The sequence below is a fragment of the Halosegnis sp. genome (genome assembly GCF_042216475.1).
Lineage (GTDB): Archaea > Halobacteriota > Halobacteria > Halobacteriales > Haloarculaceae > Halosegnis.
This window is the reverse complement of the sequence record NZ_JBDGTV010000009.1, coordinates 1-109,141: the sequence shown is the minus strand read 5'-3', so window position 1 is coordinate 109,141 and position 109,141 is coordinate 1. Positions and strand designations below refer to the sequence as shown.

At 68.1% G+C, this 109,141-nt stretch carries 115 protein-coding genes and 1 pseudogene (1 of these 116 cut by a window edge); 59 read left to right on the top strand and 57 right to left on the bottom strand.

What is annotated here, in order from left to right; all coding sequences use genetic code 11:
• On the bottom strand, positions 1-387 hold the 5' portion of the coding sequence (locus tag ABEJ63_RS06230; protein WP_375795493.1) for a hypothetical protein. It extends 207 nt beyond the left edge of the window; 387 of the gene's 594 nt are visible here — the first part of the coding sequence; it begins with the start codon at positions 385-387; its stop codon lies beyond the left edge, outside the window.
• A gap of 149 nt (positions 388-536) precedes the next feature.
• Here ABEJ63_RS06230 and ABEJ63_RS06225 point away from each other — a divergent pair, with 149 nt between their 5' ends.
• Complete coding sequence (locus ABEJ63_RS06225; protein WP_375795492.1) at positions 537-947, top strand: hypothetical protein; 411 nt, start codon at positions 537-539, stop codon at positions 945-947.
• A 9-nt stretch (positions 948-956) separates the two neighbouring features.
• Here ABEJ63_RS06225 and ABEJ63_RS06220 read toward each other — a convergent pair whose 3' ends face one another.
• On the bottom strand, positions 957-1,823 hold the full coding sequence (locus ABEJ63_RS06220) for a TIGR01548 family HAD-type hydrolase (RefSeq protein WP_375795617.1): 867 nt from the start codon (positions 1,821-1,823) through the stop codon (positions 957-959).
• On the bottom strand, positions 1,823-2,230 hold the full coding sequence (locus tag ABEJ63_RS06215) for a UPF0146 family protein (RefSeq protein ID WP_375795491.1): 408 nt from the start codon (positions 2,228-2,230) through the stop codon (positions 1,823-1,825). Before ABEJ63_RS06215 ends, ABEJ63_RS06220 begins: the two co-directional genes overlap by 1 nt.
• A gap of 39 nt (positions 2,231-2,269) precedes the next feature.
• Here ABEJ63_RS06215 and ABEJ63_RS06210 point away from each other — a divergent pair, with 39 nt between their 5' ends.
• Entirely contained in the window at positions 2,270-2,791 is a 522-nt protein-coding gene (locus tag ABEJ63_RS06210) for an archaemetzincin family Zn-dependent metalloprotease (RefSeq protein WP_375795490.1), read from the top strand.
• A gap of 52 nt (positions 2,792-2,843) precedes the next feature.
• On the opposite strand, the gene ABEJ63_RS06205 is transcribed toward ABEJ63_RS06210, so the two are convergent.
• On the bottom strand, positions 2,844-3,569 hold the full coding sequence (locus ABEJ63_RS06205; protein WP_375795489.1) for a DUF3179 domain-containing (seleno)protein: 726 nt from the start codon (positions 3,567-3,569) through the stop codon (positions 2,844-2,846).
• A 111-nt stretch (positions 3,570-3,680) separates the two neighbouring features.
• On the opposite strand from ABEJ63_RS06205, the gene ABEJ63_RS06200 reads away from it, so the two are divergent.
• The gene (locus ABEJ63_RS06200) at positions 3,681-3,998 is read left to right on the top strand and encodes an amphi-Trp domain-containing protein (protein ID WP_375795488.1); all 318 of its coding nucleotides are present in this window, start codon (positions 3,681-3,683) and stop codon (positions 3,996-3,998) included.
• Between the two features lie 683 nt (positions 3,999-4,681).
• Here the strand turns inward: ABEJ63_RS06200 and ABEJ63_RS06195 are convergent.
• Positions 4,682-5,533 carry a hypothetical protein gene (locus ABEJ63_RS06195; RefSeq protein ID WP_375795487.1) on the bottom strand — a complete coding sequence of 284 codons (852 nt, stop codon included), beginning with the start codon at positions 5,531-5,533 and terminating at the stop codon, positions 4,682-4,684.
• Positions 5,534-5,591: 58 nt separating this feature from the next.
• Between ABEJ63_RS06195 and ABEJ63_RS06190 the strand changes: the two genes are divergently transcribed.
• On the top strand, positions 5,592-6,089 hold the full coding sequence (locus tag ABEJ63_RS06190) for a metallophosphoesterase family protein (RefSeq protein ID WP_375795486.1): 498 nt from the start codon (positions 5,592-5,594) through the stop codon (positions 6,087-6,089).
• 38 nt (positions 6,090-6,127) lie between these two features.
• Complete coding sequence (locus tag ABEJ63_RS06185; RefSeq protein WP_375795485.1) at positions 6,128-6,607, top strand: RNA-binding protein; 480 nt, start codon at positions 6,128-6,130, stop codon at positions 6,605-6,607.
• Here the strand turns inward: ABEJ63_RS06185 and ABEJ63_RS06180 are convergent.
• Positions 6,604-9,852 (bottom strand): tetratricopeptide repeat protein, encoded by a 3,249-nt coding sequence (locus tag ABEJ63_RS06180; protein ID WP_375795484.1) that lies wholly within the window; start codon positions 9,850-9,852, stop codon positions 6,604-6,606. The genes ABEJ63_RS06185 and ABEJ63_RS06180 overlap by 4 nt on opposite strands.
• 63 nt (positions 9,853-9,915) lie before the next feature.
• Positions 9,916-10,626: a DUF1028 domain-containing protein gene (locus ABEJ63_RS06175; RefSeq protein ID WP_375795483.1), complete on the bottom strand. Its 711-nt coding sequence runs from the start codon at positions 10,624-10,626 to the stop codon at positions 9,916-9,918.
• A 70-nt stretch (positions 10,627-10,696) separates the two neighbouring features.
• Here ABEJ63_RS06175 and ABEJ63_RS06170 point away from each other — a divergent pair, with 70 nt between their 5' ends.
• The 4 genes and pseudogenes from ABEJ63_RS06170 (at position 10,697) to ABEJ63_RS06155 (ending at position 12,154) form a co-directional block, all read left to right on the top strand.
• Positions 10,697-10,879 (top strand): hypothetical protein, encoded by a 183-nt coding sequence (locus ABEJ63_RS06170; protein ID WP_375795482.1) that lies wholly within the window; start codon positions 10,697-10,699, stop codon positions 10,877-10,879.
• Positions 10,880-10,917: 38 nt separating this feature from the next.
• Positions 10,918-11,271, top strand: a complete 354-nt coding sequence (gene sepF / locus ABEJ63_RS06165) for a cell division protein SepF (RefSeq protein ID WP_375795481.1) — start codon at positions 10,918-10,920, stop codon at positions 11,269-11,271.
• A gap of 91 nt (positions 11,272-11,362) precedes the next feature.
• A pseudogene (locus tag ABEJ63_RS06160) lies at positions 11,363-11,935 on the top strand (hypothetical protein).
• Between the two features lie 42 nt (positions 11,936-11,977).
• Positions 11,978-12,154 (top strand): hypothetical protein, encoded by a 177-nt coding sequence (locus tag ABEJ63_RS06155; RefSeq protein WP_375795480.1) that lies wholly within the window; start codon positions 11,978-11,980, stop codon positions 12,152-12,154.
• 15 nt (positions 12,155-12,169) lie between these two features.
• Here ABEJ63_RS06155 and ABEJ63_RS06150 read toward each other — a convergent pair whose 3' ends face one another.
• Positions 12,170-12,565, bottom strand: a complete 396-nt coding sequence (locus tag ABEJ63_RS06150) for a DUF5611 family protein (protein WP_375795479.1) — start codon at positions 12,563-12,565, stop codon at positions 12,170-12,172.
• Between the two features lie 42 nt (positions 12,566-12,607).
• Positions 12,608-13,240, bottom strand: a complete 633-nt coding sequence (locus ABEJ63_RS06145; protein WP_375795478.1) for a hypothetical protein — start codon at positions 13,238-13,240, stop codon at positions 12,608-12,610.
• A gap of 97 nt (positions 13,241-13,337) precedes the next feature.
• Here ABEJ63_RS06145 and ABEJ63_RS06140 point away from each other — a divergent pair, with 97 nt between their 5' ends.
• From ABEJ63_RS06140 to ABEJ63_RS06115, 6 genes are all read left to right on the top strand, one after another.
• Complete coding sequence (locus tag ABEJ63_RS06140; RefSeq protein ID WP_375795477.1) at positions 13,338-13,631, top strand: DUF6432 family protein; 294 nt, start codon at positions 13,338-13,340, stop codon at positions 13,629-13,631.
• Positions 13,632-13,677: 46 nt separating this feature from the next.
• A complete protein-coding gene (locus tag ABEJ63_RS06135; RefSeq protein ID WP_375795476.1) occupies positions 13,678-13,881 on the top strand; it encodes an HVO_0649 family zinc finger protein in 204 nt (67 codons plus the stop codon).
• Positions 13,882-13,966: 85 nt separating this feature from the next.
• A complete protein-coding gene (locus ABEJ63_RS06130; RefSeq protein WP_375795475.1) occupies positions 13,967-15,052 on the top strand; it encodes an aminomethyltransferase family protein in 1,086 nt (361 codons plus the stop codon).
• A gap of 189 nt (positions 15,053-15,241) precedes the next feature.
• Positions 15,242-15,865, top strand: a complete 624-nt coding sequence (locus tag ABEJ63_RS06125; RefSeq protein WP_375795474.1) for a helix-turn-helix domain-containing protein — start codon at positions 15,242-15,244, stop codon at positions 15,863-15,865.
• 215 nt (positions 15,866-16,080) lie between these two features.
• Positions 16,081-18,327, top strand: coding sequence for an NADP-dependent malic enzyme (locus ABEJ63_RS06120; RefSeq protein WP_375795473.1), 2,247 nt, complete (start codon positions 16,081-16,083; stop codon positions 18,325-18,327).
• Between the two features lie 82 nt (positions 18,328-18,409).
• Positions 18,410-19,393, top strand: a complete 984-nt coding sequence (locus ABEJ63_RS06115; protein ID WP_375795616.1) for a TIGR04024 family LLM class F420-dependent oxidoreductase — start codon at positions 18,410-18,412, stop codon at positions 19,391-19,393.
• On the opposite strand, the gene ABEJ63_RS06110 is transcribed toward ABEJ63_RS06115, so the two are convergent.
• Positions 19,385-19,648: a hypothetical protein gene (locus ABEJ63_RS06110; protein WP_375795472.1), complete on the bottom strand. Its 264-nt coding sequence runs from the start codon at positions 19,646-19,648 to the stop codon at positions 19,385-19,387. The genes ABEJ63_RS06115 and ABEJ63_RS06110 overlap by 9 nt on opposite strands.
• A 409-nt stretch (positions 19,649-20,057) precedes the next feature.
• Between ABEJ63_RS06110 and ABEJ63_RS06105 the strand changes: the two genes are divergently transcribed.
• From ABEJ63_RS06105 to ABEJ63_RS06090, 4 genes are all read left to right on the top strand, one after another.
• Positions 20,058-20,252 (top strand): helix-turn-helix domain-containing protein, encoded by a 195-nt coding sequence (locus ABEJ63_RS06105; RefSeq protein ID WP_375795471.1) that lies wholly within the window; start codon positions 20,058-20,060, stop codon positions 20,250-20,252.
• 147 nt (positions 20,253-20,399) lie between these two features.
• Complete coding sequence (locus ABEJ63_RS06100; protein WP_375795470.1) at positions 20,400-21,452, top strand: zinc-binding dehydrogenase; 1,053 nt, start codon at positions 20,400-20,402, stop codon at positions 21,450-21,452.
• A 67-nt stretch (positions 21,453-21,519) separates the two neighbouring features.
• Complete coding sequence (locus ABEJ63_RS06095) at positions 21,520-23,406, top strand: S9 family peptidase (protein ID WP_375795469.1); 1,887 nt, start codon at positions 21,520-21,522, stop codon at positions 23,404-23,406.
• 51 nt (positions 23,407-23,457) lie between these two features.
• Entirely contained in the window at positions 23,458-24,945 is a 1,488-nt protein-coding gene (locus tag ABEJ63_RS06090) for a cobyric acid synthase (protein WP_375795468.1), read from the top strand.
• On the opposite strand, the gene ABEJ63_RS06085 is transcribed toward ABEJ63_RS06090, so the two are convergent.
• The 8 genes from ABEJ63_RS06085 to ABEJ63_RS06050 form a co-directional block, all read right to left on the bottom strand.
• On the bottom strand, positions 24,942-26,231 hold the full coding sequence (locus tag ABEJ63_RS06085) for an MFS transporter (protein ID WP_375795467.1): 1,290 nt from the start codon (positions 26,229-26,231) through the stop codon (positions 24,942-24,944). The two genes, ABEJ63_RS06090 and ABEJ63_RS06085, sit on opposite strands and share 4 nt — an antisense overlap.
• Before the next feature lie 49 nt (positions 26,232-26,280).
• A complete protein-coding gene (locus tag ABEJ63_RS06080; protein WP_375795466.1) occupies positions 26,281-26,565 on the bottom strand; it encodes a hypothetical protein in 285 nt (94 codons plus the stop codon).
• Positions 26,566-26,617: 52 nt separating this feature from the next.
• Positions 26,618-26,818 (bottom strand): PLD nuclease N-terminal domain-containing protein, encoded by a 201-nt coding sequence (locus ABEJ63_RS06075; protein WP_375795465.1) that lies wholly within the window; start codon positions 26,816-26,818, stop codon positions 26,618-26,620.
• 39 nt (positions 26,819-26,857) lie between these two features.
• On the bottom strand, positions 26,858-28,057 hold the full coding sequence (locus ABEJ63_RS06070; RefSeq protein WP_375795464.1) for an MFS transporter: 1,200 nt from the start codon (positions 28,055-28,057) through the stop codon (positions 26,858-26,860).
• A 47-nt stretch (positions 28,058-28,104) separates the two neighbouring features.
• Positions 28,105-30,984 (bottom strand): GAF domain-containing protein, encoded by a 2,880-nt coding sequence (locus ABEJ63_RS06065; protein WP_375795463.1) that lies wholly within the window; start codon positions 30,982-30,984, stop codon positions 28,105-28,107.
• A 76-nt stretch (positions 30,985-31,060) separates the two neighbouring features.
• Complete coding sequence (locus tag ABEJ63_RS06060) at positions 31,061-31,600, bottom strand: DUF6789 family protein (RefSeq protein ID WP_375795462.1); 540 nt, start codon at positions 31,598-31,600, stop codon at positions 31,061-31,063.
• 364 nt (positions 31,601-31,964) lie between these two features.
• Entirely contained in the window at positions 31,965-32,669 is a 705-nt protein-coding gene (locus ABEJ63_RS06055; protein WP_375795461.1) for a hypothetical protein, read from the bottom strand.
• Between the two features lie 61 nt (positions 32,670-32,730).
• On the bottom strand, positions 32,731-33,090 hold the full coding sequence (locus ABEJ63_RS06050; protein WP_375795460.1) for an ArsR family transcriptional regulator: 360 nt from the start codon (positions 33,088-33,090) through the stop codon (positions 32,731-32,733).
• 430 nt (positions 33,091-33,520) lie between these two features.
• On the opposite strand from ABEJ63_RS06050, the gene ABEJ63_RS06045 reads away from it, so the two are divergent.
• Positions 33,521-33,718: a hypothetical protein gene (locus ABEJ63_RS06045; protein ID WP_375795459.1), complete on the top strand. Its 198-nt coding sequence runs from the start codon at positions 33,521-33,523 to the stop codon at positions 33,716-33,718.
• Between the two features lie 2 nt (positions 33,719-33,720).
• Positions 33,721-35,820, top strand: a complete 2,100-nt coding sequence (locus tag ABEJ63_RS06040; protein ID WP_375795458.1) for an AAA family ATPase — start codon at positions 33,721-33,723, stop codon at positions 35,818-35,820.
• Here the strand turns inward: ABEJ63_RS06040 and ABEJ63_RS06035 are convergent.
• Positions 35,784-36,044 (bottom strand): hypothetical protein, encoded by a 261-nt coding sequence (locus tag ABEJ63_RS06035; protein WP_375795457.1) that lies wholly within the window; start codon positions 36,042-36,044, stop codon positions 35,784-35,786. The two genes, ABEJ63_RS06040 and ABEJ63_RS06035, sit on opposite strands and share 37 nt — an antisense overlap.
• 70 nt (positions 36,045-36,114) lie before the next feature.
• Positions 36,115-36,876, bottom strand: coding sequence for a bacteriorhodopsin (locus ABEJ63_RS06030; RefSeq protein WP_375795456.1), 762 nt, complete (start codon positions 36,874-36,876; stop codon positions 36,115-36,117).
• A 135-nt stretch (positions 36,877-37,011) separates the two neighbouring features.
• Between ABEJ63_RS06030 and ABEJ63_RS06025 the strand changes: the two genes are divergently transcribed.
• The 4 genes from ABEJ63_RS06025 to ABEJ63_RS06010 all read left to right on the top strand — a co-directional run bounded on the left by ABEJ63_RS06025 (position 37,012) and on the right by ABEJ63_RS06010 (position 40,602).
• Positions 37,012-37,359 carry a hypothetical protein gene (locus tag ABEJ63_RS06025; protein ID WP_375795455.1) on the top strand — a complete coding sequence of 116 codons (348 nt, stop codon included), beginning with the start codon at positions 37,012-37,014 and terminating at the stop codon, positions 37,357-37,359.
• A 101-nt stretch (positions 37,360-37,460) separates the two neighbouring features.
• On the top strand, positions 37,461-37,832 hold the full coding sequence (locus ABEJ63_RS06020) for an Hsp20/alpha crystallin family protein (protein ID WP_375795454.1): 372 nt from the start codon (positions 37,461-37,463) through the stop codon (positions 37,830-37,832).
• A 60-nt stretch (positions 37,833-37,892) separates the two neighbouring features.
• On the top strand, positions 37,893-40,106 hold the full coding sequence (locus ABEJ63_RS06015; RefSeq protein WP_375795453.1) for a CDC48 family AAA ATPase: 2,214 nt from the start codon (positions 37,893-37,895) through the stop codon (positions 40,104-40,106).
• Between the two features lie 46 nt (positions 40,107-40,152).
• Positions 40,153-40,602: a phosphate-starvation-inducible PsiE family protein gene (locus ABEJ63_RS06010; RefSeq protein WP_375795452.1), complete on the top strand. Its 450-nt coding sequence runs from the start codon at positions 40,153-40,155 to the stop codon at positions 40,600-40,602.
• Between the two features lie 5 nt (positions 40,603-40,607).
• On the opposite strand, the gene ABEJ63_RS06005 is transcribed toward ABEJ63_RS06010, so the two are convergent.
• The 4 genes from ABEJ63_RS06005 to hisD all read right to left on the bottom strand — a co-directional run bounded on the left by ABEJ63_RS06005 (position 40,608) and on the right by hisD (position 43,369).
• On the bottom strand, positions 40,608-40,913 hold the full coding sequence (locus ABEJ63_RS06005) for a hypothetical protein (RefSeq protein WP_375795451.1): 306 nt from the start codon (positions 40,911-40,913) through the stop codon (positions 40,608-40,610).
• An 85-nt stretch (positions 40,914-40,998) separates the two neighbouring features.
• Complete coding sequence (locus tag ABEJ63_RS06000) at positions 40,999-41,208, bottom strand: hypothetical protein (RefSeq protein WP_375795450.1); 210 nt, start codon at positions 41,206-41,208, stop codon at positions 40,999-41,001.
• Positions 41,209-41,246: 38 nt separating this feature from the next.
• Positions 41,247-42,023 (bottom strand): SDR family NAD(P)-dependent oxidoreductase, encoded by a 777-nt coding sequence (locus ABEJ63_RS05995; RefSeq protein WP_375795449.1) that lies wholly within the window; start codon positions 42,021-42,023, stop codon positions 41,247-41,249.
• On the bottom strand, positions 42,020-43,369 hold the full coding sequence (gene hisD, locus ABEJ63_RS05990; protein WP_375795448.1) for a histidinol dehydrogenase: 1,350 nt from the start codon (positions 43,367-43,369) through the stop codon (positions 42,020-42,022). The genes ABEJ63_RS05995 and hisD overlap by 4 nt, the downstream gene beginning before the upstream one ends.
• 98 nt (positions 43,370-43,467) lie before the next feature.
• Between hisD and ABEJ63_RS05985 the strand changes: the two genes are divergently transcribed.
• Positions 43,468-43,728 (top strand): hypothetical protein, encoded by a 261-nt coding sequence (locus ABEJ63_RS05985; RefSeq protein ID WP_375795447.1) that lies wholly within the window; start codon positions 43,468-43,470, stop codon positions 43,726-43,728.
• 140 nt (positions 43,729-43,868) lie between these two features.
• Here the strand turns inward: ABEJ63_RS05985 and ABEJ63_RS05980 are convergent, their stop codons facing one another.
• Complete coding sequence (locus ABEJ63_RS05980; protein ID WP_375795446.1) at positions 43,869-44,276, bottom strand: universal stress protein; 408 nt, start codon at positions 44,274-44,276, stop codon at positions 43,869-43,871.
• Positions 44,277-44,429: 153 nt separating this feature from the next.
• Here ABEJ63_RS05980 and ABEJ63_RS05975 point away from each other — a divergent pair, with 153 nt between their 5' ends.
• The 4 genes from ABEJ63_RS05975 (at position 44,430) to ABEJ63_RS05960 (ending at position 48,708) form a co-directional block, all read left to right on the top strand.
• Positions 44,430-45,737, top strand: a complete 1,308-nt coding sequence (locus ABEJ63_RS05975; RefSeq protein ID WP_375795445.1) for a cytochrome P450 — start codon at positions 44,430-44,432, stop codon at positions 45,735-45,737.
• A 1,444-nt stretch (positions 45,738-47,181) separates the two neighbouring features.
• Positions 47,182-47,616 carry a universal stress protein gene (locus ABEJ63_RS05970; RefSeq protein ID WP_375795444.1) on the top strand — a complete coding sequence of 145 codons (435 nt, stop codon included), beginning with the start codon at positions 47,182-47,184 and terminating at the stop codon, positions 47,614-47,616.
• A gap of 67 nt (positions 47,617-47,683) precedes the next feature.
• Complete coding sequence (locus ABEJ63_RS05965) at positions 47,684-48,148, top strand: hypothetical protein (RefSeq protein WP_375795443.1); 465 nt, start codon at positions 47,684-47,686, stop codon at positions 48,146-48,148.
• 65 nt (positions 48,149-48,213) lie between these two features.
• Positions 48,214-48,708, top strand: a complete 495-nt coding sequence (locus ABEJ63_RS05960) for a hypothetical protein (protein ID WP_375795442.1) — start codon at positions 48,214-48,216, stop codon at positions 48,706-48,708.
• Between the two features lie 48 nt (positions 48,709-48,756).
• Here ABEJ63_RS05960 and ABEJ63_RS05955 read toward each other — a convergent pair whose 3' ends face one another.
• The 3 genes from ABEJ63_RS05955 to ABEJ63_RS05945 all read right to left on the bottom strand — a co-directional run bounded on the left by ABEJ63_RS05955 (position 48,757) and on the right by ABEJ63_RS05945 (position 52,267).
• Positions 48,757-50,076: a hypothetical protein gene (locus tag ABEJ63_RS05955; RefSeq protein ID WP_375795441.1), complete on the bottom strand. Its 1,320-nt coding sequence runs from the start codon at positions 50,074-50,076 to the stop codon at positions 48,757-48,759.
• 188 nt (positions 50,077-50,264) lie between these two features.
• On the bottom strand, positions 50,265-51,317 hold the full coding sequence (locus tag ABEJ63_RS05950; protein ID WP_375795440.1) for a S66 peptidase family protein: 1,053 nt from the start codon (positions 51,315-51,317) through the stop codon (positions 50,265-50,267).
• On the bottom strand, positions 51,314-52,267 hold the full coding sequence (locus tag ABEJ63_RS05945; protein ID WP_375795439.1) for a hypothetical protein: 954 nt from the start codon (positions 52,265-52,267) through the stop codon (positions 51,314-51,316). The genes ABEJ63_RS05950 and ABEJ63_RS05945 overlap by 4 nt, the downstream gene beginning before the upstream one ends.
• 173 nt (positions 52,268-52,440) lie before the next feature.
• Here ABEJ63_RS05945 and ABEJ63_RS05940 point away from each other — a divergent pair, with 173 nt between their 5' ends.
• On the top strand, positions 52,441-52,701 hold the full coding sequence (locus ABEJ63_RS05940) for a DUF2249 domain-containing protein (protein WP_375795438.1): 261 nt from the start codon (positions 52,441-52,443) through the stop codon (positions 52,699-52,701).
• A gap of 30 nt (positions 52,702-52,731) precedes the next feature.
• Complete coding sequence (locus tag ABEJ63_RS05935) at positions 52,732-53,244, top strand: hypothetical protein (RefSeq protein ID WP_375795437.1); 513 nt, start codon at positions 52,732-52,734, stop codon at positions 53,242-53,244.
• 31 nt (positions 53,245-53,275) lie between these two features.
• On the opposite strand, the gene ABEJ63_RS05930 is transcribed toward ABEJ63_RS05935, so the two are convergent.
• Genes ABEJ63_RS05930 through ABEJ63_RS05920 form a run of 3 tightly spaced genes read right to left on the bottom strand, consistent with a single transcriptional unit; the run spans position 53,276 to position 55,743 of the window.
• Positions 53,276-54,583: a hypothetical protein gene (locus ABEJ63_RS05930; RefSeq protein WP_375795436.1), complete on the bottom strand. Its 1,308-nt coding sequence runs from the start codon at positions 54,581-54,583 to the stop codon at positions 53,276-53,278.
• A 54-nt stretch (positions 54,584-54,637) separates the two neighbouring features.
• Entirely contained in the window at positions 54,638-55,066 is a 429-nt protein-coding gene (locus tag ABEJ63_RS05925) for an SRPBCC family protein (RefSeq protein ID WP_375795435.1), read from the bottom strand.
• Positions 55,063-55,743 (bottom strand): helix-turn-helix domain-containing protein, encoded by a 681-nt coding sequence (locus tag ABEJ63_RS05920; RefSeq protein ID WP_375795434.1) that lies wholly within the window; start codon positions 55,741-55,743, stop codon positions 55,063-55,065. Before ABEJ63_RS05920 ends, ABEJ63_RS05925 begins: the two co-directional genes overlap by 4 nt.
• Positions 55,744-55,910: 167 nt before the next feature.
• Between ABEJ63_RS05920 and ABEJ63_RS05915 the strand changes: the two genes are divergently transcribed.
• On the top strand, positions 55,911-56,168 hold the full coding sequence (locus ABEJ63_RS05915; protein WP_375795433.1) for a CGCGG family rSAM-modified RiPP protein: 258 nt from the start codon (positions 55,911-55,913) through the stop codon (positions 56,166-56,168).
• A gap of 12 nt (positions 56,169-56,180) precedes the next feature.
• Here ABEJ63_RS05915 and ABEJ63_RS05910 read toward each other — a convergent pair whose 3' ends face one another.
• A complete protein-coding gene (locus ABEJ63_RS05910; protein WP_375795432.1) occupies positions 56,181-56,438 on the bottom strand; it encodes a DUF6684 family protein in 258 nt (85 codons plus the stop codon).
• Positions 56,439-56,647: 209 nt separating this feature from the next.
• Here ABEJ63_RS05910 and ABEJ63_RS05905 point away from each other — a divergent pair, with 209 nt between their 5' ends.
• The 6 genes from ABEJ63_RS05905 (at position 56,648) to ABEJ63_RS05880 (ending at position 63,135) form a co-directional block, all read left to right on the top strand.
• The gene (locus tag ABEJ63_RS05905) at positions 56,648-57,142 is read left to right on the top strand and encodes a plastocyanin/azurin family copper-binding protein (protein WP_375795431.1); all 495 of its coding nucleotides are present in this window, start codon (positions 56,648-56,650) and stop codon (positions 57,140-57,142) included.
• Between the two features lie 6 nt (positions 57,143-57,148).
• Positions 57,149-59,140, top strand: coding sequence for a TAT-dependent nitrous-oxide reductase (gene nosZ / locus ABEJ63_RS05900; protein WP_375795430.1), 1,992 nt, complete (start codon positions 57,149-57,151; stop codon positions 59,138-59,140).
• 91 nt (positions 59,141-59,231) lie between these two features.
• Positions 59,232-59,951: a hypothetical protein gene (locus tag ABEJ63_RS05895; RefSeq protein ID WP_375795429.1), complete on the top strand. Its 720-nt coding sequence runs from the start codon at positions 59,232-59,234 to the stop codon at positions 59,949-59,951.
• On the top strand, positions 59,948-61,339 hold the full coding sequence (gene nosD, locus ABEJ63_RS05890; protein ID WP_375795428.1) for a nitrous oxide reductase family maturation protein NosD: 1,392 nt from the start codon (positions 59,948-59,950) through the stop codon (positions 61,337-61,339). The genes ABEJ63_RS05895 and nosD overlap by 4 nt, the downstream gene beginning before the upstream one ends.
• Positions 61,323-62,267, top strand: a complete 945-nt coding sequence (locus ABEJ63_RS05885; protein WP_375795427.1) for an ABC transporter ATP-binding protein — start codon at positions 61,323-61,325, stop codon at positions 62,265-62,267. The genes nosD and ABEJ63_RS05885 overlap by 17 nt, the downstream gene beginning before the upstream one ends.
• On the top strand, positions 62,260-63,135 hold the full coding sequence (locus ABEJ63_RS05880; RefSeq protein ID WP_375795426.1) for an ABC transporter permease: 876 nt from the start codon (positions 62,260-62,262) through the stop codon (positions 63,133-63,135). The genes ABEJ63_RS05885 and ABEJ63_RS05880 overlap by 8 nt, the downstream gene beginning before the upstream one ends.
• Positions 63,136-63,174: 39 nt before the next feature.
• Here the strand turns inward: ABEJ63_RS05880 and ABEJ63_RS05875 are convergent, their stop codons facing one another.
• Positions 63,175-63,567, bottom strand: a complete 393-nt coding sequence (locus ABEJ63_RS05875) for a pterin cluster protein (protein ID WP_375795425.1) — start codon at positions 63,565-63,567, stop codon at positions 63,175-63,177.
• Positions 63,568-63,656: 89 nt separating this feature from the next.
• Here ABEJ63_RS05875 and ABEJ63_RS05870 point away from each other — a divergent pair, with 89 nt between their 5' ends.
• Positions 63,657-64,124, top strand: coding sequence for a metal-dependent hydrolase (locus ABEJ63_RS05870; RefSeq protein ID WP_375795424.1), 468 nt, complete (start codon positions 63,657-63,659; stop codon positions 64,122-64,124).
• A gap of 93 nt (positions 64,125-64,217) precedes the next feature.
• Positions 64,218-64,769: a phosphatase PAP2 family protein gene (locus ABEJ63_RS05865; RefSeq protein WP_375795423.1), complete on the top strand. Its 552-nt coding sequence runs from the start codon at positions 64,218-64,220 to the stop codon at positions 64,767-64,769.
• A gap of 53 nt (positions 64,770-64,822) precedes the next feature.
• Here the strand turns inward: ABEJ63_RS05865 and ABEJ63_RS05860 are convergent, their stop codons facing one another.
• The 6 genes from ABEJ63_RS05860 to ABEJ63_RS05835 form a co-directional block, all read right to left on the bottom strand.
• Positions 64,823-65,377: a metal-dependent hydrolase gene (locus tag ABEJ63_RS05860; RefSeq protein WP_375795422.1), complete on the bottom strand. Its 555-nt coding sequence runs from the start codon at positions 65,375-65,377 to the stop codon at positions 64,823-64,825.
• A gap of 6 nt (positions 65,378-65,383) precedes the next feature.
• Entirely contained in the window at positions 65,384-66,274 is an 891-nt protein-coding gene (locus ABEJ63_RS05855; RefSeq protein WP_375795421.1) for an SAM-dependent methyltransferase, read from the bottom strand.
• On the bottom strand, positions 66,247-66,669 hold the full coding sequence (locus ABEJ63_RS05850; RefSeq protein ID WP_375795420.1) for a 6-pyruvoyl tetrahydropterin synthase family protein: 423 nt from the start codon (positions 66,667-66,669) through the stop codon (positions 66,247-66,249). Before ABEJ63_RS05850 ends, ABEJ63_RS05855 begins: the two co-directional genes overlap by 28 nt.
• Entirely contained in the window at positions 66,669-67,670 is a 1,002-nt protein-coding gene (locus ABEJ63_RS05845) for a zinc-binding alcohol dehydrogenase (protein WP_375795419.1), read from the bottom strand. Before ABEJ63_RS05845 ends, ABEJ63_RS05850 begins: the two co-directional genes overlap by 1 nt.
• Before the next feature lie 126 nt (positions 67,671-67,796).
• Positions 67,797-68,594 carry a CDP-alcohol phosphatidyltransferase family protein gene (locus ABEJ63_RS05840; protein WP_375795418.1) on the bottom strand — a complete coding sequence of 266 codons (798 nt, stop codon included), beginning with the start codon at positions 68,592-68,594 and terminating at the stop codon, positions 67,797-67,799.
• On the bottom strand, positions 68,591-70,549 hold the full coding sequence (locus tag ABEJ63_RS05835) for an aldo/keto reductase (RefSeq protein ID WP_375795417.1): 1,959 nt from the start codon (positions 70,547-70,549) through the stop codon (positions 68,591-68,593). Before ABEJ63_RS05835 ends, ABEJ63_RS05840 begins: the two co-directional genes overlap by 4 nt.
• 100 nt (positions 70,550-70,649) lie before the next feature.
• Here ABEJ63_RS05835 and ABEJ63_RS05830 point away from each other — a divergent pair, with 100 nt between their 5' ends.
• Both ABEJ63_RS05830 and ABEJ63_RS05825 read left to right on the top strand, forming a co-directional pair.
• Positions 70,650-71,807 carry a glycosyltransferase gene (locus tag ABEJ63_RS05830; RefSeq protein ID WP_375795416.1) on the top strand — a complete coding sequence of 386 codons (1,158 nt, stop codon included), beginning with the start codon at positions 70,650-70,652 and terminating at the stop codon, positions 71,805-71,807.
• A 64-nt stretch (positions 71,808-71,871) separates the two neighbouring features.
• Positions 71,872-72,243, top strand: a complete 372-nt coding sequence (locus ABEJ63_RS05825) for a hypothetical protein (protein WP_375795415.1) — start codon at positions 71,872-71,874, stop codon at positions 72,241-72,243.
• A gap of 63 nt (positions 72,244-72,306) precedes the next feature.
• Here the strand turns inward: ABEJ63_RS05825 and ABEJ63_RS05820 are convergent, their stop codons facing one another.
• Complete coding sequence (locus ABEJ63_RS05820; protein WP_375795414.1) at positions 72,307-73,878, bottom strand: class I adenylate-forming enzyme family protein; 1,572 nt, start codon at positions 73,876-73,878, stop codon at positions 72,307-72,309.
• Between the two features lie 502 nt (positions 73,879-74,380).
• On the opposite strand from ABEJ63_RS05820, the gene ABEJ63_RS05815 reads away from it, so the two are divergent.
• A complete protein-coding gene (locus tag ABEJ63_RS05815; protein WP_375795413.1) occupies positions 74,381-75,523 on the top strand; it encodes an FAD-dependent oxidoreductase in 1,143 nt (380 codons plus the stop codon).
• Between the two features lie 172 nt (positions 75,524-75,695).
• Here ABEJ63_RS05815 and ABEJ63_RS05810 read toward each other — a convergent pair whose 3' ends face one another.
• The gene (locus ABEJ63_RS05810) at positions 75,696-78,977 is read right to left on the bottom strand and encodes a PAS domain S-box protein (RefSeq protein ID WP_375795412.1); all 3,282 of its coding nucleotides are present in this window, start codon (positions 78,975-78,977) and stop codon (positions 75,696-75,698) included.
• 256 nt (positions 78,978-79,233) lie between these two features.
• Between ABEJ63_RS05810 and ABEJ63_RS05805 the strand changes: the two genes are divergently transcribed.
• The 4 genes from ABEJ63_RS05805 (at position 79,234) to ABEJ63_RS05790 (ending at position 82,193) form a co-directional block, all read left to right on the top strand.
• The gene (locus ABEJ63_RS05805) at positions 79,234-79,518 is read left to right on the top strand and encodes a hypothetical protein (RefSeq protein WP_375795411.1); all 285 of its coding nucleotides are present in this window, start codon (positions 79,234-79,236) and stop codon (positions 79,516-79,518) included.
• A 2-nt stretch (positions 79,519-79,520) separates the two neighbouring features.
• Entirely contained in the window at positions 79,521-79,952 is a 432-nt protein-coding gene (locus ABEJ63_RS05800) for an ArsR/SmtB family transcription factor (protein WP_375795410.1), read from the top strand.
• A 262-nt stretch (positions 79,953-80,214) separates the two neighbouring features.
• A complete protein-coding gene (locus tag ABEJ63_RS05795; RefSeq protein ID WP_375795409.1) occupies positions 80,215-80,871 on the top strand; it encodes a BGTF surface domain-containing protein in 657 nt (218 codons plus the stop codon).
• A gap of 848 nt (positions 80,872-81,719) precedes the next feature.
• Positions 81,720-82,193, top strand: coding sequence for a hypothetical protein (locus ABEJ63_RS05790; protein WP_375795408.1), 474 nt, complete (start codon positions 81,720-81,722; stop codon positions 82,191-82,193).
• A gap of 49 nt (positions 82,194-82,242) precedes the next feature.
• Here the strand turns inward: ABEJ63_RS05790 and ABEJ63_RS05785 are convergent, their stop codons facing one another.
• Positions 82,243-82,914: a hypothetical protein gene (locus ABEJ63_RS05785; protein WP_375795407.1), complete on the bottom strand. Its 672-nt coding sequence runs from the start codon at positions 82,912-82,914 to the stop codon at positions 82,243-82,245.
• Positions 82,911-83,816: a GAF domain-containing protein gene (locus ABEJ63_RS05780; protein WP_375795406.1), complete on the bottom strand. Its 906-nt coding sequence runs from the start codon at positions 83,814-83,816 to the stop codon at positions 82,911-82,913. The genes ABEJ63_RS05785 and ABEJ63_RS05780 overlap by 4 nt, the downstream gene beginning before the upstream one ends.
• A gap of 115 nt (positions 83,817-83,931) precedes the next feature.
• Between ABEJ63_RS05780 and ABEJ63_RS05775 the strand changes: the two genes are divergently transcribed.
• The 3 genes from ABEJ63_RS05775 (at position 83,932) to ABEJ63_RS05765 (ending at position 86,127) form a co-directional block, all read left to right on the top strand.
• Positions 83,932-84,195, top strand: a complete 264-nt coding sequence (locus ABEJ63_RS05775; RefSeq protein WP_375795405.1) for a hypothetical protein — start codon at positions 83,932-83,934, stop codon at positions 84,193-84,195.
• Positions 84,196-84,258: 63 nt separating this feature from the next.
• Positions 84,259-84,624, top strand: coding sequence for a sensor histidine kinase (locus ABEJ63_RS05770; protein WP_375795404.1), 366 nt, complete (start codon positions 84,259-84,261; stop codon positions 84,622-84,624).
• A 45-nt stretch (positions 84,625-84,669) separates the two neighbouring features.
• Entirely contained in the window at positions 84,670-86,127 is a 1,458-nt protein-coding gene (locus ABEJ63_RS05765; protein WP_375795403.1) for a DICT sensory domain-containing protein, read from the top strand.
• On the opposite strand, the gene ABEJ63_RS05760 is transcribed toward ABEJ63_RS05765, so the two are convergent.
• From ABEJ63_RS05760 to ABEJ63_RS05750, 3 genes are read right to left on the bottom strand one after another with little or no spacing between them, the layout of a single operon-like run.
• Entirely contained in the window at positions 86,128-87,360 is a 1,233-nt protein-coding gene (locus tag ABEJ63_RS05760; RefSeq protein WP_375795402.1) for an iron-containing alcohol dehydrogenase, read from the bottom strand.
• 55 nt (positions 87,361-87,415) lie between these two features.
• A complete protein-coding gene (locus ABEJ63_RS05755; RefSeq protein ID WP_375795401.1) occupies positions 87,416-87,694 on the bottom strand; it encodes a ubiquitin-like small modifier protein 1 in 279 nt (92 codons plus the stop codon).
• Positions 87,694-89,547 (bottom strand): aldehyde ferredoxin oxidoreductase family protein, encoded by a 1,854-nt coding sequence (locus tag ABEJ63_RS05750; protein ID WP_375795400.1) that lies wholly within the window; start codon positions 89,545-89,547, stop codon positions 87,694-87,696. The genes ABEJ63_RS05755 and ABEJ63_RS05750 overlap by 1 nt, the downstream gene beginning before the upstream one ends.
• A gap of 181 nt (positions 89,548-89,728) precedes the next feature.
• Here ABEJ63_RS05750 and ABEJ63_RS05745 point away from each other — a divergent pair, with 181 nt between their 5' ends.
• From ABEJ63_RS05745 to ABEJ63_RS05730, 4 genes are all read left to right on the top strand, one after another.
• A complete protein-coding gene (locus tag ABEJ63_RS05745; protein ID WP_375795399.1) occupies positions 89,729-90,007 on the top strand; it encodes a hypothetical protein in 279 nt (92 codons plus the stop codon).
• 43 nt (positions 90,008-90,050) lie between these two features.
• Complete coding sequence (locus ABEJ63_RS05740) at positions 90,051-90,599, top strand: HVO_2922 family protein (RefSeq protein ID WP_375795398.1); 549 nt, start codon at positions 90,051-90,053, stop codon at positions 90,597-90,599.
• Positions 90,600-90,638: 39 nt separating this feature from the next.
• The gene (locus ABEJ63_RS05735; RefSeq protein WP_375795397.1) at positions 90,639-90,806 is read left to right on the top strand and encodes a hypothetical protein; all 168 of its coding nucleotides are present in this window, start codon (positions 90,639-90,641) and stop codon (positions 90,804-90,806) included.
• A gap of 114 nt (positions 90,807-90,920) precedes the next feature.
• A complete protein-coding gene (locus ABEJ63_RS05730) occupies positions 90,921-92,993 on the top strand; it encodes a hypothetical protein (protein ID WP_375795396.1) in 2,073 nt (690 codons plus the stop codon).
• Between the two features lie 4 nt (positions 92,994-92,997).
• Here the strand turns inward: ABEJ63_RS05730 and ABEJ63_RS05725 are convergent, their stop codons facing one another.
• Genes ABEJ63_RS05725 through ABEJ63_RS05715 form a run of 3 tightly spaced genes read right to left on the bottom strand, consistent with a single transcriptional unit; the run spans position 92,998 to position 97,729 of the window.
• The gene (locus ABEJ63_RS05725) at positions 92,998-93,633 is read right to left on the bottom strand and encodes a TetR/AcrR family transcriptional regulator (protein ID WP_375795395.1); all 636 of its coding nucleotides are present in this window, start codon (positions 93,631-93,633) and stop codon (positions 92,998-93,000) included.
• Positions 93,630-96,161, bottom strand: a complete 2,532-nt coding sequence (locus ABEJ63_RS05720) for an RND family transporter (RefSeq protein ID WP_375795394.1) — start codon at positions 96,159-96,161, stop codon at positions 93,630-93,632. Before ABEJ63_RS05720 ends, ABEJ63_RS05725 begins: the two co-directional genes overlap by 4 nt.
• Positions 96,158-97,729: a COG1361 S-layer family protein gene (locus tag ABEJ63_RS05715; protein ID WP_375795393.1), complete on the bottom strand. Its 1,572-nt coding sequence runs from the start codon at positions 97,727-97,729 to the stop codon at positions 96,158-96,160. The genes ABEJ63_RS05720 and ABEJ63_RS05715 overlap by 4 nt, the downstream gene beginning before the upstream one ends.
• A gap of 213 nt (positions 97,730-97,942) precedes the next feature.
• Here ABEJ63_RS05715 and ABEJ63_RS05710 point away from each other — a divergent pair, with 213 nt between their 5' ends.
• Positions 97,943-98,854: a sulfurtransferase gene (locus ABEJ63_RS05710; RefSeq protein WP_375795392.1), complete on the top strand. Its 912-nt coding sequence runs from the start codon at positions 97,943-97,945 to the stop codon at positions 98,852-98,854.
• Here the strand turns inward: ABEJ63_RS05710 and amrB are convergent.
• Together amrB and amrS are read right to left on the bottom strand one after the other, a co-directional pair.
• Entirely contained in the window at positions 98,851-100,335 is a 1,485-nt protein-coding gene (gene amrB, locus ABEJ63_RS05705; RefSeq protein ID WP_375795391.1) for an AmmeMemoRadiSam system protein B, read from the bottom strand. The two genes, ABEJ63_RS05710 and amrB, sit on opposite strands and share 4 nt — an antisense overlap.
• Before the next feature lie 12 nt (positions 100,336-100,347).
• Positions 100,348-101,418 carry an AmmeMemoRadiSam system radical SAM enzyme gene (amrS, locus tag ABEJ63_RS05700; protein WP_375795390.1) on the bottom strand — a complete coding sequence of 357 codons (1,071 nt, stop codon included), beginning with the start codon at positions 101,416-101,418 and terminating at the stop codon, positions 100,348-100,350.
• A 436-nt stretch (positions 101,419-101,854) separates the two neighbouring features.
• Between amrS and ABEJ63_RS05695 the strand changes: the two genes are divergently transcribed.
• On the top strand, positions 101,855-102,736 hold the full coding sequence (locus ABEJ63_RS05695) for an NAD(P)H-binding protein (protein WP_375795389.1): 882 nt from the start codon (positions 101,855-101,857) through the stop codon (positions 102,734-102,736).
• 5 nt (positions 102,737-102,741) lie between these two features.
• Here ABEJ63_RS05695 and ABEJ63_RS05690 read toward each other — a convergent pair whose 3' ends face one another.
• From ABEJ63_RS05690 to ABEJ63_RS05680, 3 genes are read right to left on the bottom strand one after another with little or no spacing between them, the layout of a single operon-like run.
• A complete protein-coding gene (locus tag ABEJ63_RS05690; protein ID WP_375795388.1) occupies positions 102,742-103,311 on the bottom strand; it encodes a hypothetical protein in 570 nt (189 codons plus the stop codon).
• A gap of 50 nt (positions 103,312-103,361) precedes the next feature.
• Complete coding sequence (locus ABEJ63_RS05685; protein ID WP_375795387.1) at positions 103,362-103,781, bottom strand: hypothetical protein; 420 nt, start codon at positions 103,779-103,781, stop codon at positions 103,362-103,364.
• Between the two features lie 26 nt (positions 103,782-103,807).
• Positions 103,808-104,077, bottom strand: coding sequence for a hypothetical protein (locus tag ABEJ63_RS05680; protein WP_375795386.1), 270 nt, complete (start codon positions 104,075-104,077; stop codon positions 103,808-103,810).
• A 123-nt stretch (positions 104,078-104,200) separates the two neighbouring features.
• On the opposite strand from ABEJ63_RS05680, the gene ABEJ63_RS05675 reads away from it, so the two are divergent.
• Complete coding sequence (locus ABEJ63_RS05675) at positions 104,201-104,917, top strand: hypothetical protein (RefSeq protein WP_375795615.1); 717 nt, start codon at positions 104,201-104,203, stop codon at positions 104,915-104,917.
• Between the two features lie 8 nt (positions 104,918-104,925).
• On the opposite strand, the gene ABEJ63_RS05670 is transcribed toward ABEJ63_RS05675, so the two are convergent.
• Together ABEJ63_RS05670 and ABEJ63_RS05665 are read right to left on the bottom strand one after the other, a co-directional pair.
• On the bottom strand, positions 104,926-106,209 hold the full coding sequence (locus tag ABEJ63_RS05670; RefSeq protein WP_375795385.1) for an OFA family MFS transporter: 1,284 nt from the start codon (positions 106,207-106,209) through the stop codon (positions 104,926-104,928).
• Positions 106,209-107,825 (bottom strand): gamma-glutamyltransferase family protein, encoded by a 1,617-nt coding sequence (locus ABEJ63_RS05665; RefSeq protein WP_375795384.1) that lies wholly within the window; start codon positions 107,823-107,825, stop codon positions 106,209-106,211. The genes ABEJ63_RS05670 and ABEJ63_RS05665 overlap by 1 nt, the downstream gene beginning before the upstream one ends.
• Positions 107,826-107,911: 86 nt before the next feature.
• Here ABEJ63_RS05665 and ABEJ63_RS05660 point away from each other — a divergent pair, with 86 nt between their 5' ends.
• The gene (locus ABEJ63_RS05660; RefSeq protein WP_375795383.1) at positions 107,912-108,547 is read left to right on the top strand and encodes a DUF1028 domain-containing protein; all 636 of its coding nucleotides are present in this window, start codon (positions 107,912-107,914) and stop codon (positions 108,545-108,547) included.
• 41 nt (positions 108,548-108,588) lie between these two features.
• On the opposite strand, the gene ABEJ63_RS05655 is transcribed toward ABEJ63_RS05660, so the two are convergent.
• Positions 108,589-109,141: zinc ribbon domain-containing protein (locus tag ABEJ63_RS05655; RefSeq protein ID WP_375795382.1), on the bottom strand; the 553-nt coding region annotated here is incomplete at its 5' end.

Sequence of the window (109,141 nt, the reverse complement as noted above, 5' to 3'; positions counted from 1 at the left end):
GGTCAGCGAGTCGAAACACAGAGCGACCGTCTCACGGCCCTGCCACCGCTCGAGATACTTGCTGACGACCATCCCGATACCCGTGAGGTCGGCCGGACTCGACAGGCCTTCGACAGCGACCGGCCAGTCGTAGGCCGTCTCGTCGATACTCGTGTCGCTGGTCGTCACGAGCACTACCCCGGCCGGTGACTCCCCTGCGTGCTCGTCGTAGCGGTCGAGCCACGTCCCCGGATTCGGCGAGAAGTTCACCGCGATGACGTGCGCTCGTGCCCCGGTTGGCAGGTGTGCCATGCAGGCGGTGTCGACCGCCGGCGTCACCGACGGGCCCAGAAACAGGACGTTCCCGGCGTCGCCGAGCCGCTCCCCCAGCTGCGCGGCATCGCCCATGTCATGCGGTTGCACACCCGCGTGTATTAAATCTTACATGCGACTCTCCTTTCTCACGGAGCAACACAACGCCCACCGGGAGCGAATCGGGCGGAGTGTGCACGCCAGGCGTCGGTGTGTTTTTCACCCTGTACGGCCGTGGTGTGGGTATGCCACTCACGGGGGAGTCGACGCTTGTCGACTTCGACGGCGACGCGGCGACGGCCGCCGCACGCGAGGTCGAGGGCGTGCTCTCGGTGTCCGCGTTCACCAGTGACGACCACGAGATTCTGTATGTTGCCGACGAGGTGCTCGAGCTGTACGAAGACGAACAGCATCTGCGGCGCCACTATGCGCAGGTGCTCTCGCACCTCGAGATGGATATCCTCGAACGAGAGGTGTACGAGGAGTCGCTCCTGCCGAACGCCGGCCCAGTCCGTGGCATCGTCACTCACATGGCTGAATTGACGCTGCTCCGCATCATCAGCGACAAACAGGGGCTGTATCTCGCGCTTGCGCCCGACACCTCCGTCCCGGCCGTCATCGACGCCGTCGAGGACGTGGTCGGTCGCCCTGGCTGAGCTGACCGACTACGCTAACCGCTCTGGCAGGTCGTTCACCGACTCGAGAACGGCCCGGGCGCCCGCCTGGTCGAACTTCTGGCGACCTGTCTCGCCCGAGAGCCCGCCGGTCAGCACGCCGACCCCGTGGTAGCTCCGGTCGGGGTCGGCGGTGGCGGCGTTGACGGCCGTCTTCACGTCGTCGAGTGTGTCGCCAACGAAGACGACATCGTCCGCGTCGAACCGCTCGGCCAGCCGGACAAGTGCGTGCGGGTCCGGCTTGCCCGCCCGCCAGTCGTCCATCGTGAACCGGTGTGGTTCGGGCACGTCGAGCCCGACTCGCTCGAGCGCGATGTCTGCCTCCGCTGCCGGTCGGCCGGTGAGCACGCCCACGTCGAACCGCGATCGCAGTTCGTCGCGGACTGCCGGCTCCAACAGCGTCGGCTCGTCGTGGACGTAGCCCCGCGTCTCAAAGGGCGGCTCGCCACCCTCGATGTCGCGGTACAGGTCTGCCCCGAGATACAGCGCCTGGAACGCCGCGCGGAGCTGCTCGCGGTCCCACTCGGCGTACACCTGTTCGCGGTCGTGCGGGTCAAGATGGTCGGCCACCACCGTCTCGGCGGCTCCGAGTCCACCCCCCGAGGCGGCCACCTTATCGGCGAACGTCTCCACGGACAGCGGGAAGCCGACGCGCCGCGCGAGCACATACAGTGCGGCCGCGTAGGTGAGTTCCCAGTCGTTGTTGAAGCCGCCGGCGTCTTTGTACAACTGGATTGTCTCGCGGTCGATGGTGTCCCCGTACACCCGTTCGACCGACTCCACGATGGCGCGCCGGTAGGAGTCGGCCACGTCGACGAGCACGCCGTCGACGTCGAGCACGACCGCATCCGCCCGTATCATCCTACTGGGCCGTTCCGCGCCGGGCGTGTAAAGAGCGTCCCCTTCGGCAGCGTTCGCGGGTTCGCCGAGATGACTGCCGGATCGGCCCCCAGCGTGGTGAATGCCCACGCCGCCCCGACTCGGTCGGCGGTGGCAGTGAGGGGGCGCTGGAGCTCCGGTGGGCAGTTCAGTGCGTAGATGAGGTCCGCGCCGCGGTAGACGGCCGGCGTCGGGTCGGTGATATCGTCCAGTACGAACGTCACGTCCGCGGGCACCGACCGATCGACGATATCCGTCGCCGTCACTGTCGTGCCGCGCTCGGCGAGGGTGGCGGCGACGCCTGGCCGCTCGCCGATGCCGACCTCAACGGCACGTGCAGGCGCCCGGGCAGCCAGCGCGTCGGCGAGCGTCCGCGGGCTAGACATGGCAGAACCCTTACGACCCCGCTGGCCTAACGGTTTCGTATGCATGTCGACATCGTTCCGGTGGGCGATGTCCCCGCGCCGGTGAAGCGGGAGGCGTCCTCGGGGCTGCGGTCGGTCTACGACTGTGAGGTGACCATCCACGAGCCCCAGTCCGTGCCGGAGACGGCCTACGATACCTCTCGGTCGCAGTACCGCGCGGAGGAGTTCATCGAACTTGCCTCCCGGGTCGGGAGCGGCGAGAAGAACATCGCCATCACGCCGCACGACCTCTACTATCGCCGGCGCAACTACGTGTTCGGGCTGGCGTATCTCTCGGGCAACGGGAGCGTCATCTCTACCCACCGGCTCCAGACCTCCTCGGACGGCGGGCTCGCAGACAAGCCCGCTGGCGAGGTGTTCTCCGACCGCGTCCGCAAGGAGGTCGTCCACGAGATTGGCCACACGCTCGGGCTCGAACACTGTGACAACAACCGCTGTGTGATGAACTTCTCTCCCACTGTCCGCGAGGTTGATGTGAAAGAGGAGAACCTCTGTGGCAGCTGTCAACGGCAGGTACTCTGACCCGAGCCACTCTCCCTTCCTTTCCCTCCGTTCCCCGAGAGCCTCGCACCACTCACCCGAGCGTTGAGGTGGGTGGCGGCAACAGCACTTCGGTCTCTGGGTGCTGTTCGCGCCACACGCCCCACCGTGCAACGGTTGAGGGGACGATGTCGAACTCTGTGCCGGCCAGCGGCCCACAGATCGCCTGTCCGATGATCTGCGACCAGTAACTCCGGGTCCGATCGTCGTAGAGGACGACGTTCCCAGCCACGCGAATATCAGCGTCGGGGTCAGTGCGGGTTGCCCCGACGGTCGTGTTCGAGGCGGCCGCGCCGTAGGCGTACTCGCGGGGCGGATCCCACAGCAGGCCGGAGGTAGCGAAAGTCGCCGGCGCTCCATCGACCACGCGACGCGCGACGAGACCACTGCGACACAGCGAGCAGTATGTGACGAGTAGTGGCCCACCGAAATGGTCGTTCACAGCCTCATGATACCAGAGCACGGAGATTGGATACGCACGAGCGCGCTCGCCAGCCGTTACACCGATTACGACCGTGTCGTCGGTCAGGGTGTCGTAACGGTCCGGAACCGGATGTCCCGCCCAGTCTCGTCCAAACGCCGGATCGACGATGGGCTGAATCCCGCCCGGATCGACCGGCTCGGCACAGACATCCGGCGGCGTCCCCAGCGAGACGATGTCTGCTTGTTCCGTATCCGTACTGCTCTGGCCGCGGTAGCCGACCGCGCAGCCGGCGACCGGCGCGCTCGCGAGCAGCGCAAGCAGCCCACGCCGGTGCATACCCGTAGTGTGTTCCGACGATACATGACACTCCCGCGAAACTGCAACCGCCGTACACGCGAGCACCTGCCGACCGAGACACTTTCGACTGTCGCCGTGCTATCGATCGGTATGAGTGAGATGGACCCCGACCACGAGACGAACGAGCACACCGACGAGTCGGACCGAACAACCGTTCGTACGGGCCGTGACTTCGAGCGGGAGTATCGGCTGTCCGCTACAGAGGCCGGGGACTTCCTCGTCGCACTGGGCGAACAGCTCCAGAACGGCGAGGACCTGACGCTTGTCGACGACGAGTGGGAGCTTCCCTTCGCCTTTGGCGAGCCGGCAGAACTCGAGATCGATTTCGAAGGGGTCGGTGACCCGACGCTCGAGGTAGAACTGACGCTCCCTGGCCGCACGGACGAGGAGGCACCAGCAGTCGAGTAATGGCCGGGCGAGAATTTGCGTAAATTGAGGTGGTGGCTCGGATTGAGGCCTCGTCACATGGGGCTCGGAGGGGGTAACTCTCCTCACTGCCACCGATTACCGCTTGTGTGGTCGAGTAACTAAGCGTTCCTACTTGAGGGGGGAAGTCCGGGGTCGGCGTGCGGCCGTCGCCGACCGCCGGAACACGGACGCGATGAGCGAGCACCATGGCACAGCGACACGGTTCGACCCTACCCGTGTCGAACCGTGCGGTCGTCCCGTCGGGGGGCTGCCGGCGCCGCGGGCGGTGGGGGTGTGGGGGGGACTCTCGCGGGACCGGCCCTGGCGTCTTGTCGGGTGTCGTCGGGGGAAGCCGACACCCGGCGTGACGCCGGTTCGTGGCCGCGCTTGCCCCGCGACGGGACGCATCCGTATGTATGTGGTCGAGCCGTGTGGCTCGTGTCCCGAACCTGTTCGGTTCAGGTTGGGTGCGACGACCCGGGTGGGTGCAACGGAACGCCCGTGCCGGCATCGGGCAGACCGGCACGGGCGACTCGCGGCAGGGGCGTTGGGGGGCAGTTGTCGGACGGTTCGCGACACTCGCTCCGGTCGACGGCCCGTTCGGGCCTCCGGAACGAGGTATGTGGGAGAACGCGCCACGCGGCGGTCAACCGTTCCCCGAACCGGTTCGGCTACCGACATCGCTACCCGTCCCACGTCAGCGCGGCATGTTCCTCGGCAACCCGGTCAACCCGGGCCGTGTCGAGCGCTCCCTGCTCCGTCAGGACGGCGTCGACCAGCGCTGCCGGTGTCCGGTCGAACGTCGGATTGTGGACCGTCACATCGGCCTCGCCGTCATACAGTTCTGTCGGGTCCCGCGGCTCGCGGTCGGCGTCGGTCGTCCCGGCTGGGGCGATTTTAGCGGCCGCACAGACGACGAGCGTCTCGGCGTTCGTGTGGGCTGCGACGGTCGCGGCCGTCCGCGTCCCAACTTTGTTGAGGACACTCCCGTCTGGAAAGACCGTGTCGGCCCCGACGAGCAGTGCGTCGACAGCCTCCTCGGCGAACAGGTCGGCAACGGCGGCGTCGGCCGCCAGCGTCACTGTGGCGTCGAGCGCGGCGGCCGTCTCGACGCCCTCCCCGCCGGGCTGAGATGTGAGCACATACACCCGCTCGACCGGTGCCTGCGCGAGCGTCGCCCGGACGGTACCGGACCGCGAGAGCGTGCAGACACGCCGACCGTCGATCCGAGTTGCGGCGTGCTCGGCGGCTGCCTCGTCGGCTTGCTCGGCCATCTCGCGGACGCGCTCGGCGCTGCGTGCCACGCTCGCGGGCGTCTGGTCGGCCTCGGCCATTGCCCGGTCGACCCGGGTCGCGACCGCGTGCATTGACGGGCGGGCCGCACGGAGGCGGCGCGCGAATGCGGCGATGTCGTCGTACTCGGCCGTCTCGCGGGCTCGCTCGCGGAGCGCCTCGAGCGCGCGCAGCGACAGGTGCGTCGAGCCGTGTGTCTCGTCGGCGGCGAGCCGCGCGACGGGGTCCTCGGGAGGCGCCACACCTGGCTGCCGGGGATGCGGACCAGAATCTTTTGCGGTCGGAGTGTGACCTCTGAACATGCGACTGCTCGTCATGGGCGACACGCACGTCCCGTCGCGTGAACCGGCCATCCCGGACTGGGTCGTCGACGAGATGCGCGCAGCCGACCACGTCATCCATACGGGCGACTTCGACTCTGCGGATGCGCTCGCGACCGTCCGTGAGTACGCGCCCGCGTTGACGGCGGTCCGGGGGAATATTGACCCACGAACGCTCGAGTTACCGGAGGCAGCGACCCTCGATGCCGGCGGCGTCCGGTTTGTCGTCACCCACGGCACGGGCGATCTGGCGACGTATGACGACCGGGTGGCGCGGGTGACGGCCGACCACGCGGCCGACGACAGACCGACCGTCGGCATCGCAGGACACACTCACCGGCGCCGTGACGACGACCACGACGGCTACCGGTTGCTCAACCCCGGGAGTGCGACCGGCGCTGATCCCGCGCCCGACGCCTCTGTCATGGTCGCGGAGGCCGCGGGCGGAGACGTCACCGTCGAGTCGCTCGTCCGGTAGAGGGACGGATTTATTCGCGGACCGGCCCCACCGCCGGTATGGACGTCAAGTCGCGACATCACCTCCGGGGCGACGAGATCGACGACATCGTGGCCGCAATTGAAGCCGGGCTGGGGGTCTCCGTCGAGGGTGACGCCTTCGAGCGCGTCGAGTTCACTGACGCCGACCGCGAGGTCGTGCTCGTCGACGGTGAGCCGTACGTCGCCTTCTTCGGCGACGACCCATTCCTCACCGTTCAGGGCGCGGAAGCGTTCCCCCCCGAGCAGCACGTCGTCACCGTCGACGCCGGCGCCGTCTCGTTCGTCTCCGACGGCGCCGACGTGATGCGACCGGGCATCGTTGCGGCCGATGAAAACATCACCGAGGGGGAGCTGGTCGCCATCGCAGAGGAGACCCACGGGAAGGTGCTTGCGATTGGCCGCGCGCTGGTCGACGGTGATGAGATGGCCGGCGACAGCGGTCGTGTCGTCGAGTCACTCCACCATGTCGGCGACGAACTGTTCGAGTTTTCCGTTTAGCTCTCCGTCTCGACGAGCCGCCGCCGACGTTCCTCCAGTGCAGTTGCCCGCTCGTCGATGCCGTACTCCATGGCGAGGTCGGCCCCCTCGTCACACCAGTCGCAGGCGTCCCGTCTGTCGCCCACAGCCGCCAGCACATCCACCAGCTGCTCGATAGCATCGAGTGCATCGCGGCGCGCCCCCGCCGTCCGGTGGAGCCGGACTGCTTGTTCCAGCCGGTCGGCCGCTCGCTCGGTGTGGCCTTTGTCACGGTCGATACTCGCCAGCAGGACCAGTGCCTCTGCTTCGCCGTGCTGGTCGCCCGTCTCGCGCATCACCGCCAGTGCTCGCTCGAGCCGGTCAGTCGCTTCCCCAAGGTTACCCTGCTCGTGAGCGACAGCACCCAGCCGCGCGAGACACCGCCCCTCACCGGGTCGGTCACCGATGTCGCGGGCCAGCGCTAGCGCCTCCTCGGCGGCTGTCGATGCCGCCTCGAGATTGCCCTGCTCGCGCAGGACCGCGCTCAGGTCGCCCAGTGCGTCGGCTTCCCCCTGCACGTCCCGGAGTTCGCGGTAACGCTCCAGCGCGCGGCGAGTGTACGTCTCTGCATCCCCGAGATTCCCCAACATGCGCGCGACGAGCCCGAGCGTCATCAGCCCGGTCGCCCGTCCCCGCTCGTGGCCGAGTTCGCGCGCCCGTTCGAGTGCTCGCTCCGCGTATGCCTCCGCGTCTGTGAGGTCGCCCCGAAGCCACGCGACCATTGCAAGCGACTGCAGGTCGGAGGCGACCGCCCGCGTCGCCCCGAGTTCGCGATGGAGTCGCAACCCCTCCTCGATATAGCGGCGGGCCGTCTCGTAGTCGCCGTAGCCACGGGCAGCCGCCCCCAGTTTCACCAGCGCGTCCGCCCGCCCGCGGTCTTCCTGAAGCGAGCGGTAACGCTCGAGCGCCGCACTGGCGTGGTCGTCAGCGGCGTCGAAGTCGCCGCGCTTGCGTGCGAGATCGCTCCGCTCCAGCCGGCAGTCGGCCCGCAACGCCTGTTCGTTCTCGAGGTCAGCAGCGCCGAGTGCGCGCTCGGCCCGGTCGAACGCCCGCTCGGCGGCTGTGAACTCGCCGGCGAGCGTGTACATCCGGCCGTGCCAGAGTTGACACTCGACAGCCAGTGACGGCGGCGCCGCGTCGGGTACCGTCACCACCAGCCCATCGGGACCGCCGAACAGCGGCGCCAGCCCGGGGTGGTCGCGGCCGACCCGGAAGATTCGCCGGAGAAGCGTCTCCGCCCACTCCCCGGGGGCCGTCTCCACGTCGTCCAGTCGAGTCGTCTCGCCGGCCACCACTCGCCGTACCGCCCGACAGTGGTCGGGATCGTCCGCCAGCGCGAGCACAGCATCTAACCCGGCAGTGACGTGCCGGCAGGCGGTCCGCTCACCCGTCTCGGCGAGCAGCCGTCGGAGGAACGCCGTCGACCACATCCCATGGACTGAGCGGTACGGGCCCCGGCCGCTATCGCCGAACAACACCTGCCCGTCGAGTATCGTCAGCGCCTTGTCAACAGCTGTCCGGCCGGGGCCCTCCGGGACGACCGCTAACGCGTGGAGATACTCCGGGTGGATGCCGACGCCCGCGGCGTTCAGCAGGTTCGCGAGCGCGCCGACAGTGAGCGCGGCCGGCCCGGCGTCAGCCAGCGCCCGGTACGTCCGGAGGACATCCGCCTCGAGCGCCGACGGTGCACCCTGCTCGCCGAGCGAGCCGTGGTCGCCGGTTGCTGCGAGCCGGTGGAACAGCAGGAACAGCTCCCCTGGTGCGCTCTCGCCGTCGCCGGCGGGGTTCGCCTCCCGGATTCCCGCGAGCAGCTCCGCCGGGGCCGTCGGCACCGTCCGGCCGGTGGCCGTCTCGAACGCCTCGATAAGCCGCTCGCATTCTCGCTCGTCGACGGCGGGCATCCGGACCGTCTCGATTTCCGTCCGGTAGCTCCGCAGACGGGCGTCAGCAGGGAACTCGCCAGACTCGTACCACTCTCGCTCACGGGTGTCGACAAGCACGCTCACGTCTGGATCGTCGCGACAGGCGTCCAGCAGGCGGAACACAGCGTTTGTCTCGCGGCGCACCGCATCCTCAACGACGACGAGCGCGTGGCCTGGCGCCGTCCGCGCGCGGTCTGCAAGTCGCGCGACGGATTCGAAGGCACTCCCGTGGCCTGCCTCTCGGTAGAATACCGGCCCGAACTCCGCCTCGTACCACCGGCAGGCGACCAGCTTGCACGCTGTGCTCTTACCCGCCCCCGGCGGCCCCACGAGCGCGTGGGCCGTCCCGTCACGCAGTCCTTCGACAAGCTCGTCGGCGAGCACACGCCGCTCGCCGCCGTCAGGGTAGGTGCGATCGACCGCAAGGCCGGCACACACCTCCGCCAGTCCGAAGCCGGTCCGCCAGGCCGTCGCTGGCGCGGCTGGTTCGTGGCGGTCGACGGCCGCCGCCACGCGGACGAATCCCTCATCACGCAGCGCGGGCGGGAGTTCTGTCGGAGAGGCGGCCGCGCTCGCCTCGTCGTCGGTCCGGGCCGCGTACAGCGACTCCGCCCACGACACCGCCTGGTCGTTGTCGTTGACCAGCACTGCGTGGACCGCCCGTCGGTCGTAGACGACCACCGCAGCCGTCCTGACGGGCGCCTCGACCACGAGCAGGGTAAACGGGGCCACGTCGCCGGCGAGGTCCGGCATGCGCACCGGCGTCTCGTCGGTCATCTCGGCAGTGTCGCGGACGACTGGTGGCGCTGCCAGCGCCATGGTCGCCCCCTCGCTGGCCCGCTTGCGACAGGCGCGCACGACTGGTGTCGGCGGTGCAACGCCCGTCAACAGGCGGACACGGTCCGCCTCGGCGAGCAGGTCGACGAGCTGGCCGGTCGGGTCTGCGTCCTCACCGGGCTGATGCGTCGTCGCACCGTCGAGAAAGTCGGCCCCGAGCGGGGCATCCGGCGGCAGCGGTGCCAACGCCTCGCGGCGCTCGACGGCCGCCGTCGTCCCCTCGGCGAACGAGCGGTACTGTGTCGCGGCGATACGGCCGACGACGGTGGCGGCGTATCCGTCGTCGGTGCGGCGGACCAGCCCTGCCTCCGACAGCTCGCGTAGCGCCCGGCTCACCGTCGACCGAGAGACACCGAGCTGCTCTACCAGCTCGTGCGGCCGCGCGGCGCCATCGGCCAGCGCGCCCACGAAGTCGACCCGACGCGCGATGAGCTCGAGCTGGTCGGTGGCCCACCCCCCATCCGTCACGAATTAGCATGTGGTATGCGAGCCATTATCAAGTATATTTGGACGCTGACAGCACTCGCCTCGCTACTCCGCGGCGTCAAGGTCGTCCTCTTCGTAGGCGTCCTCGTACTTTGCGAGGGCAGCCTCGAAGCTCTCGACGGCCCGCTCGTAGGTCGTCTGCAGGTCCGCGATGGGCTCGCGGCTGGCGTCGACCCGCAGATTCTCGTAGTATGGTTCTGGTTCTCGTTCCTCGGTCGTTGTCACCTGAAGGGCCGCCGACTGCACCTCGAGATCCTCGCGCTTGTCGCCGCCCTCAGCGTGGCCAGCCGCCAGCGCGTCGATCAGCCGCTCAGCGAGCGGGCGGTCCTCGCCACGGCTCTCGGCATAGGCGTCGGCTGTCGCCTCGACGACGGACTCGCCGGTCAGCAGGTTGCCGGCAACCGTGAACCCCTCCCGCTCGACGTGGCCGTACCATGGCTGACATTCCTCGCCAGAGAACGCGAAGGTACCCTCGGCGTCGACGCCGTGGAGCTGTCGGTTCGGCTTCCCGTCGTCGGCGTTCAACAGCGCCGATAGCGCGTCCTCGACGGCCAGCCCGTCCGCAAGGTACTCGATACCCTTCCGGCCCAGCTCCACGTTGACGAGCGACTGAGTGGCGACTGCGCCGTGCTCGTTGGCGAACGGACACAGTGTCCCCACCGCCGCCAGCCGAGTGGTGACGGCGACGCCGTAGCGAATCTGTTCGGTCCCCTCGCTGTCCTCGTACGGTTCGCGCACGCAGATGCTGAAGGTCACGTCGGCGCGTGGGCGCGGGCGGCGAAAAAACAGGCGGTCAGCAGTCGCCGGTGCCGTCGTCGCTTGGGAAATGGCCGACGGCCACCGCGACAGCAAGCAGGCCGCTGCTGGGGCTGTTCAGCGAGCAATCGAGGACTTCGGCAGCCGGCCTCAGCGCGTCCTGCGCCATGTCGGTCGTGGACAACGCCGTGCGTTGGCCGAGGTGTGGATTGCGACCGGCATCCTCCAGTACGTGGGCCGTGGTCGCGTCTGACGCAAGAGTTTAGGCGGCGCCCGCCCGGATTCTGGCGTATGGGACTGATGAGCAAGCTGCTCGGCGGGGGCGACCGCAATACTGGCGACTACGTCGAGCTCGACATCGACGATTTCGACGATGCGGGCACCAGCGCCGGCACTCAGGTTCACATCGCGACCATCGGCGACAAGGGTGACGTCATCCCCATCAAAGACGCCGTTTACGATGGGGACATGGTCGTTGCGGACATCACCAGACACACCACTACCGACCGGACGATGGAGCACATCTCCGACGAGCTGAAGCAGGTGGCTGATGAGGTAGGTGGCGACATCATCCAGAAGGACGACGACCAGCTCATCATCACGCCCGGCGGCGTCGGCATCTCTCGCGAGAAGCTCGATGGCTGATATAAAAACGTTTGGTTGAGTCTCGCCGCGTAGGACCGCTCCCTCCGGTTCAATACCCAACGCGTTCACTGTTTACCTGGAGGGTTCAACCATGGCAACGACGGACCGCGAACTAGACACGCACCTGTTCGGCCACGAGACGCGCGTCTCCTACTCGGCGCGAGGGGTCGGCTACGCGCTGGTGGCGATGCGGCTCACCATGGGGTGGATACTGCTGCAGGGTGGGCTGACGAAGCTCGTCACCTACCTCGATGCCACCCCCGAGAACGACTGGACTGCGGCGGGATTCCTGCAGAACGCGATTCCGGCAGGGAACCCCTTTGCCGACGTGTTCGCCGCGATGGCCGGCATCGCCGCCGTTGACTGGCTCGTGATGTGGGGGCTGACGCTCACGAGCCTCGGGCTGATCCTCGGCACGTTCGTCCGCTGAAACGCGTTCTGGGGCGCCGTGATGATGCTGCTGTTCTGGGCGGCCTCACTCAAGGGTGGGCTGGCGGCCGGCCTCCCAGTCGCCCACGGCTACGTCGTCGACTCGCACCTAGTGTACGCGGCGCTGCTGTTTGGGCTCGGGGCCTTCGGTGCCGGTCGCGCGTTCGGCCTCGACGCCGTGCTCGAGCCGCGGCTCACCGAGCGGGTGCCGGCGCTGCGTTACCTGCTCGGCTGACGGCCGCCTGGAGTTTTATCGGTCGGGCGCGTACGTCGACGTATGTACCGAGCCATCCTGCCCAACGGACAGCTCGAGGCTGCGGGGTATGAACACGTCGAGGACGGCGTTGAACTGTACAACGAGGCAGGCGAACTGCTCGGGTTCGTGCCGTACGCGAACCTCGAGGCGCTGCTGACAGAGCGGGCCTACGCGGACGACCAGCCTGGCGTGATGTAACGGCCAGTCGGCCGGCTACGAGACGCCGTCCGGCGTGTCGGCGTCGTCCTCAACGTCCCGCTTCATCGACTCGCGGCGCGCCTTCGCGTCGCGACCGGTCGCCTCCAGCAGAAACTCGTTTTTCGCTTCGTTGGCGTCACCGGCGGCGTCGACGTCGCCTGTCTCCATCAGTTCGTCAAGCGAGCGCTCGTGGAAGTCGACCGCGAGCTTGTCCTTCTTGCCGTCGTAGGCCACCGCGCCGGCGACGACCTTCTCGAACACCGGGTTCGAGGGCTCTCCGACGACGTACAGGTCCGACCCCTTGTACTCCTGGGTGCCGGAGATAGGGCCGAAGTACTCCTCGATGGTCGCCTCCATGTCGGGGAGTCGCTCCTCGAGATACTCCCCGCGCCGCATCTTGTACTCCTCCATAGAGTCGGGTTCGGCGGAGGACGGTTTAGGATTTCGGACCCGCTACTCGGCCTCGAGGTAGCCCCGCTGACACTCCGGACAGGCGTCGCCCCTCCGTAGCGACGATCCTTCGATGGGTTCGCTGAACCCGCAGGCTGGACAGACGTAGTCGCCGTCCGGCACACCCCCCGCGGCTGGCTGGAGATCTGTCTCCGGCGTTGCCGTCAGATCAACCGGTCCGCCGTCGGCCTCCGACTCCTGTGGCTGCTCGTCGGTCTCTTGACTACCAGGCCACTCGCCGGGCGCCCGCTCTGGCTCCCCGTCGGTGTCGAGAATCTCTGCGTCCTCCTCGGCGGGGTCCCGCTTGGAGTCGGCCGCCGGTGCGGCGGTCTCGTCAGGCTCGGCGGTCGGGTCCGGCTTCGGTTCCTCGTCCGAATCGGTCGCCCCCGTATCCTCCACAGCGGCCGGTTCTGTGTCGGCGTGCGGGTCGGCACTGAAGCCGGCCGGTCCGTCGTCGTCCGGCTCGACGATAGATGTGACCTCCTTGTTCTCGGAGACGACCCGGGTCGCCCCGCAGCGACGACACACCTCCAGTTCGCGCACCACGGTGACCACCTCGCTCCCCTGTTCGGAGCGCTCCCGGTCGACGTCTGTTTCGTCGAACGCGTGCCCGAGGAGCGAACACGTGAGTCCCATTACCGCACCCTCCCGGCGTAGCAAATAAAAGCGTACCGACGCCCCGCCGGCGCGCCGCCACGAACCATTAATGCAGGGTGCCGTCGTACCGATTGACATGCAGGCGAAGCGGGAGTTCCGTGACCGCGAGGAAACACAGGTCGCGGTGCTCGACGCGCTCGTGGACAAGCAGGCCGAGGGACTCACGGTGTTCGAACTTCGGGCCGCTGTCGACGCCCGCATCGACGACATCGAAGAAGCGCTCGCGGCACTGCAGGCAGCCGGGCTCATCCGGGTCGAACAGGCGGGCGAAACCACCCGCATCTACCCCGATGAGCAGGTCATCCCCGAAGGAGATGACCGCCCTGATCCGTCGCTGGTCGACGCCATTCGCGAGCGACTCCCCTTCTGACGGGCGCGGCGACGGACTTATTATTGCTCATTAACAATCGTTAACGATGGCGGCCGAAGGCACCAAGTCGCCGCTCCGGCGGCTACGGGAGTACTACGACGAGGCGGAGCCGACCTGTCCAGCCTGCGGCTATGTCGACCAAGCGACCGGCTGGACCGGCCGCACGGACGGCCAGCAGGTGAGCTACCGCCACAAATGTCCCAGTTGCGGGGCGGTCCAGGAGCGAGAACTCGACGTGTGCCGAGACTGAGGCCCGGACCGGCATAGCGTCGGTCGACAGCGGCTGTGCCGGCCCACACGAGTCGCTTTTGAGGCCAGGCGCCGTCCGGCCGGCCATGACCGTCATTCCGGACGTCCACGAGGCACATGGCGCGCGATTCCGCGAGGTCGACGGCCGGCGCGTCGTCGACCACTATGGCCGGCCCGAGCGGACGGGCCGGGCTGTCCGCAACGGTGTCGGCGTAATCGAGACCCGCTACGGCGTCGTTGCAGTGACCGGCAACGACCGCGTCGACTTCGTCGACAACGCTGTTTCTAACGCTGTCCCCGCAAATGACGGGCAGGGTGTATACGCACTACTGCTCGACCCGCAAGGCGGTATCGAGACGGACCTATACGTGTACAACGCTGGCGAGCGACTGCTCTGTTTCACCCCACCGGGCCATGCCGCGCCGCTCGCCGAGGAGTGGCGCGAGAAGACGTTCATCCAGGATGTCACCATCGAGGCTATCACTGCCGAACTCGGCGTCTTCGGCGTCCACGGCCCGACCGCGACCGAAAAAGTGGCGAGCGTGCTCCACGGGGGTATCGGCACGCCCGACGACCGCCTGTCGTTCGTCCGCGGATCGATGGGCGAGGCGGGTGTCAGCGTCGTCCGCACCGATGACCTCACCGGCGAGGAGGGATACGAGGTGGTGTGTGCCGCCGAGGACGCCGATGAGGTGTTCGACACGCTCCTCACCCGGGGGAACAATGCCGTCCCGTTCGGATACCGGACGTGGGAGGCGCTGACGCTGGAGGCCGGTACCCCTCTCTTCGAGACAGAACTCGAAGGGACGGTCCCAAACGTGCTGGGAGTGCGCAACGCATTGGATTTCTCCAAGGGGTGTTACGTGGGTCAGGAGGTCGTCTCGAAGATCGAAAACCAGGGTCGGCCCTCTCGACGGCTGGTCGGACTCGTCCCCGACGCGCTGCCGGACGCAGGTGCGGCCGTCCACGTCGGCGACGGCCACGTCGGGGAGGTGACCCGCGCCGCCGCGTCGCCGATTCGCGAGGAACCGCTCGCGCTCGCACTGGTTGGCTACGAGGCGGATCTCTCGGACGCTACGGTGCGGGTCGACGGCGAAGATGTCCCCGCAAACCACGAGGAATTGCCGTTCGTCGAGGGCTCCGCGCGGTCGGCGCGACTTCCCACCTACTGACCGTCTTGGACATGGTCGATCCCGCTAGCAAGGGGTCTGTGGCAGTCTACCGGACGATAGGTGCCGAGGCCGGCGGACCCCCGGCAGTGCATCGAAGACTGGCGGCTTGAGGACGCCGTCGACTGGCCGGCCCGGCCTTTTTTGGCTTCGGGAGCCGAACATATACGGGTGCCCCGAGCGAATCTCGTCGTGCAGCTGTCTGACAGCGAGTGGGCCCACGATGTCTCGACGCAGTTTCCCGATGCCGAGTTCGAGCTGATGGCCGTCGAGCCGGGCGAGCTATCGTGTTTCCAACTCGTCCGCGTGACTGCCTCCGAGCCGGAGCCGCCCGTCAAGTACATGCGTGAGGCCGCCGGTTTTCGGTCCTTCTCGCTGGTGCAGTCGGCCGACGCCACCGCAGTCGTCCGCTTCCGTGCCGAAACACCGCTGGCGCTGTTCGTGCTCGGGCGGGCGGACATCCCGTTCGAACCGCCCTTCGGCTGCCAAGACGGGGCCGGCTCGCTGCAGGTGACCGCTCCCGACCCCGCCCTTTCCGAACTGACAGACTACTTCGAGCAGTACGGCGTCGGCTTTGAGGTGGAGTCACTCACCCAAGAGATCGACCTCGAGAGCACGCTCACGCCTCGCCAGCGCGAACTTGTGTTGACCGCCGTCGAGATGGGCTACTACGACACGCCGCGCGACTGTACGCTGACGGAACTTGCAGAGGCCGTCGAGGTGGCGAAGTCGACGGCCTCGGAGACGCTCCACCGGGCCGAAGGGGCCGTGATGGAGCGGTTCGCCGGGGCTGCCCGCTCGGGATCGCTCGACTGAGCGGGGACCGGCGGCGGGGAGAGGGGAGCAGGGGACGGGTGCAGGGGGGTTGTCCCGCACGAGCGGCGGAACACGGGGGGAACGCGCTGGCAACGGGTCGTGTCCAACCGACCCATCTACTGATACGCAGGGTCGTTGGTCGTAGCTTTCCCCGAACAGGTTCGCCCACGGGTTGTGGGCGGTAGCCGTATACGCGCCCATACCGACCCCCCGTCATGGGCCTCGACGACGACGCACGCGAGTATCACGCGTCGGACCCCCCGGGTAAGGTGGAGATTTCGACGACGAAGCCGACGAACACCCAGCGTGATCTCTCGCTGGCGTACTCTCCCGGCGTCGCCGCGCCGTGTCGCGACATCGCGGAGAACCCTGCCGACGCCTACCGCTACACGACGAAGGGAAACCTCGTCGGCGTCGTCTCGAACGGGTCGGCGGTGCTCGGCCTCGGCGACATTGGCGCGCAGGCGTCCAAGCCCGTGATGGAGGGGAAGGGCGTCCTGTTCAAGCGATTCGCCGATATCGACGTCTTCGACGTGGAGCTTCAGGCCGACGATCCCGACGCCTTCTGTGATTCGGTAGCCAGGATGGAGCCGACGTTCGGCGGAATCAACCTCGAAGATATCTCTGCGCCCGCCTGCTTCGAAATCGAGGAGCGATTGCGCGAGGAGATGGACATTCCCGTGTTCCACGACGACCAGCACGGGACCGCTATCATCTCCGGAGCGGCCCTGCTCAACGCCTGCGAACTGACGGGCAAGTCGCTTGCCGACCTCGAGGTGGTCTTCTCGGGTGCCGGCGCAGCTGCCACCGCGACCGCCCGCTTCTACGCCGACCTCGGTGTCGATTCCGACAACGTGACGATGGTCGATGTCGACGGCGTCATCACGGAGGAGCGGGCGGCCGCGGGCGACCCCCATCCGTACGTCGAACCGTTCGCGAGCCAGTCCGGCGGCAATCTCGCGGACGCGATGGCGGGCGCGGACGTGTTCGTGGGGCTGTCGGTCGGTGGAATCGTCTCGCCGGAGATGGTGCAGTCGATGGCGCCCGATCCCGTCGTCTTCGCGATGGCGAACCCCGACCCAGAGATTGACCGCGAGACGGCCGCCGCCGCCCGTGAGGACCTCATCATGGCGACGGGCCGCTCTGACGACCCGAATCAGGTGAACAACGTGCTGGGGTTCCCGTTCATCTTCCGGGGGGCACTCGATGTCCGGGCAACCGAAATCAACGAGCAGATGAAGCGGGCTGCGGCGGAGGCACTTGCGGCCCTGGCGAAGGAGGACGTGCCGGACGCGGTGGTAAAGGCGTACGGCGACGAGCCGCTGCAGTTCGGCCCGGAATACCTCATTCCGAAGCCGCTGGACACACGCGTGCTGTTCGAAGTATCGGCGGCCGTCGCAGAGGCGGCCGTCGACTCCGGAGTGGCACGGGTCGAGCGGGACCTCGAGGCATACCGCGACGAACTCGAGGCGCGGCTGGGGAAGGGTCGTGAGATGATGCGTGTCGTCCTCAACAAGGCGAAGTCCGATCCCAAACGGCTGGTCTTCGCTGAAGGAAACGACCGGAAAATCCTCCGAGCGGCCTACCAGGTGGCCGACGAGGGCATCGCGGAGCCGGTACTGGTGGGTGGCCGCGAGGGCATCCGACGGACGGCCGATGAACTCGGCCTGGACTTTGCGCCTGAAGTGGTCGATCCCGCCACCGACCGGCTCGACCCGTACGCCGAGCGGCTCCACGAACTGCGTCAGCGGAAGGGTATCACCCGCAGCGAGGCGGCGACACTCATCCGCGACGGCGACTGGCTGGCAGCCACGCTCGTCGAGTTGGGCGACGCCGACGCGATGCTCACTGGCCTCACCCACCATTACCCGACCGCGCTTCGCCCGCCACTGCAGGTCATCGGCACTGCGGCGGACGCGCAGTACGCGGCGGGGGTGTACATGCTGACGTTCAAAGACCGGGTGGTCTTCTGTGCAGACACGACGGTCAACCAGGACCCTGACCCGGAGGTGCTGGAAGAGGTGACCAAGCAGACGGCGAAGCTGGCCCGGCGGTTCAACGTGGAGCCACGGGCGGCTCTACTCTCGTATTCGGATTTCGGCACTGTCGATAACGAGGGAACACGGAAGCCGCGGGCCGCCGCCGCCAGTCTGCGGGCTGATTCCGACGTGGACTTCCCCGTCGACGGGGAGATGCAGGCAGATACCGCCGTCGTTGAGGAGCTCCTGACGGAGGACTACGAGTTCTCGACGCTGGAGGGGCCGGCGAACGTGCTGGTGTTTCCGAATCTGGAGGCAGGCAACATCGCGTACAAGCTGCTCCAGCGGCTGGGGGGTGCGGAAGCGATCGGGCCGATGCTGGTGGGGATGGACAAGCCGGTGCACGTGCTTCAGCGGGGTGACGAGGTGAAAGATATCGTCAATCTGGCGAGCGTCGCCGTCGTCGACGCACAGGACGACTGATAGCCTTCACTGTCGGGGCCCGCCGCGCGGTTTTATATCCTCGCGCGGCGCCTCCGCGAGCGTGAGCTACGAGCTGGTGTTGATGACCGCGGACCACGACTCGCTTGACTCGCTGGCCGCGCGGGCACGCCGCGCCGAGCGGCTGGGGTTTGGCCGCGTATCGGCTGGCGAGACGACCGGCTGGGAGATGGTGAGCGCATTCACTGTCGTCGGCGAACGGACCGAGCGTATCGGCATCTCGACGGATGTGCTCTCGCCGTACGCGCGGGCACCGACGGTGCTGGCGCAGGCGGCGCTGACGATGCATGACGCGACGGACGGCCGGTTCCGGCTCGGGCTGGGCACGTCGTCGCCGGCCATCGCCGAAGGATGGCACGGCGAGCCGTTCGACCGGCCACTCCGCCGGCTCCGCGAGACTATCGACATCATCCGCGAGGTATACGCGGATGGCGACGTCACCTATGACGGCGAGGTGTTCGATGTTGGCGGTCTCTCGTATGACCGACCGGTCCCCGAGCAGCCGCCCGGCATCGACGTGGCCGCGCTGGGCCCGAAGGCCACAGAGCTGGTCGGCCGGTTCGCCGACGGCTGGGTCCCGCAGCTGTTCACTCCCGACGGGCTGGCCGACCGGATGGCCGACCTACGGCGGGGTGCCGATCTCGGTGACCGGTCGGTTGACGATGTCCGTGTGACGCCCATCGTCCGGACCGTATCCGACGAGGACCGTGAGCGGGCTCGCGCGCAGGCCCGCTCGATGGTCGCGTTCCTCGTGGGCGCGTACGGCCCGTTCTACGGTGACTCAGTCGCCGAGCAGGGCTATCCCGAGGTGGTCGAGGAGATCCGGACCGCTTGGGAGGAGGACCGCGACACGGAGGCGATGGCCGCTGCGCTCCCGGATGAGCTGCTCGATCAGCTCGCCGCCGCTGGCACCCCTGAGGACGTGCGTGAGCGACTTGAGCGTCACCGGTCGGTCGACGGTGTCGACGCCATCCGGGTTGGATTCGCGAGCGGAATGAACGCCGCCCAGAAGGAGGCGATCATGGAGGCAGTCGCGCCGCTACTGTGAGGTGAGCCGCTCGTAGGTCGCCTCAATTCGCGCCCAGTTCGCGTCGACGACGAACGGAAGCGCGAACAGTACGGCCACCAGCAGCAACGAGAAGACGTCACCCGGCAAGCCGAACGAGGGGACGGTACTTCCAATGAACGCGCCGGTGTGCGAGCCGGCGATGACGAATGGTAGCTGGCGGACGCTGCGGCGGCGTCGGTCAGACTCCGGGACGGTTGAGCCGGCCGCGCCCGATTCTCTGGTGTCGCTGGTCATACCTTGCCTGCGGTCGTCACCGGCAGGTAGCTGTCGGCCCTGCCGCCCCCTGCTTCGGGTCGAGCGCGGTTCTACAGAGAAAGCAAGGCGAGTGCCTCGGGGCGTGACCCCGAGGCGGTTCACAAACGACGAATCCCCACCGCAGATGCGGTAGCTCTTCCGACCCGAAGAACGCCGCTTCCGCTCGAAATCAAGCGATTCAATCGCTCAAACACCACTCCACACTGCCCCTGTCACTAAACCTACCGGTGCACGCCTGGGCAGACCATCCCCGCGTGCTGATGGCAGAGAATCGCCGGCAGACGGTCGACCATTCCGACCGAGATGGCCCGTTTGCGGCCGTTCTGGGCAGAATTCGACGATCGTTGAATAAGGATTTACACTTCGTCGTTCCGTAGACTGTAGTAGGATGACGACGCTGGACCGGCTGTCCTCGCGGACGGCAAAACTGGTGTATCTGTACCTGACCGAGCGTGGCGCGGCAACGGCCGACGAGCTGTCGAGCGCGCTGGACGAACGACAGCTGACGCTGTTGCCCATCCTCGAGACGTTAGAGAGCGAGGGGCTCGTGCAGAAGGACGGCGGTCGGTACCGCCCGGCCTGATATCCGTCCCGCGCTACAGCGTGCGGTAACCTCCCGTAGGGTCCGGCAAACGACCTGCGGAGGCGTCGTACGGGGTCGTCTCTACCGCTCTAGATATCCGTGAGAGCGGAACCCCCCGTTTTTGAGCGTCGCCGTCGTGGCGGCTGTATGCGCGCTGCCGTCCTCCGCGAGTACGGCGAACCGCTCGACGTGACGGACCGGCCGACGCCGGAGCCGGCCGCCGACGGCGCTATTGTAACCGTCGACGCCTGCGGCATCTGCCGGTCGGACTGGCACGCCTGGCAGGGCCACGGCGAATGGGCCGACGACCAGGCACCTCTCGATTACGTGCTCGGCCATGAGCCGGCCGGCCGGGTCGCAGCGGTTGGCCCGGATATCGAGCGAATCCGAGAAGGCGACCGGGTCGTCGTCCCGTTCAACCTCGGCTGTGGGGTCTGTCGGGCCTGTCAGTCGGGCCACGGCAATACCTGCAGCGACGGGCTGGCGCTCGGCTTCGAGCGGGCGGCCCCCGGTGCGTTCGCCGAGCAGGTGGCCGTGCCGGCTGCCGACTACAACCTCCAGCGGCTCCCGTCGGACGTGTCGGCCCGCGACATGGCTGCGGTCGGCTGCCGGTACATGACGGCGTTTCACGCGCTAGCCGACCGCGCGGCCGTCGGCGGTGGCGACTGGGTGGCCGTCCACGGCTGTGGCGGCGTGGGGCTGTCGGCCGTCCAGATTGCTGCCGCGCTGGGCGCTCGACCGGTCGCCGTCGACGTTGACGAGTCGGCACTCGCACGGGCGGCCGACGCGGGCGCCGAGGCCACGGTCGACGCGACAGCTGATCCTGTCGGTGCGATTCGTGACCTGACTGACGGCGGCGCCGACGTGAGCATAGATGCACTCGGTCGCCAGGAGACGGCTCGCAACTCCGTACGCTGTCTCCGTGCCCGGGGCACCCATATCCAGGTTGGACTGACGACCGACGCCGAGCAAGGGCAGGTGTCGCTGCCGACCGACTGGATGACCCGCTGGGAGATTGATTGGCTCGGCTCGCGGGGGATGCCGCCGACCCGCTTTCCGGACCTGCTCGGGCTCGTCGAGAGCGGCCGGCTCGACCCCGGAGCACTCGTCGGCCGCGAGGTGGGTCTCGAGGCGGTCTCCGACCGGCTCGCGGCAATGACCGACTACGAGACGGACGGCATCGAGGTGCTGCGGCCCTGACATCAGCTTGTTTACAGATATTCAGTTCTCCAAACGTTGAGGGACGGCCCGCGCCTGTGTAGGAACGATGAGCTTCGACGATGTTGACGACGTCCTTGAGGAACTCGCAGGACTGCCGAGCTTCCACCACCCGACTGTGTCGCCGGACGGGTCGACGGTGGCCGTCTACTACGATGGCTCCGGCCGTAACGAACTCCACCTCATCGACACGGATACCGGCGAGTCCCGGCAGGTCACGGACGGCGAGGTGCCGCGGAACGCCCGCTGGTATCTGAAATGGGGGACTGACGACGAGGTCTTCTTCCACATGGACGAGGGGGGCAACGAGCAGAACGACATCCACGTCGTTGACCGTGAGGGGACGACCCAGCCTGTCGTCAAGCAGGAGGGCCAGAACGCCCTCCAGGCGGTGAGCGACGACGGCCGTGTTCTCTACTTCGGTTCCTCGCGGGACGGCCAGATGAACATCTACCGGCACGACCGTGACGCCGGCGAGACGACGAAGCTCACGGACTACGAGCGGGCCGCCGGCTCCGCGACGCTGTCGCCCGACGGCGACCGGGTCGCCTTCGCGACGAACGAGGCGGACGACTACGAGAATCAGGATGTCTACGTGATGGCTGCCGACGGCTCGAATCCCCGGAACCTCGAAATCGGCGAGACGGGCGCGGAGGCCTCGCCCGTCGACTTCGGCCCCGAGGGGGACCGACTGCTCGTCGCCGACAACTCGACTGACCTCGGTCGCACCGGTGTCTACGAGTTTGCCACCGACGAGGTGACCTGGTACGGGAGCGACGCCGAGGAGTCGCCAGTCGGCTTCCTCGCGGACGGCGAGCGGTTCCTCGTCCATCGGACTCGTGACGCCGCTGTCATCCCGGTCGTCTACGACTTGGACGGCCAGGCTCGCGAACTCGATCTGCCGACTGGGGTGGGGTCGTTCTCGACGACCGGCAAAAGCCAGATCGACGACGACCGCCTGCTCGTCAGCCACACCACCCCGAGCACGCGCCCGTCGCTGCTGGCGTACGATCTTGCCGACGACACGACGGAGACGCTGCTTGACGCCGAGTACGGCCCCTTCTCGCCGGAGGCGTTCGCCGACGCCGACTTCTTCACCTTCGAGTCGGACGGCGTCCCAGAGACACGCCAGGCGGCCGTCGAGCACGACCCCTACGAGACGCTCGAGATCGAGGCGCTGCTGTACGACTCCGGCGAGCGGCCCTCTCCACTGGTCGTCAACCCGCACGGCGGCCCGCGGGCGGCCGACCACCGTAACTTCGACCTGTACACGCAGTTTCTTGTCTCGCGTGGCTTCTCCGTGCTGAATGTGAACTACCGCGGCTCGACTGGCCGCGGTCGCGAGTTCGTCGAGCAGATCTACGACGACTGGGGCGGCGCCGAACAGGGCGATGTCGCCATCGGCGCCGAGCGGGCCCTCGCCGACTACGACTTCCTCGACCCAGAGCGGGTCGTCGTCTTCGGCGGCTCCTACGGCGGTTACTCCGCCTACTGGCAGACCGTCCAGTACCCCGACCTGTATGCCGCCGGCATCGCGTGGATCGGCCTGACCGACCTCGAGCGGATGTTCGAGACGACGATGCCGCACTTCCGCACCGAACTGATGGAGAAGAACCTGGGCACACCCGATGAGAACCCCGAACTGTACCGCGAGCGCTCCCCCATCGAGTACGCCGAGAACCTCTCGTGTCCCCTGCTGATGGTCCACGGTGTCAACGACCGGCGGGTTCCCGTCGAGCAGGCGCGTATCTACGACGACCGTCTCCAGGAGCTGGGCTACGAGCGCGGCGAGACGGGCGACTACGAACTGGTGGAACTCGGCGAGGAGGGCCACGCCTCCTCCGATATCGACCAGAAAATCCGGCTGTTCCGTATCCTCGATGACTTCCTCGCTCGCCGCGTCGGGCCGAGTGCCGAGGCGACGGCCGACGACTGACCGGGTGCCGAACGGAAGGTCGATACGGGTGGGCGCCGAGATGTGGGCCAGATGACCCGGACGCTGCTCGTCGCCGGCACCGCCAGCCACGTCGGCAAGAGCACGGTCGCTGCTGGCCTCTGTCGACTACTCGCCGACCGCGGACTCGATGTCGCGCCGTTCAAGGCCCAGAACATGTCGAACAACGCTCGGGCCGTCATCGCGAGTGTCGATGAGGCACCGTACGGTGAGGTTGGCGTCTCCCAGTATGTGCAGGCGCGAGCCGCTCGGACCACCCCTGTCACCGACCACAATCCCGTCCTGTTGAAGCCGCGGGGTGACGGCGAAAGTCAGCTGGTCGTGAACGGCCGTCCGGTCGCGAACGTCTCCTCTGAGTCGTACTACGAGGACCACTGGACGGCGGCCCGCGAGGCGGCCGCCGCCGCCCACAATCGGCTTGCCCGCGAGGCGGACATCGTCGTCGCGGAGGGGGCCGGCTCGACGGCGGAGCCGAACCTGCTTCACCGCGATCTGGCGAACGTGGAGACCGCCCGCTTCGCCGACGACCCGGAGGACAGCGACTGCGCGATCCTGCTGGTCGCCGACATCGAGCGTGGCGGTGTCTTCGCACACGTCGTCGGTACGCTGGAGCTGATGCCCGACGACCTCCGCGAGCAGGTGGCGGGCGTCCTTATCACCAAGTTTCGCGGTTCACGGGACGTACTCGCGCCTGGCATCGAGACGCTCGAGGCCCGGACCGGCGTGCCTGTCGTGGGCATACTCCCGTACGATGATCCTGGGCTCCCCGAGGAGGATAGCCTCGCACTCCCCGACCGCGAGGAGCGGGCCGTCCGCGGCGCCGACGACCCTGCGGTGACCGTCGGGGTCGTCCGGTTGCCGCGGGTCTCGAACGCGACGGACGTGGAACCGCTGGCCGCCGAACCGGGCGTCGCGGTGGCGTATCTCCCGCCCGAGGCCCCGCTCGATGTCGACGCGCTCGTCCTCCCCGGTACGAAAAACACTGTCGACGACCTGCTGGCGCTTCGCGAAGCGGACTTTGGCGAGCGACTCGCCAGCTTCGAGGGGCCCATCGTCGGCGTCTGTGGCGGCTATCAGCTCCTCGGCGAGCGGCTGTTGAACGCCGATGTCGAGGGAACTGGCGAGGTCGAGACGCTTGCGGGCTTCGGCCGACTTCCCGTCGAGACGCGTTTCTCGCCGGCCAAGCGGGTCGCCGAGACGACCGTCACGGTCGACGGGACCGGTCCGCTCGCGGGTGCGACGGGGACTGCAACCGGCTACGAGATACACATGGGAGAGACACGAGCACTCGCGGATGTTGCTCGCCCGCTGGGTCCCGATAGCGCGGCCGTCGACGACACCCTCGGCACCTATCTTCATGGGCTCTTCGAGAACGAGAACATCCGGACGGCGTTCCTCGACCGGGCCTTCGCAGCTGCGGGCGTCGCCCGGCCGACAGCCGATTCAGCCGCCCGCAACCCCTACGACGCGGCTGCGCGGCTCGTCGGTGAACACACCGACCTTGGGCCACTCGGGCTTTAGTCATCGGCCGGTGTCGCGGCCACCGCGGGCCGGCTCTCGGTGACGGCGGCCGCAACCAGCGCTGCCGCCCCAAGCGCGAGTGCGCTGGCCGCGACGAACGCGACCGGGTAGCCGAAGAACGTCGCTACACCGCCGACGAACAGCGGCCCGATAACACCCCCCATCGCCCGCGAGGTAGAGGCCAGCCCCATCAGCTCCGACTCGCGATCTTCGGGAGCGACATCGCCGACGAACGCGACCGCGCCAGTCCACATCGCCGAGAAAGCTACCGCGAGCAATACGTACGCGACCGCGACGACGGCCGCCACGGCTAGCCGCCCGGTCGCCGCGACGGCTGCCGCCGCCACGAGTCCGAACGCCGCTGATCCCGCCATTCCCCAGACGACGAGCGGTTTTCGCCCCGCCTCGTCGACGAGCCCGCCCAGATAGTACATCAGAGCAGTCTGGGAGACGGGGTTGAACGCGAGCAGGATACCCATCCATGCCTCGGGAAGCGCGAGTGTCTGGACGATGTAGACGGGCATCAGTGCGCCGACGCCCGAGACGGTCGATTGGCGGGCCGTGAGGCCGACATAGAGCCAGCCGAGCCCGTTCGTCGTAAGGTGGCTCCGCTCGCCGGCCGGCGGGAGCAGCCGCCGGCGTACCTCGGTCCGTAGCCGGTCGGCCTCTGGGTCGGGGTCGTAGTCGCCGGTATCGAGCGCGGCGACACAGCCGGTCGCCACCAGCGAGACGGCCGCAACCACCAGATACAATTCTGAGGGCGCGAGCGCACCGAGCAGGATGCCCGCGGCGAACTGGCCGCCGCCGGCGCCGGCCGCGACGAAGCTGTTGAGACTACCGACGGCCTGTCCGCGGCCGCCGGCGCCGCCCCGCTCGCTCGCTACCGTCAACATTAACGGCATGAACCCAGCGGTGAAGACGGCGTACAGGGCTCGCACGCCCACCGGGACGGCCGCTCCCGGCACTGCCACCGGACCGACCTGGATGGCTCCCTCGAAGGTTGGCACCGCGAGCAGCAGCAGGACAGCTGCCGTCGCCCCCAGGCCGGTGCCGACGAGGATAGCTCGCCGGCGACCGGTCACGTCTGCCAGCGCCCCCCAGATGGGCGCGAAGATAATCATCCCGATGGAGAAAGCCGTCGCTAGCAGGCTGACGGCAAACGGCGACCCGGTCCGGCCGACGTAGACGGTCAGTGCCGTCCCGAGGAGTGCGCCGCCGAGGATGCGCGCCACTGCGGCCGCGCCCATGACGACCGTCCCGGTATCTGGGCGGGGGAAACGAGACACACCGGCTCTCGTCGACTGGGGGGTGAGAAGGCTTCGATTCGTGGTCGGGTTACGCTTCTGTCACCGGAATCTCGACACGGTCTGGTGGCGCCTCGACGACGGTGACCGATGGGTCGGTCGCCGGCTCCGTCCGATCTTCATCGGTCACCTCACCACCGTCGGTCAGCAGCGTGGGACACGGGTTCGCGAGCGCGCCGGCGATGTAGCCGCCGGCCGCGCCAAAGCCGGCTCCGAGGCCGGCACTCACTGGCCCGCTCTTCGCGCCCAGCGTCGCTCCGATGCTCGCGCCGACCGAGGCGGCCTGCCTCTCGACGTTGAACAGCGTACAGCCCATGTTCATCTGTCACTACGGGGTGCACCCGCAAGTGTCCACGGGTCGGCGAAAATTAATCCCGGCCGAGCAGGACGTACAGCACGATACCCAGCAGCGGCGCGAGAAAGACGACGAGCGCCCACAGCCACGCGGGCTGGTCGCTGTTCTCCTTGGCGTCGCGGTAGGTCCACACAATGGCGGCGATTAGGAGGAGGAAACTGAGCAGCCCGACGAGCAGCGGGCCGGCCCCATCTGGAGCGGTGTGTGCATACACCGGCCACGTCGGGACCGTGCAAAGCCATTGTGGCTTCGCTCAGCCGACGTCCGACCCCGGCTCCGGCGCCCACAGTGCGAGGATAGCGCCGACGGCAGCCACGCCGGCGGCCAGCAGGAACGCGGGCTGGTAGCCGGCCGTCTCGATGACAGCGCCGCCGACGATGGGGGCGACGAACGCGCCTGCCAACCCAACGGCCGTCTGGAATGCGACAGCCGTCGCGGCGACGGCCGGGTCAACCAACTCGCGCACGTACGCGAACGCGAGCCCGAGCGTGAGTTGGACGGCTACCCCCGCTAGCAGCAGCGCGCCTACGAGTACAGCCACCGTCTGCGCACGGGCGAACACGAGCGTCAGCGGTGCGGCCGCGAGAAAGGAGCCGAGTACGACCGGCCGACGGCGGCCGCCGAAGATACGATCGGAGACAGCGCCGCCGCTTACCCGCGAGAGGATACCCACCGCCGGGAACAGCGCGACGAGCGCGCCACTGGTCGTCAACGAGAGGCCGACAGACTCCGTGAGGTAGGTTGGCCCCCAGCTGTTGACGAACAGGTACAGTGCGTAGCCGAGGAAGCCCAGCGAGCCGACCAGCCACACTGACCGGCTCCGGAGTACGCCGCCGAACGCGGCTAGTGAGGGTGCGCCGCCGGCGGCGACGCGCCCCAATCCACGGCTGGCCGGCCAGAAGGCAACCAGTCCCAGCGCCGCAACACCGGTAAAGACGGGGAATACCGCCGGCCAGCCAGCGGCCGCGGCGATACGGGGCCCCGCCGCCTGTCCGAGGGCGAACCCGACGGGACCGCTGGCGGTGAAGGTCCCGACAGCGGTGGCGCGGTACTCCGCGGGGGTGGCCTCACTGGTCACCTCGATACCAGCGTTCCAGACGACAACGTATGCCAGCCCGCCGAGGACCCGCGAGGCCAGCAGCGACCGGAAGGCGCCGGCCGTGCCGGCGACGTAGCCCCACGCACCCGCCAGCAGGACCCCGCCGACGGCGATGGCGACGGCCCGCCGGGAGTCGACCCGGTCGAGGACGAAACCAACCGGCAGACTCGCGATGACGGCTGTCCCGAACATGACGCTCACGAGCAGGCCGGCACCGGATGCGGAGACGCCGAGCGTCTCGCGGATGAGTGGTGTCACGCCCGCGGGCGCAATCTCGTAGGCACCCAGTCCGGCCGAAATGAGCGCGCCCCCGGCGACGAGCGCGCCTACGCGCGCCCGACTGCGTTCGGTCACGCCGGTAGCAGGGGGGTGGCTGGTATGAACCTGTCTACTCGCCGCGCTCACTCGGTGGTCGTGACGCCGGTAAAGTCGAAGCGGGCGCCACCTTCGGCGGCTGCTCCAGCGGTGACTGTCCATCCGTGGGCCTCCGCAATCCGTTGGACGATACTGAGCCCGAATCCGGTGCCATCCTCGGCGGTCGACTGGCCACGCTTGAACACCGTCTCGTGCCACTCGTCGGGGATGCCCGGTCCGTCATCGGCGACATAGAACCCCCGGTCGGTCGCGCCGACGGTGACGGTCACATCTGGGCCGGCGTGCTCGATACTGTTCGAGAGGACGTTCGACAGCAGCCGACGCAGCCGGCCTGGGTCGGCCTCGACGGTCGGCAATGCTCTTACCTCAAGGGTAGCCGCGTCGGTCGCCAGGTCGCGCCAGACCGTCTCGACGAGCGCGGCCAGGTCGACCGGCTCCGTCTCGCCGATGGCTTTCCCCTGGCGAGCCAGCGCCAGCGTGTCCGCGACCAGCGCCTCCGTCCGCTCGATGGCGTCGGCGGCGATGTCCAGCGACTCCGTGGCCTCTCCGCAGGTGCACGCCTCCGCCGCGAGGTCGACCCGTCCGGCCGCGACCGACAGCGGCGTCTGGAGGTCATGCGAGAGCGTGCTGGCGAACTCTTCGAGCCGGTCGCGTTCGCGCTCCAGCAGTTGTTGACTCTGCCGTTCAGCGAGCAGTCGGCTCACCCACTGGCCCATCAACTCGACGAGTGTCTTCTCCCAACCGGTAAACGACTCGACGCGGGCTTCCTCGTCGAGGAAGCAGAGCGTCCCGTACAGCTGTCCGTCGACGAACAGCGGCGTCCCAATGTAGCAGTTCATCCCTACCTCCGTGTGGATTGGGAGCTCGCGCCAGTCGTCTTGCTCGTCCATCGCCGCGACGCTCGTCGTCTCCTCCTCGCGGATAGTGAACACACAGCCCGTCTCTTCGACATCGAACACCGCTCCCGGCCTGACAGTCTCGCGGTCCGAGCGGACGAACTCCATCTCGTAGCGGTCTCTAGTCACGTTCGCGACGACGCCATGCGTCGCGCCCAGCGTCTCCCGGCCCAGGTCGAGCACCGCCTCGATTGTCTCCGCCAGCGGACGGTCGGTCGCGACTTCCCGGTGGAGCCGGCGGAGCGTCGCCTCCCGTCGCTCGGTCTGCTCGCGGGCCCGCCGGCGCTCGAGTTCGTGGCCGAGCGTCTGTGCGACCAGCTCCACGAACGAGCGGTCGCGGTCGGTGAACTCGGTAGTCGGTGCCGGGTCGACGAAACAGACGGTGCCGTACGTCTCGCCGTCGACGCGCACCTCTGTCCCGAGGTACGACTCCCGATCCCACCGCTCGGCGACATCGCTCCACTCGGAGTTGCTCGTCTCATGGACCGCCAGCAGGCCGTCGCCGACCACCGCCCGACAGAACGTCTCCGAGAGATCGCTGACATCCCCCTCAAGGCTGTCGTCTGCCGTCGTTACGACCGTCTCGTGGCGGTCTTGCTCCGGGTCGACCCGAATGAGCTTCCCTTCCGCGAGCCCAAGCCGCTCGCGGCCGATATCGAGCAGCCGACGGGCCGTCTCTTCGGCATCCGGCTCCGGGTCCGTTGCAATCTCGTAGAGTCGCTCGCGGACCTGCTCGTCGGCGTACCGCTCGGAGATGTCCCGAACAACGCCGGTAGTTCCACGGAACTCTTCTTCGAATGGGAGGAGGCTGAGGTGGTCCTCACAGGGGATCGTCGTGCCGTCGGCTCGCTTCATGCGCATCTCGACGGTCGTACGCTGCTGGCCCGTCGAGAGCAGCTCTGCCACCCGCTGCTCGAGCCGCTCGGTCTCGCCATCGGCTAAATACGCCGAGACGTGTGTGCCAAGCAGCGTCTCGCGGTCGGTACCGAGCAGCGCCGCCAGCGGCTCGCTGACGAACTCGAAGTGGCCCTCGGTGTCGACCACGTACATCGGATCGCCAACGGAGTCAACGACGGTCTCGTACTGTTCGAGCCGACGGCGGGTCTCGGCGGCGGTGATGGCTGCCGCGACTGTGTCGGCAAGCTCCGTCAGCACGGCCTGTTCTTCGTCGTCGAACGCCGCCGGTCGGTCGGCGTATACCGGTATGATGCCGTACAGCTGGTCGTTGTCGACCAGCGGTAGCACCATCAGCGACTCGATGCCGTACTGGTCGGTCAACTCGCGCCATGCGTCGAGCGCGGGGTCGGCCCCTGCCTCGTTGATAACCTGCGGCTCGCGGCTTCGCACGGCCTGTCCACCCGGACCGCGGCCCCGTGGGGTGTCGTCAAATCGGACGGTCAGCTCCTCAACGTAGCCGACGCCGTCACCGCCCGCTGCGACCGGCTCGACGACGCCCGTCGTCTCGTCAGGGATGCCGACCCACGCGAGCGTATACGGGTCGGCGTCGGTGAGCGTCTCGCAGACGACCCGCTGTATCTCCTCGCGCGTCTCGGCCTGCACGAGCTCCGTCTGCACCTCGCGGATGAGCTCGTTGATACGGGCAAGCTCGGTAGCGCGCTGTTCGGCGCTCGCGCGCACGACTGCGTTGCGGATGCGGTTGGCAAGCACCTCGTACTGGTCGGCGCCGCCGGACTTCTGGAGGTAGTCGGTGACGCCCGCCGAGAGCGCCTCGCTGGCGATCTCTTCGCTGCCTTTCCCCGTGAACAGGATGAACGGGAGCTCGGCGTGCCGTTCGCGGACGCGTCGAAAGAACGTGAGCCCATCACAGCTGGGCATCTCGTAGTCGGAGACGATACAGTCGACCGACTCGGCCGCAAGCTGCTCTAACCCCGACTCTGCGTCCGCGGCCGTCACCGTCCGGAACGCGTCGTCGAGCCGCTCGAGGTACGTCGCCGTCAGGTCCCGCTGGTTCGCCTCGTCGTCAACGACCAAGACGGTCGTCTCGCTCATGGTCGGTCCATCCCCCGTTCCCGTCGAAATCGGCGGAGCGAGGACTTATTTTTTGGCACCGTGACCGCCGGGTCGCTTAGACGACCTGCTCGTCGCCTGGCGCGAGATGCGGTCGGTTCCCCCCGAACAATTTATCGAACGTCGCGCCGAGCAGGTAGCCGTACAGCAGGTGGCCGAGGAAGGTCGCCACCAGATACAGCACGAGCCGGCCGCCGGTGAACCCGTCGTACCACGCGAGTGCGAAGCCAGTCCAGATGGCTGCGCCGAGGAACAGCCCCCGGGTAGCGTACCGTTCGCCGGGGAAGAACGTCCCAATAGACGCGAGCACCAGCGGCCAGGTCACCATCGCACCCAGCACGAAGACGACATAGCCGAGCAGTTGGGCTGTTGCCGGCGAGAAGTCCACCGCCAGCCGGAGAACGTCGGCCAGCTGGCGGAACTCCGTCAGGCTGAACGCTCCGACCTGACTGAGTAGCATGAAGATGATGGTGAGCGGGCCAACACCGATGAGCCCGCCGAGTGCCCCCACGAGTCCATCTTCGATCAGCTCGCGCAGTGGGAGCTCCGCCGGCGATTCGTGGCTCTCGGCGTTCGCATCAACCTCCGCATCAGCCATGGTAGCATGGTACGTGATTCGGGCGTAAATATCTCTCGCGGTCGGTCGAGCGGAGCTCACGAGAGACGCCGAGAGACCGGCCCAGAACCGCCGGATAGGTTGACTCACGACAGTAGCGAGCCGATCATTCGCCCCGAGGAGTAGAACTCCGCCGACTCGCACTGCACGGGTGAACTCACAGTCCAGATTAGGTGGACTGCTGAAGCGAAACCGCGGCCGTATACTCCGCGCGGCGAGGAATACCGTCTATATTTTGCTTGGGGCCGACACTGGCACAGCACATACCCCCAGCTTCGAGTGGAATCTCTCCCGCCGTGGGACGCTCGCTTGTGGTCGGCCGACTCCGGCGGTCGCCGCGGGGAGATCAGTCGCCCAACTCTGCCCGTGTGTCCTCAAGTGCGGCGATAACGGCGTCGAGTTCCTCGCGGGCCGCGGCTGCCCCGTGGAACGAACACAGCGAGTGGGCACGGTTCTCGATGGCCCGCCGACACGCGGTCATCTCCTCGTGCCAGTCGTACCCGCTCTGCTTGAACAGATAGTGGATGAGCACCCACGCACCGATCCCGGCTGGGTTCGTGTCGGTCCGGTCGCCGACTGCCGGTGGGTCGTCGTCAAACCGCTCGAGCAGTTCGAGCGTCGTGGGGATGGTCGCAGTCCGGAGCCGGTAGTTGAGCGGCCCGCCCGTCTCACCGAACCGTTCACACATCTTCTCGCGAGCGGTCTCGACGTCCAGCGCGGCGTCGACGGCATCCCAAGGCTGTCGTGTCCACGAGGCGAGCAGACCGTCGTCGACATGTTCGTCCCAGCGGTCCGTCTCTGCGTCGAGCGCGGCCGTCGGATCTGGGGCGCCGTTCACGACGACGATGGCGCCCCCGTCGCCGGGGGTGATTGTCTCCCCGCCCGCGAGTTCGATTGTGCCACGGTCCCCGGCTGCGCCAATCCGCCAGAACCACACCGACGCGACGGCCTCGTGGGCAGTGAGCCGCCGGTAGGCATCGGGCATGTACCGTTCGACGAATGGGCGCTCGTTCTCGCGTGTCGTCCGGAATACCACTTGTGTGGTCTGCATACCCGGCTGCGCGGCCGCCGGCTGCCTTAGTGTTTGGAGAAGAACATTTCACTACCGGCGGTCAGCCGCGGAACGGCCGGTCAAGGTGCACGTGGACGAGCCGTTCGCAGTCGGGTTCCCCACAGACCGGACACAGTCCTGCTGACTCGTCCGTGCGTTCAACTTGTGGGCCGTCACCGGCGACGACCACCAATCGGCTACCACGGTGGTTCAGCGTGTACCCGGCAGCCGTCTCGCGGACGTAGTGGTCGCACAACTGTGTGAGGTGGTAATTGAACCGGCCAGAGTCGCGGACGCCGACGCGCTCCCGGAGCCGCGTATACGACAGCGGCTCATCGGCCTCTGCCAGTGCTCGAAGCACGTCGACACGGATCTCATGGGTGAGCGCCGCGAGCGCTCCATCGAAGCCGTCGTCGGACACGCTCTATACTACCGGTCAGCCGTTTCGTATATTTTGTGTCGCAGTGGATGACGCAGTCTTCGGCGGTGGAGCTTCCCTCACGATGTGACTCCGCCCGGCGAGTGTGATTGTTCTGCGGCCGGCTCACGCTGTCGGCTGGACAGGCCTTCGTCTGGGGGTGAGGAATCTCTCTGCGAGTTCGGTGTCATAATCGGTGGGCAATCTGCTACAGAGCCGAGATGTATCGCCGGACGGCTCGCGCGTACCCTCCGGCAGCCAGTGGCAGCCAGTACTGTCGGGAAATTAACGGTTAAGTCCGTGAGAGACATACACATGATTGCCTCGGGATGAGGCCGGCGCGGCCGCGCACGCTTGGTTGGACCCGCCGCGGTCGCGTCTCGCGGATAGACGACAGTTATTACTCGCCGTGACTCCAGAGTTCAGCCGTCGAATGGCTCGTATTGCTCCCGCCGACAGGGTTCCGCTGTTGGCCGCGGTCGTGGTGATGCTGCTGGGGAACGTGGCCGGCTATCTCGCTGGGGCGACGGTGTATCTCACCTATCTCGCTGCACCGGTCGCAATCGGGGCGTTCTGTGGTGCCCGGTATCTGCTCCACGGCGACCCGCTACCGGCTGCCGTCCGGCCGTAGCCGTGTCCGCTGACGGAACGTCGTTGGTCGTCGCGAGCACGGCCACAGACGATGCACACGCCACTGTGGCGCCCTCGGTGGCGCGTGCGCTGTCGGCGGCCGACGGCGAAACCGTCGCTGTGACGACGCCCGCCGGCGGTCGCACTGTCCGTGAACTCACCGTCGACGAGACAACCGACGCCGGCACCGTGGCGCTCGGCGCCCAGACGGCCGAGTCGCTGGGTGTCGCCGATGGCGACCGGGTCATCCTCAAGAGTGTCACCCCGACGACGGCCGACCATGTCGTCGTCGCGCCGGTGGCCGATCTCGCCGTCCGAGGAAGCGAGCGGGCTGTCGCCGAGGCGCTGGGGGACCGACCGCTAATCGCCGGGGATACCGTCGCCGTCTCACTTCTGGGCGGCACTCTCGAGATTCCCGTCCGCGTCCGCGAGACGACCCCCGACGACGCCGTCGTCATCGGCCCGAACACGGAGGTGACCGTCGAGGCCGGACCCGCCGGGCCCGCGAACGGGCGGGCGGCGACAGCACCAGTTCCTTCGTCGGCGGTCGGCGGCTACGAGGCGACCGTCGCGGAGTGTCGCTCGGCGCTCGTGCGGCCGCTCACCGCTCCTGACGCGTACACTCTCGACGGTGGGTCCGCTGCCAGCGGCGTCCTCGTGACCGGTCGGGCAGGCGTCGGCAAGAGCCACCATATCCGTCATGCGGCCTGGCTGGCCGAGGCGACGCTTGTGCGCGTCGACGCAGGCCGTCTCGCCAGTGCTGGGTACGAGGCCGTCGCCGACCGGCTGGACGACGCGGCGGGTCGCGCGGCGGGCGCCGCCCGGGCCCTCGTCCACGTTGACGATCTCAACGCGCTCACCGACGACGACACCACGGCGCGCCACCTCGGGCGACGCCTCGGCGAGCTGTCGGACCGGCCGGGTGTCGTCGTCGTTGGTGAGGCGACCGACGCCGACGACCTGCAGACGGCACTCACTCGGGGGGACCGACTGGGCCGCCGCATCCGGGTGCCGCGTCCGACCGCCGACGACCGAGCGGCTGTCTTCGAGACACTGACTCGGGGGCTGCGGTTCGCCCCAGATGTCGACGCTGGCGCGGTCGGCCGCCGCGCGCTCGGCTACGTCGCAGCCGACCTGCTCGCTGTCCGGGCCCGTCTCCTCGAGGTGGCGCTCGACCGAACGGACGGCGCCTCGCGGCCGCTGGTAACTGCAGACGACGTGAGTGCGGCACTCGATGCGACGACTCCCAGCGCCGCGCCGGCCATCGAGGCGTCTGTTCCGTCTGTCTCCTTCGACGATATCGGTGGGCTGGCGGACGCGAAGCGGGAGCTCCGCCGGGCTGTGGAGTGGCCGCTCGTCCACGGCGAGGCGCTCGCGGATCTCGGCGTCGATGTTCCGGGCGGTGTTCTGCTGCACGGGCCGCCCGGGACGGGCAAGACGATGCTCGCGCGGGCGGTCGCCTCCAGCACCGACGCGAACTTTCTGGTCGTGAACGGGCCCGAACTGTTCGACAAGTTCGTCGGTGAGTCTGAGCGAGCGGTCCGCGAGGTGTTCGAGCGGGCCCGTGCAAGTGCGCCGGCGGTTGTCTTCTTTGACGAACTCGACGCGCTGGGGGCCGCCCGCGGCGAAGCGGGCGCTGCGGCGCCGGAACGGGTCGTCTCACAGTTGCTGACGGAGCTGGACGGACTGCGCTCGCGCGAGCAGGTCACCGTCGTCGGCGCGACCAACCGGCTTGACCGCATCGACGAGGCACTGCTCCGGCCGGGTCGGTTCGACCGTACCGTCGCCGTGCCCCTGCCCGACCGGGCGGCCCGAGCGGAGGTCATCCGTATCCACGCCCGCGACGCCCCCATCGAGGGGCTCGACGCCGCGGCGCTGGCCGACCGGACCGAGGGCTACTCCGGGAGCGACCTCGCTGCGCTTCTCCGAGAGGCGAGTCTGCTCGCGCTCGAGGAGCGGCTCGACGGCGACCGCCGGCCTGGCGATGTGGCTGACTCCGTGCGGGTGGCGAGCCGGCACATCGAGCGGGCCCTCGAGCGGGTGACGCCGTCGACAGCCGCCGGCAGTCACTCGGAGTCGACCACGACGGACGGCTCGCGGTGAAGCCGGAGGACCGAAACGGCCACGCCGATGAAGGCGACGAACTCGACGGCGAGCACGGTCAGGAAGGCGGGCCAGAACGCCAGCCCGAGCCACGACCGCAGCGCCGGCAACACGAACAGCCCGACGACCGCGACGGCGACCGACACAAGGAGGCTAAAGATGGCACTCCGGTTCAGTGTGGCCGGGGCTAGGTCCGTCTCGTCGCCGTCGCGTGTGCGCTCCATATGTGTGTTCTCGTATCGTCGCGGCGGCGCAAAAAACGAATCGACGCGGTAACGGATCGCGCCGGTGGTGTTAGTCGGCTGCCGACTCCTCAGCGGACGGCGTCGGGGCGGAGCTTCCGGTGATGGCACGGCTCCGCAGCAGGATGAAGCCGAACCCGACCTTCGCGAACAGGTCGAGGATCATGAAGATGAGCGTCTCGCCGAACAGCCCGACGAGCGCCAGTCCCTCGGTGCCGACGAGCCATGCCACCGGATAGACGGCCCACGACACGAGGGTGACGTTCCGCAGTGCGGTGAACGTCGAGCGGGTGTCTTCGTCGGCACCCGCAACAGCCTCGCCCAGCACCGCGACGAGGTAGTAGAGGATGAAGATCATCGCGATGGTGCTCATCGTCCAGAAGGCGAACCGCGCGATGGGGATCTTCATCAGCGTGGCCGCGAGGCCGGTGACGATCATGAACGCGTCGAGGCCGATGAGTGCCCCGATGTCCTGCCGGCTGGCACCAGCCAACAGGCCGATGTCAAGCAGCAGCAGCGGTGTCGTGAACAGCCAGTCAGCATACCGGGCCCAGTAGACGTCAACGACCCGGCCGGTGACAAGTTCGACCTCGGTCAGCCCAAAGCCGAAGAACATCGACAGATACGACGCTGCTGCGATGCCCGGGATGAGGATGGTGATGATGTAGTACTCCTTCTCCTCGGGGTCGGTGACACCCCAGCCCTTGGAGATGAAGTAGACCATCCCGAGTAGCATGCCAATCGTTCCGAGGGCAAGCCAGATGCCCTCGCCCGCTACGCCAAGGCTCCCCATTTGCAACGCTGGTATCGTCATACGACACGTCAAATAACACACGACTCAGGTTTAAAACCACCTACAATGTGAACACTCTGCCGCAAAATCACGCAGGTTGCCGCCTCTCCGGGATATCAAACAATATACGGACTGCCGACACATACGTTCACAGGTATGACCGACGAGGAGCCAGCCACCGAGGAGACTGACACCGAGACGGAGGCCGACGCGGAGGCAGAGACAGAGACGGAGGCCGACGCGGAGGCAGAGGCGACGCTCGACGTCGAGGCCGCCCAAGAGCGTGAGGAGACGGTCGAACAGCTGCGCGAGCAGGTAGCCGAACAGCAGGCCCGCATCGAAGAACTCGAGGACATCATGCTCGACATGTCCGCCCGCGCAGCCCACGATGGCGGGACCGGCGTCTGTCCGGACTGTCACGGCCCGGTCATCAAGACCAACCCGTTCCTCCGGAGCCCAAAGGTGAAATGCACGTCCTGTGGACGGGTCTTCCACGAGTACTGACCGCCGGCTTACAGGTGATTCTCCCTTGCTTATGTTCGTCGGTTCCGAAGAGTTTATATAGAATCATGGACAATCTTCTAATGGAATCGAGGTGACCAGCCATGGCGCTCGTCAGACGCCCAGCGAACTCCTGGATGCAGCGGTTCGACCTGCCGAACCAGCTCTTCGAGACCGGGAGCAACGACTACGAACTGTACGAAGAGGACGACGAGTTCGTCCTCAGCGTGGAGCTACCGGGGTTCGACCCCGACGAGATCACCGCCACGTGGGACGACGGCGTCCTCAACGTCGCCGCCGAACACGACGACGAGACGCGCGGTCAGCGGAAGACGTACCACCGACGCTTCCGCTTCCCGAAGGATGTCGACGAGGGCGCCATCGAGGCCAGCTACAACAACGGTATCCTCGAGGTGCGGCTGCCGGTCTCGACGGGTGCGGCCGTCGCCGGCACTGAGATCCCCATTGAGGCCTGACGACGGGGCGTTCGCACCCGTCTGACCGGTTCTGCCCGTATCTGAACGGAGGTGACAGCCATGAGTGTCCGTCTGACGGTCAAACAGCTGAAGGACAGAGAGCCCGGTAGTGGTATGGCTGTCATCGACCGCGAGGCGTTGTCAGAGCTCGGCGTCAGCACCGGCGACTTCGTCCGTATCGAGGGCCGTGACGGCGCCGAGGCGGTCGCGCAGGTGTGGCCAAGCGACGCGGAGGATGCCGGCCGCGGATTCGTCCGCATCGACGGTGACATCCGGCGGTCGGCGAACGCAGGCATCGACGACCGGGTCGAGATCGAGCCGACGACCGTCGACGCTGCCGAGCGTGTCTCCGTCGCACTTCCGGGGAACCTCCGCGTCCGCGGCGATATCACTCCACACCTGCGTGACCACCTCGTCGGCCGGGCGGTTGCCGCCGGCCAGACGCTGTCGTTCCCGGTCGGCTTCGGGACGCTCGCCGGCCGCACCGGTCGGCGCATCCCGCTGCAGGTGGTCGACACCGTCCCGACCGGGACGGTCGTCGTCGAGTCGGAGACGGCGCTCGAGGTGGCCGACCAGCCCGCCGAAGAGGTCGCCGCCGGCGACGAGGCTGCCGGCGAGCCGACGCCGGCGCCCGCGGTCACCTACGAGGACATCGGCGGGCTCGACGAAGAACTCGAGCAGGTCCGCGAGATGGTCGAACTCCCGATGCGACATCCCGAGCTGTTCCAGCAGCTCGGCATCGAGCCGCCGAAGGGCGTCCTGCTGCACGGGCCGCCTGGGACGGGCAAGACGCTCATCGCCAAGGCCGTCGCCAACGAGGTGGACGCCCACTTCCAGACCATCTCCGGGCCGGAGATCATGTCGAAGTACTACGGCGAGAGCGAAGAGCAACTCCGCGAGGTGTTCGAGGAAGCCGAGGAGAACGAGCCGGCCATCGTCTTCATCGACGAGATCGACTCTATCGCGCCCGAGCGCGACGAGGTGAGCGGCGATGTCGAGCGGCGTGTCGTCGCGCAACTGCTGTCGATGATGGACGGACTCGACGAGCGCGGCCAGGTGACCGTCATCGGCACCACCAACCGTGTCGACGCGGTCGACCCCGCGCTCCGGCGGCCCGGCCGGTTCGACCGCGAGATCGAGATCGGCGTCCCCGACCGCGAGGGGCGCCGCGAAATCCTCGGCATCCACACCCGCGGGATGCCGCTTGGCGAGGATGTCGACCTCGACGCGTACGCCGAGCACACGCAGGGGTTCGTCGGTGCCGACCTCGAGAGTCTGACGAAGGAGGCCGCGATGCACGCGCTTCGACGCGTCCGGTCTGAGCTTGACCTCGACGCGGAGCGCATCGACGCTGAGGTGCTCGACGCTATCGAGGTGACGGAGAGCGACTTCCGCGAGGCGCTCCAGGGCGTCGACCCGTCGGCGCTGCGCGAAGTGTTCGTCGAGGTGCCGGACGTGACCTGGGACGATGTCGGTGGGCTCGCCGAGGCGAAGACGCAGCTGCGCGAGACGGTCCAGTGGCCCCTCGATCACGGTGACGCCTACGACCGCGTCGGGCTCGACCCCGCCACAGGTGTCCTGCTGCACGGGCCGCCTGGGACGGGCAAGACGCTGCTGGCGAAGGCTGTCGCCAACGAGGCCGACGCCAACTTCATCTCCGTGAAGGGGCCCGAGCTGTTCGACAAGTACGTCGGCGAGTCCGAGAAGGGCGTCCGCGAGGTGTTCGAGAAGGCTCGCGAGAACGCCCCGACGGTGGTCTTCTTCGACGAAATCGACGCCATCGCGGCCGAGCGTGGCTCTGGCGTCGGTGACAACACCGTCGGCGAGCGGGTCGTCTCCCAGCTGCTAACCGAACTGGATGGCCTCGAGGATGTCGTCGTCGTGGCGGCCACCAACCGGCCGGATCTCATCGACGACGCGCTGCTGCGGCCCGGCCGGCTCGACCGCCACGTCGAGGTGGCCGCCCCAGACGAGGCCGCGCGGCACGCCATCTTCCGCATCCACACCCGCGATAAGCCGCTCGGCGACGACGTCGACCTCGAGGCTCTCGCGGCTCGGGCCGACGGCTACGTCGGTGCCGACATCGAGGCTGTCTGTCGGGAGGCGGCGACCCGTGCGGTCCGCGAGTACGTCCAGTCGGACGCCGACGCGGCCGTCGAGGATATCGTGGTGACGGCCGACCACTTCGAGCAGGCGTTCGACGCCGTCGACCCACAGGAGGCCGGCGTCGACGCCCCCGCCTCGGCCGTCGCTGCCGACGGTTCGCCCGCCTGAATGCCCCGTCGTTAGCGGGCGCACACAGCATGCTGGAGGTGAGAGTATGAGCGTCGACGAGATGACGGTAACGCGCACGCTCGAGCGGGCGATGCGCTTTCTTGAGCTGGGCGCGGCCGGCCTGCTGGTCCTATTGTTTGCCGTCGGTGTGGCCGACTTCGGACTGAAAATTATCGGACTGGCGGCGTCCGGCCGTATCACCAGTCCCCGGGCGGTCGTCGGGCTCATCGACACCGCCCTCCTGCTGTTCATCATCGTCGAGGTGTTCCTCACCGTCGTCGCCTACAGCCGCGACGAGCCCGTCGTCCGTATCGTCCTCGTGGCCGCGCTCATCGCCATCGCCCGCAAGGTCATCACCTTCCGGACGACGAGCTACGCCAGCGTTGAGGCGGCACTGACGGCCGCGGCCGCCTACGGCGGGCTGCTCGCGGTGCTGGCCGTCGGCTTCTATCTCATCAGTCGGCTCCCGCCCGGGGAGCGGTGTGAACTCGTCTAAGCCGCTCAGTCGTCGTCCGTCTCTCCCTGCCCGGCCAGCAGCGGGTTCAGCATCGCCATCGGGTCCATCTGTGTCGTCGCCCCGTACAGGTCGAACGGGTCCATTGCGTCGATCACGTCCATCGTCTCGGCGTCCGTCGTCGAGGCGGTGACGCCGCCCAGATAACCGAGTGCGGCACCCCAGCCGGCGCCGACTCCGGCGCCGACGGGCCCGAACACGGCGCCGCTCTCGGCGCCGGCGGTCGCGCCCTCCTTGGCACTCTCGATAATCTCTTTCGAGTGGAACAGCGTCAGCATGCTTTCGTCGACCATTTGTTCGGGCGCATCTTGGCCGAAGAGCCTCTTAACGCTCGTGTCCGGCGAAACTACTGTGACGCGCTACCGCGTGTCATGGCCATCATTCCGGTTCGTGAGGCCGCCAGGCGGCGTCGTCCCGCGGAGAGGGCCCCGGCGGCGCGGCAGCGGCCTCGTAGTAGCGGTCGGCCGCCGTCAGCAGCGCCAGTCCTGCCAGCGTGTCCCGGGGCCGGGCGCCGGTGACGAGCGTGTGGCCCACGGCCGCGGCCGTGCAGCCCGATAGCACGTAGGTCGCCTGCTCGCGGCTGTGCATACTATCGCGTGGACCGGCAGCGGTATGGCTCTTTGCTCTCAGTACCAGACGGTCCCGCCGTCGACGTTGATATCCTGGGCCGTGATGGTCGCGGCCTGCTCGCTCGCGAGAAAGGCGACCAAGTCAGCCACGTCATCGGGATCGGTAAGCCGGCCGAGCGCGGCGTCGTCGGTGAACACTTCCTGTTTGGCCGCCTCGAAGGAGAGCCCGCGCTGGTCGGCCTGGCGCTCGATGACCCGATCGATACGGTCGCCGCTGGTCGCGCCGGGACAGACCGCGTTGACGGTGACGTCATCGTCGCCGAACTCGACGGCCAGCGTCCGCGTCAGTCCGATAAGTGCCATCTTCGAGGCGGCGTACGGCGTCCGGTCCGCCAGCGGCCGTTTGCCGCTGATGGAGGCGATGTTGATGATTCGGCCGTGGTCGCTGGCCCGGAGGTGGGGGGCGGCGTGTTTCACACATCGGAATGGGCCGGTCGCGTTCACGTCCATCGTCTGCTGCCAGTCGCTGACCGTCACCTCCTCGACGGGTGCTGTCGGCCCGGCGATGCCGGCGTTGTTGACCAGACAGTCCAGCCCGCCGAACGCGTCGACAGTCGCGTCGACAGCCGCCGCGACGCTGTCTTCGTCGGTGACGTCCGTCTCGACGGCAATCGTCCGCTCGGGAGCGTCGATACGGGCGGCCGTCTCGTGAATGCCGTCGCTGCGGGCGGCCAGCGTCACCGACGCTCCGCGGTCGGCGAGTTCGAGCGCGATCTGCCGGCCGATACCGCCGCTGGCGCCCGTCACGAGCGCCGTCGTTGTCGCGAGGCTCACGTGTCTTCACCGCTGTCGTCGTCGAGGTCGACGCCCCCGCCGGGCGACAGCGCCAGCTCGCGGGCGAGCGCCCGCCCGTCGGAGGTGGTGATGCGCCGTTCGGCGGAGATCTGGTGGGCGTGAGTCCCCTCCAGTTCGCAGATCTTCGCCGCCCACGGAGCGATACTGTCGGCTCCCTCGGCCGTCAGCTGCTGGTGAGTGAGCACCTTCAGGTAGGTGGTCACGTTGATGCCGCCGCTGTAGCGGGCCACCTCCAGCGTCGGCAGCGTGTGGTTCGTCCCGACGGCCTTGTCACCGAAGACGACTGGCGCGTGGTGGCCGAGGAAGACGGAGCCGTAGTTGCGGAGGTCGTCCAGCAGGGCCCGCGGGTCGTCGGTCATCACCTGCAGGTGTTCGGGCGCCCACTCGTTGGCGAGTGTGGCCGCCTCCGCGAGGTCGTCGACCAGCACCACCTCGCCGTTCTCCGCCCAGCTCTCACGGGCTACCTCCTCGGTGTCGAGCGCCGGCAGCTGGTCGTGGAGTGCGTCGACGGCCGCCTCAGCTACGTCGCGGTCGGTCGCGACGAGTGCCGCCCGCGAGCGGGGGTCGTGTTCCGCCTGCGCGAGCAGGTCCGTCGCGACCAGCGACGGGTCGGCCGTCTCATCGGCGATGATGAACACCTCTGTCGGGCCGGCGAGGAAGTCGATACCGACGTGGCCGTACGCCTGCCGCTTCGCCTCGATGACGAACACATTCCCCGGACCGGTCACCTTGTCGACGCTCGGAATCGTTTCGGTGCCGTAGGTCATCGCGGCGATGGCCTGGGCGCCGCCGGCGACGTACACTGCGTCGGCGCCAGCCTGGTCGATAGCATACAGCTGGGCCGGCTGGAGGGAGCCGTCCGCCTGTGGCGGAGCACACGCGATGACCTCGTCGACGCCCGCGATGACCGCCGGGACGATCGTCATCGCCGGCGCAGCCACCAGCGGCTTCCGGCCGCCGGGAACGTACACGCCCGCCCGCTCGACGGGGACGAGCCGCGTCCCTAGTCGGACGCCCGGCTCCATCTCTCGCTCGAAGCCCTCGAGGTTGGCGAACTGCTCTTCGTGGAACGCCCGGACGTTCGCGATGGTGTTGTCGATGGTACGTCGCTCGGCCTCGGTGAGCGCCTCCGCGGCCGCCTCGATTTCGTCGTCGTCGACGCGCAACTGCTCGCGGTCGACGTCGTCGAACTTCCGGGTGAGTGCGCGGACTCCCGCATCTCCGTCCGCGCGGACGGTGTCCATGATGTCGCGGACAGATTCGGTGACATCCTGGGGGATTTCGAGTGCGGCCTCGCCGGCCGACTTGAGGTACTCTCGTGACATGCGCGAGCCGTAGCAGAGCAGCGACAAAAACCCGCGGGACCCCGCACGCACTCGCCGCAGGGTCGTGGCCGGCCCGTCTCCCGTCACGCCCCGAGTCTGTGGCTGGGCGCGCTACCGGCGACACGTCCACGGACGATGTGGCGGACGAGCAGACGTCGACGACGCTCGCGACGGGTCACCGTGTCGAACTCCCGGTCGAACTCGCGGGGCGGCTGCTCGGCGGCGTCTTCGCCCTACTGCAGCCGCGCCTCGAGCGGCTGTTGCCCGACGGACTGACGCCGGTGCGGGTGATTCCTGGCAGCAGACGACGGTCACAGTGGCGAGCGTCGCCGCCCGCAGCGCCGGTGTCGACGGGTTAGCGCCGTCCTGGCGGCTCGCTGTCGTTTGGCGACCACCCGCGGGTGGTCCGGATCTGGGAGGTGGGGCTGGGCGGTCGCGCGCTCGCCCGGGGTGGGCTGGACGGGTCGGTCCGGTTCTACGCGCCGGCGCCCGTCTGAGTTCACACGGGGACGAGCAGGACGGGCACCGCGTGGGTCGCCAACACTGCCTCCGTAAGGCTGGCGTGGACGAAGCCGTCGACGGAGCCGCGCTCGACGTCGCCCATGACGGCGTACGCGAACTCGCGGTCCTCAGCCAGCAGCGCGTCGGTCACCAGCTTCTGGCGGGAGACGTTGGTGTCCTCGGAGTGTTCCGCCCGGACCGCGATCTCGATGTCGACCTTGACGTCCGGGGCTGTCGCCGCGAGGACGCGCTCGATCTCCGCGCGGACTTCGTCGGCCGACTCGTCGGGCGTCTCCTGGACGTGATAGACGAACAGGGCGTCGCCGGCGGCGGCCGCCCGCTCGGCAGCGACCGTCAGCACCGTCTCGCGGCCCGGTTCACCGTACGCGACGAACAGCGTGCTCACGCCGGCTGTTCGGGCCGTGGTGGCTTCAGCCTGCGGGGCCTGCCCCTCGATGTGGCCCGGCGTGAGAAAATGCGAGCAGACGCCCACCACTTCAGGGGTGGGAAGATGTCAAACCGGGTAGCTTCTTACCTACAGAGCCACACCCACGCATAGATGTCCGCGCCCCCGGCCCACCCGAAGACGCCTGTTATCGGGCACACAGTGGACGTGATTCAGGATTTGCTCGGCTTCCACGACGAGGTGGCCGCCGAGACGGGCGATCTCGCCCGCGTCGACGTACTGGGTGTCGGCGAGTACTGCATCGCCGCCCACCCAGACCACTTCGAGCAGATACTCGTCACCGACCCGGAGTCGTTCGCCAAGACCGTCGACTTCGAGATCGCGTTCGGCCAGAGCGTCCTCACGACCGAGGGGGAGACCTGGCGCCGCCAGCGCGAGGATCTTGAGGAGTTCTTCTACCCGGGCAAGATTCGCTCGTACGCTGACGACATGGTGGGGTTCACCGAGCGCCGGCTCGACACGTGGACGCCCGGCGAGACGCTGTCGCTGTACGAGGAGATGCGCCATCTCACGCTGGAGAACCTGTTCGGCACGCTGTTCGACCGGCCACTGCGTATCGGCGCGGACGAACAGCTCCGGCAGGCGGCCGACGATCTCAACCTCTGGTTCAAGGCCTCCTCGTACGCGCTGCCGCGGTGGGTACCGACGCCGGCCCGCCGGCGATTCCACGAGGCCGTCGACGTGCTCGAGACGGAGGCCCGCCGGCTCATCCGCGAGCGGGAGCAAGCCGACGGCGGCGACGACCTGCTGTCGACGCTGGTCGCGCTCCGCGAGCAAGGCGCGTCCGGCATGACCGACGACGAGATCGTCGACCAGCTCGTGACGATGATTTTCGCCGGCCACGATACGACGGCGTTTGCGCTGACGGCCGCGCTCCACCAGCTCGGCACCCACCCAGATGTGCGCGAGCGCTTCCATGCCGAGCTGGCGGACGTGCTCGACGGCGCGCGGCCGACGCTGGCCGATGTCGGCGACCTCACCGTGACGGCGAACGTCGTCAACGAGACGCTGCGACGCTACCCGTCCTTGTTCACCATCCCTCGGAAGACGACCCGCCCGGTCGAACTCGGCGGCTACCAGCTGCCGGCTGACACCCGCATCCACCTGTCGTTCTGGCGTGCCCACCGCGATGAGCGGTTCTGGGACGACCCCGACGCCTGGCGGCCCGCTCGCTGGACCACCACCTCGCCGCGGGAGCAGGGCCACTCGTTCGTCCCGTTCGGTGCCGGCCGGCGCGCCTGTATCGGCCGCCGGTTCGCCCGGCTGGAGGCGACGCTCGTGCTCGCGACGATCGGCCAGCGGTACCGGCTCGACCCGAAGGGCCCGCTCGTGCTCGAACCCGAGATGACGATGAGTGCCGGCGAGGGCGCGCTCGCCCGGGTGCACGAGCGCGACGGCTGAACGTTGACACCTCGGACAGAGTCGACGTGTCTGCCGACTGACGCCAGACACGGCAGCGGCCTGGCCGAGCGATCGCTACACAGACCACGTCCGGATGGGCACCCGACCGGCGCCGGTTGGGACAAGTCGTTCACCGCCCGGTACTCTCGCCCGCCCGAAGGTGCCGACCACACAATATGGCAACTCCGTCCGTCACAGCAGGGGGCGGGGGAAATACGGTCGATACGGTGGGCCGACGGCCTCCACTCGTGTGTGACGCGCCCGGTTGAGTGGACGGCTGCCGCGAGCCGCGTGGGAGCCCCATGGCGGACTGTCCGCCAGTATCGTCGTCCCGTCGACGGTGTCCGTGTGTCGGTGGTGCTCGCTCGTCGCCGGCATCGCGACGCTGGACTCGGCCGCCAGCCCGCTCTGTGTCTATGTGGGTCCGCTCGAATAACGAGGGGGAATAGCCGGCGGTCGAGCCCCGCTCAGAGGCTGGATAGCCTATAGGCACGGTATAACCGCTCAACCGCCCGCAAATCGCATCCGGCTTAAACGCGAGCCCACGCATCTATCCGTGTCCTGACCCACAAATCCGGTATATGCGCCCTCTCAGCGTCTGATACCGGCATACTGCGCTGTGCGTCAACCGCCACCCCAGAATCCAGTCGTCCTCGGCGTTCACAAATCTACCGTCGGAGCGGCTTACGCGTGGCATTTTGGCGGGTTTGCGTGCTCCAGTCTGTGGAGTTGCATGGTAGTAGCGGTCGTCGTCGCCCCTCGAAATTGCCTATACCGGCTCGAATCAGCCGCGAGCACCGCTGAGACGGCTCCAGAGGACCGTCACTGAGGTGATGCGTGTCAGTAGCCGTCTCCCGTGATATCCCGGCCATGAGGGCCTGACACGACGCATTTGCCAGTGCGACGGCGACCACCCCCGATGGTGGGTGAAACCCGCGGCATTTCCGATTCGGCCGGCTGACCTCCGCTATCGGCACTATCTCGGGCAGTACGGACCCGCCACCCCGCCGCCCCGGCGCTCAGAATCTGCCGGTAGCGCCGGTACCACGCACGATTCGCACCGCCGGTTCGTCCGGTTGCCAACCGACTCCCTGCGACGTTCAGGCTGACAGCCCTATCACCGCCAATAGAGCGGTGATAGTGGACGATACCGGGCATATAGGCCGTCCAGCGCCCCGTTTAGTTCATGAATACGCCGAGTTTGTCGGGCGTCACCGCCGCTCGCGGAGGTATACGACACAGCGTCCACAGCAACTTTTCTCTCCCGATCCGTCTCCTCGTGTCAAGGTGTTCTCATCACGGCTCCAGACGATGCCGCTACTTGATGGGTGGCTCAGCGTCGTCAGGCACGTGGACCGAACCCGCGGAGATGCGTCAGGGACGCCACCGCCACTTCTGATAGCGGTCGCGCCGGTCTTATCTATCTTGGCTGGTAATTACTCACATGGGTCGTCATGTCCTGGTCGCCGTCGACGGGTCCGCCGAGTCGGAGGCTGCCCTCGAGTACGCACTTGAGGACCTGGCCCCGGCACGGGTGACGCTGCTGCACGTGGTGAATCCGACCGGCCACGTCGGCGGCAGCGACGAGGACTACTTCGACATCGCAGCCTACCACACGCACGCCGAACAGTGTCGCGAGCGGGGCGAACAGCTGCTGGCGACGTGTCGCGAGACGGCGGCCGCACACGATGTCGCCGTCGAGACGCGTTTAGAGACGGGGCGACCGGCCCGCGAGATTCTCGACGCTGCCGACGAGACCGACGTTGACCACATCGTTGTGGGGAGTCGCGGTCGCTCTGGGCTCGGGCGAGTGCTGTTCGGTAGCGTCGCCGAGACGGTCACCCGCCGGGCCTCCGTCCCCGTGACGGTCGTCCGGTGACCGGAGGCTACACTGCGCGTTTGACTCTCCTCAAGACATTCATCCCAAGGGGCGGTAGCCGCGAGTGATGAATCCCGGCCAGGCCGCACGCCTCCTGCTGGTGGCGGTGCTCGTCGTCGGCGCCGGCTGTACTGCCGTCGGACCAGCGGGCGAGCCGACGCCCGAGCCATCCGAGACGCCACCGACACCGACGCCGGGCGACCACGAGAGTGCGATGGACCAGCCGGACGCCAACAAGCGTGTCCAGGTGGCCAACGAGTGGAACCAGTCGGTCACAGTCTCGGTCCGTGTGGTGCGGGTCGCGACGAACGAGACCGTCTATGCCACCCGCTCCGAGGTCGCCCCCGGCACCGACCGAATCGTCTACAACCTGACCGCCGCCGACCCGACGGGTGTCGAGTCGTTCCAGATTACCGTGACCGCCCGCAATACAACCCAGTCGGTCACCATCCAGACGAACAAATGCTACGGCGATGCGTACGCACAGATCCGCGAGGACGGGAGCCTCTACGTCTACTATGCCATCTGCTGAGATGGCGGTGGCTGTCCTCAAAGCGACGGGTAATTGTCGGTGCGCCGACGAGTACACGGACAGAGATGCGCTGGCCTGATTCCGCGGCGGCCGTCCGTCGCAAGCCCCTCCAGGCGGCGAAGCTGTGCGGCATCGGGCTCGCCGTCGTCCTCGGCGTCGCCGGGTTCTTCCGGCTCATCGATGCCCGTGGCCTGACCGATGTCCCGCTGCTCGGCGACGGCCAGTTCCTCGCGCTCGTCGGGGTGCCTGCGGTCGCGGGGCTACTCGTCGCCGTCGTCGCCCTCGAGACCGTCGTCGCCGGCTACCGGACGCTGACCGCCGCGCCGCCGCGCTGGCACCGTCTCACCGAGCGGCCCGGCTACGTGCTGGTGCGCGGGCTCGAGGCCGCGGCCGCCGCCGGCTGTGTGCTGTTCGGCGCCGCCGCGGTGCCGGCGCTCGGTGCTCCGGATACCCCCGCGCCGATCGGCGTTGGCCTCCTGTTGGGGCTGTTCGTCGCCGGCCTCGGCCTGCTGGCCGCGAGTTTCGTCCGTGCGGGTGCCGAACTCCTCGTCTTCGAGTGAGCAGATGCGGGGCCGTGCGGCTCACCACGCTAGGGTAATCCCAGCTGCTCAGGCGGCCGTTCGCCCACCGGCAACGCCGAGCACGTACAGTGGCCCGGCGGCGGCGACAGCTACGACCGCCGCGCCCGTCACCAGCAGTGGCCCGAGCAGGAACAGCGACCCGCCGAGGTCGGTGAGCGGCGCAACGACTGCAAACCCACCGTAGATGACCACTGTGCAGGCCACGAGGAGCCGCCGGGTCGCTCGGGCATCGCCGACGCCGGCGTCACTCCACCCGAGCGCGACAGCCGCCGGGAGCACGACCACGCCCGTCAAGATACCCCGATGGACCGTGCTGAGTGGGAGCGTCGCTCCGGCGCCGACTGCGGGCACAGCAGCCACCGCGACACCGATGCCGAGTATGCGCCACGGCGATCCGTGCCGACGGAGGGCTGGCAAGCCAACGGCGGCCCCGCACGCAAGCAGAACTCCGCCCACGACGCCGCCGAGGATGAGGAGGCCCGTTACCGCCGGGAGCGCATCCGCCTCGACGATGAGCGTCCACACAAGCAGGAGTCCTCCGCCCACGGCGACGGCCGCGCCGAGACGCTCGGGCGAGCGGTCGGCGACCCGCCCCGCGACCCGCCGGATCGCCGCCAGTCCGCCGACCACGACGGTTCCCGGTACCACGACGAACAGCGCGAGATTCCGGAGGATGACGCCCCCGAGCGTGCCGAGGATGGCGATCGTACCGACCAGCCCCGGCGCCGGCGTCCCCTCGGGCGCGAACACGACGAACGGGCCGTTCTGGACGCCCGGCAACTCGCGAGCCGTCAGCCGCCGGTCGTCGACGTCGCCGAAGCCGCGGGCGATGGTCGTCCCCGACGGCGCGACGACCGTCAGTTCGGCTGCGCCCAGATCCGTGTAGACGTACGCTCCCGGCTCGTCGCGGAAGTAGGTGAGCACCTGCGTCCCGAACGGCCCCCGCTGGACCACGTCGGCCGTCCGGTACCGGATGACGACCGTCCCGTCGGTCACGCGAACTGACTGGAAGTCGTGTGGAATGCCGTCGCCGTAGCGGATGCCGAAACTGTCGGTCGCGACGTCCCGAGCCAGCGACGCGTTGGCCGCCAGCCGGGCCGTGACGCTGTCGTTCGTCGGCGTGACCCGTGCCGTCCACGTCGCCGAGTGGTTCGGGTGGACCCGGACGGTCGCCGTGCTCGCGGCGATATCCGTCTCAAGCCCGTGGCTTCCAGCCGCCCGGACGAACCCCTCGTCACAGGGGGGACACGCCGAAATCGGCGCCGGACTCGCGGCCACCAGCCCGGCCGTCGCGACAATCCCGACCACCCCGAGACAGACGAGCAGCCAGCGCGAGCGAGCACCCATGTCGGCTGATTCTGGGCCGGCCACCCCACAAAGTGTGGCGGTGGCTCAAGCGGCCGTTTGACCCATCCGACGGCCGTCAACGGCTCGACAGGAGGCCGCCCACGGCTGTTCGGCGCGCATGGGCCCGCTCACAGCGGTGCAAGGCGGACGTCTGTCCCACCCCACTGCATCGCTTCAGGGTGGGGAGTTCACTGGCAGACGATGGTGTCGGTCGCCGGGGTCAGCCGAATACGCCCACCGATTGGGAGTGGCGCGACCGGCGTCGTGTGGCCCCAGTCGACGCCCAGGACGACCGGCGCATCGGGGTTGTACCGGCTCACCTGGTCGATGACCGTCTCGTAAAGCCGCTCGCGATAGGCGTGCCGCTCGTCGCGGGGCGGCTCAGTAACGAAGCTCCGCGTCGGCGGTCGACCGACGAGCACGCCGGCGAACCGCGCCAGCAGCCCCCGTTCGCCAAGACACATCAGTGTCGCGCCGACCTCTGCGGGCGCCGGAATATCCTCGGCAGTCTCCAGACACAGTATCGCCCCGTCGAGCGCCCTCGGCGCCGGCAGATACCGGTCGGTCGCGAGCTGCCAGGCGAGAATGGCGCGACAGCCGCCCCACAGCCGCCCCTCGACGGCCGTCTCACCGCCCGCCCACCGCCGCCCGGGATTCGGCTCGTAGGTCGGCTCCGTATCCATCGCCGACGGGCCCGTCCACCAGGTGGACGGCTCGTCGGTCCACCGGTTGGCCGGCGCCAGCTCTCCCAGCCTCTCTTCGAAGAACGCCCGCCGACAGTAGCGGGCCGTGTACGCCGGCAGCGCCCCCGGGACGGCGAGTTCGTTCATCAGCTGGGCGCCGTTATACGAGACGAGCCCGGCCCGCCAAAGGAATAGATTGAGATTGGTGTTGTCGCTCATCCCGTAGAAGCGGGTCGGGTTGGCCCGCAGGATGTCGGCGTCGAGATGCCGGAGGATGCGCAGCTGGTCGTGACCGCCGATGGTCGCGATCACGCCCGTAATCGTCGGATCCTGGAATGCCGCGTGGATATCGGCGGCTCGCGCCCGCGGGTTCGCCTCAAGAAACGCCGTCGACTGGCGGGCCGTCGGATAGACGACCGGCTCGAGGTCGAACCGCTCGCGAAGCCGTCGGAGACCGAGCCTGAACACGTGTGGGGCGTCGCGTGCACCCCCACTCGACGGCCCGACGATGGCCACACGGTCACCGGGTGACAGCGCCGGTGGCGTTGTAACCCTCACTGTGTCCCACCGGTTTCGGTGGCCGTCACTGGTGTCTGAAGGTCTGTCCAGTAGACGTCCCCGTCGTACCGGACGAGATAGGTCCCTGCCGCCGTCCCGACGGCGTCGTCCGGCGCCGCCTGCTCCCAGACCTGCTCGACGTCATCGTGAGGCCGAAAGCGGGCCGCGAGCGAACGAAACGCCTCCGACGGCTGCTCACCCGCCGGCACCGTGTACCCCGCGTCACCGGCGATTGCCTTGCTGACGAGCTCCTGCTCGGCGGTCGACAGGCCAGTCAGCCTGAACACGTTCTCGCGACGCACGTCCCGGCCGTAGGCGGCCGCGGACTCGCGTACCACCTCCGCGGTGTAACAGTACGTGTAGATGGGCAGGCTCCGTGACCCGTCGACGGTGAATCGCCCGCGCGTGTCTGCGTCCCACACGATGATGCTGGCGACCGGCTCGGGAACCAGGGCCGACGTGGCGATCTCTGACTCGGGGTAGACGAACGCCGACCCGATGCCGAGGAACGGATCCGTCGCGAGGCCGTGCTCGCGGAACTTCGCTCGGTCGACCGCCGGAAGAGCGTCGAAGCGAACCGTCGCCGCGTCCGTGACGGTCCCCTCGACGGGGTCGAGCGTGAACGAAAACGACCGCGCCGGCGTCGTCTCGAGTACTCTGACCGACAGCTCGTACACCGTGCCCTCGTACACGAGCGGTCCGTCCGTCGGCAGCCGCTGCTCCGTCGCCTCGATGATGGTGTTGTCCGTCTCGACGATCTCGCCGACCAGCTGGTACCGCTCGTTGTCCGGGTCGGCCTCGAGTCGGTGGGTGACCCTGCGGGCAATCTCCGCGTCGGTGACGGCAGTCATGCTGATGGCCGCACTTGGCGTCGTGGCACAGCCGGTGCAGCCACCGACCGTCGCGAGTGCCGCGGTCGTCCCCGTCGCCAGAAACTGCCGTCGGTTCACGGGTCTCACATCTCGCCCCCTGTGTAAAAAGCGCCGGCGTGGCTCAAACGCGTGTCTGAGTGGCCCCGACCGGGAGGGCGGCGAGGCTTCGCGGCTCGTGACCGCCTCTGCCCGCCTGGCACACGAACATCTTCGCAGTGAGGTTCGTGCCCACCCGCCTCGACCGGTCACGTATGGCACAGGGTGACCCGCTGGCAGCGACCGAGGCACCGGCCGACCGGCCGCGCGTGACCGTCGACACAGCCGACCTGCCGCCGCCGGCCCCGCTCACGGAGACGCTCGAGCGGCTGACTACCCTCGACGACGAGACCGTCCTCGTCCAGGTGAACGACCGCGCCCCACAGCATCTCTACCCGCGCCTGGAGGAGCGCGGCTACGCGTACGCGACCGTCGAGCAAGACGAGCAGGTCGTCACGGCCATCTGGCTGCCGTGACCGCATGATCCCCGACGCATACCCCACCCCATGACGCTCCCGTTCATCGGCGACGATGACGACCAGTTCGACCCGCCCGACGCGTTCGTCCCCGAGCACCTTCCCGACCCAGGGCCGTGGCTTGCCGACCATGCCGTCCTGACCGGCACTGCTCACGTGGACTTCCACTCGACCACCCGCGAACTGTTCGAGCAGCGCGGTGTCTACGACGTGACGTTCGGCTACAATCTCGCCCGGCTGAACCGTGACCGTCGCTACCCAGATGCGGGCTTCCGATACGCGGTGTCGGCCGACGAGCCGGCCGTACTCCGGGCGGTGTTCACCCCGACGACGGAGTTTTGCCCACAGACGGAGACGCTCGCGACCGCAGCCTTCCGGGCGTGGAATGGACTCGCCGACCGCCACGACTACGACCGCGTCCGGGTCCGCGTCGCTCCGTCCCATCAGGCCGCCACCGCGGTCAACGAGACGCTCGCAACCCTCGACGAACGGCTCCGCACGACCGGCACCGTCCCGACGCCGACCGAGAGGTCGCCGCGCTGACGTCGCTGGTCGAGGGTAGACGGCCCGGCGCCTACTTCTCGGCCGGGTCGCTCCCGGCCAGCAACGCCGCCACCGACCGGCGGCCGTGGTCGCGGACGACCAGCCCCAGGTTCACGGCGAGCAGCCCCGCTCCACCGACCAGGGCTACCCACCCAGCCAGCCCAGCCGGCGCCGGAAGCCCCATCTCGGCGCCGGCACGCAGCAGGACGCCACCCGTCAGGACGACCCAGTCGGCCCGGGCGAGCCGGCCGTCGTACAGGTCGTCGATGCCAGGGACGGGGTCGAGCCCGAGCCGGGCGGCGTAGCGGTGCTCCCAGACGATGAACGGGACGACGTGGTAGAGTGTACCCACGACGATGAAGCCGACGCCCCCCAGCCAGAGCAGCGCCGGGCTTGCGCCAAACAGCGTCGCTCGGGCCAGCGGCGCGGCGAGCCACGCCGGCAGCGTTGTCACCGCCCACGCGAGCAGCGCCACGGCTGCCACGGCATACCGAGCCACCATCGGCGACCGCTCGGCTGCCGTCGCGACGTGGCGGGCGAGCGTGCCGACAGCCGCCGTGAGTCCACATAGGAGGAGCAACCCACCGGCGCGGGCGACGGCCGTGACAGCGACGAGTCGGCCGATCGTGAGCAGCCCCACACCGAGCGGGTACGCGACCGTCTCCAGCCGGCGCAGGCGGGCGTCGAGCGCGTCGTCGCTGGCCCCGGTGAACATCGGGCCGAGCTGGGCGAGCGCGCCGAGGACGGTCGTCACGACGACGCCGAATCCCGCCAGTGTCGCGTGGGCCGCGACCACGCCCGCCCGGGCGACGGGCAGCGCGCCAAGGAGCGCTAGCTGGGCGTCGAGCGCGAGTGTGTACCCGAGCGTGCTCGCGCCCACCAGCGCGGCAAGCGCAAGCGCGAAGTGCCCCTCGACGATGTCACAGGCGCGCAATGGCGGCAGTGTCCGCCCGAGATTGTACGCGAACGCCCAGAAGCCGACCAGCAGCGGGAGACCCGCGACGGGCGCCAGCCCGGGTCGGCCGCCGACCGCCACCGCCAGACCGGCGACCCCGACAGCGACGAGCCACAACTGCCACCGGGCGAGCCGCCGGGAGTAGAGTTGCCGGCCCGACCAGACGGGGACGAACTGCGTCATCGCCCCCATGATGGTGAGACAGAGCCAGCCGACCAGCAGGAGATGCCGGTAGGCGGCCTGCAGCGTGCCGGTTCCGAGCGTGTCGACCACGCCGACGACACCTGCCGCGAGCAGAAACCCCAGCGCGACGAGGAAATGCCCCAGTGGTACTGCCATCGGCGGCCCCCGGTCGGTGTCGAGCGCGTCCGGAACGTGCGCCATACCCGTCGTCGGGAGGCCGCCCGCGTCCGTCTGATTGCGAAGATGTTCGTGCCGCTACGCGGTGGCCGGCTCGCCGAACCGTTCCGCGAGGTGGTCGAATTGCGCGGTGAGTTCGCGCCGACGCTGCCGGTCGATCACCGTCGCATCGAGGAAGTCGCCCACGAGCCCGACATCCAGCGCGTACGCTGTCTCCGCGGCCACCGTACACCCCTCGTCGGTCGGCGTTACAGTGTAGGTCGTCTCCATCGACTCGAAAATCCCTTCTCGTTGCTCGTAGGCGAGTACGGCGTCCGGACGGTCGACGAGCGCGAGCGTCAGCTCCAACGTCATGATGCCGACGTGGTTGGTAAGCCTGAGCGTGTCCCCGTCTCGGTCGACGCCGTCGAACCCGGCCGCCCGCATGAACGGCTCCACGTCGCGTATCGCTGCCCGAACCGGCTCAGGGTCGGCCGCCAGCGTCCGCTCGACGCGGACGGTGTTCACGGGTCGACCACCTCGCCCGACTGCTCGGCGGGCTCGTCTGCCGCGGTGAGTCCTTCGGTCCCCATGAACTCCTTGATGATACGCTCCTCGGCACGGTGGAGCATGTCCGAGACCGTCGACTTCGCCATCCCGAGGTCTTCGGCGAGTTCGGTCAGCGTGGCGGTACGGGGCGTGTCGTAGTACCCCTGTTCGACGGCCGCAGCCATCAGCTCCGCCTGCCGGTCCGTCAACAGGTGGTCGGACTCGACGTGGGGTCGGACGGCGTCGACGGTAAATCGGATGCCGAACGCCTCGAGCTGACGGCCCAACTCCGAGAGCCGGTCGCTGGAGGCCGTCAGCTCCCAGACCGCCTCCCCGTCGGCCAGCGTGAACGGGAACTCAAGGGGAATCCCTGACTCGCGCATGGGAAACAGGAGCAGCGGGCGTGCCGTCTCGATGCGGGCGAGCAGCTCTGTGTCGTCGCGGTGGAGCACCTCCACGTCGGTCACGTCCTCGCTGGCGACCAGGTCCGAGACCACGGCGACGTGGTCCGGAGCCGCCAGTTCCACGAGCGCGACCCCGGTCTCGTCGCTTGCGAACGCGGTGAGGATGGTGAACGTCGCCTCCGGGTGCTCCCGCGAGATGTCACCGATCCATACCTCCTCGGGGACGGTGATTGTCAGCTCTGCTCTGGGCATACTGTGTCCTTCGGGCTCGGACGGGAAGCCGTTTGGATGAACATGTTCGCATTATCGCCCCGGCGGCGCGTCGGCAGGCGAACAGGTTCGCAACAGACTCCACCAGGCCGGCGGGCGAAGCGTCGCCTGTGAGCAACCACTCCGAGCCGCCCGCGATCACGGACCGTATGCACGACACCTCCTGGTCGGCGAACCTCGAGCAGCCGCGCCACGAGACAGACCGGGACCGCGTCGTGGCCGACGCTCTCGAGGCGATTGCCCATACGGTCTCGGGCGCCCACGTCAATCTCGTCACGCACGACGCGCACGGCCACCCGGAGACGTACCTCTACGAGACACTCGCCGCCGAGTGTGATGACGCCACTTGGGAGTTCGTCGATCGATGCGGCTGTGGCGGCTACGTTACTCGCGTCCACGTTGAGTGATACGCTCAGGTGTTACTCTGTCTCTGTCGGCTCCGCTGCGGCCGCGTCTGCCTCGGCCCGTTCGACGAGCTTCGCCGCGTAGTAGCTGAGCACGAGCAGTGCCCCCAGCGGTACCACGACGAGTGTCAACTGGATAGCCGTCGCCGCCGGGTCGATGCCGTACGGCGTGACGAGGACGAACAGCGCCGTGAACCCGACGAGCATCCCCAGCGGGACAGCGTTGACAACCAGATCGAGCAGCGTCTCGCGGTCGAACGTCTCTGGCAGCATACCCGGCCCTGCTCGCCCGACCGGGACGGACCTGATTGCGAACACGTTCGTACCTCCTGCTCCAGCCACTCGTGAGCCGGCCAGCGTGCCGCCCGCGTCCCCCGTTTATCACAGTCGGTCGAAGATGTTCGCCCGTCGTCGCAGCCAGTGGGACTCTGCTGGCCGGTATATGTCCACCGGTCGCCCTCCTCCGAGTGTGAGGTGACAGAATGTCGGAGACCCCAACCCGCAGACGACTGCTCTATCTAAGTGGCATCGCCGGAGTAACCGCGCTGGCCGGCTGTGCCGGCGGGAGCTCATCGACCGCAACCCCGGCCGACGGGAGCGACGAGACGGCGACCCCGACCCAAACGAGCGGCGGTGACGGCGAGTGGACGGCCGCCTCGACCGTCGAGATGACGAACAGTCTGAAATTCGCGCCCAAGCGCATCCAGGTCGAACAGGGCACGACGGTGACATTCAAGAACGTCGGCAGCGTCGCCCACTCGGTCACCGCCTACGAGGACAACATTCCCGACGGGGCAGCGTACTTCGCCTCCGGCGGCTTCGACTCACAGTCGGCCGCCGAGGAGGGGTACCCCGACAAGGGCCGTATCACCGAGGGTGGCACCTACGAGCACACCTTCGAGACGACGGGCGAGTACAAGTACTACTGCATCCCTCACGAGATGAACGGGATGGTCGGGTACGTGAAAGTCGTGTAACACACCATGGCATCTGATACACCACGGACGGACGAGCCAGACCCCAACGCGGTTGTCGACCGCTACGAACAGCAACTGGACGACCTCCTCGCGGAGGTTGACGAGCCGACACCACGGGCCGACGACAGCATCACCCTCGAGTTGGCGGGCCTGGAACTGAGCCGCCGTGACCTGATGAAGGCCGGCGGAACGGTCGGATTGGCGACCGGACTGGCCGGCTGCTCGACCTGGGTGGGCGGCGGCGGCAGCCGCCAGCCAACCAGCAGCTCAAACGACGGCCAGACCCCCGCGCACACTGTCCCCCCGGGCGAACTCGACGAGTACTACGGCTTCTGGTCGGGCGGCCACTCCGGCGAGATTCGCGTCGTCGGTATCCCCTCGATGCGGGAACTGATGCGGATTCCCGTCTTCAACACGGAGGGTGCCCGCGGCTACGGCCACGACGATACGACGAGCGAACTGCTGGCCGAGGGGGGCGGCTACTCGTGGGGAGACAATCACCACCCCGCGCTGTCGGAGACCGGCGGCGACTACGACGGCGAGTACCTGTTCGTCAACGACAAGGCCAATGGGCGCATCGCCCGGGTAGATCTCACCTACTTCGAGACGGATGCCATCCTCGACGTGCCGAACGTGCAGGCCGTCCACGGGTTCTGCGTCCAGAGCCCCGATACGGAGTATCTGTTCGGCAACGGCGAGTTCCGCACCCCTCTCCCCAACGACGGCCGCGCCCTCGACAGCCCCGACGAGTACGCGTCGCTATTCACGGCCGTCGACCCCGAGTCGATGAGCGTCGAATGGCAGGTGCGCGTCGACGGCAACCTCGACATCGTCGACACGGACAAGGACGGCCGGTGGGCCATCGCCTCGGCGTACAACAGCGAGGAGGCGACCGACGTCCAGGGGATGACCCACGACGACCGCGACTTCGTGAAGGCATTCGATGTGCCCCGCATCCAGCAGGCCGTCGATGCCGGTAACTACGAGGAAATTAACGGCGTCCCGGTCGTCGACGGCCGCCGAGACAGCCCGCTCAACCAGAGCGACACTCCAATCGTCCGGTACATCCCGACGCCGAAGAGCCCCCACTGCGTGGAGGTGGGCCCCAACGGCGACTACGCGTTCGTCGCCGGCAAGCTCTCGCCGACCGTGACGATGCTCGATATCGCCGCGCTCGATACCTCGAGCGACCCCGACGACGTCGTCGCCGGCCGACCGAAGGTGGGACTCGGCCCGCTGCACACCACCTTCGACGGCAACGGCCACGCGTACACGTCGCTGTTCATCGACTCCCAGGTCGCCAAGTGGGACATCCAGGCGGCCGTCGAGGCCGACACCAACTCGACGGAGCCGATCCTCGAGAAATACGACGTCCACTACAACCCCGGCCACATCCAGGCTCTGGAGGCGATGACGACCGACCCAGCCGGCGAGTGGCTCGTCTCGCTGAACAAGCTCTCGAAAGACCGGTTCCTCGACGTTGGCCCTATCCACCCGGACAACGACCAGTTGTTCCACATCGGCCAGGGCGAGAAGTCCATGGAGCTGGTGGCCGACCACCCCGCCTATCCGGAGCCACACGACTGTGTGTTCGCCCACCGTGACAAACTGAGCCCGGCGAAGACGTGGGATCCCAGCGACTACAAGGGTGACAAGCCATTCGTCACGCCGGCCGACTCCGGCGTCGAGCGCACCGGCGAGCGGTCGGTCCACGTCCGCGCGTCGGCGATGCGCTCGGAGTACGGCATCCCTGACTTCCAGGTGAAGGAAGGTGACGAGGTGACGCTCACCCTCACCAACATCGAGGAGGTGCCCGATATCATCCACGGCGCCGCCATCCCGGCCCACGACATCAACCTCGCGGTTGCCCCACAGGACACCCGCCAGGCGACGTTCACCGCCGACGAGCCCGGCGTCTACTGGGTCTACTGCACGTACTTCTGCAGCGCTCTCCACCTGGAGATGCGCTCGCGGATGCTCGTCGAGCCGCGCGAGTAACTCCGACCGCCGGCGCCACCGGGTGGGGCCACCCGCCCGGTGTCGACACCGGCGGCCGGCCGCTCGGCGGCCGCCGCTCGGAGGTGACCCCATGGATTACAACCGACCGACACTCGCTCGATTCGCGGAGCTGCGACGCGGCCTGCCGATAGTCGCGGCGCTGCTGTTCGTCGGGGCGCTCGCGTTCCCGATGTGGCGTATCGAGGTTCACGCCGTCCAGTACCCGGAGACGACACTCCGACTCCAGCTGTACGCGTACCCCCACATCGCTGGTGACTACGCCGAGATGGCGAATCTCAACAAGTACATCGGCTTCTACTACCCGGACCCGGTCCTCGTCGAGCCCAACTACACGCCCCACCCGAACGCTATCGACGTCCCCGAGTGGGCGCTCGGCCCGGTCGCGTTCGTCGCCGTCGGGACGCTCAGCCTCGTCGTCGCGATCGCGCCGGACACCGACCGACTCGTCGGCGGGCTCCGCTACCAGCTGGTCGGCACCGTCGCCGTCTTCGGCGTGATGCTCGCGGACATCCAGTATCGGCTCTACCAGGCCGGTCACACGCTGGACCCGTCGGCGCCGGTGCTGGGCGTCGACGGTTTCACCCCGCCGCTGTGGGGCAGCTACGAGGTGGCCAACATCACGAGCTACTCCCGGTTCGGCCTCGGTGCCTATCTCGCCGGCCTGGCGATTTTCCTGCTCGGTGTCGCCTATCGCTACCGTGACCGCCCGACGACGATCGGCGACCTCCTGCGTGCGGTCCGGGGCCGCGTGACTGGTGAGCGACCGACGGCAGCCGATGGGGGTGAATGACCGTGACCCGATCGGCTGCGGCGGTGTTCGCGGTGCTGGCCGTCGCTGCCGCCGTCGGACTGGCGGCCGTCCCTGTCGTCGTACCGGCGGCTGACGACACGGGCCGGTCGACGGGCGTCACCTCCGATTCCGGGGTGCCGGCCGACTACGAGTTCGGAAGCATCCCCAAGACGGGCCACGCTAGCGTCGACGGCACCCGGTATCCGACGCTTCAGGCGGCGCTGACGGCCGCCGCGCCGGGTGACACGGTGTACATCACCGGCACTGTCACCGGGCCGGCCACCGTCGATACGCCGAATGTCACCGTCGCTGGCCGTGACGGCTTCGGCGTCGTCACCGGCCGCGAGCGCGGCACCGTCCTCCGAGTGACGGCGCCGAACGTGACACTGACGCGACTGTGGGTGCGCGACTCTGGGCGGCAGGCATCGGCCAACGACGCCGGTATCTGGCTGGCCGGCCACAACGCGACCGTCCGCGACAGCCGCCTCACGCAGGTCACCTTCGGGATTTGGGTGAACGGCGTCACCGATGCCCGCATCGCTAACACGACCATCGTCGGTCGGGAGCGTGTCCAGCCAGTCTCGAACCGGGGGAACGGCATCCAGCTGTGGCGGGCGACCGATGCCGTCATCGAGAACGTCCGGGTGACGGACGCCCGTGACGGCATCTACTTCTCGTGGTCGTCGGGCGTGCTCGTGCGTGACACCACGCTGTGGGATCTCCGCTACGGCGTCCACTACATGTACTCCGACCGATGCCGGCTGGTGAACAACACCGCCGTCGGCAACGACGTGGGCTACGCGCTCATGCTCTCGCAGAACCTGACGCTCACCGGCAACCGCGCAATCAACAACACCGGGCGGAGCGGCCACGGTGTCCTACTGAAGAGCGTTGACCGCTCGACGCTCCGCGACAATCACCTCGTCGGCAACGATAACGGCGTGTTCGTCTACAACTCGCTTGACAACACGCTCCGAGGGAACCTCGTGGCCGGCAACGATGTCGGCGTTCACCTCACGGCCGGCAGTACCGACGAGCGGGTCGTCGGGAACACGTTCTACGACAACGACGCGGCCGTGCTCGCGGTCATCAACGAGCGAGTGGCCTGGAACGCCAGTGGTCGGGGCAACTACTGGGGGGGCGCCCGCGTCCGCGACATCGACCACGACGGCATTGGCGAGACCCGCTACCGGCCTGCCGGCGTCGTCCAGCGGCTCGCCCGGACCCGGCCGGCTGCGCGCGTGTACGCGACGAGCCCTGCCGTCCGGGCGCTCCAGCTGGCCGAGCGGACACTTCCCGTCGTCGACACGCCGGGGGTGGTCGACCACCGCCCACTGGCCGAACCGACTGCCAACTGGACCCACTACTACGATGATACGACTCGATGACGTCACGCGACGGTACGGGACGGTGACTGCACTCGAAGGGGTGTCGCTGTCGCTTCCACGGGGCACGCTGACTGGCCTCGTCGGGACGAACGGTGCGGGCAAGACGACGCTGTTCCGGCTGTTGGTTGGCCACGAGCGGCCCGATGGCGGGACCGTCCGTGTCGCCGGCCAAGCGCCGGCCGACAGCGTGGCCGTCCGCCGGACCATCGGCTACCTCCCCGAACGGACCAGCTTCGAACCCGCGCTCACCGGCCGGGAGGTGGTGCGGTTTCACGCCCGCCGGCGCGGCGTCGCTCGCGACCGCCGCCGCGAGCGGGTCGCCGCAACCCTCGAGACGGTCGGGCTGGCAGACGCGGCCGACCGCGCTGTCGGTGGCTATTCGAACGGGATGAGCCGCCGACTCGGGCTGGCGACGCTGCTGGTCGGTGCGCCGGATGTCCTCCTACTCGACGAGCCGACGGCGTCGCTTGATCCGCCAGGCGTGGAGACGGTCCGCCGGCTGGTCGAGCGGGTTCACGCGGAGACGAACGCGACGGTCCTCATCAGTTCGCACGACCTCGGGGATATCGAGCGGCTCTGCGATCGCGTGGTCGTCCTCGACGACGGCCACGTACGGGCGAGCGGACCCGTCGACGCCGTGGCGGGCGACCGCACGTTCCTCCGGATCACGCCCGCCGGCGACGCGACGGCCGCGGACGCTGCCGCCGTTGCCCGCGAGTTCGCGGATACACGGGTGGTGCGTGTCGGCGAGCGCCGCTGTGTCTTGTCTGTTCCCGACGACGCAGCTCTCGACCGGCTGGCGGCGCTGCGGTCGGCCGTTGGCGTCGAGACGTTCGAGGCCGACCGGACGGGACTCGCAGCGGCGTTCCCACGGCTGCTCGACGACGCCGACCGGGCTGATCACGGGCCGGAGGTGGCCGATGACTGACGACACCCCAGCGGCCGACGGCGGTACCGCGACGAGCCACGGCCACCCGGCGGGCGCCCGGCCCGCACGGACCCGACTCCGGGCCGTCCTCGACTTCGCCGGCCGGGAGTACCGCGTCGTCTTCCGGTCGGGCTGGCCTATCGGTCTGGCGCTCGCCTTCGCCCTGCTGTCGGTGACTGTCGTCACGTTCGGCCGGTCGGGACTCGGACGGGCGGGGACCCGAGCCGTGGTTGTCTCGCTCACCGAACTGGGCGTGTACCTCGTCCCGCTGGCGGCGCTGGCGTTCGGCTACGGCGCCGTCGTCGAGCCACGCGAGCGGGGCACGCTCGAACTCCTGCTCGCACTGCCGGTCCCACGGTGGGTCGTCGCCGTCGGCGTCTACGCTGGCCGGGCGGGTGCACTCGCGGGGGCGCTTCTCGTCGGCTTTGGCGCCGGCGGGCTCGCGCTGTTCCGGTTCCAGGGTGCCGCCGGGTGGGGGCTGTACCTCGGGTTCGTCGCCGCCGCCATCGCACTGGCGCTGGCCTTCCTCGGTATCGCGCTGGCTGTCTCGACACTCGCAAGCGAGAAGAGCCACGCGCTCGGGGGCGTCCTCCTGGTGTGGGTGTGGTTCGTGCTCGTCTTCGATGTGCTTGCGTTCGGGCTGGTCGCGGCCGTCGACCTCCCGCCGGCGGCGACGGCAGGGCTCCTCCTCGCGAACCCGGTCGATGTCTTCCGGCTGTTCGTCCTCGCGTCGGCCGGCGCCGGTGCCGGCGGCTACGGGGCCATCCTCGCGGCAGTCCCACTCGATACGAGCGCGCTGGCCGTCGGCGCCCTCGCGTGGGTCATCGCGCCCGTCGGCCTCGGGGCGTGGCTGCTCGGATGGCGGTGAGCCAGCCTGCGCGGCCGGTCGGCCGCGGCGACAGCCCGACTAACAGCAGAACATGAACGGATACATCAGCGCGACCCGGTCGCCATCCTCCAACTCCGTCGCGAACCCATCGTACAGCTCGTTGAACCGACCGTTGACCAGTACCCGGGCGTACGCCCGGGTACGCTCGCCCTCGGGGTTGCGCTCCCACCGGCCCGGAGGATCACCCGGGTAGTTCGCCCAGCCGTGGGCCGTCTCCTCGCTTTCCGTCTCCGCGAGCAGTAGGTCCTCACAGCCGTGCTCCTCGAAGAACGCCGCGAGGAAGTCGCCGAGCGTCTCCCCCGTGAAGGTGAACTCGAAGTGGTGCTCGCCCAGGTCGCGGCGAACGTGCCCCGTCGCCCTCACGTCGACCGTTGTCTGCTGTGCCGTCTTCTGGTCGGCTGTCACGCCCATGGGGGCTGCCCAACGCGGGCCCTCGTAGGCGTGATTGCGAACATGTTCGCAGCCGCTACGCCCTTGTAGTCGCCCGGCCAATGGCGGGTGTGCTGTTCGTGACCCATCTCGCGGCAGCCGCACTCGTCGGCCGGTGGACGCGGCTGGCGCCGGCCTGGCTGGTCGTCGGCGCGGCACTGCCGGATCTGGTGGATAAGCCGCTGGCAACTGTTGGCTTGGTCGACGTCTACCACTCGGTCGGCCACTCGGCGCTGCTCGTGGCCGTTGCTATCCCGGTAGCGCTGGTCGGTCGTGCCGGTCTCGCCGTCGCCGTCGGCTGGGGATCACACCTGCTGCTCGACGCCGCACACGTCATCATCAACGGTCGCGCCGGTGACGCGCTGTTCCTCGCGTGGCCGCTGACAGGACCAGCCGACCCGCTCCGCATCCCGCCTGGAGCGTTTTTCGTCTACTACGTGGGGACGCCCGCCTTCTACCTTGAGGTCGGGTTCTGGCTGGCGCTGGCCGTGCTCGTCGCCCGCCGCGGCCTGTCGGCCTCAACGGTGGCCGAGCGCTAAGGCGACCCCGGGATTTGTCTTCGATAGACGGTCTCGCCCACACCAGCCGCCGCGAGCGGTGGACCGATACCATTTGGGCCCCTCTCGCCGGCGATGGCAGCGCCGCTCGCCGAACTTCTCGAGGTCGTGGTCGCCGTCGACGCTCGCGTCGTCGAACTGGTCGTCGCCCTTCGCTCGCCGCTGCTGACAAAAGTCATGACGTCGGTGACCGGGCTGGGATCGGCGACGGCTGCGCTCGTGGTCGTTGGGCTGTTCCGCCTGGCCGGCTGGCACGGGCTGGTCCGACGGTCGGCGGTCGCGCTCCTGCTTGCGGGCGTCACCGTCGGTGGGCTGATGCTCGCCGTCCAGCGGCCGTTTCCACCCCACCCAGTCTGTGTGACCGACGCCGCCGTCGCCCACTCGTTTCCGTCTGGGCACGCGGCGGCCGCGACCGTCTTCACGCTCGTCGCCCGTGGTACTGACCGCCTCCCAACCGCCCCGACTGCCCTGCTTGCCGGAGCCGTCGCTGGCTCTCGTATCTACCTCGGAACGCACTATTTCTCCGACACCGTCGCCGGAGTCGCCATCGGTATTGGGGCGGTCCTACTTGCGAGGCGCCTCTGTGCGCGGGTCGACTGGCCGTCATGGCTCGCCGCCCAGCCGTGATACGTACCGAACAGACGCCCCCCGCTATGAGTGGGCGGAGGGCAATCGGTGCCTCAGGCGACTCGTTCGAGATACGGTACCAGCTGGCGTCGCAACGCGGTGTACCCAACACCGACCACGAGGAGGCCGCCCAGCACCCAGCGCACCGGCCCGGTGTAGACGACGAGTGGCGGACCGGCGGCTACACCCGCGACGAGCAGGTCACGAGGCGCCCCATCGTAGGGAATCACGTACCGCGCCCGGAGCCAGCGCCCGCCAACGTGGTCGTAGACGGCGTCGGTCGTCGTTCGTTCCCACGGGCGCAGCTCTGCTCCGGCACCCAGCACGTCGCTGAGGCTGTGGATACCGGCCGCGAGCACGCCGATGGCGACGGCAACAGTCACCGGTGACGGCACGAGAACGAACGCGAGAGCCGCCGGGCCGGCCGCCAGCGGCCCGAGTACGGGAACGTGCAGCGTCCGGCGGTGTTCGCCCACGAACAGGTCGAGGTCGGGGGCGAGGCCGCCGCTGATAGCACCGACCGCCGCCGGCACGGCGAGGTCCGGCGTGAACACGGCAATCGGCGTCGCGACCAGCAGGCCAACCGCGACGTGGGTGACGACCATCATCGACGGTCACCCCGGCCCGCGCCACAGCAGGTCGTAGTTGTGGGCAACGTAGGTGAGATCGCCGGCCGCCAATTGGCGCCGCCGAGCCGTGAGCCACTCGTCGGCCTCCGACCCGGACGCGTCACCGAGTGCGTCGGCGACGAACCCGAGGATACACGCGAGGAAGTGCCGTTCGTCGTCGCGATAGCTGCCATCGACCGGCCGGACGACCCAGTCGGCGCTCCCGGCGGCCACGAGCTCTCCGTCACGGCGCCGGAGCGTCTCCAGCAGCTGTCGACCAGCCCGACTGTCCCGACCTGGCTCGGCGTCGATAGCTGCGTGGAACCGCTCGATGACTGTCGCGTCGGCCGGGTGGGCGGGCCGGAACAGCGTGACGCCGTCGAAGGTGAGCGGCGCGTACACCAGCCCACTGGGCGCGAGCGTTCGCTCGAAGGCGTCCAGCGCCGCGTCCACGTCCACGAGGTCGAGGAACGACTGGGCGACAATCAGGTCGGCGGGAGCGTCGGTCGGCAGAGCAGTCACGGCGTCGCCCACCTCGATGCGGCCGGGGGCACCGTCGAGCGTCCAGCCGTCGGCTGTCGCCGCAGCATCGTATCCCTGCCGCCGGAGCACCCGTGGAACCAGCCACCGGGCGAACGCAGCGACGCTGGCGTCTGCCTCGATGCCGCGGTACGTCGCCGGTGTGAGTCCCCACGCACACAAGTCGGTCACCGTCAGGCCCGCACCAGGGCCGGCCTCGTAGACGCGCGGCTGGCCGTCAACGGCCGCCTGGAGGCGGCTGCGCACCCGGCGGTTACGGGCCCGGGCGTCGACTGCCCGCTTGGCCGTCAGATACCGTGGCTGGGCGTGCGCCTGGCCGGTCTCGGTCGTCACAGTTGTCGCTCGTGGCTCGCCCATGCGAGGTCGTCTTCCCACAACCGGACCACCAGTCGGGTCGGCGTCGGCTCGTCGAGCTGGTCAACCAGCCGGTCGCCGACCCGCTCGGCGAACCGCTCGACGCTCGGGTTCCCGTCGAACTCGGGGAGATCGTTGAGTAGCGTGTCGCAGTAGCGGGTCTCGATCGAATCCAGCGCCGCCTCGACGGCGTCGATGTCGACCACGTAGCCGTACTCGCCTAGCGTCGGCGCCGCAAACGTCACCTCGGCGGTGAACTCGTGGCTGTGCGGGACGCCTTCCGGCCCTGGGTCGGGAACGGTCAGGAAGTGCTGTGCGATGAACGACCGCCGGACGGTGAGCTGGTACGGCTCGGGCACGGCGGTCGACGGGTCGGCGTCGGGTGGTGTCGGTGCCATCAGTACGTGAGAACGACCCCGAGCGTCTCCTCAGGGTTGGTGTCGAGCAGTCGGTAGGCGTCGGCCGCCTGCTCGAACGGAAGGTCATGGGTCAGCAGGCGGTCGGTCGGCAGCGCGTCCAGCCGGGCGAGCGCGACATCGAATCGGCGGTCGGTGTCCCAGCGGCCCCGCAGTGCCGGTGCGATAGTGCTCACCTGACTCGATGTTACCGAAATCCGGTCGCGGTGGAAGGAGCTACCCAAATCGATAGGCGCGCGCTTGCTCCCGTACCACGAGCCGACGAGCACGCGGCCGTCGTAACCGACCGTCTCGACGGCGGCATCGAGCGTGGCCGGCTCGCCCGAGAGTTCGTAGACGAGATCTGCGCCCCCGGGTGTCGTGTCGGCAAAGTCGGGTGTCTCGGCGGGTGGAACGGCTCGGTCAGCGCCAAGTGCCCTGGCCCGCTCGCGGCGGCCTGCCAGCGGCTCTACAACCACGAGTTCCGCCAGCGGGAACTCCGCCAGCAGGTGGGTGGTGCACAGACCGATGGGGCCGGCACCGAAGACGACCGCCCGCTCGCCAACGCGCGGCTGGCCGTCAAGCACCAGGTTCGTCGCCGTCTCGACGGTCGGGAGCAGCGTTGCTTCGGTCGTCCCGACCGTCTCCGGTAGGGGAACGACGGCGTCGGCGACGACGTGGAACCGGTCAGCGTGTGGCTCGAAGGCGAACACACGCCGGCCCAGCCAGTCGTCGTCGACGGCCGCGCCCGTCGCGGTCACCTCGCCGACGGCTGCGTACCCGTACGCGAGCGGGTACGCGAACTCGCCGTCGAGCGCGTCGATAGTCGCGTCTACGGCCATCCCGGCGGGCACCTCATCGTTGTAGACGAGCAGCTCTGTTCCGGGGCTGATGGCAGAGTCGTGTGTCTCCACGCGGAGGGCGTCGTCGGCGAGCTCGCCCAGCGACACCTCTCGCAGCGTCACCTCTCGAGGACCGACGAATGTGAGTTGCCGGGCGTCCATCAGCCGGCGGCAGTGCTCGCGTGCGGGTCCGTCTCGCGGCGTGGCGCCGGCGTCGTCCACGGTTCGTGGGCGACCCGGAGGGCCACGTCCCGGCTTCCCCCACCTCGTGGCTCAGTCACGTACTCATTATCGCGCGGGAGATTCATTACCGTTCGGCTCCCCCGCGTGGCCTGCCACGACAAGATAATCGCGGGCAAACACCGCCAGCGACGGCGCCAGCACGACCGGTGCGACCAGCGCGACGAGCCGGGCAAAGACGACGGGGACCAGCGCGACCGCCAGGAACGCCATCTGGAGGCCGGCTAACGGCCGTCGGAGCCGGCTTGCCGGCAGGTCACCCACCGGTCGGCCGCGCCGTCGCCGCCACCAACAGCCGAACTTGAACAGGTAACGTGCCGCCGACAGCGACAGATACCAGACGGGGAGCCGACCCCACGCGACGGCCACCAGCGGCGCGACGAGAAACCCCAGCGTGTCGAACGCGAGGTCGAGCCGTCGCCCGAGTTCGGTCGGCCGCCCCAGCGTCCGTGCGAGCCCGCCGTCTAGCCGATCCAGCGCCGCGCCCAGCCCGTAGCCGAGCGCCGGCAGCCACTGAACTTTCCCAATCGGCGGGACGAGCAGGAAGCCGGCCACACCCGCGTACAGCCACCCCCGCGCCAGCGTCACGCCGTTTGCCAGCCCGAGACGCTGGTGGCGGCCGGCGCCGTCGCTCGCGACACCCTCAGGCGGGTGGTTTGCCGGCAGGCCACGGCGGAGCGCCCACAGGGCGTAGCCGACGGGCCCAGCAGCGGCCACGAGCCATCGAGCGGCCGTCGTCCGGTCGACGGCAAACGCGAGGAGTGCCGCCATCCCGACGGTCGCGAGCAGGAACGCCGCCCCCGTCAGCCACCACTGGCCACGCAGACTGGCAGAGAGGCGTGTCATCGTTCGAAGGCCGGGTCAGCGAGGGCGGTTAGTCGGCGCTGTGCGGCCGTGTCGAGCCGGTGGCGGGCGGCCGCCAGATTGGCGACCGCGTGATCGGGATCGCTCGTCGAGGGGATGGGGACGACACCGCGGCCCACCTGCCAGGCGAGCACGGTTGTCGCCGGGGCGAGCCCAGCCTCATCGGCCACCGCCTCGACAACCGGGTCCGTGAGCAGCCCCGGCACCGACAGCGGCGAGTGGGCCACGACGCGAATCCCGCGTGCGTGACACCAGTCGACCAGTGCCGTCCGCGGGCGGTACGGGTGTAATTCGACCTGGACGAGCGTCGGCGGCACCCGGGCTGCGTCGACCAGTCGTGCCACCTGCGGGAGTGTCACGTTGCAGACGCCGAGCGTTCGCGCGAGTCCGCGTTCGTGGAGTTGCTCCATCCGGCGCCACGTCTCGACGAGTCCATGGTCGGCCCGGTCGGGCTCCCCGCCCGTCGTCGGGAACGTCAGCCGCTCCTGCTCGGCAACGGGCTGCTTCGAGAGCGCCTGCAGGTCGTCGACGTGGCGCCACGCGCCCGGCCAGTGAAGCGCATAACAGTCGAACGCGTCGGCGCCGAGTTCGGCCAGCGACCCCTCACAGGCGCGTGTCAGGTGGCCGGGACCGTGGTTCGTCCGCCAGGGCTTCCCGAGCAGGAAGACGCTCTCGCGAGCGGGCCCGCCTGCCCCGGTCAGCAGGTCACCCAGCCGCCACTCGTTGCCGTACAGTTCGGCCGTGTCGAACAGGCGGTACCCAGCGTCGAGAGCGGCCCCGAGTGCCGGCTCGACATAGCTGTCGCCACGGTAGCGTGAACACCCGAAGCCGACCGGCGGTAACCGGAGGCCCCCGCGGACCGGCCGGCCGTCCGGTGGAGGCCGGACGGACGTTGGCGACCGGCTCGGCGGATCGATAGCAGGCCCGGCGACGGAGACGGTGTCACCGGTCTCGGCCGCCTGCTCGATGGCCGCACACACTGCGACGATGTGGGCACCTCGGCGAGCACTCTGCCGTGGTCGTCGCCCTCGCTCGACAGCGCGGGCGAGTCGTGCTGGGCCTGCGAGGTGGGTCTGCTCGCGGCGCGGTGCCTGGTGAGGTGCGACGGTTGGCTCGCGGTCGTCACCTCGGACGGTCACCGCGTCGCGGTCGGCTGCAAGTGCGCCAGCGTCGGCCAGACGGAGCGTCCCGTCGTCGCCGTGACACTCGATGCCGAAGAACTCCCGGCTTCGGTGGTCGACGTAGAAGCTGGCCCGCAACGCGAGGACCGGCCCGTCCGCGAACCCGAGCGTCGCCTCGACGTGCGCTGGTGCGGTCGGTGTTGTGTCGGCGCCCGCCGGCCAGGCGTCGATCGCGTCGGCGCGCCGCACCCGCTCGACGGGACCGAACCAGTCAATCAGTACTGCTAGCGGGTAGACGGCACCGTCGTACAGCGGTCCGACCGACAGGAACGACTCGGGCCGCTCGTGCCAGCGGTCGACCCGACCGACGTTGGCCGTCGCCGTCGCGAACTGGACTGGTCCGAGTCGATCGTCGTCGAGGAGTCGGCGGGCGTGCTGTTGGGCGTCACACCGAGGAGCGATAGGGGCACAGCCGAGCGCGAGTTCCTGGTCGCGGGTCAGCCCGAGCAGGTCTGCCGCACGGTCGGGGGCAAGCGCGAGCGGCTTCTCTGAGTAAACGTGCCGGCCAGCCCGTAGTGCCGTCTCCGTGACGCCCGCGTGGCTCGCGTGGCCGGTCAGGTTGACAACTAGCGGCGCCGACTCAGTGGCCAACAGTGCCGCGAGGTCGGTGTAGGCGGTAGCATCGTGGGCGTCGGCGAGCGCCTTCGCACGCTCGGGCTCGCGGTCGCAGACAGCGGCGAGCGTTAGCGAGGTGTCACCGAGTCCTGCGGCGTACTTCTCGGCGACAGCCCCTGCCCCGACGAACACACAGTCCACACGCTTTGATGGACCGCACGCGGCAAATACCCCGGCGTGGCGGCCACGTGTGCCGCCGTTCGCGAGGAGGATTCAAGCCCGGGGCGACCCTCGCTCGGTCATGGCCCGGGTCGCGGTGTTCCACAACACGTTGGACTTCCGGGGCGGCGCCGACGCCGTCTGCGTCCATGTCTGTCGGGCCCTCGCGACCCGCCACGATGTCACGCTGTTCACCGTCTCGCGGACTGCCCCCGAGACCGTCGCCGCACAGTTCGACGTCGACCTGCGAACGGTCCCGGCGGCCGCGCCACGGTCGGCGACGGCCGGTGACTCACCGACTGTCAGGCTCGCCCAGCCTCCCGGCGCGGCGGCGCTGGCCGCCGGCTTCGCTGCCCTCACGCCGTACGTCGGGCCACAACTCGCCGCCCGGAGCGTCCTCCTGCGGGCGTTCGTGGCTCGGCGTGCGACTGCGTTCGACGCAGCCGTCAGCACGGCCAACGAGGTGGCGCTGCCGCTGCCCTCCGTTCAGTACGTCCACTTCCCGCAGTTCCATGCTCGACGGTTGGCGGCTGGTGAATCGGGCCGGCTCGACCCACTGTGGACCCGGCTGGGTGCGCCGACGACCGCCGACCTCGCATCGACCCGGCTGCTGGCCAACTCTGCCTGGACTGCCGATGTCGTCGAGCGCCGCTACGACCGCCGGCCGACGGTGTGTCACCCGCCGGTCGACCCGGTCGACGGCCGACCGTGGGCCGACCGGGAGCCGGGCGTACTCGTCCTCGGGCGCGTGGCCCCCGACAAGCGAGTCCGTGAGGCTATCACCGTCGTCGACCGGCTTCGCGAGCGCGGCTACGAGCTGACGTGTCACATCGTCGGCACCGCGCCGGCGGCGTACCGTCGGTATGTCGGCCAAGTGCGGGCAGCCGCGGCCGACCGGCCGTACGTCACCCTGGAGACAGATGTCGCTCGCGACCGCGTCGAGACGCTGTTAGGGCAGTATCGGTACGGGCTCAACATGAAGCCGCACGAGCACTTCGGGATGGCCGTCGCCGAGTACGTCGCTGCGGGGATGGTGGCGTTCGCGCCGGCCGACGGCGGCCAAGCTGATGTCCTCGCGGGCGACGACCGCCTCCTGTTCGACGGCATCGACGGCGCTGTCGACCGTATCGCGGCTGCCGTCGACGGCGGGCTGACGCCGACGCTGCCCCGCGACCGGTTCGGCCGTGATCGGTTCGCCGACGCCGTTCAGGCCCACGTTGCGGCGGTTCTGCCGGACTAGCATCTGCCGGCCTAGCATCTGCCGGCTTGCGACCGACTAAGTGACTCGCGACCAATGTGTTGATATGGCAACCCAAACGCAGAGCGGCGGCACACTGTCGCTCGCGACTGATTCGCTCACTCCCGTCCATTACTTCGGTGTCCTGTTGGCCGTCATCTCTGGCGTGCTTCATCTCGTGTTGGGCGTGCAGTTCGCCCCGAGTCCGCTCGGCATCTCGTTCATCCTCGCCGGTGTCGGGTTCCTCGTCGGGTCAGGTGCCATCCTCGTCGACTACCGACGCCGGCTATTCTACCTGCTCGGCATTCCGTTTACGCTCATTCAGATTGGCGCGTGGTACGCCGTCAACGCCCCCAACTTCTCGACGCTCGGCATCGGCGACAAGGTGGTGCAGGTGCTGTTCGTGCTCGTGCTGGTGACGCTGTACCGACGAGAGTGACATCCTCCCCGGCGTGACCAGCGGGACGCTCCCGCCGTCGACCGGTCGTCGTCCGCTGGCCTGTCAACTGGCTTCGCGGTCGTAGTGGTCTGGCTCTGTCTCGGTCTCCCGCTCGCGGAGCTGTTGTTTCTGAATCTTGCCGGTCGGCGTGTACGGGAAGTCGGTGACGAACTCGACGTAACGGGGCCACTTGAATTCGGCCAGTTCACCGCGGCAGGCGTCGATCACCGCCTCCGGCGAGAGGTCCGCCCCCTCGGCGACCCTGACGAGCGCCTTCACCTCCTCGCCGTAGAACTCGTCGGGGTACGGGACGACCGCCACCTCTTCGACGGCCTCGAGCGATTTGATAACGCCCTCCACCTCAAACGAGGAGATGTTCTCGCCGCCCCGGCGGACGATGTCCTTCTTCCGGTCAAGAAAGTAGACGAACCCGTCCGTGTCGCGTTTCCCGTAGTCGCCGGTGTAAAGCCAGCCGTCCTCAATTGCCTCGGCGGTCTTCTCCGGCTGGCGGTGGTAGCCGGCCATCGTCGCCGGCCCCTTCTGGACGATCTCACCCTTCTCGCCGGGCGGGAGCGGATTGCCGTCTTCGTCGACGATGCGGAGCCGCTTCTCGGCCGGCGGCAGGCCGATGCTCCCCACCCGCCGTCGGGCCGGGTCGGGCGGGTTCAACACGAGCAGCGGGTCCTCGGTGAGCGAGTACCCTTCGACGACCCGGAGATCGAACCGCTCTTCGAACGGCTCGATGAGTTCGGGCGGCGTCCCCGCCGAAAAGACACGCTCGACAGGGTTGTCGGCGTCGTCGGCCTGTTCCGGTCGGTTGGCCAGCATCGCGAGCATGCTCCCCATCGCGTTGAATTCCGTGACGTCGTCGGCCCGACACCAGTCCCACCACCGCGAGGTGGAGAACTCTTCCCGAATGACGACCGTCGCGCCGGCGGCGACTGCCCCCAGCGTCGAGTAGATTTGGGCATTGGCGTGGAACAGTGGCAGTGCCGTCAACAGCGTATCCGCCTGCGTGAACCCCAGTCGCTTCTGGAAGTCGACTGCGCTGTGGGTCCAGTTGCGATGGCGACACTCGACGGCCTTCGGCGGGCCGGTCGTCCCCGACGTGTACATGTGGAGGCCGACGGTCGCCGCGTCGCCATCGTGGCCGGGTGCTGTCGCCGGTTGGTCGTCGGCCAGTGTGGGCAGTGAGTCGTGGGTCGCAGTCTCCTCGGTGGTCAGGATGCGGTCGACGGCCGTGTCGGCAGCGGCTTCGCGGGCCGTCGCCGCCAGGTCGGGTGTCGTCACGAGCAGGGTCGGCTGCGAGAGGCCGAGCGCGTGTTCTAGTTCGCCGGCTGTGTATGCCGGGTTCGCGGGCGCGAGCACGGCATTCCGGTAGGCAGCCCCGAACAGCAGGAAGACGAACGCTGGTTGATTCGGCAGGAAGACCGCCACACGGTCGCCGGGATTGACGCCGGCGGCTGCCAGTGCGTTGGCGTACTGTTTGGCGCGATCGGCCACCGCCCGGAAGCTGTCGGCGGTGTCGTCTCCGGTACCGTTCGCCGCGGGGAACCGCAGGAACGGCCGGTCGGGCGTCTTCTCAACGCGTGTCGCGAGCAGGTCCTCGATTCGCTGGCCCGGTCCGGCTGGCATACACACCTCCCCGTGGCGCCGCGGCTAAAGCGGTAGGGGTCAATCTCCGGGGAGACCTCCGCCCACGGCTGAAGCCGACGGTCGACTGGCGGCCCCGGGCTGACGCTCGGACTGCCCCGTGAACGGGGTGACGTCTGCTCGTTCCGTATCAACTTATAGGGCCAGCCCCCCGCCGTCGCTGCTCACTGTCCAATATGTATAGCCCGGGGGGACGGGCTGCGCTACGTGCGTAGGCGCCAGTATGGAAGCCGCCTGCGGTGTACCGCGTGAGTATGAGAGCCTCCACGCTGATCTCTCCATCCGGTCATTGCCAATCGATAGACATCCCGGTCGCTTGCCGCCGACAGGGGCACGGCGCTGCTCGCGACCCGTACCGGCCTGGTGGCGCTTGCCAGTCTGCCCAGCAGCAGGGTGCCGTCACCACTCTGTCGCGCCCGGTGACTCGCGCGTCCGAACTGGTGTGGCAGTCCGTCCGGGGGTGCCAGCGGTGAGGTGACCACGTGTGTCGACGGCTACCGATATCCAGGTGCTCGTCGTCGGCGGTAGACTCGGCGGTCTCTCGTGTGCGCGGTGGCTCCAGACGGCCGGCCTCGACCCGGTCGTCATCGAGCGGGAGGCGACCAGCGAGTCGTTCCAGGGCGCGATCACCCTCTGTTCGGACGCACTGCAACTGCTGGACCGGCTTGGCGTCGGCGACGCTGTCCGGCGGGCCGGTCGATTGGTCACCGAGTGGACGCATCGCCGGCCGGATGGGTCGGTCACGACCCGCCTGACCACGACCGACGAGTCTGGCGCCCTCGTCATCGAGTACGGCCGGCTCTGCGAGACGGTGGCTGCTGGGCTTCCGACCGAGAGTCGCCACATGGGAGTGACACTCCAGGCGCTGCGACCGACTCGCGGCGGCGTGACGGCCGAATTCGCGAACGGCGTCCGCGAGCAGTTTGACGTCGTTATCGGCGCGGACGGGGCACGCTCGTCCACTCGGGCCCACCTCGACAAGCCGGGGGCGTCGTTCGCCGGAACGACGAGCGTCGCCGTGTCGCTCGCGGACACATGCGATGCGGTCGCCGAGACCTGGCTGCCCGATGGCACGGTATTCAGGCAGTTGCCGACGCCGGCCGATGGACGCGCTGTCGGCTGGCTCACCGTCCCTACGACCGTCCCGGATACGCTCGACGACCGCGATGCAGTCCTCGAATGTTGCTCGCCACTCGAATGGGGACTGGCTGACGCAGATGCGGCCGCTCAGCCCTTCCAGACATGGTGTGCGGCCGACTTTCGCATCGCCGAGCCCTGCTTTGCGGACGGCCGCGTGGGCCTGGTCGGCGACGCTGCTCATGCCCATCACCGGCTCACCGGTGTGGGGCCTATCCTCGCCCTCGAAGATGGGGCCGTGTTGGCTGCCGAGTTGACCGGCCGGACGGACGCGCCGGCAGCGCGGCTGGCCGACTATGCCGCCCGTCGGCGTTCGCGGCTCACACAGCTTGCCCTCGACAATGCTGCTGCCCGACCACTCGCCGATGTCGAGTCGAGGCTGGCTGCCCGGGAGCCGGCCATTCCGGCGCTTCGCGGCGACCGGCTCGCCGCCTGCTTCGGACAGCAGGCCTCAGCGCCAGCTATCGACTGCTCGATGTTCGAGGAGTAATCGAATCCACCCCTCGCGTCACCGCTTCGAGTGGCCGCCATCGCTCGGCTGTGTAGCAGTTTGACCTCTTCCTCCTCCGCCTGAAGACGGGGGTATGCGCTCGTAGTTTCTATCACGGGCCGGCTCTGTTGGTGCTAGTCCGGTCGAGACATTCACACTACAGCTGAGCGGGTCAGGACTGGCCTCGCTCCTCGTATTCGTGGTCGAGCAGCATCTGGAATGCCGTCTGTTCGGCGATCCGGAGATGTTTGTTGAACGTCGGTTGCGAGACTCCCAACAGGTCGGCAACCTCTTGGCCGCTGGTGTCGCGCGGCCACGCGAAGTAGCCCGCCGAATAGGCCGTCTCGAGCGCCTCCCACTGGCGGTCGGTCAGTGCTGTCTGGAGCGTATCCTGTAGTTCGAACAGCGAGCGAATCGTCCGCTCGCGCTGTCGCTGGGCCGTGAGCGTGGTGTCGGGATACCGATCCTGAAACCCCTCGACGAGCCCGCGGACATCCGTCCCTCGTGGCGTCTCGACAACCAGCCGGCCGCCGTCGGGCTCGGCCGTCGCCTCCCGGACGACGGCGCCGTGTTCGGTGAAGACCGACCCGAACCAGGTAGGTGCAGTCACCTCGATCAGGCCGCTCTGGCCAGTCTCGTCGGCGCTCACGACCTGTGCGGCTTCGACACTCGGAGCGGCGTTCGCCAGCTCTACGACCGCCTCGGGGTCGGCGCCTTCGATACTGTAGAACATGGAGAAGGCCCCGCCAGTTCGGCGGATTGTCCGCTCGAGGGTCACACGACAGTCGCCGCCTGCGGCCCCGCGAATCATGAACAGCCCCTCGTCGTCGGTGGTGAATTCGAGTTCGGTCGTCCCCGCGGATTCGAGGGCCTGCTCGCGTTCCGTGACAGTGATTGCGTAGCCGATTGACTGGCCCAGCTCCGCGAGCACCTCGCGAGTCGCCTCGTCGAACGCTTCGGGCGTTGTCGACGCGACGACGAGCACGCCATGCGTGGTCGTCTCGTACTGGATGGGTACCGCAACGACCGACTGGATGCCGTGGCCGAGCGCGTGGCTCCGCCAGTCACGGCCGGTGATTTCGGTCGCGATGTTGTCGACGCTATGCGGCTCGTCGGTCTGATAGGCTGCCACGGCGGGATGACCGCCCGCTTGAGCCCCGTCTGGCCCGATGATGCTCGCGAGCCCGTCGACGTACGAGTCGGGACTGCCCGCACTCGTCCGAGCCACGAGTCCATCCTCGCCGACGGTCGGTTCGCCAATCCAGACGAGGTCGTGTCGGTCGACATCGACAAGACGGGCGCAGACGGCCTCCTCAATCCCCGCCCGTGATGTCTCCTCGACGGTCGTCTGCTCGATATCTCTGATGATTGTATTGAGCCGCTCGAGCTGGTCAGCCCGTTCCTGCTGGCGCTGGAGTTCCGCTTCCCGTTCCGTGAGCGCGCGTTCGCCGGCGACGTGGTTGAGCGCCGCCTCTACGGTCGCTGCCAGTATCTGTGCAAGCTCGACCGCTTCAGCGTCGAACGTCGTCGGTGCACCGACCAGCATCACGCCATGAGCGCCCAGCGGCAGGACGATATCCGGCGCCGGCACTCCGGGCCCGTACACCTCTGTGGTCAGTTCGGCGTTCGTGACCGCCTCTCCATCGACGAACACCTGCCACGGGAGTGTTTCTCCGGGCTCGAACGCCGGCACGCTCCCGGCGCGTGTCTCCAACTGTGGTGAGACTGCTGCTGGCTCGAGCACGCCCGTCTCCTCGTCGTACAGATACGCCGCCACGAACGGGAACCCCAGCACGTCCGTGGCAGCGTCGACAGCCCGCTCGCAGGCAGCCTGTCGCGAGTCCGCGGCGGTCAACTCGCGGGTCGCCTCGTGGAACGTCTCGAGGGTCTGCTCGCGGCGATGCCGTTCTGTGACATCTGTGACGACACCGACGAACTGGTCTGGCTGGTCGGTCGCATCGAGTATCGGATAGCCGGTTGCCTCCAGCCACCGCGCCTCGCCGTCCGGCCGCTTTATCCGGAAGTCAAACTCGTAGCGGTCGTCCGGGTCGCCGGCCTCGATATCGGCGAGCATCGCCTCCAGGTCTGCCTCGTAGTCGTCGCGGTCTTCGGGGTGGACCGCCTCGAGAAATGCCCGTGGGTCCTCGTCCAGTTCGGCGACGGGTCGCCCGTAGATGTCGGCGTAAGCCGCGTTGACGTACTCGACCTCGGTCAAATCGGCGTTCGCCAGGTAGATGATCTCCTCGACCCGTTCGGCGATGGTGCGGAATCGCCGCTCGCTCTCCCGGAGTTCCTCCTCGCGGCGCCGCAGTTCTGTCACGTCGTTGAACGTCGCCAGCGTTGCCGGCGCCCCACGGTAGTCGATGCGGGAGACGTGCAGGTCGATGTTGCGTCGCTCCTCATCGGCGGTCAGAATGGTGATTTCGTAGTTCTGGGGCGGATTCTCGCCCCGGGTCCGCTGTTCGTATCGGCGTTCGACGAGATCGCGGTCTTCCGGCGCGATAATCTCCAGCAGCGGCCGGCTCTGTAACTCGTCGGCCGACCAGCCGGTTAGCGTGGTCATCTGCGGGTTAACGAACTTGACCTCACGGTCCTGGACGATGACGACGCCGTTGGGGCTCTGCTCGACGAGCGTCTCGTAGAGCCGGCGCTGCTCCGCGAGTTCACGCTCCTGTTCGGCCCGTTCGCTGATGTCGCGCACGCTCGCGAGCACCTGCTCGCTGCCGTCGAGGGTGACCGTGGTGAGGTTGACTTCGGCGATGAACGTGTCGCCGTCCTTGCGTTCGCCCTTGAACTCGAACAGCTGCGGGCCAGCCTCGCGTGCCTGCTCGATACGGGCAACTGCCTGCTCGACGGTGTACTCGGGATCATCAGGCACAATCGCACGGATGTCCGACCCGATGAGCCCCGCCCGACTGTAGCCGGTCAACGCACAGTACCGTCGGTTGACGTCGCGAATCTCTCCCGTGTCGGGGTCATGGACCACCAGCCCGTCGCTGACGTTCTCGAACACCTCACGGTACGCCTGCTCGTCGCCGGTGGCGTCCTCACGCTTTTCATTGCCGGCGGCGCGCTGGCTGGCTTGGACGAGTGCCTGCACGATGTGGGCTGCCGCCGAGATACTGTGGCCTGTCGCTCGTGGAAACACGTCCGCGACGCCTGTCTCGACGGCTGCCGTAACAGGTTCGGCGGCATCAGCAAGCAGGACGACCGGTGCCGTCGTCACCGCGGTAAGCCGCGCGACGACCGCTTCAGGCCCGTCGACGCTGCCGTCGAGCACGACACCGTCGATGGTGGCTGTCGTGGCCCGCCGGAGCAGTGCGGCGCCCGACCCAACCGGCTCGGCGACGATTGCATCCCCCGCGGTCTCGAGGGTGTCGGCGACGGTCCCGGCGATCGACGCCTCGCCGGCCCCGATTAAGAGGCGTCGCTGCCCCCCTCCCTCCGTCTCCATGAGCACACCCTCCCGTGCCACACGGTTGAAGATTGGCCCTGCTCGATACGAAATGACACACAGCAAGCGGACGGCCATCCCCGCTCTGTGGTGGACGGCTGTCGACGTGTGGCCACAGGGGTATGGCTGCCGGCGCTCGTGTCGGATGGACGGCACGCTCTGGACGCAACGCTATATCTATAGCCACCGGTCGCCGGCGCGCCAACGCGTGTAGCGACCAGTCCTGTAGGGAAGTAGGAGAGACGTAGAACTACAGATGCGACACCACATACCGACACCGACACCCCGTCACCACGGGCCGCCCGTCCCCCGTCCTGGTGCGCTCGCAGTCGGGCTGGCGATGTACACCGTGGCGGTGGCGACGACGGTTGTTACCGCGACTGTTCCCGCAGTCGGCGGCGGGCTCGCCGTCGCTGGCCTCCTCTGGTGGCTGGGTGTCCGCCCTACTCGGCTCGTTGCCGAGGGCGTCGCGATGGCGACCCGCACGGTGAATCGACTCATTGCCGCCGGCCGTGCCCGGCGAGCGCACCGACGAGAGTAAGGATGGCATCACAGGAGTCCATCTTCCCGCTTCGTGACGACGTTGAACGGGACCCGGCGGGCAAAACCCTCCCGCTGGCGGATGCCGGCGATATCATCGGCGCGCTTACCAGCCAGACTGCCCGGACGCTGGTCGCGGAGGTCTACGAGGACCCAGCGACCGCGTCGGAGTTGGCCACCACCGCCGACACGTCACTGCAGAATGCCCAGTATCACCTGACACGCCTCCAGGATGTCGGCCTCGTCGAGGTCGTCGATACATGGTACTCGTCGCGTGGCAAAGCCATGGCGGTGTACGGCCCGACGAACGACCCGTTGGTCATCGTTGCCGGCGCCGACGTCGCAGACGCCGAGCCGTCGGCAGTCAACGACCCTGACGATCCTCCCGAAGAGCCGACAGACGACCCACCCGTCCCGCAGCTTGTCTCGGACTGATACCCGCCACGGCCGTCGACACACCGACGTTGCTGAGTTCAGAGCGCCACGTTCAGAGTAAACTGTCGCACGGTGGACAGCACCTCTCAGCAGTGGCGGCCAGCGCCATTCCTCAAACCCACATTTGACCCTTCGGTCGCTATATTGCCCGCACCACGGTAACCACACACGGCATGGTATCCAGCCCTCCACGCGACAGTAATAGCACCGTGCATACTGGTTGTGCTGCGGTCGTCCGAGCTGGTCGCCGGGGTGACGGCCGATGAACCGGCGCCAGCTGCTCACCGGTGGTGCTGCTGCAGTCGGGGCCCTCTCAGCTGTTGGCTCTGCGACGGCCGACTCGCAGGCTGCCCGGCTAACGTTCGACGGCGGTCGCCTCTCGATTGGCGGTGACACGGCAACAGTGACAGGCCAGACGCGATTTGCCGCCGGAACCCAACTCCGTGTCCGGCTCCGTTCGGCTGGCTCGTCGCCGTTCATCAGAAGCAGCGAGGCAACCGTCGAACAAGGTGGTAGCTTCATGGCGACTGTCGACCTCTCGTCTGTCCCCATCGGGACCACATTCACCGCGAGCGTGTTCTGGTACCAGTTTGTCCTCGCCGAGGAACCTGGTCGGGTCGTCCATCCCGACCCGTCGGTGCAGCTCGACTACGAGGGCGAGCGGCTCACGGTCAAGCCGGCCGCTGACCAGCAAATCACCGGAACGAGTGCGCTTCCAGCCGGGGAACCGCTGGTCATCCGCGTTCGCAACAGCGGTACGAATCCGTTCCTCAGCAGTACCAACACGGAGACTACGGCGACCGGCACATTCGCGACAATAGTCGACTTCGCCGACATCGAGCCTGGCACAACGTTCAAGATCACCGTCCGCTACGGCGGGCGAGTGGTGGCGACGGCCGACGGTATCGTCCAGCAGTGAACGGATCCCAATCGCCCGGTGGCTGGTGTCGCTACTGAGTATCGGTATACAACGCTCCGGCGCTGCGGGCCACCACTAAATCGTCGACTCCCACGTCGACGACTGTACTCCGGATTTCGGTGCCATCACCGACGGCACACCTGGTCTATCTGATATTGGGTCCTGTGTGCGGCCGTTCCACACTCAAACACCCGTTTGACTCTCGGCGGGGCCTATACCGATGCCAGCCGAACCTGGAGCTATGCGCGGGCAGCACGACGCGCGGCGAGTTCATACGACGGAGCGCTCCCATCGCGACCCGACTACAGCGCCGATTGGGGATGTTGATAGTGAGTCAGTCCATATCCGAAGCTACGATACTCAGTGGGCCTACGACCTCGAACTCACGGCAGTGAGTGTCGACGGTACGACGACCGCCCACAGACAGTATCACCTGCTGCCCGGTCATACAGAAAGTGAGTCCGCTCTGGTGGCCCCCGGCGAGTACGACCTGACGGTCACGCTCGATACGCGCACCGAGGCCCGTCTCAGGTGTCGACTCGGGCCACGGCCTGCCCACACGGCCGTGATTGAGGTCGGAAACGGAACACTCGCCCTCACCGAGGGCTTTCAGGGGTGATACACGGTATGAACATACGGCGGGTCGCGACTCGAGGTGCCGGCGGCAATCCACGCTGCGGTCGGCCACTAAGCCGTCATCGCCGTTTTCGGAGCGCTGAAAACATCTTGCCTCTGGCTCTGATGCTGCTCCTGGCCGCAAGCACCCGACCGTGGCTATCCGTCGGTGGCGCGCCAGGCAACCAATGGGCGACGACACCGCGCTTCTCACACCTCTGATTACATGTTCCATGCGTGATATCGTCACGACAGGTGTGGTCGTTCTTTTGCTGCTGGTGAGCGGCTGCGTCGGCCTCGGCCCTGGAGAGCCTCAACAGACGATGCCACAGTCAGCCACATCGACGGCGACATCGTTGCCGACCTCGAGCTGTACAGCGGAGCCGCCCCGATACAACCTATCGAGACCGTCCAAGCCGGATGCGCTAACCGAGGCACGTGCACGGTCGCTGGCGACCACCTACGAGCGACGCTACAAGCGAGCACGGCTCGTTGCCGACTTCGGCGCTGTCACAATCGACCGACTCTCGTGGCGAAAGGTCACTGTCGAGCCGATTTCTGGCGGCTTCGCGGTTCGGGTCCAGCTGGCCGTGCACTTCTCGACAACTAACGTGACTGGTAAACAGGCGTATCCGACGACGTACCGTATCACCAATCGGCGGTTCGTGCGGGCCAATCGAACGCTCGCCTGCTGGAGTATTGATTGAGCACACACATTGCGAGCAGACGCCCACCGCTCCAGGAGTTGGCAGCCGATTACACGTCGAACTCGGTCCACGTCTCCGGCCCATCGGCCAGCCCCCGAGTTCGGAGCCGCGGCGTCCCGTCGTCCGTCTCTTCGACGTCGATGCGGCCGTCGAATAGCTGGGTGAGCGTGCTCATCGCTTGCTCGTCGTGAGCGCCGGGGTCGATGAGGAAAACGCCCAAGCCCTCGGCCTGCTCGACGCGGGCCGTCATCACGTGGAGGAACCGGAATACCGGCCGGAGGTCCGTATACAGCAAAAGCGTCGAGACACCGACAACGCCTGTCCGCACCTGCTGGACGCCGGCGTCGTGGAACCGCTCGTACAGTTGCGAGAAGTGGATTCCGATGCCCGTGAGGTCGTTCGGCTGGCGCACCGACACGACACGGACATCCGCGGCGGCGGCCTCCTCGCCGGTCTGGCCGTTACAGTCGACGATGGCGAGTCGGTCGGCCGCCAGTCCTGGCGCGATGTCGCCACACTGCCGGAATAGCTTGTCCGGGGCGGTGTTGGTCGATACGAGGATGGCGCCATCGTCGCCGCTCGGGTCCGCGACAGTCAGTGAGAGCGCCAGGTCGCGGGCGACGCTCATTGCCCTGCCGGCGACGAGCAAGTTTGTCCCTGCAGGGACCACCGGCAGCGGGAGCCCGTCGGTGAACGCGTAGCCGTCGGGTGCGTCACTCATGGGTCACCTCCAGCCGCGGGCGTACGGTACTCTTCGAGGATGTCCATCGCGAGGTCCGCGAGCGTCCGCAGGAACCGGCGGTCCTCGCGGTCGACGGTCCGGCTTGTCTTGTCGTAAACACAGAGCGTGCCGATGGCGTGGCCCGCGGCGGTGACGAGCGGCGCCCCCATGTAGAAACGGATGCCCCGCTCGGCAATCCTGTCAACCGACACGAACCGCGGATCAGACTGCACGTCCTGGATGACCGTCACCGGGTCGTCCTCGACGGTGGTGAACGTACAGATAGAGTCGGCCCGAGGCCCCGTCTCCCAGTCGGTCGTCATCCCTTGGCAGGCCAGAAACGACTGGTCGTGGTCACCGATGATGTTGACCGACGCACCGGCCATGTCGAAGTGGAGCGCCGCGAGGTCGGCCACCCGGTCGAGCGACGCCCGCAGGCCGTCTGCCTCGAGGTCGAACTCGGAGAGGACGGCTAGCCGCTCTGGTTCGTCAGCGGGCCGCGGGTACGAGTCGCCTGCATGTTGGACCAACGCCGCCCTCACCGTCGCTGCCAGCCGGTCGTGGGCGCCCCGAACATCCGTGGGCACGTACTCGACCACAACCTCGCCGACGGGGTCGGTCGGCAACTCGGCGGGGTCGGCGTCGGTAAACAGCACGCAGACGGCGTCCGGTGACGCCGTTCGGAGATGAGCCGCGAAGTCCAGTCCGGTCCCGTCCGGCAGGTCGTGGGTTGTCACGACACAGTCGACCCGGTCGGCCGCGAGGGCGCGTTCAGCGTCCGCCAGCGTCCCGGCGGCGTCGATAACGACACCCAGTCCTTCGAGGGCTGTTGCAAGGTGTGCGACCGTCTGCTCGCGGGCCTCGGCGTCCGGGTCGACACAGAGCACGCGCGGCTGTGACACGATGGTAATCGAACCCCGCCCGTAACATATCTATCGCTCGGCCGACCACTCTTCGCCTCTCATCGCATGTGGTTGAGACAGTCGCCGACGAATTGCGTGAAATCCCCCCGACCCCTTGGTTCGTCGACAGGAAGACGACGCCCTCGTCGGCAAAGTGGAACTGGACGATGATTCCCTCGTCGAGGAGGTGGTGACTGGCGCGCGGGGCTCCCATTCCGTGGTCGATAGTCCGGAGGTCGCGGTGGACGTCCCGGGAGGCGCCGATAAACTCGGCAACCCGCTCGGCCGGGTACTGCGGGAGGAGGTCATCGCGCACGTACGCCACGCCGAACTCGTCGTCGGTATCGTGGTAGCCGACCGCCCGGAGCGAGCCCCCTAGCCGGTCGACCTCGCGGAGGTCGTCGAATCGACCACCACGACCGTCCGCGAGCGGTTCCCCGACGTGCGTATCGAGACGACCCTGACGACGGCCGCTGTCGATGCGCTGGCGGAATTCCCGCTTGCCATCGTCGAACTTCTCGAGAACGCCGTCCGCCATTCGACGGCCGCATCCCCCACCGTTACCGTCTCCGTCACCCTCGACGACGAGACAGCCTCGCTGCTCGTCACAGACGAGGCGTCGCCTATCCCCGACGCTGAGGCGACGGTCCTGACGGGCGGCGTCGACATGACCGACGTCTATCATAGCACTGGGCTTGGGCTGTGGCTCGTCTACTGGCTGGTCGAACTTTCGGGCGGTCGCGTCGACGTGACGCGGACCGATGGGGGCAACCAGGTCGAGGTCATCCTGCCGCTGGCGACCGACTGACTCGGCGCCGGCCTGTTATACGTGTGGGCCCCGTACCACGGTGTAATGGCCATGCCATCTCCGCTCGAATCCTTGTCGCCCGACCGGCGGCTGCTCGTCGTGGCGCCGGCCATGCTTGGCACCCGTCGGCTTACCGACCGGTACCTCGTGGGGGGACTCGAGCGGGGAGCAACCTGCGTTCTCGTGACGACCGACACTGCTGCCGACCGCGCGACCGAGCGGCTGGCGGCTGCTACCGAGACGGACGACGCCATCAGCCGGCTCGGTGTCGTCGACGCAACGGGTCAGTCCCCGGATTCTGCTGCCGACGACAACGTCGAGTCGGTGGGCTCGCCGGCCGATCTCACGGGTATCGGTATCGCATTCCAGCGGCTCTTCGAACGGCTCGGCGCCGGGACGGGGACCCCTCGGGTCGTCGTCGACTCACTGTCCACACTCATCGTCTACAGCGATGTCGAGCGGGTCTACCGGTTTACCAACACGCTGACGAACCTCCTCGACCAGGTGGACGCCGGCGGCCGATTCCTGATGCAACCGGACGCGGGCTCCAATCACGTCGACCAGCTGGAGGCACTCTTCGAGGGTCGTATCGACGTCCGCGATCATGACGGGGAGGGTCCCCCGGAGTACCGGCTGATGGGGATCGGTGATGATCGCGACTGGCACCCGCTTGAGGTGCCCAAAGCGCCGGTGGCTGGGCCCTCGGCGGCCGACGAGCGGTTCCGGTCGACCGGGTCGCTGCCCGTCAACACGCCCATCGAGTCGCTGCACGCGCTCATCGAGGCGATGGATGAGGCCGGCTACACGCTCGTCGTTTGCAACTACACCGGTGACGAGGCAACGCTGGGGACGCTCCGCGAGCACTTCGCGCGGCTGAACGTTGGCGTCCGGACGGCGACGCTGTCGACGCCTCACCCGACGGACGCGGCCATCCTCCATCGGGACGCCGAGCCGCTGGCCGTCAGTGCCGTCCAAGACTTGGTCAGTTACATCCAACTGTCCGACCTCGATGACATCGACCCGGCTGCGCTCGACATCACTCGCCCGGACGTGCTCGCACAGGCCGAGCGTCAGCAGTATACCGTCGAGAACGGCGGCAAGCTGGCGATGATTCGCATCAGTCGGCTGGTGGAGACGCGGGCACTGGAGGCGGGAAGTGGTCGGCTCCACGCCGGCTTCCAGCGGCTCGACCGCGTCGACGACGAGCAGGGAACCAGACAGCTGTACGAGCGGCTCGCGACCGCCGGCGTCGACGTTCACGTCTACGGGACGCCCGGTGCGATTCCCAACGAGGAGCTGTACACCGTCCACGCCGACGCGGGCGAGGAGCTGGCAGCGTCGTGGTTCGTCGTCTACGTTCCCGATGCAGCCGGTGGCCGGGCGGGTGCGCTCGTCAGCGAGGAGACGGGTCCGGACCAGTACAGCGGCTTCTGGACGTTCCAGCCTGCGCTGGTCGATGCGACCGACGAGTATCTGCGACGGACGTACCCGGCCGACGCATAGCTACGAGCGCCGTGGGCTGTCGGGCGCGAGCGCGTCGTCGTAGACTCGGACGAACAGCTCCTCGAGTTCGTCGTGGGTTGGCTTGCGGGGGTTGTTATCCGGCGATCCCGAGTCGAAGGCGTCCTGTGTCATCTCCGGGACGACATCGAGATACGCCTCCCGCGTGGGCACGTCGCCGAACTCGTCGAGGTAGTCCGTCAGCGAGATGTCTTCACACAGTTCCTGGACGGCATCGCCGGCTCGGCGGGCGGCCACCCGGTCAGGCGTGTCGGCGTCGGCCGCGCCCAGCAGTCGGGCCACCTCAGCGTACTTGCCAGGGGCGGCGACGTGGTTGAACTCCACGACGTACGGGAGGATGAGCCCGTTCGCCAGCCCGTGGGGGACGTGCAGTTGGGCGCCGAGCGGCCGCGCCATCCCGTGGACGAGTGCGACCGAGGAGTTACCGAACGCCTTGCCGGCCTGGAACTGGCCGATGAGCATCTCCGTGCGCGCCTCGATGTCGTCGCCGTTGGCCCACGAGGTGGGTAACGCGTCGACGATACGGGTCATGGCGTCCCGGGCGTAGCCGTCGGTGACGCTGTAGCTCTTTACGGACGTGAACGCCTCGATGGCGTGGGTGAACGCGTCGATACCGGTGAACGCGGTGTGGCTCTTGGGGAGCGACTGGATGAGTGTGGGATCTTCAACGGCGACGGTCGGGACGATGTTCTCCGAGACGATGATGAACTTCGTGTCCGTCGACTCGTCGGTGAGCACGGCCGTCCGAGTGGTCTCGCTACCCGTCCCGGCCGTCGTGTTGACGGCGATGACCGGCGGCGTCGGGTTCGGGACGCCCTCGTAGCCGGCCCGGTCGACGCCGAAGCCGCGAATCGATCCCTCGTTGGCCGCCAGGATGCCGACCGACTTCCCCACGTCGATGGAGGACCCGCCGCCGAGCGTGACGATGACGTCACATCCCTCCGACTCCCAGACGTCGTAGGCGGCCTCCACGTTCGCGACGGTGGGGTCCGGTCGAACGTCCGTGTAGACAGCCGTCTCCACCCCCGCTGCCTCGATATTCTCGACGATGGTCTCGCCGTGGATGTCGTAGATGGCCTCGCTGGCGAGCACGAGCGCTCGCGTGCCGTAGCGGTCGGCGTAGTCGCCGACCTGCTCGCTGACGCCGACGCCGAACAGCGTCTTGCCGGGCGAGACAACGGTGCGCGGACCGTGTGCGGGGGTAGGTTCCGACATGCTCAGTACCGGGGGCAAACAGCGACTAAAGTGTTTGCCCCTCCACGTGGCCGGCTCACCCGCCCGTGAGCGGCGGCGTCACCGCCACCGTCGCGCCGTCCGTCAGCGGTGTGGCGGCTCCCGATCGGTTAGCCACGTTTGTCCCATCGAGCAGGACAGTGACCCCGCTCGCGACATCGCCGCCGTCGAGTAGGTCCCCCGCGAGGCCGGAGTGGTCAGCCTCCAGTGCTGCGAGCAGGTCTCTGACCGTCGCGTCCGAGGGCATCTCTCTAGCGGCCGTCTTCGCGCCGACGCTCCGCCGGACGGTGCCGAAGAAGCGGAGGTGAATCTCCATCAGGCCAGCCGGTCTGCCACGTCGCCGATGTCGAGCCGGTCGACCGTCTCGGCCGTCGGGTGACCGTTGTCGTTCCAGCCGCGGAACGCGTAGTACTCGTCGAGCATCCCCGCCAGCTCCTCCGGCGGACAGTACATCCCCTCGGCGGGCCCTTCGGGGATGGGCTCATGCTGGACGCGGTAGGGGAGCGTGTCGGCCTCGCGGTCGGCCACCCCGCGGGCGACGTTAATGAGCCGCTCGAGGTTGTAGACCCGCTCGCCGATCTGTTCGACGTCGTCGACTGAGAGTTCCCAGCCGGTGGCCAGTTCCAGCGCCTCTGCGTACGCCTCGTTGACGCGGGCGCCCCAGCCGGCCTCGCTGACGAACCGACACTGGGTGAGTGAGTCGCCCAGTGCGGTGAAGTGCTGTATCCGGGCAGCGAACTCGGGAGTGCCGTCGGTCGTCTCGTCGTGATGCCCGTCGTACTGGAGTGTAGGCCGGGTATCGTGGTGGGAGCCGCCCCGTGTGGCCGTCGCGTAGCCGATGGACATCCCCTTCAGTCCGCGGGCGGAGTGGGCCGCGAACTCCAGCCCCTTCGTCCCGTAGAGATAGCGGTCGGCCTCGTCGTCCAGTCGGGCGGCCAGCCGGAACGACCCCTCGGCAAGGTCGTCACCGATGCCCTCGCGGTGGGCCGTCTGGCGAGCAAGGTCCACGAGCCCGTCGGCGTCCCCGAAGTCAAGGTGTGGCGACTCCGTCTCGAGCAGCCCCCGTTCGACACACTCGCGGGCGAACGACACTGTCACGCCCCACGAGATGGTATCGAGCCCGAGCCGGTCACACAGGTCGTTGGCTTTCATCACCCGCTCGACATCGTACACCTCTTGCATCGTCGCCGTGCCGAATAGCGATTCGAACTCCGGGATCTTCGCATCCGTAATCCCCTCCGCCTCAACGGTGACGTGTTTGCCGCACTTCACCGCACAGTTGGCACAGGTGGTGTCCTCGGTGACGTACTCCTCGCGGAGCCGTTCGCCACTGACTGCCTCCGCCGCCTCTGGTCGTGCCTGCTCGCGTTGCATGTTGCGCTGGCCGAGCTTTCCCATCTCGTTGATGGGGTTGACCAGCCCAGCGGTGCCGTACTCCTGGAGCATCTCCGTATCGGCCATCAACTGGCCCATCTGCTGGACTGTCCGCCCGCGGAGATCACCGGCGGGCTCCGGCTGGAAGTCGCCACCCTGCACTGCGAGAGCGGTGACGTTTTTCGAGCCGAGTACCGCGCCGGCGCCCCCGCGGCCGGCTACGCCTTCGCGCATCTCCGAGTCGTGGAGTAGACAGGCGTACCGCACCTCGTTGTCGCCTGCGGGGCCGGTCGCGAGCACGTGCGTGTCGTAGCCGACGCCCTCCCGCTCGCGGACTGCTGCGCACGTCTCGTAGGTCTCCGCGCCAACGAGGTCGGCGGCGGGCTTCACCGTCGCCCCCGTCTCGTCGACGAGCACGTACGACGGCTCGGGTGCCTCCCCGTGGAGGACGACGGCGTCGAAGCCGGTCGTCTTCAGCGCCTGCGGCAGCGTGCCGCCGAACGTGGAGTCGAAGAAGCCGCCCGTCATCGGGCTGATGAACCCGAGCACGCCACGAGAGGTGGACTGGAACGGTGTCGCATTCATCGGCCCGACCGCCATCGCCAGTACGTTCTCGGGGTCGAGCGGGCCCGCGTCGACTGGCACGTGTTCGGCCACCTGCTTGGCGACGAACCCGTTGCCACCAAGGAAGCGCCGTGCGTCGCGGGGGGTAACCGGCTCAATCTCTGTCTCGCCGGAGCCGAGATGGACGTGGAGTATCTCGCCGCCGTATACCGAGGGAAGCGTCTCCGCCATGCTATGTACACCCACATCTGGCTACTAAGGTGCAGCGGAGTCGCCGGCGACCGCCGATCAGGTGAAACGTGTGTTCTGTCGCTGGCCTCTGTGTACAGACGAGTGTCCAACGAACTGACCGTACGTTGAACACGCTAGCGTTCGGCGAAGCGTTTAGTGTGTATGCGAACGAGGCACACACATGAGCAGTGCCGGCGAGCCGTCGACGCCACAGCGCCCGGAGCGACGGTCACTCGACGCATGGACGCGGCTACGGGACGTGGAACTGCGCGGCCGCTGGTTCTCCGACGGTGAGACATTTCTCCGGTGTCGCGGTTTTACCCGCGGGGCTGTCGTTTTCCGCGACCGGTCCGGCGAGCGAGTTGTCCTTCCGCGAGCCGTCGCCCAGACGATGCGGCTCGTCGCTGGCCCTGGCGACGACCGGCCACCGACGGCCGATCAGCTGCCCGACCGGCTGTAGGCGGGGCCGTGAAACTTTCCCGCGGGGGCCGTGAACGGCCAGCATGCCATCGGATGACTACGAGACGGAGTTCACGGCGAGTCACACGAGTGTCGCAGCGCTGTTGAGCGGACTGACCGACGGCGTGCTCGCCGGGGCGGTCCGGGTTGGCGACGACGGGCCGACCGTCGAGACGCCCGCTTCCTTTGATGTCGAACTCGAGTTCGAACGCGACGACGGCACGGCGAGTCTTGAGGTGGAACTGGAGTGGGATGAGCCGGTCACGGAGGGCGTGCGGCCTGATACGGCCGAGACCGTCCCGGAGGCGGCCGATGTGTCTGACACGGCGGCTGCGACGGACGCGGCGACCGAGGCCCTCGCGGAGTCCGCCGATGACGAGCCGGCGGTCGCGGCCGACGCGCCGCTGGATTCGCTCGCCCGGTTCGAGCTCTTCCATGATCGGGGCGACGAGTGGCGCTGGCGACTCCGCCACCGCAACGGCAACATCATCGCGACGAGCGGCGAGGGGTACACCCGCAAACACAACGCACGCAAGGGACTCGCGAGCGTCGTCGCGAACGCGCCTGGCGCAGCCGTCCACGAACCAGAGTAGGACCGACAGCGTATTGTCCCAGGCGGTCGGCCGGTCGGCGTGGCCAGAGAGCTGACCGCGTTTGTTGCGATTATCGCCGGCTGGCTGGCCGTCGCCGGGCTCACCTACAGTCTCCTCGGCCTGCTGTGGGCGACAGTCGCGACCATCCCGTTCGTCCCGTTCATTTTCGGCATCGGCCGCGAGTGGTACCGGGCCCGCGCTGAGTAGCTGTGATGGCCGCCAGAAGGTCTATTCCGTCTGGCCGTCTCCTCGTGATAATATGCGCCACGCTCTCCGTCGGCCGCCACGCCCGCGTCACACGACCCAATCGCCCGACCGCCGATGACCGACGGCGACCAATCGCTCTCACGGCGGACGCTGCTGGGCGGGCTCGCCGGCGGCGCGGCCGCGGCGCTTGCGGGCTGTTCGTCTTCCAGCCCGGACGCCACGGCGACCCCCGTCTCTGACGACCGCGCGCTGGCACTGGCCGAGCGGTTCGCGCCGACGCTGTACTTCGACCGCCGCGAGAAGTGGTTCCCGACGGACCCGCGAGCGTACGCGAGCGAGCAGGACGGGACCACGGTCGTCGACGGCTTCGACGCCTTCGACGGCTACGTACAGGACGGCGGCAGCATGGATCCGCCGGCACCGACTGTCTTCTATCGGGCCGTTGAGTACCAGGGTTCGCCACTCGCGGTCGTCCAGTTCTGGCTGTACTCGGCATTCGACCAGTTCAGCGTCAACTTCCACTGGCACGACTGGGAGCTGCTACAGGTGTTTCTCGATACGGAGACGGGCGAGCCGCAGCTGTACGTCGCCAGCTCCCACTCGCGGAAGGTGCCGAACAACGAGCACCTCGACCCCGACCCGGACCGTCGGCCGCGACTGCTCTCGGAACTGGGGTCCCACTCAAGCGGGCTGTCGGTCAACAACGACCCCGACGGGTTCCAGCGAATCCCGCTAGACGGCGACGCTGCCGACATCACGAACGGGCTGGCCGACGGCCTTGAGGACCTCGCGTCGATTCCGCTGGCGTACGGGCTCCCCCGCGGCGAGGGATCGCGGCTCCCATTCGTCGTTCCGGCACTGGATGGCGCGCCCGTCTACGAGGACGAACGACTGCCGAACGTCACCGCATCGGATTTGGTGCCGCCCGAATTGACCGTCCGGTCGTTCTCAGCGCTGTCGTCGCCGCCGACAAACCTCCCGGCCCGCGAGACAGGGCTGCGCTTCGAGCACGAATCGCGCGAGGACGCTGCAGACGTGCGGTACGCGCTGGAGCCGGCGGCCGACCTCGAACACATCGAGTCATTCACCGGCCCACAGCTTCGCTTCGAGTTCGCCATTCCGGACTTCGCGGAGGACCTCGTCGCGAGCCACACCACGACCACGGGAGTCCCGTGGGACCAGCCCCGGTACACCGCGCCGGCCGCAGACATCACCGACCCGGCTCACCGGCAGGCGCTCGCGGACCGCTACGACGCCGTCGGCGAGCCGTCAACGAGTAACCAGGTTATCGCGGGTGTCACCAGCGCTATCACCAGCGACGACGCCCCCGAAGACGAAGGGCTGACGACGACGACATCGCCGCTGGAGCTGACGGCCCTGCTGGAGAGCGAGCCGGAAGCGGTGCCGACATTCAACGGGGTTGTCGCCGTTCAGGATGTCCCCGAGGGCGAGCACACGCTGACGGTCAACGGCGCAGGCGTCGCGCCCCACAGTGAGACGGTATCGATTCCAGCGGCGGAGACGGCTGTCGCGGGCGTTGGCGGCGAGATTCCTGTCGTCGCCAACGAGCAGGCGACCAAACTGGAGGTCGACCCCCGCGAGGCTGACTCCGAGCTCACGGACCTCGCCGTCGAGGATGACTTCGCCGGCCGACTGTACGATGCTCCGCTGTCGGGCCCGGACGCTGTCTACCTCCACCGCGGCGGCGCGTTCACAACAGAGGTACGCGACGCCGCCGGCGAGGTGGGCGCCGACCGTGTCAAGCCCGACGTGGATACCGACCGGGTTCGCGTGTCGAACCCGCAGACGGGCAAGACATCGCTCGCGTCGTACCTCGCGACCGTCGCCGAGGAGACCAGAGCGCAGGTGGCGGCAGTCGCGGACGACGAGACGAAGACGGGTGCGGGCGGACAGAACGGCGGTGGCGGCAGTGCGGTCACCGGGCTGGCGAACGCGCTAGAGGCGGTGGCAACGGCCGCTCAAGCGGCCGCCGACCGTGCTGAGGCAGGCGACGGCGCTGGCGCCGATCAGCAGCTTTCGACGGTGGCGACCCGGCTCGACCGCGTCGCCTCGCGGCTGGCGGAGGCGCGCGGCTCTGTTCCTGATGGACTGGGCAATGCGGCTGCCCAGCGGCTCGAACAGGCCCGCCGGCGCACGGAGCAGGCCCAGGCTGCCGAGAAGCTCTGAACGGTCAGGCTGACGGCTCGTCGCCGTCGACGACGTGGTCGAGCAGCTGGTGAAGTTCCTCGCGAACCACCGGCATCGGGTCGTCTATCGCCGTGTGGCGGCGCGTCATCGCGCCGGTGAGGGCCGCGTAGATGAGCTCGGTCGTCGCCTCAGGGTCCGGCGCTCCCGCAGCCGTGAGGGCTGTCTGGATTCGCGCCCGAAGGCGGTCGTCGACGCGGGTGAACTGTTCGCGGAAGCGCGGCTCCGAGACGGCCTGTCCGCGAAGTTCGACGATGGTCCGCTGGCCCTCTAATAGCTCTGAATCGTCAACGACGAGCAGGTGGTCGACGATGGTCCGGACGGTCGCGATGGGGTCGTCGTCGTCCGTCGCTGCCTCTACCTCGGCGAGGAACTGGTCGACGGCGAACCCGAGGAACGCGACGATGAGCTCTTCCTTCGAGTCGTAGTGGTAGTAGAGCAGCGACTTGCTCTTGGGAAACTCCGCGGCGATGTCAGCGACGCTTAGGTCGGCGTAGCCGTGGCGACACAGCGCCCGGTAGGTCGCCTCCATGATATGTATCTCCGTCTCGGTGCGGTCGGTCGCGGTGTCGGTGTCGATTTCCCCAGACATTGGTAGGTCCTCGGATTCGGGGTCAGTCATGCGGTCACCTCTGTCGGCGTCGCGCCGGCGCTGTCGTCACTCTCAGCACGACCCAGCGGCGCGCTCGGGTCGTGACCCTGCAGGTCGTCCCAGACGACGAGCGCTGCGGGCAACACGAACATCGACGCCAGAAACGAGTAGAAGATAGACAGTGCCGTCAGCAGGCCAAACTGGCCGAGCACGCTCAGCACAGCCAGCACGAGCACGCCGATGCCCGTCGTCGTCGTGAGCATGCTCCCCAGCAGGGCGCCGCCGGTCCCGACGACGGTCCGATCGAGTGCCGTCCTGAGATCGGTTCGCCGGCGCTCGTCGACGAACCGGTGGACGACGTGAACGGAGTAGTCGATGCCGAGTCCAATCGTCAACGAGAGGATGGTCGCGGTGAAGGCGTTGAACGCGATACCGGCCGCTCGCATCGTCGCCGCGACGAGCGTCACCGCGAGCACGATCGGGATGGTGTTGACCAGGCCAAGCGACGGGTACCCCTCGAGCAGGCCGTAGATACCCACAAGGAAGATGATTGTGAGCCCGAGTGCCACTCCGAGGCTGCGCACAGCCGACTCGAAGATGAGGTCCGCGACTGCCTCGAAGACGACGATGCCGCCAGTGGCGGTCGCGGTACCACGAAACCGGTCGGCGACCCGGCGACCGTCGGCCGTCACCGCCGCCGAGTCGGCGCCGGCCTCCGTCGTGTACACGACCCGCGTGCTTCGGCGATCCTCCGCGAGGTACTGCAGCGCGGCGGCCCGCGAGGACGACTCGAGCAGGTAGTCGTACACCTCCCCGAGGTTGTCGTCAGGCACGCCGTTAGCGTTGCGGTCGTTACGTGCGACGAGTGCGCGAAACTGCGGGTCCGTCGCCGCCCGCGACTGGATGACTGTCACGATACTGCGGGTGTCGGCTCGGCCGTCTTCGCGGACGAATGTGGACGGCGGATCCGCCCCCAGCCGATGTATCTCCTCGAGTCGCGAGTCCCGCTCCATGTTCGTCTCTACGTAGACGGTGACTGCGTCACCCTGTGAGGCGGTGAACGTCTGTTCGAGATAGTTGATGGTCGCGACGGCAGAATAGTCGCTGGGCGCGAACGGTTCCGGTAGGTCCGCGAGGTACTCGGGTGTCTCCTCGGGCGGCAGGAACTCCTCTTGGGAGAACGAGGTGGAGATGTCCGCGGCGTACCCACCCAGCGCGAGCGTCGACACGAGCACGATGGCCAGGAAGAGTCGCGGGCCGTACTCGCTGATGACGACACCGCCCCGGAGCAGTCGGCCGAGTTGGCCCTCCTCGCTTCCAAGCGGCGCCTGCGAGAACGTTGGGATTGGAAGTCGGTCGCGGCGGCGGTCGAGCCATATCTTCGCCGCGGGCAGAAACACCCCGAAAATGAGGAACGTGAACAGGATGCCGGCGGCCGCCACCAGCCCGAAGTCGCGAATCGGCGGGAGTGCTGACGTCAGATTGGCGAGGAAGCCGATGACCGTCGTTCCCGTCACAATGAAGAAGGCGACGACCAGTTGGCGGACGGCCGCGTCCATCGCCGCCGCGATATCGAGGCCGGTCGTCCGGTCTTCCCGGTAGCGGTTCACCGCGTGAATGCCGAAGTCGATGCCGACCGCCAGCAGCAGCGGCGGCACCGAAATCATCAGTTGGCTGAACGGGATGCCTGCCAGCCCGAGAAAGCCGAACGTCCACACGACGGCCATGAGAAGCGCCGCCGTCCCGAGCAGCAGGTCAAGCAGGTCACGGTAAGCGACGATCAGAAACAGCGTGATGAGGATGACCGCCGCGGGTGTCACGATGAGCAGCGAGTCGCCGATGACGGCCGCGAACTCCGCGGAGATAATGCCCGCTCCGAAGACGGTGATGTCGCCGCCGACGGTAGCGACGATCCGCTGGCTTCGCTGCTGGATATCGGTCAGCGGACTGGCGCCGCTCGTCCCCGGTCCGCCACCGCCGCCGCCACTGTCGAACGCGGGCGATTCGTGGGTGACGCTCCCGATAGCCGCCGACGCAGAGGCGCTTCGCGCGTTGAAGTCGTCGGCGAGTGCGCCGGTGAACGCCGGGTTGTCCGCGTTTGTCCGGATCGCAGCATCGATTTCGTTTGCCGTTGCCTGTTCGATGACCCGCTGCTGGGCCGCGGGCGTCCGAGCCGTCGAATCGATACTCCGCGCGAGTGTAGACGCGGGCGAACTCGTCGCCACTACCCGGAGGTCGTCGGTTGCTCGAAGCCGCTCTTGGGCTTCCAGCATCCGTAGTAGCGCCGGCTTCGAGAGTACGTTCTGATGTCGTTGGATGAGTTGTGTCGATCCCTGGCCGGAGGCGAACGACGGGCCGAACTCTCGCTGGATGTCCGAGAGTGCCTCTTCGGCGGGGATGCCGGATGTGAACTGCTGGGTGCCGGCCGAGGTGGAGACGTTTGCCAGCCCGCCGGCAAAGACGACGCTCACGAGCAGGAACACGAGGATGATACGCCCCGGCCGCTCGGTGATCTCAGCGGCGACCCGTCCGACGAGCCGGTCGATGCCGGTGTTCATCGCCGGCGGACGTAGACGGCGCCGAGGCCGACGATGGACAGTCCCACCAAGCCAGCGCCCAGCCCGAGGGGGCCGACGGTGAGCCCGAATGGGAGCCCACCGCCGGTCGGCGCTGTCGTCGTCACGGGGATGCGGTAGGTGTCAGAGATACGGCTGTCGCCTTCGGCCGTCTCGTACTGGAAATCAACCTTTGCGGGGTACGTCTTGCCGACGAGCGCGCTCTGGGCCGCCGACAGGTCGAACGTCACCCGGCGCGTCTCACCGGGCGCCAGCCGGTCGATGAACCCCTCGTCGTCGCTCGAAGAGAGTGGTGCGTCGAGGAACAACTTCGCCGACACGTCCGACACCGGCTCGTCCCGCTCGTTCGTCACCGCCAGCGTGAGCCGGCCAGTCGCGCCGGCCGCGAGACTCCCGTTCACTGCACGGACCGTGAATTCCGAGCGGGTCGGCGCGATGCTTACTGGCGCGTCGATAGTGTCGCTCTGGCGGCGCTCATCCGCCGTGTTCCGGTAGTCGACCTGGAGGGTGAACTGTCGTGGCCCTGCCTCGGCGGCATCAGACACCTCGATATCGAACCCGAACTGTGCCGACTCACCCGGTGCCAGCGAGCCGACCGCCACCTCCGGTTCGAGCAGCGCGATGTTCGGGTTCGCTGTCTGGATTGTCACCACCGCGTTCGTCACCCGTGTATCGCCGGTGTTGGTCACCACCCCCTGGAGTCGGCCTTCCTCGCCGACCCGGAGCGTACTGTTCAAATTGTCGACGGCGAACGTCTGCTCGGGCGTGGGAACGACACCGAATGCGAGCGGCCGGGTGGATCGGGCCGCGCCGTCTGGGGTCTCGTACTCCATGGTCAGGTCGAGCGCGTACTCGCGCTGGTCCGCAGAGGCAGCGACTGCGGCCTCGACGGTGACGGTTTGTGTCTCACCGGGTGCGATGTCGCCGACGAACCGACTCGCGGTTGGTGACCCGCCGAACGTGACGGCGGTATTCGCCGAGCGGACCTGTGCGACCGCGTTCTCGGCCGCTCGTTCGCCGACGTTCTCGACGGTTACCGCGACCGTGCCGCTGCCACCGACAGGGGCGTTCGACTTGACCGACTGGATGGCAAACCGGGCCCGCTCGCGTACCCGGATGGTCGCCGTCACCGTCGTCGTGACTCGCTCGTCTGTGTCGTCGACATCACGGTACGCGACTGTGATCGGGACCTCGTAGGTGCCGGCGGGAATGTTCGTCGGGACATCGACTCGGACCGACACCGCTCGCGTCTCACCGTCTCCCATGGACTCCAGCTCGCGTGTCCCGGAGAGCACGTCGACGCCAGCGACGGACCCAACCGTGGCGTGGACGTCTAGCGCCTCCTCAACCTGGTCGTCGTAGTTTGCCGCGTCGTTCGTCAGTTCGACGGTGAGTTGCTGTGTCGTCCCCGGCTGAAGTACCGGCTCTGGCACGCTCGTCTCGAATCGCGGGTCCTCCCTGTGGGCCGCCGCCGCGGCGCCGACGCCGCCGGCGAGCACGGCGCCGACGAGTAGTACGGTCAGCAGCGTCGCCCCCCATCGCTCGTCCATTGACTGAACGTTCAGTCGAACAGTAATAAAACCACACGGTCTGATCGCTCGTCCGCACCTCTACGCGAGATACCCCGGAGCACTGCTCCGGCGAGGACGCCGAACACGCCCTGTGTGACCGGTGCCAGCGCCAGCCAAAACGGTTCGGTTCCGCCCACCGGCCCACCGCATGCTGGCCCACCGCTTATGAGGCCGTCGCAGCCACCTCGATACATGGGTACGGACGTCCAGCGAGATGCCGATACACCGCCGCGCTCGCGCGAGCATCCGACGGATGCGCTCGTGACACCGGCATGGGTCGCCGACCGGCTCGAGCAGTTCCGGGCGCCTGACCCCGACTACCGGCTGGTGGAGGTGGACCTCAATCCCGCCTTCTACGCCGATGAACACATACCGGGTGCAGTGGGCCTCGACTGGGAGCGTGACCTCCGAGCGACAGACCGGGTCGACGTCGTCGGGCCGGCGGCGTTCTCGGACCTGCTCGGCCGGCATGGTATCGACAAGGAGACGACGGTCGTCGCCTACGGTGACAATTCCGGGCTGTTCGCCGCCCACTTCTACTGGCTGTGTCGCTACTACGGCCACGATGATGTGCGGCTGCTCGACGGTGGCCGCGGCGGCTGGCTCGCCGAGGACCGCCCGACCACGGACGCGGTTCCGGACCCGCCGGTCGTCGACTACGGCCCAGTCACGCCTGACGAGTCGATCCGGACGCGCCGGGAGGCGGTGTTCGACGCCGTCACGGAGCCGTCGACCCCGCCGACGTTCGTCGATGTCCGGCTTCCCGAGGAGTACACCGGCGAATTGACTGCGCCGCCGGGCCTCGGCGAGGCCGCCCAGCGTGGCGGTCACATCCCCGGCGCAGTCCACGTCTACTGGGACGAGAACCGCACTGACGGCCGGTTCAGGCCACCCGACCAGTTGCGCGAACTGTACGCTGACCGCGGCGTCACGCCTGACGAGCCAGTCGTCACCTACTGTCGCATCGGGGAGCGTTCCGCGATGACGTGGTTCGTCCTCCACGAACTGCTCGACTACGAGGATGTCAGTCACTACGATGGTTCGTGGGTTGAGTGGGGGAACCTCGTTGGCGCCCCCATCGAGACCGGTGGGCTGGGCGACTAACGGAGCGCGACCGCACAGTAACCAACGACGCCGTCTCGGCGCCCGCTCGTGTCGGCGCTGGTGGCGTACTGGAGCCGGTCGCCCGTCTCGGCACCCAAACGTTTGGCGGCGGTCAGTCCGGCGACGGTCGCCCACGGCCCACACATGCTGTGGCCGTCGGCGATGGCGGCGGTGACACCGTCGACATCCAGCGTTGCGACCGCCTCCACCACCGGCTCGTCTGCGGCGACGGCCGCCTCGTGGGGTGCGTAGTGTGTCAGGTCCGTCGAGACGACGAGCCCGACCGACTGATCGACCGACGCGGCGGCGTCGGCGACGGCCCGTCCGAGCGCCTCCGCCCGCTCCGTACCCGCCCGTGTGAGACACACTGGAACGACCGACACGGAGCCACAGCAGTGCTGGAGGAAGGGTATCTGCACCTCCAGGGAGTGTTCGCCGGCGTGGCTCCGCGCATGGAACGTCGCGGCGTCTGTCTCGGCGAGACGGTCGGCAAGGGTCGCGTCGACATCGACGGTCCCGAGCGGCGTCCGCCAGCGGTCGTGAGGAGCGACGGCCGCCGGCGGACCGGTTCCGTCGTGATTCGGGCCCAGAACGACGACGGTGTCGGGCGGGTCGGCGGCAAACTGGGCGTGGGCATGGGCGGCGACCGGTCCCGAGAACTGGTAGCCGGCGTGAGGTGCGACGACGCCCACTGGGCGCTCGTCGGGCGCGACGGTCGCCGGCTGGCCGGGGCCGTACTCGTGGGCGAAACAGTCGGCCACCTGCTCGCGGAGCGCCGACTCGTCGCCAGCGTAAAACCGGCCAGCGACGGCGGGTGGCCGCTCGTCGACCGTCCGCGAGCGACCGCCGTCCGCCGCGGCCTCCCGGTCGGCATCGAACCGGCGGACGCGCAGCCTCTCGTCTGGCGGCTGGGTGAACGCCCGCGCGGTGAACCGCTTAATAGTGGTAGACTCGCGGCGCCAGGCGTCGTCCGCCAGTCCCGCCTTCCGGCAGGTCTCGGCGAGGAACTGCCGTGCGTCCCAGCCGTTATCGACGGCTACCTGCGGCAGTAGAAGTCCTCGTCGACGGCCCAACTCGACGACGAGACCATCCCGGCCTACCTCGACGGCCTCCACACGCTCGGCCGGCTCCGTTCCGTCGACCGGGATGAACGTCGAGAGCACGGTGACGGTCACGGTCAGACGCGGCGGTTCGTCGGTCCGGACCGGGGGAAGCCGAGGGTCGTTCACGGCGGCGTCCGTTGCGGCCTCAACGACTGTCTCCCGCAACGGCTGGTCAGGGTCAGGCCGGCCGATGCAGCCGCGCAGTTGGTCGTCCCGCTCCAGGGTGACGAACACGCCACAGGCAGCGTCCAGTGCCGGGACGCGCCGGTCGGGTGTCCCCGGCGGCTCCCCTGCGGCGACCCGCTCGACCGTCTCGCGGGCGAGGGCCACCAGCCGCTCGCCGGCCGCGTGGTCCAACTCGTCGGGAAGGGTCGGCACCGTAGGCATAGCTCAGGCGAACGGGCGGGGGCGGCCACGGGTGGTGCCCCGCGGCTCACCCACGAGTGGTATTTCGTGGCCGCAATCGGGACAGGTGCCGTCCGCGAGGGCGAGTTCACGCACCGCGAATCCTTCCCGGCGGACGAGCAGCCGCCCGCAGCCCGGACAGTGCGTTGACTCCGACTCGTGGCCGGGGACGTTCCCACAGTAGACGTAGTCGAACCCCAATTCGCGGGCGACATCGAGCGCCCGCTCAAGCGTGTCGACGGGCGTCGGCCGGCGGTCCTGGAGTTGGTAGGCAGGGTGGAACCGTGAGAAGTGCAGCGGCAGGTCCGTGTCAGCGATATCACGGAGCCGGCGGAGTCGCTCGCGGACGGCCGGCTCGGCGTCGTTCTCGCCAGGCACGAGCAAGTTCGTCACCTCGACGTGGACGCCGTGTTCGCGGAACCGCTCGATCGTCTCGTATATAGGGTCTGGATCGGGGACGCCGACGTGCTCGCGGTAGAACGCCGCGTCGCCCTTCAGGTCGACGTTGATAGCATCGAGGTGCGGTGCCAGCGTGTCGACGGTCGCAGTGGTCATATAGCCGTTCGAGACGAAGACCTGCAGCGCACTCGGCGGCGCCGCCCGCATCGTATCCAGCGCGTACTCCATGAACACCGTCGGCTCCGTGTAGGTGTACGCCAGCCCGTCGACATCGCCGCCGACGCGGGCCGCCAGTGTCTCCGGCGATCGCGTCATCTCCGTGACGTCCGCCTCGTCGTACTCGAGGGCAATCCGGTAGTTCTGACAGAAGTCACACGCGAAGTTACACCCCTTCGTCGCAATCGACAACACGGACGCGCCCGGCGCGACGTGGAACAGGGGCTTTTTTTCGATGGGGTCGACCGACGCCGACACCGCCTGCCCATGGGTGGTCAGAAGGAGTCGGCCGTCGTGGTTCTCGCGAACGCCGCAGACGCCCTGCTCGCCCGGCGGGACAACACACCGCCGGGGGCAGACGCCACACCGGACGGTCTTGCCGTCGCGTTCGTAGTGTTCCGTCTCCCGGCCAGCGTCGGCCGGGTCGCCGCTCGTTGCCATGCTTAGATGTACGCCGCAGAGTCAGAAGCACGCCGAGCCGAACAGGTTCGGGCACTCACTGGCCGCCGGCGCCCCGTTCCACGAGCAAGCCGCCACCCGTTCGACAACGACAGCATGTCCCGTCCCATTCGAGTGGATGCCGTCAACGGTGCGCTCGTGCCACGCTGCAACCGACCGCGCGACGGGTCGATACGAATCGACGCACTCGGCGACGCGTCGTTGTACACAAGCGCGCGTGCCGGCTGGGCGTCACTACACGGGACGGATTCGGGCGTCTCGGGTAGAAGCAGTGGCACCAGCCCGACAAACGTGTGCCACTCGGTCCGTGCGGCCAGTCGGTCGTCCAGCCATACGGCCCGCGCGGAACTGCTCGCCTGTCACTGTACCGGCGCTCGCGGGCACAATCCCCTTCGGGCTGGGCTACCACGTCTCATGCATGCGAACACTGGTGGTGGGGGCGACGGGGTTCGTCGGTCGACGGCTGGTCCGTGCGCTCCACGAGCAGGGCCACGACGTGGTGGCGTTCTCGCGGTCGGCAAGCGAGACAGCGTTCCCAGACGGGGTCGAGCCGTTCGACGGCGACATGGGCGACCCTGACACGCTGGGCGGCCTCTGCGAGGATGTCGACGTGGCCTACTATCTGCTCCATTCGCTGACGTCGGCCAACTTCGCCGAACTCGACCGTCGGTACGCCGCCCGCTTTCGGGATATGGCGACGGCTGCGGGCGTCGACCGGGTGGTGTATCTGAGCGGCATCAGCGGCGACGAGACGGACCTCTCGCCACACCTTGCCTCACGACGCGAGGTAGAGACGGTGCTCGCGGACGGGAGCTTCGACCTGACGGTACTGCGGGCGGCCATCATCATCGGCCCGGAGAGCGCCAGCTTCCGCATCGTCGACGACCTGACCGACCGGCTCCCGGTAATGGTCGTCCCTAAGTGGGTACGGACACCGTGTCAGCCCATCGGCATCGATGACACTGTCGAGTACCTGGTGCGATTGCTCGACGCCGAGGAGACACGCGGCGGCACCTACGACATTGGCGCGCCGGCAGTCTGGTCCTACGAGAAGCTGCTGCGCGAGACGGCCCGGCTGAAGGGTCGACGTGTGTTCATCATCCCCGTTCCGGTCATGACCCCCGGGCTCTCCTCACACTGGCTCCGCTTCACCACGGATGTCCAGTACGAGATTGCCCGGCCGCTGGCCGAGAGCATGCGCCATCCCGTCACCGTCAATCCTGACCGAGACCTCCACCAGGTCATCCCTATCGACCGCACGGAGATTCCCGACGCCATCGAGCAGGCGCTGGCGGCCTGATCGCGTTAGGTACCCGGCAGGACGTCGCCCAGCGAGGCCCCGACCGCCATCACGACCGCGGTAACGAGACACTGGCTGGTCGCGACGAGCGGTTCCGCCCAGTCGACGCGGCCCCAGATGGTCATCAGTCCGAAACCAGTGACAGCCGCGATAAGCGGGATTGTCACCAGCCGGACCGGCACCACGCCGAACAGCTGGTCGTCGGCTACCCGTTCGAAGTTGGCCGCGTGGAGGATTCCGTAGGTGAGTGCTAGCCCGACGAGCGCCGTCGCGACGAGCAGGAACGGTCGTGAGGCGATAAACGCCCCGACCTCGAGTGTCCCGCCCTCCACAATCATCGGAATCCCGAAAATGAAACTTCCAACCAGTGCCTCTCCGACATCGCGGCTGTCGAACGTATCTCGGAGCCGGCCGACGAGCCGGGTCGAGCGACTTTGCCGGAGCGTCCGCATCGTCTCGATGACCTGCTCGCGCTCTTCGGGAGAGTCGACCAGCTCGGCCAACTCCTCCAACTCTTCGAAGACATCCTCGATATCCGGCTCGGGCGCGGAGGGGTCGGCGCGCTCAGTATCCATACCGACGGGCTCGCGACCGGACGGGTAAAAGCGGGCGGTCGCTTCCTGGGTTACTCGGTGGAGACAGGAATCTCCGTCGCGTCTCGCAGCGGCGCAAGATGAGCCTGCGCCCGCTCGTCGAGTGGGAATGTTCCCGCGAGGTCCGCGGGCGCCTGGCCGTGGACGACGCGGCCAAACGGGCCGGCCACAGCCGGGTACGCCCGCTCGGCCAGCCGGACGGCCCGCTCGTCGGCCCCGGAGCGGCGCAGTAGCCGCGCGACCGCCGTCTGTCCCGCGTGGACCTGGTCGCCCTCTACGAGAATAAACGCGAACGGTCGGTCGTCGAACTGGGCCTCGAGGAACGCCTGCACCGGCTCCGCATCCCACGATACCGTCTGGAGGTCGGAGTCGGCAGTCAGCCGCTCAGCGACCCGTCGGAACAGCCGTCTGCTGCCGTCGTAGACGAGCAGCGGGCGAGCGCCGTCAGTCACTACCCTTGGTACGGGTGCGAGCCGTTTCAATTGGCCGATTCCGCGGATTCCACGGACAGTACGATTGGCTCGTCGTCACTCCGCTCGTCCGCCTGGTCGCCAGCCTCGTCACCGAGGAGGCCGACGGCGACCAGGTAGCCAGCCGCGCTTCCGAGGCCTGCACCGACGCCAGCGCCCACGGGGCCAAGCTGCGATCCGATAGCCGCGCCGTACCGGCCGCCGGCCGCTGCGAACGCCTGTTGCCGTGCGACAGCCGTCTCGTCCTCGCGCAGTGCACGCTCGATTCGTTCAGCCATGGCCGCGGTAGGGCCTGCGGCCACAAACCGGCTGTGCCGACCGTCGGCGGAGCGCTTATTCCATTATGGGTTGACACATCGTCCGTCATGTCGACGAGTTCGATTCGCGGTACCGTCGCCGGCCTGGGGATGCGTGCGAACCCGGCCTTCGCCGGCGGCGTCGTGGGGGTATCGCTACTCGCGCTGGCGTACGCGGTGACCGTCGCCTCGGTCCAGATACACACGTATGTCCACGTGATGGCGGGCGTCCTCTGGACGGGGACGGACCTGTTTTTCGGGCTGGTGCTCGGACCGGTGGTCGGCGGCCTGGATGCCGAGAAGAGTGCGGCTGTCTTCCGCCGGCTTACGCCGAAGGTCGCCTTCTTTTTGCCGTCGCTGGCGCTGGCCACCATCGCGGGCGGCATCACCCTCGCCCAGCGGGTAGGCTGGTTCGAGAACGCCGGGCCGTGGCTGGCGCTGTTCACTGCCGTCAATCTCATCCCAATCCTCCTGCTGCTGGGCTGGCGGCTCGACGCCTACGATGATCGCCGCTGGCAGGCCGTCTTCGGGGTTGCGACGGTCGGCTCGCTGGCGTGGGTCGCCGCCACCGTCGGCTCGCTCACTGCCGCCGAACCCATCATCCTGCTGTCGCTGGCCATCGTGACGGTGCTGTCCGTCCAGGGGTTCGGCTTCCTGCTGCCCGGCGAGATTCGCATGTATCAGGAGATGGCCGCTGCCGAGCCGGATGCCGACGTCATCGCCCGCATCGGCGAGCGCAACGCGAAACTCGCGGGCGTCCAGGGGCTGTTCCAGCTCACCCTGATTGCCGTGATGGTGTATCTGCGCTACGGCGGGTTCTAACCAGGAGGTCAGTCTCCGTCGGCCGGTGTTGGCTCCGTCCGGGGCGTCTGCTCCCGAGAGGGGGCCCGGAGCGCGAGTGCGGCCAAGCCCGCGAGGATGGCGAGCGCTGCGCCCAGCCGGAACGTGGTCGTCCAGCCGGCGACGGTGACGGCCCAGCCGGTGGCGGCGCCGCCGAAGACGCCACCCCACATCTTCCCCGAGTAGAGCAGTGCGTAGTTGGCCGAGGAATTCGCCTCACCGTAGTAGTCGGCGACGATACTGGGAAAGAGGGTGTACTGTGGACTCCAGAAGAACGTCGCGACGACGACTGCCGCCAGGAACGCAACGGCGTTGCCGACCCGCGCGAACTCGACGACGGCCAGCAGCCCGAGCCCAAGCAGGCTGAAGGAGACGGCCATCGCCGCTCGCCGGCTGATGCGGTCGGACAGTTCGCCGATAATAAGCCGGCCGGCTCCGCCCGATAGCGGAAGCAGCACCGCCGACAGCGTCGCCGTACCCGCATCGAGGTTCATTGCCTCCGCGAAGGAGATGATCTTCGCCGTCAGCATCAGCCCCGCGCCGCTCACTCCGACGAACATCAGATACATGACTGGGAACTGCCAGGTGGTGAGCATCTCTCGCCACGTGAACGACTGGTCGGTGTAGTCGGTCGTCCCGTCGTCTTCGCGGTCGTACCACGACTCGGGCGGGTCACGGAGGACGAGCCCAGCCAGGAGGATAGCCGCGAAGATGATGACACCCATCACCCGGAGGACGGTCCCGTAGGCGGAGACATCGGCGTTCGCCCGGACGAACGGGACGAACAGCGCCGCACCGGCGGCAAACGCCATCGTTCCCAGGCCGGTCGTCAGCCCGGTCCGGTCAGGGAACCACTTGATGGCGGTATTGACGGCGACGGTGTAGACGATGCCGACACCGACGGCCCCCAGTGAGTAGAGGAGGTAGAGTTGCCAGATGCTCTCGGCGTACGCGAGCAGGAAGTAACCGCCGCCTGCGAGCACGGCCGCCACGAGCGTGATAGCTCGCGGACCGTGGCGGTCGCGCCACCAGCCGACGGGGAACTGCGAACCGGCCTGGAAGATAACGAACAGCGTGAACACGAGTCCCAGCGCCGGTAGCGGGATACCCAGGTCACGGGCGATGGGCCCCTCGATTGACGACCAGACGTACTGGTAGGGGCTGATGACGGCCATCGAGAGGACAGCCGCGACGATGAGCCACCACCGCGAGAAGCCGAGATGCTCCTTCGCACGGGCACCGTAGTCGACGTCGCCCCCGGCGTCGGTGGCCATCAGTAGGCGCCGACCGAGCCGTCCTTGCGCGGTTCGGTCGCCCCCGACAGTACGCCCTCCTCGTTGCGCACCAGCTGCGCGCCGCCGAACATCCCCGCATGCAGCACGGAGATGTCGTGGCCGCGTCGGTCCAGCGGCGCCCCGACCGACGCTGCGAGCCGCTCTTCCAGCGCGAGATCGCCGTCCTCGCGGTAGCGCCACCGCGGCTCATCGAGCGCCCGCTGAACGGGCATATCGTAGTCGATGACGTTCGAGAGCACCTGGACGTGGCCCTGCGGCTGCATGTAGCCGCCCATCACGCCAAACCCGAGCCAGTCGTCATCCGCGAGCTTCGCCACCGCGGGGACGAGCGTGTGGAACGGCCGCTTGCCGGGTTCGAGCCGATTGGGGTGGTCGTCGGACAGCGAGAACGACGCCCCACGGTTCTGGAGTGCGATACCGGTGTCGCCGGCGACCAATCCGGAGCCGAAGCCGGCGAATCGGGAGTTGATATATGAGACGACGTTCCCTTCATCATCAGCTACACACAGGAGGACGGTATCGGCATCCTCGGCGTGTGCGTCGGGGACGCCGAAGGAGACATCGCTCGGCTCGTCGTCGATGTCGGCCGCACGGTCGGCGGCGTACGCCTTCGAGGCCAGCGGTGGGATCTCCTCGTAGTCGGGGTCGGTAATGTAGCGATGGCCGTCGTGGAACGCTCGTTTCATCGCTTCGCCGAAGGCGTGGACCCGATCTGGGGAGTCGTAGGCGTGCTCGCCAGCGCCGATCTGCTCGGCGATATTGAGTGCCTCCAGCGCGATGAGTCCCTGGTTGTTCGGCGGGAGTTCGTACACCTCGGCGCCGTTGTACGTCGTCTCCACAGGCTCGACAAACTCCGGTTCGAAGGCCGCCAGGTCGTCGACGGTCATGAAGCCACCCTTCGATTGCACCTCGTCGGCGATGGCCTCCGCGATAGCCCCCTCGTAGACGACGTCGGCGCCCTCTTCGGCGACCCGCTGTAAGGTCGCGCCCAGCTGTGGGAGTTGGACCCGCTCGCCGACCGTCGGTGGCCGGCCGGCCGGCAGGTACGCCTCGCGGGCGTGGTCATCGTCGAACAGGTCGTCGGCGTGTTGCCACTGCGCGGCGACCACCTCGCTGACGGGATACCCCTCTGTGGCGTACTGGATGGCAGGTCCAAGCGCGTCAGCCAGCGTCAGCCGTCCCAGTTCCTCGACGGTCGTCTCCCAGCCCCGGGCGGTCCCCGGTACCGTCACCGTATGCGGGCCGTGCATCGGCATCTCGGCGTCGGCAGGGGCTTCGTCGTCGTCGGCGACGGCCTCGCGGACCCGCTCGCGAGTGGCGCCGGCGGGCGCGCCCCCACACGAGCGGAGCCCGCCCACCTCACCGTCGGCGGTTCGGTAGAGCGCGAACACATCGCCGCCGAGCCCGGTCGAGGTGGGTTCGACGACGTTGAGTGCAGCGGCGGTGGCGACGGCCGCATCGAAGGCGTTGCCGCCCGCGCGGAGCGTCTCGATGCCGGCCTCCGCGGCCAGCGGCTGGCTCGTTGCGACGACGCCAGCGTCGCCATATACCGTCGACCGCCGAGAGTTGAACTTGTCGAGATCGGGTCCGTCCATACTCGGCCTATATGCTCGCCCTCGTAAAGCGGGGCACCGAATATATCCGGGCGAACGGCAAAGACGGTGCGTTCGACCTTCAACGTATGACGTTCTCAATCTGCGTGCGCGAGCCAGGTCCGACGTTCGGCGTCGCGGTGGCGACGGACGCGCCGGCTGTCGGCGCGCTGGCGCCTTGCGTGAGTCATGCGGGGGCTATCAGCACGCAGGCGTTCGTCAACGTCCGGCTGGGGCGGCGGGGGATCGACCTGCTTGCGGATCTCGCGGTCGAGGACGCACTCACGGGCCTGCTCGCACAGGACGAGCACAGCGACCTCCGACAGGTCCACGGCGTCGACGCCCGCGGGAGTGGCTTCGCGCACACAGGCGAGGACTGCGACGAGTGGGCTGGCCACCGGGTCGAGGAGACGGTGACCGCCGCGGGCAACATGCTCGCCGGCCCGGAGACGCTCGACGCGCTCGTGGAGACGTATCGCGACGCGGACGGGCTGATCGGCGAGCGGCTTATCGCAGCACTGGCAGCTGGCCGGGACGCCGGCGGCGACGACCGGGGACACTCCTCTGCGGCCATCGCAATCAAGGCCCCTGAGACGACCGCCTACCACGATCTCCGGGTCGACCACCACGAGACGCCCATCGCGGAACTGCAGCGCGTGTACGCGGCCGCTCGTGAGGCGAGCGATGGGTTCAGCGAGGAATCGAAGCACCGCATCTTCGAGTAAACAGCCTCGGGCGCGGTGGCCCGAGGCTTTTGTTGGTTCCCTCAGCCGTGCGCTAGCACTCCCTGCTCGGCAAGCGAGCGGGATGAGGTTGGGCGGCTTACACGCCCCGACCCGGACAGACGCACCAACCGCACCTGCGGCTGGGTTTTGTGAGTCCGGTAATTCGATTCGTCGCCGTCGAGCTTCGCCTTCTCGCGCCACGCGATGTTCACCGACGCATTCCGGTCAGCGTGATCCTGCACCACGTCACACTCGTCGTTCGTACAGTGGAACCGTCCTCCCTGCCGATACCCACGCTCACCACAGCACGAACACGTCTGCGAGTTGTAGTACGCGTCAACCGTATCCGTGGGAATCTCTCGCCACGTCGCCTTGTACGAGACGAACTTCTCGAACTTGTGGAACGGCAGTTTGTGCAATCGGCGGTTCATATACGTCCCGTACTTGATTTCGTCGCGGATGCCGCTCATATCCTCGAACACGATAACCGGATTCGAGAACTGTTCTGCGAACTCCACGGCAGCACGGGAGAGCCGATGCAACACCCACTCGGTGAATCGTTCCTCTTTGTCATCGAGTTTCCGGTGGATGCTT

What these genes read in the sequence shown, in the direction of transcription:
- ABEJ63_RS06225 (WP_375795492.1), top strand. Translation starts at nt 537, where the DNA reads ATGCCACTCACGGGGGAGTCGACGCTTGTCGACTTCGACGGCGACGCG.
- ABEJ63_RS06215 (WP_375795491.1), bottom strand. Translation starts at nt 2,230, where the DNA reads ATGTCTAGCCCGCGGACGCTCGCCGACGCGCTGGCTGCCCGGGCGCCT.
- ABEJ63_RS06210 (WP_375795490.1), top strand. Translation starts at nt 2,270, where the DNA reads ATGCATGTCGACATCGTTCCGGTGGGCGATGTCCCCGCGCCGGTGAAG.
- ABEJ63_RS06205 (WP_375795489.1), bottom strand. Translation starts at nt 3,569, where the DNA reads ATGCACCGGCGTGGGCTGCTTGCGCTGCTCGCGAGCGCGCCGGTCGCC.
- ABEJ63_RS06200 (WP_375795488.1), top strand. Translation starts at nt 3,681, where the DNA reads ATGAGTGAGATGGACCCCGACCACGAGACGAACGAGCACACCGACGAG.
- ABEJ63_RS06190 (WP_375795486.1), top strand. Translation starts at nt 5,592, where the DNA reads ATGCGACTGCTCGTCATGGGCGACACGCACGTCCCGTCGCGTGAACCG.
- ABEJ63_RS06185 (WP_375795485.1), top strand. Translation starts at nt 6,128, where the DNA reads ATGGACGTCAAGTCGCGACATCACCTCCGGGGCGACGAGATCGACGAC.
- ABEJ63_RS06170 (WP_375795482.1), top strand. Translation starts at nt 10,697, where the DNA reads ATGGCCGACGGCCACCGCGACAGCAAGCAGGCCGCTGCTGGGGCTGTT.
- sepF (WP_375795481.1), top strand. Translation starts at nt 10,918, where the DNA reads ATGGGACTGATGAGCAAGCTGCTCGGCGGGGGCGACCGCAATACTGGC.
- ABEJ63_RS06155 (WP_375795480.1), top strand. Translation starts at nt 11,978, where the DNA reads ATGTACCGAGCCATCCTGCCCAACGGACAGCTCGAGGCTGCGGGGTAT.
- ABEJ63_RS06150 (WP_375795479.1), bottom strand. Translation starts at nt 12,565, where the DNA reads ATGGAGGAGTACAAGATGCGGCGCGGGGAGTATCTCGAGGAGCGACTC.
- ABEJ63_RS06145 (WP_375795478.1), bottom strand. Translation starts at nt 13,240, where the DNA reads ATGGGACTCACGTGTTCGCTCCTCGGGCACGCGTTCGACGAAACAGAC.
- ABEJ63_RS06140 (WP_375795477.1), top strand. Translation starts at nt 13,338, where the DNA reads ATGCAGGCGAAGCGGGAGTTCCGTGACCGCGAGGAAACACAGGTCGCG.
- ABEJ63_RS06135 (WP_375795476.1), top strand. Translation starts at nt 13,678, where the DNA reads ATGGCGGCCGAAGGCACCAAGTCGCCGCTCCGGCGGCTACGGGAGTAC.
- ABEJ63_RS06130 (WP_375795475.1), top strand. Translation starts at nt 13,967, where the DNA reads ATGACCGTCATTCCGGACGTCCACGAGGCACATGGCGCGCGATTCCGC.
- ABEJ63_RS06120 (WP_375795473.1), top strand. Translation starts at nt 16,081, where the DNA reads ATGGGCCTCGACGACGACGCACGCGAGTATCACGCGTCGGACCCCCCG.
- ABEJ63_RS06115 (WP_375795616.1), top strand. Translation starts at nt 18,410, where the DNA reads ATGACCGCGGACCACGACTCGCTTGACTCGCTGGCCGCGCGGGCACGC.
- ABEJ63_RS06110 (WP_375795472.1), bottom strand. Translation starts at nt 19,648, where the DNA reads ATGACCAGCGACACCAGAGAATCGGGCGCGGCCGGCTCAACCGTCCCG.
- ABEJ63_RS06105 (WP_375795471.1), top strand. Translation starts at nt 20,058, where the DNA reads ATGACGACGCTGGACCGGCTGTCCTCGCGGACGGCAAAACTGGTGTAT.
- ABEJ63_RS06100 (WP_375795470.1), top strand. Translation starts at nt 20,400, where the DNA reads ATGCGCGCTGCCGTCCTCCGCGAGTACGGCGAACCGCTCGACGTGACG.
- ABEJ63_RS06095 (WP_375795469.1), top strand. Translation starts at nt 21,520, where the DNA reads ATGAGCTTCGACGATGTTGACGACGTCCTTGAGGAACTCGCAGGACTG.
- ABEJ63_RS06090 (WP_375795468.1), top strand. Translation starts at nt 23,458, where the DNA reads ATGACCCGGACGCTGCTCGTCGCCGGCACCGCCAGCCACGTCGGCAAG.
- ABEJ63_RS06080 (WP_375795466.1), bottom strand. Translation starts at nt 26,565, where the DNA reads ATGGGCTGTACGCTGTTCAACGTCGAGAGGCAGGCCGCCTCGGTCGGC.
- ABEJ63_RS06065 (WP_375795463.1), bottom strand. Translation starts at nt 30,984, where the DNA reads ATGAGCGAGACGACCGTCTTGGTCGTTGACGACGAGGCGAACCAGCGG.
- ABEJ63_RS06060 (WP_375795462.1), bottom strand. Translation starts at nt 31,600, where the DNA reads ATGGCTGATGCGGAGGTTGATGCGAACGCCGAGAGCCACGAATCGCCG.
- ABEJ63_RS06055 (WP_375795461.1), bottom strand. Translation starts at nt 32,669, where the DNA reads ATGCAGACCACACAAGTGGTATTCCGGACGACACGCGAGAACGAGCGC.
- ABEJ63_RS06045 (WP_375795459.1), top strand. Translation starts at nt 33,521, where the DNA reads ATGGCTCGTATTGCTCCCGCCGACAGGGTTCCGCTGTTGGCCGCGGTC.
- ABEJ63_RS06035 (WP_375795457.1), bottom strand. Translation starts at nt 36,044, where the DNA reads ATGGAGCGCACACGCGACGGCGACGAGACGGACCTAGCCCCGGCCACA.
- ABEJ63_RS06030 (WP_375795456.1), bottom strand. Translation starts at nt 36,876, where the DNA reads ATGACGATACCAGCGTTGCAAATGGGGAGCCTTGGCGTAGCGGGCGAG.
- ABEJ63_RS06025 (WP_375795455.1), top strand. Translation starts at nt 37,012, where the DNA reads ATGACCGACGAGGAGCCAGCCACCGAGGAGACTGACACCGAGACGGAG.
- ABEJ63_RS06020 (WP_375795454.1), top strand. Translation starts at nt 37,461, where the DNA reads ATGGCGCTCGTCAGACGCCCAGCGAACTCCTGGATGCAGCGGTTCGAC.
- ABEJ63_RS06015 (WP_375795453.1), top strand. Translation starts at nt 37,893, where the DNA reads ATGAGTGTCCGTCTGACGGTCAAACAGCTGAAGGACAGAGAGCCCGGT.
- ABEJ63_RS06010 (WP_375795452.1), top strand. Translation starts at nt 40,153, where the DNA reads ATGAGCGTCGACGAGATGACGGTAACGCGCACGCTCGAGCGGGCGATG.
- ABEJ63_RS06005 (WP_375795451.1), bottom strand. Translation starts at nt 40,913, where the DNA reads ATGGTCGACGAAAGCATGCTGACGCTGTTCCACTCGAAAGAGATTATC.
- ABEJ63_RS06000 (WP_375795450.1), bottom strand. Translation starts at nt 41,208, where the DNA reads ATGCACAGCCGCGAGCAGGCGACCTACGTGCTATCGGGCTGCACGGCC.
- hisD (WP_375795448.1), bottom strand. Translation starts at nt 43,369, where the DNA reads ATGTCACGAGAGTACCTCAAGTCGGCCGGCGAGGCCGCACTCGAAATC.
- ABEJ63_RS05975 (WP_375795445.1), top strand. Translation starts at nt 44,430, where the DNA reads ATGTCCGCGCCCCCGGCCCACCCGAAGACGCCTGTTATCGGGCACACA.
- ABEJ63_RS05970 (WP_375795444.1), top strand. Translation starts at nt 47,182, where the DNA reads ATGGGTCGTCATGTCCTGGTCGCCGTCGACGGGTCCGCCGAGTCGGAG.
- ABEJ63_RS05965 (WP_375795443.1), top strand. Translation starts at nt 47,684, where the DNA reads ATGAATCCCGGCCAGGCCGCACGCCTCCTGCTGGTGGCGGTGCTCGTC.
- ABEJ63_RS05960 (WP_375795442.1), top strand. Translation starts at nt 48,214, where the DNA reads ATGCGCTGGCCTGATTCCGCGGCGGCCGTCCGTCGCAAGCCCCTCCAG.
- ABEJ63_RS05955 (WP_375795441.1), bottom strand. Translation starts at nt 50,076, where the DNA reads ATGGGTGCTCGCTCGCGCTGGCTGCTCGTCTGTCTCGGGGTGGTCGGG.
- ABEJ63_RS05940 (WP_375795438.1), top strand. Translation starts at nt 52,441, where the DNA reads ATGGCACAGGGTGACCCGCTGGCAGCGACCGAGGCACCGGCCGACCGG.
- ABEJ63_RS05935 (WP_375795437.1), top strand. Translation starts at nt 52,732, where the DNA reads ATGACGCTCCCGTTCATCGGCGACGATGACGACCAGTTCGACCCGCCC.
- ABEJ63_RS05930 (WP_375795436.1), bottom strand. Translation starts at nt 54,583, where the DNA reads ATGGCGCACGTTCCGGACGCGCTCGACACCGACCGGGGGCCGCCGATG.
- ABEJ63_RS05920 (WP_375795434.1), bottom strand. Translation starts at nt 55,743, where the DNA reads ATGCCCAGAGCAGAGCTGACAATCACCGTCCCCGAGGAGGTATGGATC.
- ABEJ63_RS05915 (WP_375795433.1), top strand. Translation starts at nt 55,911, where the DNA reads ATGCACGACACCTCCTGGTCGGCGAACCTCGAGCAGCCGCGCCACGAG.
- ABEJ63_RS05910 (WP_375795432.1), bottom strand. Translation starts at nt 56,438, where the DNA reads ATGCTGCCAGAGACGTTCGACCGCGAGACGCTGCTCGATCTGGTTGTC.
- ABEJ63_RS05905 (WP_375795431.1), top strand. Translation starts at nt 56,648, where the DNA reads ATGTCGGAGACCCCAACCCGCAGACGACTGCTCTATCTAAGTGGCATC.
- nosZ (WP_375795430.1), top strand. Translation starts at nt 57,149, where the DNA reads ATGGCATCTGATACACCACGGACGGACGAGCCAGACCCCAACGCGGTT.
- ABEJ63_RS05895 (WP_375795429.1), top strand. Translation starts at nt 59,232, where the DNA reads ATGGATTACAACCGACCGACACTCGCTCGATTCGCGGAGCTGCGACGC.
- nosD (WP_375795428.1), top strand. Translation starts at nt 59,948, where the DNA reads ATGACCGTGACCCGATCGGCTGCGGCGGTGTTCGCGGTGCTGGCCGTC.
- ABEJ63_RS05885 (WP_375795427.1), top strand. Translation starts at nt 61,323, where the DNA reads ATGATACGACTCGATGACGTCACGCGACGGTACGGGACGGTGACTGCA.
- ABEJ63_RS05880 (WP_375795426.1), top strand. Translation starts at nt 62,260, where the DNA reads ATGACTGACGACACCCCAGCGGCCGACGGCGGTACCGCGACGAGCCAC.
- ABEJ63_RS05875 (WP_375795425.1), bottom strand. Translation starts at nt 63,567, where the DNA reads ATGGGCGTGACAGCCGACCAGAAGACGGCACAGCAGACAACGGTCGAC.
- ABEJ63_RS05865 (WP_375795423.1), top strand. Translation starts at nt 64,218, where the DNA reads ATGGCAGCGCCGCTCGCCGAACTTCTCGAGGTCGTGGTCGCCGTCGAC.
- ABEJ63_RS05860 (WP_375795422.1), bottom strand. Translation starts at nt 65,377, where the DNA reads ATGATGGTCGTCACCCACGTCGCGGTTGGCCTGCTGGTCGCGACGCCG.
- ABEJ63_RS05855 (WP_375795421.1), bottom strand. Translation starts at nt 66,274, where the DNA reads ATGGGCGAGCCACGAGCGACAACTGTGACGACCGAGACCGGCCAGGCG.
- ABEJ63_RS05850 (WP_375795420.1), bottom strand. Translation starts at nt 66,669, where the DNA reads ATGGCACCGACACCACCCGACGCCGACCCGTCGACCGCCGTGCCCGAG.
- ABEJ63_RS05845 (WP_375795419.1), bottom strand. Translation starts at nt 67,670, where the DNA reads ATGGACGCCCGGCAACTCACATTCGTCGGTCCTCGAGAGGTGACGCTG.
- ABEJ63_RS05840 (WP_375795418.1), bottom strand. Translation starts at nt 68,594, where the DNA reads ATGACACGCCTCTCTGCCAGTCTGCGTGGCCAGTGGTGGCTGACGGGG.
- ABEJ63_RS05830 (WP_375795416.1), top strand. Translation starts at nt 70,650, where the DNA reads ATGGCCCGGGTCGCGGTGTTCCACAACACGTTGGACTTCCGGGGCGGC.
- ABEJ63_RS05825 (WP_375795415.1), top strand. Translation starts at nt 71,872, where the DNA reads ATGGCAACCCAAACGCAGAGCGGCGGCACACTGTCGCTCGCGACTGAT.
- ABEJ63_RS05820 (WP_375795414.1), bottom strand. Translation starts at nt 73,878, where the DNA reads ATGCCAGCCGGACCGGGCCAGCGAATCGAGGACCTGCTCGCGACACGC.
- ABEJ63_RS05810 (WP_375795412.1), bottom strand. Translation starts at nt 78,977, where the DNA reads ATGGAGACGGAGGGAGGGGGGCAGCGACGCCTCTTAATCGGGGCCGGC.
- ABEJ63_RS05805 (WP_375795411.1), top strand. Translation starts at nt 79,234, where the DNA reads ATGCGACACCACATACCGACACCGACACCCCGTCACCACGGGCCGCCC.
- ABEJ63_RS05800 (WP_375795410.1), top strand. Translation starts at nt 79,521, where the DNA reads ATGGCATCACAGGAGTCCATCTTCCCGCTTCGTGACGACGTTGAACGG.
- ABEJ63_RS05795 (WP_375795409.1), top strand. Translation starts at nt 80,215, where the DNA reads ATGAACCGGCGCCAGCTGCTCACCGGTGGTGCTGCTGCAGTCGGGGCC.
- ABEJ63_RS05790 (WP_375795408.1), top strand. Translation starts at nt 81,720, where the DNA reads ATGCGTGATATCGTCACGACAGGTGTGGTCGTTCTTTTGCTGCTGGTG.
- ABEJ63_RS05785 (WP_375795407.1), bottom strand. Translation starts at nt 82,914, where the DNA reads ATGAGTGACGCACCCGACGGCTACGCGTTCACCGACGGGCTCCCGCTG.
- ABEJ63_RS05765 (WP_375795403.1), top strand. Translation starts at nt 84,670, where the DNA reads ATGGCCATGCCATCTCCGCTCGAATCCTTGTCGCCCGACCGGCGGCTG.
- ABEJ63_RS05760 (WP_375795402.1), bottom strand. Translation starts at nt 87,360, where the DNA reads ATGTCGGAACCTACCCCCGCACACGGTCCGCGCACCGTTGTCTCGCCC.
- ABEJ63_RS05755 (WP_375795401.1), bottom strand. Translation starts at nt 87,694, where the DNA reads ATGGAGATTCACCTCCGCTTCTTCGGCACCGTCCGGCGGAGCGTCGGC.
- ABEJ63_RS05750 (WP_375795400.1), bottom strand. Translation starts at nt 89,547, where the DNA reads ATGGCGGAGACGCTTCCCTCGGTATACGGCGGCGAGATACTCCACGTC.
- ABEJ63_RS05745 (WP_375795399.1), top strand. Translation starts at nt 89,729, where the DNA reads ATGAGCAGTGCCGGCGAGCCGTCGACGCCACAGCGCCCGGAGCGACGG.
- ABEJ63_RS05740 (WP_375795398.1), top strand. Translation starts at nt 90,051, where the DNA reads ATGCCATCGGATGACTACGAGACGGAGTTCACGGCGAGTCACACGAGT.
- ABEJ63_RS05730 (WP_375795396.1), top strand. Translation starts at nt 90,921, where the DNA reads ATGACCGACGGCGACCAATCGCTCTCACGGCGGACGCTGCTGGGCGGG.
- ABEJ63_RS05725 (WP_375795395.1), bottom strand. Translation starts at nt 93,633, where the DNA reads ATGACTGACCCCGAATCCGAGGACCTACCAATGTCTGGGGAAATCGAC.
- ABEJ63_RS05720 (WP_375795394.1), bottom strand. Translation starts at nt 96,161, where the DNA reads ATGAACACCGGCATCGACCGGCTCGTCGGACGGGTCGCCGCTGAGATC.
- ABEJ63_RS05715 (WP_375795393.1), bottom strand. Translation starts at nt 97,729, where the DNA reads ATGGACGAGCGATGGGGGGCGACGCTGCTGACCGTACTACTCGTCGGC.
- ABEJ63_RS05710 (WP_375795392.1), top strand. Translation starts at nt 97,943, where the DNA reads ATGGGTACGGACGTCCAGCGAGATGCCGATACACCGCCGCGCTCGCGC.
- amrS (WP_375795390.1), bottom strand. Translation starts at nt 101,418, where the DNA reads ATGGCAACGAGCGGCGACCCGGCCGACGCTGGCCGGGAGACGGAACAC.
- ABEJ63_RS05695 (WP_375795389.1), top strand. Translation starts at nt 101,855, where the DNA reads ATGCGAACACTGGTGGTGGGGGCGACGGGGTTCGTCGGTCGACGGCTG.
- ABEJ63_RS05690 (WP_375795388.1), bottom strand. Translation starts at nt 103,311, where the DNA reads ATGGATACTGAGCGCGCCGACCCCTCCGCGCCCGAGCCGGATATCGAG.
- ABEJ63_RS05680 (WP_375795386.1), bottom strand. Translation starts at nt 104,077, where the DNA reads ATGGCTGAACGAATCGAGCGTGCACTGCGCGAGGACGAGACGGCTGTC.
- ABEJ63_RS05670 (WP_375795385.1), bottom strand. Translation starts at nt 106,209, where the DNA reads ATGGCCACCGACGCCGGGGGCGACGTCGACTACGGTGCCCGTGCGAAG.
- ABEJ63_RS05665 (WP_375795384.1), bottom strand. Translation starts at nt 107,825, where the DNA reads ATGGACGGACCCGATCTCGACAAGTTCAACTCTCGGCGGTCGACGGTA.
- ABEJ63_RS05660 (WP_375795383.1), top strand. Translation starts at nt 107,912, where the DNA reads ATGACGTTCTCAATCTGCGTGCGCGAGCCAGGTCCGACGTTCGGCGTC.